The 85,587-nt window shown below is 49.4% G+C and carries 74 protein-coding genes and 1 tRNA gene; 34 read left to right on the top strand and 41 right to left on the bottom strand.

The window, feature by feature from the left end; genetic code table 11:
- Nucleotides 1–556 precede the first annotated feature (556 nt).
- The 8 genes from HMPREF2675_RS07840 to HMPREF2675_RS07875 all read right to left on the bottom strand — a co-directional run bounded on the left by HMPREF2675_RS07840 (nt 557) and on the right by HMPREF2675_RS07875 (nt 7,266).
- A tRNA-Ile gene (locus HMPREF2675_RS07840) sits at nt 557–632 on the bottom strand.
- 93 nt (nt 633–725) lie between these two features.
- Complete coding sequence (folP, locus tag HMPREF2675_RS07845) at nt 726–1,577, bottom strand: dihydropteroate synthase (RefSeq protein WP_070814645.1); 852 nt, start codon at nt 1,575–1,577, stop codon at nt 726–728.
- Between the two features lie 83 nt (nt 1,578–1,660).
- A complete protein-coding gene (locus HMPREF2675_RS07850) occupies nt 1,661–3,322 on the bottom strand; it encodes an electron transfer flavoprotein-ubiquinone oxidoreductase (RefSeq protein ID WP_070645844.1) in 1,662 nt (553 codons plus the stop codon).
- Nucleotides 3,323–3,454: 132 nt separating this feature from the next.
- On the bottom strand, nt 3,455–3,892 hold the full coding sequence (locus HMPREF2675_RS07855) for an ExbD/TolR family protein (RefSeq protein ID WP_003748410.1): 438 nt from the start codon (nt 3,890–3,892) through the stop codon (nt 3,455–3,457).
- A 3-nt stretch (nt 3,893–3,895) separates the two neighbouring features.
- Nucleotides 3,896–4,555: a MotA/TolQ/ExbB proton channel family protein gene (locus HMPREF2675_RS07860; protein ID WP_070645846.1), complete on the bottom strand. Its 660-nt coding sequence runs from the start codon at nt 4,553–4,555 to the stop codon at nt 3,896–3,898.
- 102 nt (nt 4,556–4,657) lie between these two features.
- Nucleotides 4,658–5,587, bottom strand: coding sequence for an energy transducer TonB (locus HMPREF2675_RS07865; RefSeq protein ID WP_070645848.1), 930 nt, complete (start codon nt 5,585–5,587; stop codon nt 4,658–4,660).
- Nucleotides 5,588–5,939: 352 nt separating this feature from the next.
- Entirely contained in the window at nt 5,940–6,836 is an 897-nt protein-coding gene (locus tag HMPREF2675_RS07870) for a tyrosine recombinase XerC (protein WP_070814646.1), read from the bottom strand.
- A gap of 1 nt (nt 6,837) precedes the next feature.
- On the bottom strand, nt 6,838–7,266 hold the full coding sequence (locus HMPREF2675_RS07875) for an acyl-CoA thioesterase (RefSeq protein WP_070814647.1): 429 nt from the start codon (nt 7,264–7,266) through the stop codon (nt 6,838–6,840).
- A gap of 150 nt (nt 7,267–7,416) precedes the next feature.
- Here HMPREF2675_RS07875 and fba point away from each other — a divergent pair, with 150 nt between their 5' ends.
- Nucleotides 7,417–8,481: a class II fructose-bisphosphate aldolase gene (gene fba / locus HMPREF2675_RS07880; RefSeq protein ID WP_003686828.1), complete on the top strand. Its 1,065-nt coding sequence runs from the start codon at nt 7,417–7,419 to the stop codon at nt 8,479–8,481.
- A gap of 128 nt (nt 8,482–8,609) precedes the next feature.
- Nucleotides 8,610–9,539: a glycosyltransferase family 2 protein gene (locus tag HMPREF2675_RS07885; protein ID WP_070814648.1), complete on the top strand. Its 930-nt coding sequence runs from the start codon at nt 8,610–8,612 to the stop codon at nt 9,537–9,539.
- A gap of 65 nt (nt 9,540–9,604) precedes the next feature.
- On the opposite strand, the gene HMPREF2675_RS07890 is transcribed toward HMPREF2675_RS07885, so the two are convergent.
- Nucleotides 9,605–11,281 carry a formate--tetrahydrofolate ligase gene (locus HMPREF2675_RS07890; protein ID WP_070814649.1) on the bottom strand — a complete coding sequence of 559 codons (1,677 nt, stop codon included), beginning with the start codon at nt 11,279–11,281 and terminating at the stop codon, nt 9,605–9,607.
- Between the two features lie 179 nt (nt 11,282–11,460).
- Here HMPREF2675_RS07890 and HMPREF2675_RS07895 point away from each other — a divergent pair, with 179 nt between their 5' ends.
- The gene (locus tag HMPREF2675_RS07895) at nt 11,461–11,892 is read left to right on the top strand and encodes an EamA family transporter (RefSeq protein WP_003680126.1); all 432 of its coding nucleotides are present in this window, start codon (nt 11,461–11,463) and stop codon (nt 11,890–11,892) included.
- Nucleotides 11,893–11,966: 74 nt separating this feature from the next.
- Here HMPREF2675_RS07895 and HMPREF2675_RS07900 read toward each other — a convergent pair whose 3' ends face one another.
- Nucleotides 11,967–13,109 (bottom strand): extracellular solute-binding protein, encoded by a 1,143-nt coding sequence (locus tag HMPREF2675_RS07900; protein WP_070814650.1) that lies wholly within the window; start codon nt 13,107–13,109, stop codon nt 11,967–11,969.
- A gap of 308 nt (nt 13,110–13,417) precedes the next feature.
- On the opposite strand from HMPREF2675_RS07900, the gene rpsT reads away from it, so the two are divergent.
- The 6 genes from rpsT to lpxH all read left to right on the top strand — a co-directional run bounded on the left by rpsT (nt 13,418) and on the right by lpxH (nt 20,202).
- Nucleotides 13,418–13,681, top strand: coding sequence for a 30S ribosomal protein S20 (gene rpsT / locus HMPREF2675_RS07905; RefSeq protein ID WP_002212556.1), 264 nt, complete (start codon nt 13,418–13,420; stop codon nt 13,679–13,681).
- Nucleotides 13,682–13,849: 168 nt separating this feature from the next.
- Nucleotides 13,850–14,989 carry a phospholipase A gene (locus HMPREF2675_RS07910; RefSeq protein WP_070814651.1) on the top strand — a complete coding sequence of 380 codons (1,140 nt, stop codon included), beginning with the start codon at nt 13,850–13,852 and terminating at the stop codon, nt 14,987–14,989.
- 151 nt (nt 14,990–15,140) lie between these two features.
- A complete protein-coding gene (locus HMPREF2675_RS07915; RefSeq protein WP_070814680.1) occupies nt 15,141–15,842 on the top strand; it encodes a DUF502 domain-containing protein in 702 nt (233 codons plus the stop codon).
- Nucleotides 15,843–15,905: 63 nt separating this feature from the next.
- Nucleotides 15,906–17,714: an aspartate--tRNA ligase gene (aspS, locus tag HMPREF2675_RS07920; protein ID WP_070589353.1), complete on the top strand. Its 1,809-nt coding sequence runs from the start codon at nt 15,906–15,908 to the stop codon at nt 17,712–17,714.
- A gap of 239 nt (nt 17,715–17,953) precedes the next feature.
- Entirely contained in the window at nt 17,954–19,339 is a 1,386-nt protein-coding gene (locus HMPREF2675_RS07925; RefSeq protein WP_070814652.1) for a PIG-L deacetylase family protein, read from the top strand.
- Between the two features lie 155 nt (nt 19,340–19,494).
- Nucleotides 19,495–20,202: a UDP-2,3-diacylglucosamine diphosphatase gene (gene lpxH, locus HMPREF2675_RS07930; protein ID WP_070814653.1), complete on the top strand. Its 708-nt coding sequence runs from the start codon at nt 19,495–19,497 to the stop codon at nt 20,200–20,202.
- A gap of 71 nt (nt 20,203–20,273) precedes the next feature.
- Here the strand turns inward: lpxH and serB are convergent, their stop codons facing one another.
- Nucleotides 20,274–21,104: a phosphoserine phosphatase SerB gene (gene serB / locus HMPREF2675_RS07935; RefSeq protein WP_070814654.1), complete on the bottom strand. Its 831-nt coding sequence runs from the start codon at nt 21,102–21,104 to the stop codon at nt 20,274–20,276.
- A gap of 1,183 nt (nt 21,105–22,287) precedes the next feature.
- On the opposite strand from serB, the gene argC reads away from it, so the two are divergent.
- Nucleotides 22,288–23,334, top strand: coding sequence for an N-acetyl-gamma-glutamyl-phosphate reductase (gene argC, locus HMPREF2675_RS07940; RefSeq protein ID WP_070814655.1), 1,047 nt, complete (start codon nt 22,288–22,290; stop codon nt 23,332–23,334).
- A gap of 76 nt (nt 23,335–23,410) precedes the next feature.
- On the opposite strand, the gene HMPREF2675_RS07945 is transcribed toward argC, so the two are convergent.
- Complete coding sequence (locus HMPREF2675_RS07945) at nt 23,411–23,686, bottom strand: hypothetical protein (protein ID WP_003748371.1); 276 nt, start codon at nt 23,684–23,686, stop codon at nt 23,411–23,413.
- A gap of 261 nt (nt 23,687–23,947) precedes the next feature.
- On the opposite strand from HMPREF2675_RS07945, the gene HMPREF2675_RS07950 reads away from it, so the two are divergent.
- The 3 genes from HMPREF2675_RS07950 to HMPREF2675_RS07960 all read left to right on the top strand — a co-directional run bounded on the left by HMPREF2675_RS07950 (nt 23,948) and on the right by HMPREF2675_RS07960 (nt 26,116).
- Nucleotides 23,948–24,634: a S24 family peptidase gene (locus tag HMPREF2675_RS07950; RefSeq protein WP_003680158.1), complete on the top strand. Its 687-nt coding sequence runs from the start codon at nt 23,948–23,950 to the stop codon at nt 24,632–24,634.
- 132 nt (nt 24,635–24,766) lie between these two features.
- Nucleotides 24,767–25,105, top strand: coding sequence for an iron-sulfur cluster insertion protein ErpA (erpA, locus tag HMPREF2675_RS07955; protein WP_003680162.1), 339 nt, complete (start codon nt 24,767–24,769; stop codon nt 25,103–25,105).
- A gap of 336 nt (nt 25,106–25,441) precedes the next feature.
- On the top strand, nt 25,442–26,116 hold the full coding sequence (locus HMPREF2675_RS07960) for a hypothetical protein (protein WP_070814656.1): 675 nt from the start codon (nt 25,442–25,444) through the stop codon (nt 26,114–26,116).
- Between the two features lie 80 nt (nt 26,117–26,196).
- On the opposite strand, the gene HMPREF2675_RS07965 is transcribed toward HMPREF2675_RS07960, so the two are convergent.
- Entirely contained in the window at nt 26,197–28,386 is a 2,190-nt protein-coding gene (locus HMPREF2675_RS07965) for a primosomal protein N' (protein WP_070814657.1), read from the bottom strand.
- Between the two features lie 135 nt (nt 28,387–28,521).
- Between HMPREF2675_RS07965 and HMPREF2675_RS07970 the strand changes: the two genes are divergently transcribed.
- A complete protein-coding gene (locus tag HMPREF2675_RS07970; RefSeq protein WP_004518838.1) occupies nt 28,522–29,313 on the top strand; it encodes a DsbC family protein in 792 nt (263 codons plus the stop codon).
- 134 nt (nt 29,314–29,447) lie between these two features.
- Here HMPREF2675_RS07970 and HMPREF2675_RS07975 read toward each other — a convergent pair whose 3' ends face one another.
- The 7 genes from HMPREF2675_RS07975 to HMPREF2675_RS08005 form a co-directional block, all read right to left on the bottom strand.
- Nucleotides 29,448–30,131: a 2,3-diphosphoglycerate-dependent phosphoglycerate mutase gene (locus tag HMPREF2675_RS07975; RefSeq protein ID WP_003679823.1), complete on the bottom strand. Its 684-nt coding sequence runs from the start codon at nt 30,129–30,131 to the stop codon at nt 29,448–29,450.
- A 102-nt stretch (nt 30,132–30,233) separates the two neighbouring features.
- Nucleotides 30,234–30,986: a class I SAM-dependent methyltransferase gene (locus HMPREF2675_RS07980; RefSeq protein ID WP_070814658.1), complete on the bottom strand. Its 753-nt coding sequence runs from the start codon at nt 30,984–30,986 to the stop codon at nt 30,234–30,236.
- A gap of 48 nt (nt 30,987–31,034) precedes the next feature.
- Entirely contained in the window at nt 31,035–32,660 is a 1,626-nt protein-coding gene (locus HMPREF2675_RS07985) for a sigma-54-dependent transcriptional regulator (RefSeq protein ID WP_070814659.1), read from the bottom strand.
- Complete coding sequence (locus tag HMPREF2675_RS07990) at nt 32,653–34,239, bottom strand: two-component system sensor histidine kinase NtrB (RefSeq protein ID WP_070712140.1); 1,587 nt, start codon at nt 34,237–34,239, stop codon at nt 32,653–32,655. The genes HMPREF2675_RS07985 and HMPREF2675_RS07990 overlap by 8 nt, the downstream gene beginning before the upstream one ends.
- A gap of 70 nt (nt 34,240–34,309) precedes the next feature.
- On the bottom strand, nt 34,310–36,613 hold the full coding sequence (gene parC, locus HMPREF2675_RS07995) for a DNA topoisomerase IV subunit A (protein WP_070814660.1): 2,304 nt from the start codon (nt 36,611–36,613) through the stop codon (nt 34,310–34,312).
- Nucleotides 36,614–36,821: 208 nt separating this feature from the next.
- The gene (locus HMPREF2675_RS08000; protein WP_070814661.1) at nt 36,822–38,144 is read right to left on the bottom strand and encodes an MFS transporter; all 1,323 of its coding nucleotides are present in this window, start codon (nt 38,142–38,144) and stop codon (nt 36,822–36,824) included.
- Between the two features lie 197 nt (nt 38,145–38,341).
- Entirely contained in the window at nt 38,342–39,385 is a 1,044-nt protein-coding gene (locus HMPREF2675_RS08005; RefSeq protein WP_070814662.1) for a LacI family DNA-binding transcriptional regulator, read from the bottom strand.
- Nucleotides 39,386–39,635: 250 nt separating this feature from the next.
- Here HMPREF2675_RS08005 and pgi point away from each other — a divergent pair, with 250 nt between their 5' ends.
- Nucleotides 39,636–41,276: a glucose-6-phosphate isomerase gene (pgi, locus tag HMPREF2675_RS08010; RefSeq protein WP_070814663.1), complete on the top strand. Its 1,641-nt coding sequence runs from the start codon at nt 39,636–39,638 to the stop codon at nt 41,274–41,276.
- Nucleotides 41,277–41,447: 171 nt separating this feature from the next.
- On the opposite strand, the gene ftnA (HMPREF2675_RS08015) is transcribed toward pgi, so the two are convergent.
- Both ftnA (HMPREF2675_RS08015) and ftnA (HMPREF2675_RS08020) read right to left on the bottom strand, forming a co-directional pair.
- Nucleotides 41,448–41,945 (bottom strand): non-heme ferritin, encoded by a 498-nt coding sequence (ftnA, locus tag HMPREF2675_RS08015; RefSeq protein WP_003686798.1) that lies wholly within the window; start codon nt 41,943–41,945, stop codon nt 41,448–41,450.
- 16 nt (nt 41,946–41,961) lie between these two features.
- Entirely contained in the window at nt 41,962–42,447 is a 486-nt protein-coding gene (gene ftnA, locus HMPREF2675_RS08020) for a non-heme ferritin (protein ID WP_003686837.1), read from the bottom strand.
- 911 nt (nt 42,448–43,358) lie between these two features.
- Between ftnA (HMPREF2675_RS08020) and HMPREF2675_RS11615 the strand changes: the two genes are divergently transcribed.
- The gene (locus HMPREF2675_RS11615; RefSeq protein WP_283120588.1) at nt 43,359–43,532 is read left to right on the top strand and encodes a hypothetical protein; all 174 of its coding nucleotides are present in this window, start codon (nt 43,359–43,361) and stop codon (nt 43,530–43,532) included.
- Nucleotides 43,533–43,792: 260 nt separating this feature from the next.
- Complete coding sequence (locus HMPREF2675_RS08035) at nt 43,793–45,070, top strand: AmpG family muropeptide MFS transporter (protein WP_283120589.1); 1,278 nt, start codon at nt 43,793–43,795, stop codon at nt 45,068–45,070.
- 73 nt (nt 45,071–45,143) lie between these two features.
- Here the strand turns inward: HMPREF2675_RS08035 and raiA are convergent, their stop codons facing one another.
- The 7 genes from raiA to HMPREF2675_RS08070 all read right to left on the bottom strand — a co-directional run bounded on the left by raiA (nt 45,144) and on the right by HMPREF2675_RS08070 (nt 50,518).
- Nucleotides 45,144–45,458: a ribosome hibernation-promoting factor, HPF/YfiA family gene (gene raiA / locus HMPREF2675_RS08040; RefSeq protein ID WP_070585129.1), complete on the bottom strand. Its 315-nt coding sequence runs from the start codon at nt 45,456–45,458 to the stop codon at nt 45,144–45,146.
- Nucleotides 45,459–45,507: 49 nt separating this feature from the next.
- Nucleotides 45,508–46,863, bottom strand: a complete 1,356-nt coding sequence (gene rpoN, locus HMPREF2675_RS08045; RefSeq protein ID WP_070585131.1) for an RNA polymerase factor sigma-54 — start codon at nt 46,861–46,863, stop codon at nt 45,508–45,510.
- A gap of 183 nt (nt 46,864–47,046) precedes the next feature.
- Nucleotides 47,047–47,781 carry an LPS export ABC transporter ATP-binding protein gene (gene lptB / locus HMPREF2675_RS08050; RefSeq protein WP_063069323.1) on the bottom strand — a complete coding sequence of 245 codons (735 nt, stop codon included), beginning with the start codon at nt 47,779–47,781 and terminating at the stop codon, nt 47,047–47,049.
- 70 nt (nt 47,782–47,851) lie between these two features.
- On the bottom strand, nt 47,852–48,382 hold the full coding sequence (gene lptA / locus HMPREF2675_RS08055) for a lipopolysaccharide transport periplasmic protein LptA (protein ID WP_049328829.1): 531 nt from the start codon (nt 48,380–48,382) through the stop codon (nt 47,852–47,854).
- Nucleotides 48,363–48,944 (bottom strand): LPS export ABC transporter periplasmic protein LptC, encoded by a 582-nt coding sequence (lptC, locus tag HMPREF2675_RS08060; RefSeq protein ID WP_003748335.1) that lies wholly within the window; start codon nt 48,942–48,944, stop codon nt 48,363–48,365. Before lptC ends, lptA begins: the two co-directional genes overlap by 20 nt.
- Nucleotides 48,941–49,477 carry a KdsC family phosphatase gene (locus tag HMPREF2675_RS08065; RefSeq protein ID WP_070814664.1) on the bottom strand — a complete coding sequence of 179 codons (537 nt, stop codon included), beginning with the start codon at nt 49,475–49,477 and terminating at the stop codon, nt 48,941–48,943. Before HMPREF2675_RS08065 ends, lptC begins: the two co-directional genes overlap by 4 nt.
- Before the next feature lie 66 nt (nt 49,478–49,543).
- Nucleotides 49,544–50,518, bottom strand: coding sequence for a KpsF/GutQ family sugar-phosphate isomerase (locus HMPREF2675_RS08070; protein ID WP_070814665.1), 975 nt, complete (start codon nt 50,516–50,518; stop codon nt 49,544–49,546).
- A 134-nt stretch (nt 50,519–50,652) separates the two neighbouring features.
- Between HMPREF2675_RS08070 and tal the strand changes: the two genes are divergently transcribed.
- The 3 genes from tal (at nt 50,653) to HMPREF2675_RS08085 (ending at nt 53,724) form a co-directional block, all read left to right on the top strand.
- Nucleotides 50,653–51,708, top strand: coding sequence for a transaldolase (tal, locus tag HMPREF2675_RS08075; protein WP_070814666.1), 1,056 nt, complete (start codon nt 50,653–50,655; stop codon nt 51,706–51,708).
- A gap of 154 nt (nt 51,709–51,862) precedes the next feature.
- Nucleotides 51,863–52,750 carry a tRNA glutamyl-Q(34) synthetase GluQRS gene (gluQRS, locus tag HMPREF2675_RS08080; protein WP_070814667.1) on the top strand — a complete coding sequence of 296 codons (888 nt, stop codon included), beginning with the start codon at nt 51,863–51,865 and terminating at the stop codon, nt 52,748–52,750.
- A 239-nt stretch (nt 52,751–52,989) separates the two neighbouring features.
- Nucleotides 52,990–53,724, top strand: a complete 735-nt coding sequence (locus HMPREF2675_RS08085) for a LytR/AlgR family response regulator transcription factor (RefSeq protein WP_049348785.1) — start codon at nt 52,990–52,992, stop codon at nt 53,722–53,724.
- A 272-nt stretch (nt 53,725–53,996) separates the two neighbouring features.
- Here HMPREF2675_RS08085 and pilC read toward each other — a convergent pair whose 3' ends face one another.
- Nucleotides 53,997–57,539, bottom strand: coding sequence for a PilC family type IV pilus tip adhesin (pilC, locus tag HMPREF2675_RS08090; RefSeq protein WP_070814668.1), 3,543 nt, complete (start codon nt 57,537–57,539; stop codon nt 53,997–53,999).
- A gap of 483 nt (nt 57,540–58,022) precedes the next feature.
- Between pilC and carA the strand changes: the two genes are divergently transcribed.
- Nucleotides 58,023–59,153 carry a glutamine-hydrolyzing carbamoyl-phosphate synthase small subunit gene (carA, locus tag HMPREF2675_RS08095; RefSeq protein WP_003748325.1) on the top strand — a complete coding sequence of 377 codons (1,131 nt, stop codon included), beginning with the start codon at nt 58,023–58,025 and terminating at the stop codon, nt 59,151–59,153.
- Nucleotides 59,154–59,245: 92 nt separating this feature from the next.
- Nucleotides 59,246–59,503, top strand: a complete 258-nt coding sequence (locus HMPREF2675_RS08100; RefSeq protein ID WP_003748323.1) for a SemiSWEET family transporter — start codon at nt 59,246–59,248, stop codon at nt 59,501–59,503.
- Between the two features lie 68 nt (nt 59,504–59,571).
- Here HMPREF2675_RS08100 and HMPREF2675_RS11415 read toward each other — a convergent pair whose 3' ends face one another.
- The gene (locus HMPREF2675_RS11415; RefSeq protein WP_161800351.1) at nt 59,572–59,742 is read right to left on the bottom strand and encodes a hypothetical protein; all 171 of its coding nucleotides are present in this window, start codon (nt 59,740–59,742) and stop codon (nt 59,572–59,574) included.
- 121 nt (nt 59,743–59,863) lie between these two features.
- Here HMPREF2675_RS11415 and HMPREF2675_RS08105 point away from each other — a divergent pair, with 121 nt between their 5' ends.
- From HMPREF2675_RS08105 to ispH, 12 genes are all read left to right on the top strand, one after another.
- Nucleotides 59,864–60,769 carry a hypothetical protein gene (locus HMPREF2675_RS08105; RefSeq protein ID WP_003748321.1) on the top strand — a complete coding sequence of 302 codons (906 nt, stop codon included), beginning with the start codon at nt 59,864–59,866 and terminating at the stop codon, nt 60,767–60,769.
- A 28-nt stretch (nt 60,770–60,797) separates the two neighbouring features.
- Entirely contained in the window at nt 60,798–64,013 is a 3,216-nt protein-coding gene (gene carB / locus HMPREF2675_RS08110; RefSeq protein WP_070814669.1) for a carbamoyl-phosphate synthase large subunit, read from the top strand.
- A gap of 91 nt (nt 64,014–64,104) precedes the next feature.
- Nucleotides 64,105–64,872, top strand: coding sequence for a nucleotidyltransferase domain-containing protein (locus HMPREF2675_RS08115; protein ID WP_070814670.1), 768 nt, complete (start codon nt 64,105–64,107; stop codon nt 64,870–64,872).
- A gap of 14 nt (nt 64,873–64,886) precedes the next feature.
- The gene (locus HMPREF2675_RS08120; protein WP_070814671.1) at nt 64,887–65,948 is read left to right on the top strand and encodes a DNA polymerase beta superfamily protein; all 1,062 of its coding nucleotides are present in this window, start codon (nt 64,887–64,889) and stop codon (nt 65,946–65,948) included.
- Nucleotides 65,949–66,340: 392 nt separating this feature from the next.
- Nucleotides 66,341–68,020, top strand: coding sequence for a type IV-A pilus assembly ATPase PilB (pilB, locus tag HMPREF2675_RS08125; RefSeq protein WP_070814672.1), 1,680 nt, complete (start codon nt 66,341–66,343; stop codon nt 68,018–68,020).
- Between the two features lie 78 nt (nt 68,021–68,098).
- Nucleotides 68,099–69,340 carry a type II secretion system F family protein gene (locus HMPREF2675_RS08130; protein ID WP_070814673.1) on the top strand — a complete coding sequence of 414 codons (1,242 nt, stop codon included), beginning with the start codon at nt 68,099–68,101 and terminating at the stop codon, nt 69,338–69,340.
- A 1-nt stretch (nt 69,341) separates the two neighbouring features.
- The gene (locus HMPREF2675_RS08135; RefSeq protein ID WP_070814674.1) at nt 69,342–70,229 is read left to right on the top strand and encodes a prepilin peptidase; all 888 of its coding nucleotides are present in this window, start codon (nt 69,342–69,344) and stop codon (nt 70,227–70,229) included.
- Nucleotides 70,229–70,849, top strand: a complete 621-nt coding sequence (gene coaE, locus HMPREF2675_RS08140) for a dephospho-CoA kinase (protein WP_070814675.1) — start codon at nt 70,229–70,231, stop codon at nt 70,847–70,849. The genes HMPREF2675_RS08135 and coaE overlap by 1 nt, the downstream gene beginning before the upstream one ends.
- A complete protein-coding gene (yacG, locus tag HMPREF2675_RS08145) occupies nt 70,846–71,028 on the top strand; it encodes a DNA gyrase inhibitor YacG (protein WP_070459526.1) in 183 nt (60 codons plus the stop codon). The genes coaE and yacG overlap by 4 nt, the downstream gene beginning before the upstream one ends.
- Before the next feature lie 81 nt (nt 71,029–71,109).
- The gene (gene glyQ, locus HMPREF2675_RS08150) at nt 71,110–72,009 is read left to right on the top strand and encodes a glycine--tRNA ligase subunit alpha (RefSeq protein WP_003685919.1); all 900 of its coding nucleotides are present in this window, start codon (nt 71,110–71,112) and stop codon (nt 72,007–72,009) included.
- A gap of 148 nt (nt 72,010–72,157) precedes the next feature.
- A complete protein-coding gene (gene lspA / locus HMPREF2675_RS08155; protein ID WP_070814676.1) occupies nt 72,158–72,664 on the top strand; it encodes a signal peptidase II in 507 nt (168 codons plus the stop codon).
- A gap of 13 nt (nt 72,665–72,677) precedes the next feature.
- Nucleotides 72,678–73,646, top strand: a complete 969-nt coding sequence (ispH, locus tag HMPREF2675_RS08160; protein WP_003748306.1) for a 4-hydroxy-3-methylbut-2-enyl diphosphate reductase — start codon at nt 72,678–72,680, stop codon at nt 73,644–73,646.
- 121 nt (nt 73,647–73,767) lie between these two features.
- On the opposite strand, the gene ftsZ is transcribed toward ispH, so the two are convergent.
- From ftsZ to HMPREF2675_RS08210, 10 genes are all read right to left on the bottom strand, one after another.
- Nucleotides 73,768–74,967 carry a cell division protein FtsZ gene (gene ftsZ / locus HMPREF2675_RS08165; RefSeq protein WP_003748303.1) on the bottom strand — a complete coding sequence of 400 codons (1,200 nt, stop codon included), beginning with the start codon at nt 74,965–74,967 and terminating at the stop codon, nt 73,768–73,770.
- Nucleotides 74,968–75,219: 252 nt separating this feature from the next.
- Nucleotides 75,220–76,473, bottom strand: coding sequence for a cell division protein FtsA (ftsA, locus tag HMPREF2675_RS08170; RefSeq protein ID WP_003682483.1), 1,254 nt, complete (start codon nt 76,471–76,473; stop codon nt 75,220–75,222).
- A gap of 74 nt (nt 76,474–76,547) precedes the next feature.
- Entirely contained in the window at nt 76,548–77,267 is a 720-nt protein-coding gene (locus tag HMPREF2675_RS08175; RefSeq protein ID WP_070814677.1) for a cell division protein FtsQ/DivIB, read from the bottom strand.
- Nucleotides 77,257–78,171 carry a D-alanine--D-alanine ligase gene (locus tag HMPREF2675_RS08180; protein WP_003748301.1) on the bottom strand — a complete coding sequence of 305 codons (915 nt, stop codon included), beginning with the start codon at nt 78,169–78,171 and terminating at the stop codon, nt 77,257–77,259. Before HMPREF2675_RS08180 ends, HMPREF2675_RS08175 begins: the two co-directional genes overlap by 11 nt.
- Before the next feature lie 88 nt (nt 78,172–78,259).
- The gene (gene murC / locus HMPREF2675_RS08185; protein WP_036493406.1) at nt 78,260–79,669 is read right to left on the bottom strand and encodes a UDP-N-acetylmuramate--L-alanine ligase; all 1,410 of its coding nucleotides are present in this window, start codon (nt 79,667–79,669) and stop codon (nt 78,260–78,262) included.
- A gap of 165 nt (nt 79,670–79,834) precedes the next feature.
- Nucleotides 79,835–80,902: an undecaprenyldiphospho-muramoylpentapeptide beta-N-acetylglucosaminyltransferase gene (murG, locus tag HMPREF2675_RS08190; protein WP_070765628.1), complete on the bottom strand. Its 1,068-nt coding sequence runs from the start codon at nt 80,900–80,902 to the stop codon at nt 79,835–79,837.
- Between the two features lie 4 nt (nt 80,903–80,906).
- A complete protein-coding gene (locus HMPREF2675_RS08195) occupies nt 80,907–82,169 on the bottom strand; it encodes an FtsW/RodA/SpoVE family cell cycle protein (RefSeq protein WP_036493408.1) in 1,263 nt (420 codons plus the stop codon).
- Between the two features lie 289 nt (nt 82,170–82,458).
- Nucleotides 82,459–83,019, bottom strand: a complete 561-nt coding sequence (locus HMPREF2675_RS08200; protein ID WP_070814678.1) for a L,D-transpeptidase family protein — start codon at nt 83,017–83,019, stop codon at nt 82,459–82,461.
- Nucleotides 83,020–83,032: 13 nt separating this feature from the next.
- Nucleotides 83,033–84,370 (bottom strand): UDP-N-acetylmuramoyl-L-alanine--D-glutamate ligase, encoded by a 1,338-nt coding sequence (murD, locus tag HMPREF2675_RS08205; RefSeq protein ID WP_070814679.1) that lies wholly within the window; start codon nt 84,368–84,370, stop codon nt 83,033–83,035.
- Between the two features lie 84 nt (nt 84,371–84,454).
- The gene (locus HMPREF2675_RS08210; RefSeq protein ID WP_083323904.1) at nt 84,455–85,552 is read right to left on the bottom strand and encodes an SEL1-like repeat protein; all 1,098 of its coding nucleotides are present in this window, start codon (nt 85,550–85,552) and stop codon (nt 84,455–84,457) included.
- Nucleotides 85,553–85,587: the final 35 nt, after the last annotated feature.

The following is an 85,587-nucleotide window of genomic DNA, read 5'->3' on the forward strand; positions in this document are numbered from 1 at the left end:
GAAGGTGCTCATGAGAAATCCCCTAAATGTCTGGGTGAGAATTTAGGGGATTTTGAGGAATTTTGCAAAGGTCTCAGTTTAAATAAATGACTTTCATTTGATAGGTTAATTTTTATACTGAATACATCAAATATGAGACAACAGAAAAAACATAAAATAAGAATAATTATAGCAACCGTAAAATTTATTCTTAATATTTTCAGATAAAATTTATTGGATATTTTTTGTATTCCAAACAGCACCCTGAAAGATTTGAATTGCATACTTCCAATAAATAGATATTCCAAAAACCCTATATCCATCCCTTCTGATTTTAATATTTTATATACCATTACTGAATTAATTATAATTGCAATAAAATACAAAAATACTAAACAAAACAGAAAATAAGGCAATAACTCCACCAAACTACTCCTTCTTTTTTAAAAAGAATTTTCCCTAAAAATATATTGGACGACATAACCGAATTGCTATACTCGACATTATATTCCAACCCTTCACAAACCAATAAATACAAAAATGCCCGAAGCCAAAAGCCTCGGGCATTTTTAATATTTGGTGGGTCCGGTGGGTTTCGAACCCACGACCAAGGGATTATGAGTCCCCTGCTCTAACCCCTGAGCTACAGACCCGTCAAGAGTAGAAGCGGATTATAGCATAACTTGTTGCTTGTTCAAGATGCCGGGCAAATGTTTCAGACGGCCAGTTGGTTTTCTATTCGGGCATTATGCCGATACACCCAATGCTTCCCAAACTTTCAAAGCATCTGCCGTTGCTTTAACATCGTGAACACGGATGATTTGCGCGCCTCGGGCGACTGTGGCCAAAGCGGCTGCCACGCTGCCGTGTACGCGTTTGGCGGCATCTTGTTCGCCTGTCAGCTCGCCAATCATGCTTTTGCGCGATATGCCGATCAGAAGGGGGAATCCGGTTGCTTCCATCAACTCAGGCAAATGTTGTATCAGGGTAATGTTGTGTTGCAGGTTTTTGCCGAAACCGAAGCCGGGGTCGAGCGTGATGCGTTCGGGGGCAATGCCTGCTTGAACGCATTCTGCCGCGCGTGCTTTTAAATAACGCGCGATTTCTTCGACGACATCTTGATATTGCGGATTAAGCTGCATGGTTTTGGGCAAACCCTGCATGTGCATGAGACACACGCCTGTCGTCGGCTGTTGAGCCAATAATGCGACTGCGCCTTCATCACTCAATGCGGCAACATCGTTGATAATATCGACGCCGCCTTGCGCCAAGGCTTTTTCCATGATTGCCGTGTGGCGCGTGTCCAAGCTGACGGGAACATTCCACTTGGCCACTTCCGCCAAAACCGGCTGCACTCTGGCCCATTCTTCTTCGAGAGAAACATCATCCGCACCCGGGCGGGTAGATTCGCCGCCGATATCAAGAATATCCGCGCCGTCTTTCAGCAGCTGCTCGGCATGTGCCAATGCTGTTGAGACATTTTGCGAATAGGTGCCGCCATCGGATAATGAATCGGGGGTCAGATTGACGATGCCCATGATTTTCGGTTTGTCCAAGGCGATTTCAAATCGGCCTGCCTGCCAAATGCGTGTGTTCATAATGCGTCCATTGATGAAATAATAGGATAGAGGCCGTCTGAAATTTTTCAGACGGTCTTTAGGTTTTGACTTCAAACAGTCAATTACATTCCGCCGTAATTCGGCCCGCTTGCGCCTTCGGGACAAATCCAAGTGATGTTTTGCGTCGGGTCTTTGATGTCGCACGTTTTGCAGTGAACACAGTTGGCGGCGTTGATTTGCAGGCGCGGATTACCGTTTTCTTCGACGATTTCATATACGCCGGCCGGACAATAGCGGGTTTCGGGCGAGGCGTATTCTTTGTAGTTTACATCTATCATGACCTGCGGATTTTTCAGCACCAAATGGTCAGGCTGGTTTTCTTCGTGTGCAAGGTTGGCAAGGAAAACGCTGCTCAAACGGTCGAAGGTCAAAACGCCGTCAGGCTTCGGATAATCAATCGGCTTGCATTCGGCGGCTTTTTTGAGCTGCTCGTTGTCTTTGCCGTGATGTTTCAAGGTCCACGGGGCTTTGCCTCTAAAAATCATTTGGTCGATGCCGGTATAGATTGAGCCGAGGTAAACGCCCCATTTGAATGACGGACGGACATTGCGCGCGGCGTAAAGCTCTTGATACAGCCAGCTTTGTTCAAAGCGTTGCTGATAATCGGTGGCTTCTTTGCCACTGTCGAAGCTTTCCACTTCTTCGAGGTTTTCTAACAAAGGAAATACGGCTTCTGCGGCAAGCATGGCGGATTTCATGGCCGTATGGATGCCTTTGATGCGCGGCATATTCAGGAAACCTGCGGCATCGCCGACCAAAACGCCGCCTTTGAACGAGAGTTTCGGCAGGCTTTGCAAACCGCCTTCAATCAACGAACGCGCGCCATAAGCGATACGGCGGCCGCCTTCAAAGGTTTTGCGGATTTCAGGATGGGTTTTGAAACGTTGGAACTCTTCAAACGGCGACAGATAAGGGTTTTGATAATCTAAGCCTACCACAAAGCCGACAGCAACTTTGTTTTCGTCAAAGTGATAAATAAACGATCCGCCATAGGTTTTGCTGTCCAACGGCCAGCCTGCGCTGTGCATAACCAAACCGGGCTGATGTTTTTCAGACGGCACTTCCCAAATTTCTTTAATGCCCAAGCCGTAAGTTTGCGGTTCGCTGTTTTGGTCGAGCTTAAATTGTTCAATGACTTGCTTGGAAAGCGAGCCGCGACAGCCTTCGGCAAATATGGTTTGCTGCGCCCAAAGCTCCATGCCGGGCTGGAATGAATCGGTCGGTTCGCCGTCTTTGCCCACACCCATATTACCGGTCGCAATGCCTTTGACCGAACCGTCTTCGTGATAAAGGACTTCGGCAGCGGCAAAACCCGGATAAATTTCCACGCCTAAATTTTCCGCCTGCTCTGCCAACCAGCGGACAACTTCGCCCAAGCTGGCAATGTAATTCGCATGGTTGTCGAAATTCGGGGTAATCGGCAGGTTGAACGCTTTTTTCTCGGTCAGGAACAAAACCCTGTCCTTCGTCACTGTACGCGTCAGCGGCGCGCCTTTTTCTTTCCAATCAGGAATCAGCTCATTCAAAGAAATCGGATCGATGATGGCGCCTGCAAGCGAGTGCGCACCGGCCTCCGAACCCTTCTCCACCACGCAAACGCTGATTTCGCGTCCATTCTTTTCGGCAAGCTGCTTGAGTTTGATGGCGGCAGACAAACCCGACGGGCCTGCGCCGACAATCACGACATCGTATTGCATACTGTCGCGTTCGATGGTTTCTGTCATAGTGGTTCCTGTATTGTCATTATTCAATTTAATCCGCTAATTATACAGCCTGGACATATAGTTACCAAATACAACAAAAGGCCGTCTGAAACTTTACTCAAATTTCAGACGGCCTTGACTGTATTCAAAAGATTACTGCGCTTTGGTTTCCGTTACAAAACCGATTTTGCTGATACCGGCTTCGCGCGCCGCTTGCAGGGCTTGGTTGACATAATCGTATTCAACCGCTTTATCCGCCGCAATCGCCACAATCACATCTTCGTTTTTCGCTTTGGCTTCTTTCAGCTTGGCAGTTACCGTTGCCAAATCCACTTTGGCATCAGAATCGCCGCCAACAACATAAGCACCACTGGCATCAATGCTCAAACGCAAAGGATCTTTAGGCTGCTGCTTATCCTCTTTTGCCGCTTTTTCCGAAGCAGTCGGCAACTCCAAAGGAATCGAGTGGGTCAGCACCGGCATGGTAATCATAAATACAATCAGCAACACCAGCATCACGTCCACCAAAGGCGTAACGTTGATATCCGACATCGGCGCATCATCGCCGGAATTCATTGATCCGAAAGCCATGGTTTAATCCTTTTGGTTCAGAAGGCGGACATGCAGGTCATGTGCAAATGCGTCCATATCTTGCGCGATGGTTTTCGTACCGCGATTGAGGAAGTTGTACGCCAATACGGCCGGAATCGCCACAAACAGGCCGACAGCAGTCGATACCAAAGCCTCGCCAATCGGACCGGCTACCGCAGCAATGCTCATTTGACCGCTTTCGCTGATGCCGATCAGGGCATGGTAAATACCCCAAACAGTACCCAACAGACCGATAAACGGAGCGGTTGCACCGATAGAGGCCAAAGCGGTCATACCGTAGTCAAACTGGCGCATGGTTTGGGCCAAACTGTTACGGATATGAACGACCAAATATTCGTTCAAAGGCAATTCGTCAATCAGCGATTTGCTTGTCGTTTGACGGTAGTTTTGGTATGCGCGCAGAGACTCATCGGCAACACTGCTCATCGGTGCTTCTACCGCTTTGGCTTTTTGTACGGCATCAGCCAGCGTAAACGCATTCAGCATCAACTCTTTTACCTGAGCATTGCCTTTTTTCGCTTTGCGGTATTTGATGCAGCGGATCACAATAACGCTCCAAGTCACCACACTCATCAACAACATCAGGACAAATACACCAATCAGTACCACATCACCTGATTTGAAAACTAAACTTAAATCCATAATTTTTCCAAGTTAAAAATAAAATTAAAATTTCTATCGGGTCATTTAAAATCATTTCCCAACAGCATATATTTTCTAATCAATCAGCTTAGGCCTAGATACTTATTCGAGCGTGAATTTGACAGGTACTTTAAATTCAGTCCAAACGCTTGCATGACAGCTACCATCTTTAACGGCTTTACGCGCTGCATTATCCAGACGACTATAACCACTTGATTTATTCACACTAATTGAATCCACTTTACCGCCGGGACCAACCAAGACTTTCAAAACAACCAAGCCCTCTTCACCATTTTCAGTGGACAGTGAAGGATACGGAGGTCTTGGAATATGGCAGGTTCCTTTTGCAGGATTGCCTTTACTGCTGCCGGCACCTGTACCGCTGCCACCTCCGCCACCGCCGGTGCCGGAACCATGTTCACCTTTCGCACCGCCGCTGCCAGATCCGCTGCCTTCGCCACGGCCGCTGCCTGTACCTTTCGTACCGCCGCCGTTGCCTTTTCCTTCTCCGCCCAAGGCTTTGCCTTCGCCGTTGCCTTTACCGTTTTCAGCAGTATTCGGCCCGGTTTTGCTGCCTGAGTGTTCAGATGCTTTGGGAGATGGTTTAGGTTCTGCCTTCGGCTCTGGTTTTGGTTCAGGTTTTGGTTCGGGCTTCGGCTCAGGTTTGGGTTCCGGCTTAGGCTCGGGCTTAGGTTTCTCGATCGGTTTTGGTTTTTCCTTTTGCTGTACGATATCCGCTTTTTCTTTTTTCGTTACCACAGGTTTGATAACAGGTTTGGGCGGCTCGACAGGCTTAGGTTTGGGTTTCGGCTTGGGTTTCGGTTGTTCGGGGGTTGGCTCGGGGGCGGCAGGTGCGCCTTCGCCCTCAGGACTACCGTCGCCACCGCCGAAATCGCCTAAATCGACAAATTCAATATTCGCCATTTCGACAGGAGGCGGTTTGTGCGCGTGCCATAAAAGTGCAACCAAACCGACGTGAATCAACGCAACGGAAGTCACGACGGCTGGAGTTAAAATTCGTTTTTTATCCATAATTCCGTTATGTTAATAGCAACAATTCCCGTTTGCAAGTCGTTTTACAGTCAAAATAAGCATTAATGCTTATAGAGAAAGTTTATAGACCTGCTGTTTTAAAGGCTGTATATCATAATATGATATTAGCTCTCATTACTAATATTATCAAACAAGCGGCCATCTGAAAAGATAAACGGTATTAAAAAAGCCATCGACTCTTACAATCTTTATGCCATCCGCACATCAGGCCAATATTTAAACCTCATCAGACCGATAAAAATTCAAATGGTTTCAAACCATCTGTATTTTTTATCCATAAAACATCAGGCCGTCTGAAAACATTCTTTCAGACGGCCTAATTCAAACAAAATCATTTTTTCCGTTTCGCCCTTGGGTGCGCCTCATCATAAACGCGCGCCAAATGGTCAAAGTCCAGCTTTGTATAAACTTGCGTAGCGGAAAGGTTGCTGTGCCCCAACAATTCCTGTACGGCACGGATATCGCCCGATGCCTGCAAAAGATGGGTTGCATAGCTGTGGCGCATCATGTGCGGCGAGATATGGCTGGCACTGCCCACGCGCACTGCCCACGCCTGCAGGCGTTTTTGGATTTGACGCTGCCCCAGCCTGCCGCCGTTTTTATTGGTGAACAAGGCCTGCTCGCCCTCTTTGGCAATACGCACCGCCAGATAATCGCGTAATGCCGCAATGCTTTTGCCCACCAAAGGCACTTGCCGCTGCTTGCCACCTTTACCATTTACACTGACCCAGCCTTCATCCAAGACGATACTGTTCAGATTCAACCCTTGTATCTCGCTCAGGCGCAAACCGCTGCCATACATCAATTCAAACATGGCCTTATCGCGTACATCCAACTCGTCATCAACCGGCGCATGGTCAAGGATATGGTTTAAAGGTTCCTGCGGCAGCGCTTTGGGCAGGCGTTCGGGCAGGCGCGGCGCTTTCATATTAAACGTCGGGTCGCTTTCCATGACTTCTATCTGCACCAGCCAACTGCAATACTGCCGCCATGCCGACAATTTCCTCGCCAAGCTGCTTTCGCTTAAACCCTTTTGCGACAGCTTTTTCAATACCGCCACAAAATCACGGCGCGTCGGCAGGTCGTTTTTCAGATTATCGGGCAACAGGCGCATCAATTCACTCAAATCGCGCCGATAAGCGGAAACGGTATGCTGCGACTTACCTTGTTGCGACAAGGTTTTCAGATAGCGTTCAAGATGAAGCGCAAAATGATTTGATTCCGCCATTTCAGACGGCCTCCAATGCTGCTTTCAAGGCCGAAGGCAGACGGCAGACGCGTTGTTTGCCATAGTCGAAACACACCATGCCTGTCTGTACTTTCGCTAACACAAGGCCGTCTGAAATCCTGCGGATACGGTACAGCAAAGAAAAACCTACACCGGCCACGCCTGCCGCACCCATCTCCACCGATAGCTCATCGCCATGATGACCTTGTGCCAAATACTGCACCGCCGCATCCGCCATAATCAGGCCAACCCCGCCGGCATCCATTTCACTCCAACCCAGCGTCGCCAGCCAACGCATCCGCACTTCATGGCACAAACGCAACACTGCATCGTTCGCCAAATGGCCGCCATAGTTCACATCGCCCACCTGAACCGTCAAGGCCGTCTGAAACAAAGGCTTATCACATTCGGCCACCGAAATCCTATCCATTTTGCACACCCGTTTTCAATACTCTGCCATTATAAACCGAGACCCTGTTCGTTAATATATAAAAACAATGTAGCAGCTTGTAGTTTTTCATTTCAAAAAACATTATAATTTATCGGATAAATTTACCCTTCACTACTTCAGGAGCTTCTCATGGCACTCGTATCCATGCGCCAACTGTTGGACCATGCCGCCGAAAACAGCTACGGTCTGCCCGCATTCAACGTTAACAACCTCGAACAAATGCGCGCCATTATGGAGGCGGCCGACCAAGTCAACGCCCCCGTTATCGTTCAAGCATCCGCAGGCGCACGCAAATACGCAGGTGCCCCATTCCTACGCCATCTGATTTTGGCCGCAGTCGAAGAATTCCCGCACATCCCCGTCGTGATGCACCAAGACCACGGCGCATCTCCTGATGTGTGCCAACGCTCTATCCAACTGGGCTTCTCATCCGTGATGATGGACGGCTCGCTGATGGAAGACGGCAAAACCCCTTCTTCTTACGAATACAACGTCAACGCCACCCGTACCGTCGTTAACTTCTCCCACGCTTGCGGCGTGTCCGTTGAAGGCGAAATCGGCGTATTGGGCAACCTCGAAACCGGCGAAGCCGGCGAGGAAGACGGCGTCGGCGCAGTGGGCAAACTTTCCCACGACCAAATGCTGACCAGCGTTGAAGATGCCGTACGTTTCGTTAAAGATACCGGCGTTGACGCACTGGCGATTGCCGTCGGCACCAGCCACGGCGCATACAAATTTACCCGTCCGCCTACAGGCGATGTATTGCGTATCGACCGCATCAAAGAAATCCACCAAGCCCTGCCGAATACCCACATCGTGATGCACGGTTCCAGCTCCGTTCCGCAAGAATGGCTGAAAGTCATCAACGAACACGGCGGCAAAATCGGTGAAACCTACGGCGTACCGGTTGAAGAAATCGTCGAAGGCATCAAACACGGTGTCCGCAAAGTTAACATCGATACCGACTTGCGCCTCGCCTCTACTGGCGCCATCCGCCGCTTCATGGCAGAAAACCCATCCGAATTCGACCCGCGCAAATACTTGAGCAAAACCGTCGAAGCCATGAAACAAATCTGTCTTGACCGCTACCTCGCATTCGGTTGCGAAGGCCAAGCCGACAAAATCAAACCGATTTCTTTGGAAAAAATGGCAACCAAATACGCCAAAGGCGAATTGAACCAAATCGTTAAATAATCCGTAGATCGGATTCACACTAAGGCCGTCTGAAAACTTGGCAATAAGGTTTCAGACGGCCTTAGCTTTTGGGAAATTTATAGTAAAATCTTCCACCGACTACACATCAAAATACATCGAAAGCAAACATGAAACTCGCCGTTATTTTGCCGGCCTATTGCGCCGAAGCTTATTTGCCCGAATGCTTGGATTCGGTATTGAATCAAACACTCCGCGACTTTTTCGTTATCGCCGTCAACGATGCTTCAACAGATAAAACCGGCGAAATCCTCGAAGCTTACGCAACCGAAGACTCACGTTTGCAGGTTTTCCACCTTCCGGAAAACAGGGGCGAGCCGTTTGCCTGCCAATTTGCCATGAATATGCTCAAAGACGTAGAGGTCGAATATGTGGCACGAATGGACGCGGACGATATTTGCGCCTTGGATCGTTTTGAAAAACAGATTCAGTTTTTAGACAGCCATCCCGAAATCGATATTGTCGGCAGCCAAGCCACCATCTTTTTCGACGACCAATCCGGAAGAGAACCCGTTTTAAGCGACCTCCCCCTGCTCGACAAAGACATTAAAGCCTTTCTCTCCTTTGCCGCCCAAAACATGTTCAACCCCACCACCATGTGGCGGCACGACAGCATTAAAAACCTTGAGATAAACTACACCGCGACAGAAACCGCTCCCGATTTCCATATGTGGGTGCAATGCGCCCTACATGGCAAAACCTTTGCCAACCTGCCCGAGCCTTTGTTGTCATACAGGATACACACAACTCAAGAAAGCAAAAAAAGAGACAAAATCAACAGATCCGTCCAATACACCATGGAGTTGTGGATCAGTCATCTCTTCCCTGATTTGAACGCGACGGAAGTAACGCTCTTAAGCCGCATCTTGTACGAAAAGCAACTGCGCTTGACCACTGAAGAGCTGAAAACCATTTTTGCCGCCTATGACAGAATCAGCAAAGACCGCAGCATTTCATTGTTTGGCGAAGACCGCAATACCATGTTCGACATGATAGACAATTTCTTCAATTTCTTAAAAAGCCGGTTGAAATTCACTTAAATCATAAAAGGCCGTCTGAAACCTCGGTTTCAGACGGCCTTTATCTATTTCAAAATCAATCTAAATCAGAACAAGCCGTGAATCACGCCTTCTGCGTCCACATCAATTTTCTCGGCAGCCGGAACTTTCGGCAGACCCGGCATCTTCATCATATTGCCGCACAACGCAACGATGAAACCTGCGCCTGCGGAAACAGTGATACCGCGCACGGTAATGCGGAAGCCTTCGGGGCAGCCCAACAGTTTGGCGTTGTCGCTCAAAGAGTATTGGGTTTTCGCCATGCAGATCGGCATTTTGTCCAAGCCCAGTTTTTCCAGTGAAGCAATTTCGGCAGACGCTTCCGCGCTGAAATCAACATCTTCCGCGCCGTACACTTTTTGGGCAATCGCACGGATTTTGTCTTTAATGCTCAACTCAACATCGTAGGCAAAATTGAAGTTGTTCGGTTGATTTTCGATGGCGTTAACGACTTTATGCGCCAAGTCTGCGCCGCCCGCGCCGCCTTTGCCCCATACTTCGGTCAGGGAAACTTCAACGCCGTGTTCGGCGCAGGCTTTTTCAATCATTGCCAACTCGGCATCGGAGTCGGACACGAAGCGGTTGATGGCGACGACGACGGGCAGGCCGAATACGTTTTTCAGGTTGGAAATGTGTTTCAGCAGATTAGGCAGACCTTTTGCCAAGGCTTCGAGGTTTTCTTCGCCGAGATTGGCACGCTCCACGCCGCCGTTGTATTTCAAAGCGCGGACAGTGGCCACGACAACAGCCGCATCAGGTTTCAAATCCGCCAGACGGCATTTGATGTCGCAGAATTTTTCCGCACCCAAATCCGCGCCGAAGCCTGCTTCGGTTACGGCATAATCGGCAAGGTGTTTCGCCAAACGGGTAGCCGTTACAGAGTTACAGCCGTGGGCGATGTTGGCGAACGGGCCACCGTGTACGAAGGCGGGCGTGCCTTCGATGGTTTGCACCAAGTTAGGCTTAATCGCATCTTTGAGCAATGCCGCCATCGCGCCATTCGCTTTCAAATCTTTGGCATAAACAGGACTGCCGTCTTTGGCATAGGCGACAAGGATGTTGCCCAAACGCTCTTTCAAATCGCTGATGTCTTTGGCAAGGCAGAATACCGCCATCACTTCGGAAGCAACGGTAATGTCAAAACCGTCAGGACGCATCACGCCGTCAACAGGTTTGCCCATACCGTCGATGATGTTGCGCAACTGGCGGTCGTTCATATCGACCACGCGACGCCACAGGACGCGTTTTGGATCGATGTTCAACTCGTTGCCTTGGTAGATATGGTTGTCGAGCATGGCAGCGAGCAAGTTATTCGCCGCGCCGATGGCATGGAAGTCGCCGGTAAAGTGCAGGTTGATGTCTTCCATTGGCAAAACTTGGGCATAGCCGCCGCCTGCCGCGCCGCCTTTAACACCAAACACCGGACCCAAAGAAGGCTCGCGCAGGGCGATAACGGAATCTTTACCGATATGGCGCAATGCGTCCGCCAAACCGATGGTTACAGTGGTTTTACCCTCACCCGCAGGAGTCGGATTAATGGCGGTCACCAAAATCAGACGGCCTTGTTTTTGCGGCAACTTGAATGCCTCGGCAGGATTGATTTTGGCTTTGTAATGACCATAGGGCTCGATGTTGTCAACGTTCAAACCCAGCTTGGCGGCAATTTCACCAATCGGGCGCATGGTGGAAGACTGGGCAATTTCAGCATCGGTTTTGAAGCTCATGATTTTCCTTTATTGAGAGAGGGAAAGGCCGTCTGAAACAATATAATTAAAGACGGCTGGAAGAAAAAGAATATTAGTTCTATTATAGCGTTTTCCAAAGACAAACCGCAGTGAAAATTTCGATATTTCATCAACAAGCGGATTCATATTGTCAACAATTTGAAACAAAGGAATAAAACATGAGCAGCAACGCATGGCTGTTTTGGGCATTAGCATCGGCAGGCTTCGCCTCATTGACCGCCATTTTCGCCAAAATGGGTTTACAGGGTATAGATTCAGATTTCGCTACCTTTATCCGCACCTTGGTCATCCTCGCCGCTTTGGTATTGTTTTTAACCTACACCGGCAAATGGCAGGGCGTGAACGGCTTTACCGGCCGCAACTGGACATTCCTCATCCTATCCGGCCTCGCTACCGGCGCATCTTGGCTTGCCTACTTCAAAGCCCTGCAACTGGGCAACGCCTCACAAGTCGCGCCCGTCGACAAATTCAGCCTGGTCTTGGTCGCCCTGATGGCCGTCGTTTTCTTAGACGAACGCCCAAGCACGCAGGAGTGGATAGGCTTAGGCTTGGTAACCGCAGGCGTATTGACTTTGGCTTTGAAACGATAAAGATTGGGACATCAAAAAGGCCGTCTGAAAAATTTCAGACGGCCTTTGCTTTACTTCAAACAATCAGCTCAATATTAATTTGAACCGACTTTGATTTTTTGCCACAAGTTGACAGACAGTTTTTTCGCATCTGCGCTCATTTGAGGCATGACGAAACCGTCTTTCATGTCTTGCTCGTTCGGGAAAATAGAACGTGTGTTCACCAGCTCGGCAGGCATTTTTTCGCGTGCAGGTTTGCTGGCTGGGGCGAAGGTTACGGCGATACCATTTTTCGCAGCCACTTCTGGATCAAGCGTGTAGTTGATGTATTTGTGGGCATTGGCGATGTTTTTCGCATCGGCCGGAATCAGCCAAGATTCAATCCAGAAGCCCATGCCTTTCGGCGTCAAGACTTCAATACCGACATTGTTTTTCACTTCTTCAGAACGGGCTTTCGCCAAGTTCAAGTCGCCGCCGTTACCCGCTGCGAGACAGATGTCGCCGCGCGCCAACTCGTCAATGATGGAAGGGCTGAAACGTTTTACATCAGGACGGATAGACTTCAACACTTCCGCCGCCGCTTTCAAATCTTCAGGATTCGAGCCTTTAGGATCTTTACCCAAGTAATTCAACAAAATTGGGAACATTTCGCTCGGCGTATCCCACAAGGCGATGCCGCATGATTTCAGCTTGTTGGTGTATTCAGGTTTGAACAGCAAGTCCCAGCCGTTTTCAGGCAGCTTGCCGCCCAAAAGCTCTTTACCCTTCGCCGTAATCGCCAAAGTGTTCACACCGGAGAAATAAGGAACGGCATATTGATTGCCCGGATCGGCAGTTTCCAACATCTTCAGCAATTCAGGGTCGATGTTTTTGTAGTTCGGAATCAGATCCTTATTGATTTTTTGGTATGCACCTGCCTCAATTTGGCGCGGCAGGAAGGCAATACCGGGTACAACCAAGTCATAGCCGGATTTGCCGGTCAGCATTTTGGCTTCCAGTGTTTCGTTGTTTTCATACAAATCGTAAGTCAGCTTCAAATTGTTGGCTTTTTTGAAGTCTTCGACTGTACTTTCGTCAACGTAGTTTGACCAGTTGTAGATATTCAAAGTATCGGTAGCGGCTGCCTCGGCATTGGCAGCAGGCGCGCTGCCCGCTTGAGGTTGCTCGGCTTTTTTCTCGCCACCGCCGCACGCGGCCAAAGACAATGCGGCCAATACGGCTAATACAGATTTTTTCATACGGGCAGATTCCTGATGAAAGAGTGGTTAATGTCAATAAATAAGAAACCCTGCACCCCATAAACACCCCGGCGCAGAGTTAGGCTATTGTAATGGAAACGTAAGCAAACGAAAAGCAATATCCATCTGATTTTTATTGAAATAAGGCAGAGCAACATCATCTTTTTCCCAAAAGCGTTGCACCGGCTGTCGTTTTTGGGCAAAATACGGCTGATTTGCGCGCGTTTATAGAGAAAAAGCTTGCATACAAGGAAATCTGTCTTTAAAATTGCGCGTTTACAGAATTTATTTTTCAGGAGATATTCAATATGGCAAACAGCGCACAAGCCCGCAAACGTGCCCGCCAGTCGGTTAAACAACGCGCCCACAACGCCAGCCTGCGTACTGCATTCCGTACCGCTGTGAAAAAAGTGTTGAAAGCAGTTGAAGCCGGCGACAAAGCTGCTGCTCAAGCAGTTTACCAAGAATCCGTTAAAGTCATCGACCGCATCGCTGACAAAGGCGTATTCCACAAAAACAAAGCAGCCCGTCACAAAAGCCGTCTGTCTGCTAAAGTAAAAGCTTTGGCTTAATACTGACGCAGATGCCGGAAATCCTGACAACCAAAGCAGGATAATCGAGCTGATACGATGCCCCTGAGGCCTTGCCTTTCAGGGGCATTGCCGTATTCTATAGCCCAAACCGACTGAATAAAACCATTTCCCCTTTCATCAGGCCGTCTGCAAACAACGGAAACTTTCATGAACAAGATGTTGAAACACTCTCTAAGTATCGGATTCATTGCCGCCGCCCCGCTGGCTGCCGCCGATTCCGCCCTACACTGCACCACCATTCAAGACAACGCCACCCGTTTGGCGTGTTACGACAACATCTACTCGGCGCAACTTCCCCCTCAATCCCCACTGCCACAAGCGCAAACCGAAACCGCCAAAACACCGGTTGACCTCGAACAAAGCGTCCGCAAGAGCATTGAGAAAAAAGAAGCGGCCATCGTATTCGACAACCCTACCCATCCGAATATTTCAGACGACGTATTAAGCGAAACTGCCGACAGCTACACGCCTTTAAGCCTGATGTACGATTTGGATAAAAACGACACACGCGGCCTGTTGAGCGTACGCGAGCACAACCCTATGTACCTCATGCCCGTTTGGTACAACAGCAGCCCCAACTACCACCCAGAATCCCCCAGTCGCGGCGTAACCACGCAGGAAAAATTCAGCGAACAGAAACGTCTCGAAACCAAAATGCAGGTTTCCTTCAAAAGCAAGATTGCCGAAGATTTATTCAAAACCCGTGCCGACGTATGGTTTGGCTATACCCAAAAATCCGACTGGCAAATCTTCAACCAAGGCCGCAAATCCGCACCGTTCCGCAACACCGACTACGAGCCTGAAATCTTCATTACCCAACCCGTTAAAGCAGACCTGCCTTTCGGCGGCAAACTGCGTATGGTTGGCGCAGGTTTTGTTCACCAGTCCAACGGTCAAAGCCGCCCGGAATCGCGATCATGGAACCGGGTTTACGCTATGGCCGGCATGGAATGGGGCAAGCTGACCGTCATTCCTAGAGTTTGGATGCGCGCCTTCGATCAAAAAGGAGATGACGACGACAATCCGGACATCAACAAATACATGGGCTACGGCGACTTGAAAGTCCAATACCGCTTCAATGACAAACAAAATGTTTATTCCGTCCTGCGTTACAACCCCAAAAGCGGACGCGGTGCCGTTGAAGCTGCTTATACCTTCCCAATTAAAGGCAAACTCAAAGGCGTTGTCCGCGGTTTCCACGGCTACGGCGAAAGCCTGATTGATTACAACCACAAACAAAACGGCATCGGCTTCGGCCTGATGTTCAACGACTGGGACGGAATCTAATTCCCCCCATATTGTTCAGACGGCCTGTGCAATCAAGGTGGCCGTCTGAAACAATAAAACAAAACAAGCCATTCGTTTAAAATACTCGTTTCCTAGCGCCCAAACGCGTATAATGCAAAGTTTGGGCAAAACTTGCCGGAATGAAACAAAGATGACAGAAGCAGCAGCCGAAAGCGGAAAAATCGCCAAGGCTTTAAAGAAATACCTGATTACAGGCGTACTGGTTTGGTTGCCGATTGCCGTAACCATCTGGGCGATGACCTACATCATATCCGCCGCCGACAGACTGATCAGCCTATTGCCGGAAAGCTGGCAGCCCCAGCATTTCTGGGGATTCAACATACCCGGTTTGGGCATTGTTGCCGCCACCATCGTCTTGTTCGTTACTGGCGTATTTGCCGCCAACGTTTTAGGCAGACGGATTCTCGGCGCATGGGACAGCCTTTTGGGTCGGATTCCCGTCGTCAAATCCATCTACTCCAGCGTTAAAAAAGTTTCCGAATCCCTGCTCTCCGACAGCAGCCGCTCGTTCAAAACCCCCGTACTGGTTCCCTTTCCACAACCGGGCATTTGGACGATAGCCTTTGTTTCCGGTCATATCCCCGACAAATTCAAAGGCAGCCTGCCGCAAGATGAGGACTATATTTCCGTTTACGTCCCAACCACACCCAACCCGACCGGCGGCTATTACATCATGGTTAAAAAAAGCGACGTTCGCGAGCTGGACATGAGTGTGGATCAGGCATTGAAATATGTAATTTCGCTGGGCATGGTGATGCCGGACGACTTACCGGTTAAAGCCCTACCCGCCCAAAAGCCGTCTAAAAACGGTGATACCGAACACAACAATTAAGGTCTTCTTTTTTCAGACGGCCTTTCCTTCTTTTCAAATTGAACAATATAAAAAGGTGATTTTATGCGTACCAACTATTGCGGCCTTATCAGCGAGCAATACTTAGACCAAACCGTTACCGTCAAAGGCTGGGTACACCGCCGACGCGACCACGGCGGTGTGATTTTTATCGACCTGCGCGACCGCGAAGGCATCGTTCAAGTCGTGATTGACCCTGACACTCCGGAAGCATTTGCCGCTGCCGACTCTTCACGCAACGAATACGTCTTGAGCATTACCGGCCGCGTACGCAACCGTCCTGAAGGTACAACCAACGACAAAATGATTTCCGGCAAAATCGAAATCCTTGCCAAAGAAATCGAAGTCTTGAACGCTGCCGCTACGCCTCCGTTCCAAATCGACGATGAAAACATCAGCGAAAACGTTCGCCTGACCAACCGCGTTATCGACTTGCGCCGTCCTGCCATGCAACGCAACCTGCGCCTGCGTTACCAAGTCGCTATGGGCGTTCGCCGCTACTTGGACGCACAAGGCTTCATCGACATCGAAACACCGATGCTGACCCGCTCCACTCCGGAAGGCGCGCGCGACTACCTCGTGCCGAGCCGCGTTCATCCGGGCGAGTTTTTCGCGCTGCCTCAATCGCCGCAATTATTCAAACAACTGTTGATGGTGGCGGGTTTCGACCGTTACTACCAAATCACCAAATGTTTCCGTGACGAAGACTTGCGTGCCGACCGCCAACCTGAATTCACTCAAATCGATTTGGAAACCTCGTTCCTGAACGAGGATGAAATCATGGACATCACCGAAGGCATGGCCAAACAAGTCTTCAAAGATGCTTTGAATGTAGATTTGGGCGACTTCCCACGTATGCCTTACTCTGAAGCCATGTTCTACTACGGCTCCGACAAACCGGATATGCGTATCAACCTGAAATTCACCGAATTGACCGACCTGATGAAAACGGAAGAATTCAAAGTCTTCCGTGGTGCAGCCGACATGAAAGGCGGTCGCGTGGTCGCTCTGCGTGTACCGAATGGCGCAAAATTCAGCCGCAAAGAAATCGACGAATACACTAAATTTGTCGGCATCTACGGCGCGAAAGGTCTGGCATACATCAAAGTAAACGATGTGAGCAACCTCTCCAACGGCGAAGACAGCGGCCTGCAATCTCCAATCGTGAAATTCCTGTCCGAAAATGCCCTGAAAGAAATCATCGAGCGCACCGGTGCGCAAAACGGCGACATCATCTTCTTCGGCGCAGACAAAACCAAAGTTGTGAACGAAGCCATCGGCGCATTGCGTATCAAAGTCGGCTTGGAACACGGCAAAGACAACGGCTACTTCGTAGACGAATGGAAACCTTTGTGGGTTGTCGATTTCCCAATGTTTGAATACGACGAAGAAGCCGACCGCTACGTTGCCGTACACCATCCGTTCACCGCGCCTAAAGAAGGTCATGAAGACCTGATGGTTTCCGATCCTGCAAACTGCCTGGCCCGTGCCTACGACATGGTATTGAACGGCTGGGAAATCGGCGGCGGCTCTATCCGTATCCACCGCGCAGACGTACAAGAGAAAGTGTTTGCCGCGCTGAAAATCAGCCCTGAAGAGCAACAAGAGAAATTCGGCTTCCTCTTGGACAACCTGAAATTCGGTGCACCTCCTCACGGTGGCCTTGCATTCGGCCTCGACCGTCTGGTTACCCTGATGACCGGTGCAGAATCTATCCGCGACGTGATTGCCTTCCCGAAAACACAACGTGCACAATGTCTGCTGACCAATGCACCTAATGTGGTCGACGACAAACAACTTCGCGAGTTGAGCCTGCGTCTGCGTCAGAAAGCAGTTGAAACAAAAGAAGCATAATTTATCGGTTTAACCTTTAAAATATCAAGGCCGTCTGAAATTTTTGAAATTTCTTTCAAATCTTTCAGACGGCCTTTCTACATTTTGGTCGTTTATATATAATCAACCCGCAAACTGTTTTATTTTAAACGTTTTCTTTAATGACGTCAGAGTACAAAAAACAACCGTTTGTAAGAAAAACAAACAAATAGACTTCGCAAGCAATATCATAGCTGTTATAACAATAAAGGAACCTGACAATGTTTCTGATACTAATTGGGCTGATACTGATTTTTTTTGTTACTTTGTTTATTATTACTTCTATTATTCATAAAAAACAGTTCGCCTACGACACACACCAAGATTATAACTATCCCTCCCTTCCCTCTACCGCGCATGCCACCCTCAAGGGTGGCAGCCTGACTTTGCCTGCTACTATCAGCGGACAAGATACCGTTATTGCCAAAATCCGTATCAAATCCACTTGGGCAGGATTACTGATATTGCCTTTTGTTGAAACCATTTCATCTAAAGGCAAATGGAAGCAATATTTCGAATACGGCGCAAAAGGCGTGCGCTATATCAATCTGAGCGACACCTTTTCCGACAACGACAAAACCATCCGCTTGGAAGGCAAATACCTGTCCTTGCCAGATCAAGAAATCGAACTCTCTGTTTATCCGCGTGAGAACCTCGACGGCAAAAAAATCCTTGTCCTCGCGCCTCATGCTGACGATGCTGAACTCAGCGCATACGGCTTGTACGAAAAACACGCCGCCAATTCAATGATCTGCACTTTAACCGCCAGCGAAGGCGGCAGCTTCCACTATGGCAACCTTTACAGCACATGCGACTTCGACACCCAGGCACAATATCTACAAAAAGGCCGGATGCGCGTTTGGAACAGCCTAGCCGTTCCCCTTTTGGCCGGCGTGCCGTCTGAAAACATCCTGCAGCTGGGCTACTTCGACAGCACATTGACCGCCATGCGCCAAAATCCGGAAAAAGAGATTAAATCGACCAAAATCGATACGACCGATGTCGATATTTTCCGCAGTGCCAATACCTCCCCATTGGCGAAACATCTCAAACCCGGCTCGACTTGGAACAGCTTGGTAGCCAACCTTGGCTATCTGATAGAAACGTTCCAGCCGGATATTATCGTGACGCCGTCCCCCAATATTGACACGCATCCCGACCACCAACATACTGCGCTGGCCGCCATCGAAGCCCTGCGTAAAATCGATTACCGCCGCGGTAATCTGTTTTTGCACACCATACATTATCTGAGCGACGACTTCCCTATCGGCAAAGTAGGGTCTTCCCTCAGCCTGCCGCCGCCCTCCGAGCAACCGTTTTACTTCCAAAGCATTTATTCCCATCCTTTGGATAAAGAAGAGCAAAACCGCAAACTCCTCGCCCTTGACGCCATGAACGACATCCGTCCCAATTCAGACGGCTATATGCGTTGGAGTACCATGATATTCAAAGGCCTAAACAAACTGCGGCACCACGTTCTTCATCTCGACAAAGACTTGGTCAACCGCTTTGTCCGCAGCAACGAATTCTTCTATACCGTCCCCATTACCGACCTGTACCAAGAAGAGACGCTGAAAAAAATTACCTATCAGGGCAAAGCCCAATAAACCCAAAGGCCGTCTGAAAAGATGTTTCAGACGGCCTTTATCACACCAAATCAAAACAATAAAATCACCGCATTACAAACGAAAAATACCAAGCCCAAATCCAAACGCGGCAACCCAAGTTATAATAAAACCCTTCCCACACGTCCCACATCATCATGCCGATTTACTTCATCGCCGATTTACACCTGAGCGAATCCCATCCTCAACTGACCGCACTCTTCCAAAAATTTATCCAAGAAAAAGCCGTTCACGCCCAAACCGTATACATTCTTGGCGACCTTTTCGATTTTTGGATCGGCGATGACGAAAACAGCCCTTTGGTTCAAACCATCAAACAAACCATCCGCAGCCTGACCGAGCGCGGCATTGCCTGCTATTTTATCCATGGCAACCGCGACTTCCTCATCGGCAAAACCTTCGCCCGCGATACCGGCATGATCTTACTGCCCGAGTACACCGTTATCGACCTGTTCGGCACACCCACCCTGCTCTGTCACGGCGACACCCTCTGCACCGACGACCATTCTTATCAAAAATTCCGCCGTACCGTCCATCAAAAATGGCTGCAACGCCTGTTCCTACTCCTTCCGCTCACACTCCGACTGAACATCGCCACCAAAATCCGCAAGCAGAGCAAACAGGACAAACAATACAAAACCGCCGACATTATGGACGTCAATCCAACCTTTACCCACGAAACCGTCCAACGCTTCCACACGCCCCTGCTCATCCACGGCCATACCCACCGCGAAAACATCCATCGCAACGCCGATTACACCCGCATCGTACTCGGCGACTGGCGCGACAATTACGCCTCCATTCTCGAAGTCGATGCCGAAGGCTACCGTTTTATTGCCTTATAAAACATCAGGCCGTCTGAAAACCGGTTTCCCGATTGTTCAGACGGCCTGACTGACAAACATCCTCAAACGGTTTACGCAAACCAACCGCGTATCCGTTCCAAACCACCAAAGCGCACACACGCATCCGCATTCGCTTCGGTTTTCGGTTTCGCCCAATAAGCAATGCCGAATCCTGCCTCCCGTATCATCGGAATATCATTCGCACCATCGCCCATCGCCACCACCTGCCACGGAGCCAAACCCAGACGCTCACGGTATTCGCGCAACAAATCCGCCTTAGCCTGCGCATCGATAATCCGCCCTTTCAGACGGCCTGTCAGCTTGCCGTTTTCCACTTCCAACACATTCGCAAAATGGAAATCCAAGTCCAAACGCTGTTGCAGACGTTCCGTAAAGAACGTAAACCCGCCCGACACCAGCATAAACTTCACAGCATTCCGTTTGCACTCTTCCAGCAAAAATTCCGCGCCCGGCGACAGCTGCAACACATTCTCGTACACCTCTTCCAACACACGCTCATCCAAACCGGCCAGCAAGGCCACACGCTTGCGCAAAGACTGCTCAAAGTCCAGCTCGCCGCGCATCGACAGCTCCGTAATCTTGGCCACCTCATCCTTCAGCCCGACACCGGCCGCAATCTCATCCACACACTCAATCGTAATCAGCGTCGAATCCATATCGCTGACAATCAGTCCCAAATCAGCAAAAGCCACATCCGGCAACACCGCACCATCTATCTGCTGCGCAATCAACGCCTCACGCATCTCGTCCGTCAATTCAAAATCATCATCAACCGGCACGCGCAACACCGACTTCCCTGATGGCGCAGACACCAAACCGCCAAATGCCGACCAGTCGCAAGCGCCCAAATCCCCATGTTGCAACACCAAAACTTTCTTCATCTCATTCTCCTCATACCCCAAAACCTTTACAAACATATCGGGTACACATTCAGCTTAAAACAACGAAACCGTATTTTTGCAAAGGCCTTAAAAAACCAAAACAGCATTATAGCCGAACAACTCCGGCAATTCTCAGACGGCCTGTAAACAATTCAGCAGAGCTACCAATCCCTGCATCAACTAACCAAGCAATTACTCAAAAATTTGATTTTAGGCAAGCCGACTAAAAATTTTTGCCAGTAACAGGCAACTTCTGTTGATTTTTCTTACAGTTCCGATATAGTTACTTATAGCTAGTTTGGTACTACTCCTTATATCTAGCTTTCATTGCATTACCACCTCCATTCGTTGCCAACGGCTCCCCTTCCGATGGCAACCTTTTTTTTGGCCCGATGGTTTAATAATATCAAAATTGAATGAAATAAATGATTTGTAAATTTATATTTAAAAACAAATCCTTCCTCATCTGCGCACGCATTTCATGCCTTTCAGCTATTTTATCAATCAGTTTGAAGAAGGCCTCACTTTAGCTCAACTCGGTTAGTCAGAAGGTTTCAGCCCCCCCGACCGACTCAATCAATATGGCCATGTACACACACATCAGAGTAATGCTCAGAGTATGGCTGCTCCCAATCACTGATACCTGCCGTTTTAATTGTTCTTAACCTATCCTCTATTACCATCATCTCAAGATTCAATCCCTGTCTGATAGCTCACTGAATTTGAATGAAAAAATTATTTAAATGTTAAAATGTGCAAAGCACTTGCTTTCAATTCTAACAAGGGATATAGTACCAAGTAACTAGTTCTTATTGATGAGAGCTACTCCTTGGATACTTGCCTCCGGTCCTCCAACCCGGGGGCATTTTTTTACATTTTTATTTTGTGTTCGTATGGATAGGATAAAGATAAAAGGTTTTCAAAACATGAGGTCTATAATCTTTGTAAGATATTGGCTATAAATAAAAAACACTAATCTCAAAGCCATAGTCAAATAAAACTGCAAACCACGTTTTCCCAAACTTTCAGGCCGTCTGAAATCCTCTCTCCAATATCGTTAATCCCATATTTCAGATGGCCTGTTTAACCCTCTATTGCAAAGCTTGGCACAAGCACCGCTGACCGACGGCAATCAATTACTATATAATCAAACGCATCGTTATCCCTACAAAGGAGCCACACCATGACCACAAAAATTAAAATTGGTATCGTCGGTGCAACCGGTTACACAGGCGTTGAATTGTTGCGTCTGCTCAGCAGCCACCCCAACGCAGAGGTTACTGCCGTCACCAGCCGAAGCGAAGCCGGTATTGCAGTAGCGGACTACTTCTCCAGCCTTCGCGGCATTTACGACATTGCATTCCAAACGCCTGAAGATGCCGGGCTTAACCGTTGCGACCTCGTGTTCTTTGCCACGCCCAACGGCGTAGCCATGAAAGAAGCACCGTCCCTTGTCGAAAAAGGCGTACGCGTGATTGACCTGTCTGCCGACTTCCGCATCCGCGACATCCCCACATGGGAAAAATGGTACAAAATGACCCATACCGCGCCGCAACTTGTTTCCCAAGCGGTGTACGGCTTGTGCGAACTTTACAAAGACGACATCGCCAAAGCCATGTTGGTGGCCAATCCGGGCTGCTACCCTACCTGCGTTTCCCTGCCCTTATTGCCACTGCTTCAGGCTGGCCGTCTGAAAGCCAACGCGCCTCTGATTGCCGACTGTAAATCCGGTGTTTCCGGTGCAGGCCGCAAAGCCAGCACCCACGCCCTGTTGTGCGAAGCTGGCGATAACTTCAAAGCCTACGGCGTCGGCGGCCACCGCCATCTGCCTGAAATCCGACAAACCCTGTCCGGACTGCAAGACCATGTTTCAGACGGCCTGATTTTCGTACCACACCTTGTTCCGATGATACGCGGTATGCACGCTACCCTGTATCTGCACCTGCAAGAACACACTGATCCTGAAGCCTTGCTGCGCGAATACTACCGCGACAGTCCTTTTGTCGATATTTTGCCTTCAGGTTCGACACCTGAAACCCGCAGCGTGCGCAGTGCCAACCTTTGCCGTATCAGCGTTCAAAAAGCGCCCGATCAAGACGATGTGTGGATTGTTCTTTCCGTCATCGACAACTTGGTTAAAGGCGCAGCCGGTCAAGCCGTACAGAATATGAACATCATGTTCGGCCTACCCGAAATCACCGGCCTGACTAATGCACCATTGATGCCTTAAGCCATCCTTATTAAAAACACAAGGCCGTCTGAAACTTTGATCGTTCAGACGGCCTTTATCGATTCATTCACAAACATCACTCATACACCACGCCGGCAAGCATTTCTTCTTCATTCAAGTTGCCGTACTGTTGCTCCCAATCGTGGGTAGCCTCCACCATATCGCATTCTTTCGCAAAAGCCAGCAGCCTGCCGTCCATCTGATCCAAACTCAAGCTGCCCAAGCGTTCGCATTCCGAAGCCGTCAAATTACCGTCCGCTTCATGCGCTTCCGAAGATCCGAAAGGCAGGGCAAAAAAACCCAGCACCAACGCCAGCAGCACCCAAAAAATATTTTTACGCGAACGAGTCATTTCACACCTCTCATCATAATCATATAGCAGGTTTAAATCAGAAAAACTAAACCAAATAAAACTAAACTAAGAAAAATCAAATATAAAACTAGAAATATCGATTTATCTAAGACAAAACGAATAATACTAAGAAAAAATAAAATATGCAATACTTTTTCTTAGATTGAGTAATTTTTTTCTTACAATTTTATAAAAACTAAGGTAAAATACACTCAAATCGTCCAAACCATATAAAAAACATACCTCCATAAAGGCATAAACATGGATACCTTTAAAGACCGCCTGGCTTTCTTATGGAAAGATGAAGCCCGCCAAGCCAAAATTGCCGCCGACATCGATATGACCATCGCCGGATTCAGCCGTATCTGGAACGAAGGCGGCCTGCCGAAATCGGAAACGCTAAAAAAAATCAAACAACTTAAAGGCTGTAGCATAGACTGGCTTTTGACAGGCGAAGGTTCTCCCTTCCCCGATTCCGAAGCCCCAAAAGCCACGGCAACCGACACACTGGGCAACCCTGTCGATATAGACGAATTTGTCTTCGTACCGCGTTACGACATCCAAGCAGCGGCCGGACACGGCCAGCTCGTCGGCGATGAACAGCCCATGTTCGCCATGGCGTTCCGACGCTATTGGATAGAAAATTATGTGACGCGCGACATCAAAAACCTTTCCGTTATCTCAGTCAAAGGCGACTCGATGGAAGGCGTGCTTAATGATGGCGACACCATCCTCATCAACCACGGCCAAACCACGCCGCGCGACGGCCTCTATGTTTTGCGCCTCAACGAAAACCTTTTAGTCAAACGCCTGCAACTGATACCCGGCGGCATCGTCAACGTCATTTCCGCCAACGAAGCCTACCCTACTTTTGAAATCGACTTGAAAAACCCGACCGACGACGTTGCCATCATCGGCCGTGTAGAATGGTTTGGCAGAAGCATCTAAATCTGACATACTGGTGCTTGAAATTTCTGCCATGCCCTCCATGTAAGCTGGCAGACCCTGTCTGCACAAACTTGCCTTGACTAACGGTTTGCGCGACAATAGTAAAAATATTCATATAAAAGGAATCACATCATGTCAGACGAAAGCCCTATTATCTTTACTGACAGCTGCTGCACCAAAGTTGCCGACCTGATTGCCGAAGAGAACAATCCCGATTTGAAATTGCGCGTATTCGTCAACGGCGGCGGTTGCTCCGGCTTCCAATATGGTTTTACCTTTGATGAAATCAAAAACGACGACGATTTTGAAATCCAGAAAAACGGCCTGACGTTCTTGGTTGACCCGATGAGCTACCAATATCTGGTTGGTGCAGAAATCGACTACACCGAAAGCCTGCAAGGTTCTCAATTCGTCATCCGCAATCCGAATGCAGAGACAACTTGCGGTTGCGGCTCATCCTTCTCCGTATAAACAATCCGTTTTTGCCACAAAAAACAGGCCGTCTGTATCTTCAGACGGCCTTTTGTGTGAATTTATTTTAAACAATTTTAGATTTACTTTATAATAATAATATCGGGCGTGAATATTTACTCTACAATAGACATAACATTGGACATGCATGTTTCCATATAAATAAAAAATTATTGTCCAGCCGATTAACGACACAAAGGCAAACCGTACTTGGTCTGCCTGAGACTGCAGCCTCTGTTCTGGCTCGTATCATAAGCCAAGACAGCTCAAACACAAGAACAAAACATTAGGCTAGACCCATTTGGTTGACGCAGTCGAAATACTCATGGGATATCAATGAGCAAACAAGAAAAATTTTTCGACGTATACGTTTCCTATCCGCCGAACACAGATAGGGAGCTCATCCACGCCTGCCTGTATGAGAACCTGCCCGAAAACGAAGTCGAGAGCCTGATTCAAGCCTTGGCCGAGCGTCCGCAAGCCATTGTGGCCGAAAAATGTACCCAAGACGAGCGCGAAAATGCGCAGCATTACTTCAGCTATTTGGGTTTGGACGTGATCGTCCGTCAGTCTATGGAGTTGGAAGCGGTCGAAGAAGAACCCGTGTTGGCAGTCAACACGCCCGACTCTATCCAATGCCCAGTCTGCATGACGATAATTGACGAATTAGATGCACAGGAATGCAAAACCTGCCACTTTGATTTGACAGAGAAAAATGAGCTGGCTATCCAGCGCAAGCGCATTGAATGGCAGGAAAAAATCTCTTTCGAGCATAAAAAACAAACCGAAATTGCCCACAAGCTCAAATATGAGCGCGAACAGGAAGAGAAAAAACTGCGTAAGAAAATCCGCGCTGAGTTGGAATCCCAATTACGCGAAGAGTTAGGCCAAAATCCAGAGCTGGCCGCACTTGCAGCAAGGAAGAAAACACAGTTTCTGCTTACAATGGCCATCGTATTCGCCGTTTTGAGCCTGCTTGCTCTCGGCTATATCGCTGCAAAATTCTTCTAAACTGATTTCAAAACTTAAGGCCGTCTGAAAAACAGATTTTCAGACGGCCTTTTATATTTATATTGATTGCATCATTCCAATCAAGCCTCTTGCACATCCACATCCACCGACCATCTGATTTTGCCGTCGCGGTTCTGCTGCAACACCTGCACCCACAAACTCACGGCGCGGTGCAAATCCTGTCGGGATGTCGATTCGAGGAAGATTTGCGCGCGTTCGCGTTCGGCGAGGCGCATCATCAGCATGGGGGCGGCGCCGAACTGGGAGACGCTTTCGGGCAAAAGCGGGGCGAGGGTTTCTTTGGCGGCGTTGAGAAATTCCATCGCATCGGCAACACGCGGCGCATCGGCACGGACGGCGGTCTGAAAACCGAAGGGCGGCATGGCGAACATTTGCCGTTCGTTCAATTCGTTTTCGGCAAACACGGCGTAATCCTGCGCTTTGACGGCGGCAAAGACGAGATGTTCGGGCAGTTGGGTCTGTATCAATACCTTGCCGGGTTTGTCGGCGCGCCCCGCCCTGCCGGACACTTGCATCAGCTCGGCGAACAGCCTTTCCGGCGCGCGAAAGTCCGCGCTGTACAGGCTGCCGTCGGCGTTCAACACGATAACGAGGTTGAGCCGAGCGAAATCATGGCCTTTGGCGAGCATCTGCGTGCCAACCAGAATGTCGATTTCGTTGTCGGCGATGCGGCGGTACAAATCCGCCCAGTCGTTTTTGTGCGCCGTGCTGTCCCTGTCGACGCGGACAATGGCGGCCTTGGGCAGGAAGGCGCGCAGGGTTTCTTCGATGCGCTGCGTGCCGTGGCCGACGGCGGTCAGGTCTTGGTTGCCGCAGTCAGGGCATTTGAACGGGATGGGTTCGCGGTGGTCGCAATGGTGGCAGCGCAGTTGGCGGGCGCGTTGGTGCAGCACCATTTTGGCAGAGCAGTTCGGACAGCCGAAGGTATGGCCGCAGTCGCCGCAAAACAGTGCGGGCGCGAAGCCGCGACGGTTGAGGTACACCAGCGACATACCGCCCGCTTCGAAGTTCTGTTTCAAAAGCTGCAAGGCTTGCGGCGAGAAGCCGTTGTCGAGTTTCAGACGGCCTACATTAAGTATTTCTACTTGCGGCAGTTGCGCGGCGGTATGGGCGCGCTCAGTCAGTTGCAGCAGGCGGTACGCGCCGCTTTGTGCCTTGTGCCAGCTCTCCAAGCTGGGCGTAGCACTGCCCAACACGACGGGGCAGCCGCTCTGCTTCGCCCGCCACACCGCCAAATCGCGGGCATGGTAGCGCAATTCGTTGTCCTGTTTGAACGAGCTGTCGTGTTCCTCATCGACCACAATCAGCCCGACATCATCCATCGGCGTGAACACCGCCAGCCGCGTGCCGATGACCAATTTCGCCTGCCCCAACATCGCGCGCAGATAATCCTGCGTGCGCTTGCCTGCCGCCATCTGGCTGTGCAACACAGCAGTCGGCACGTTGGCAAAACGGTTTTCCACCCGTTTCAAAAGCTGCGGCGTGAGGTTGATTTCGGGCAACAAAAACAACACCTGCCGCCCCTGCGCCAACACTTTCGCCATCGCATCGAAATACACTTCGGTCTTGCCGCTGCCGGTAATGCCGTACAGCAAAAACGGCTGGAATTTGCCAAAGGCCGTCTGAATTTCATCGGAAGCCTTCTGCTGGTCGGCGTTTAATACAAATTCAGAGTGCGAAGCCTGCCCGTGGTACGGCCTTAAAGCAGACTGCGCCGCTTTCGTCGTTTCAATCCAACCCTGTTCTGCCCAATCTTCGATTAATTTCGCCGCCTGCGCGTTCACCTGCTTCAACGCCGCCATCGTCATCCCGCCCGACAGCAGCGCGCCCCACAAAGCCGCTTTTTTGTTGAACCGCGCCGGCGGCGGCGTTTGCGCCCTGCCTGCTTCGTTTAAAGCATAAAACAACGGCGGCTGCGGCATTTCTACCGCGCGCGTTTCCTTCAAACCTTGCGGCAATGCGGCAAATACCGCCTGCCCCGTCGGATAGTGGTAATAACGCGACGTAAACGCCAACAAATCACGCCAGCTTTGAGGCAACGGCTTTTCTTCTACAAAGGCCGTCTGAACACTCAAAATCCGCGCCGTATCCATATCGGGCGCAATATCCGTTTCCCACACCATCCCGACAACGGTTTTATTGCGGAAAGGCACAAGCACCCGCGTTCCCGGAGGAAGCGGCTCGGAATGGGAATAAGTCAAAAGGCCGTCTGAAAGCGGCACGTTTACGGCAATACGGTGGTAGAACATACAAACAATCAAATTATTTTTTCGTATTTTAACAGCCGAAAGCTATTTTCAGACGATAATTTGAGCCTGAGTACAATGCAGACATGACGGAGGTTTGATACAATGCATTACTTTCAACACACGCAAGTCTCTCGCATGAAAACCAAGTTAATCAAAATCTTAACGCCGTTTGCCGTCCTTCCTTTGTTGGCATGCGGTCAACCTGCCGTATCCAACGCCAACGCAGCGCCTGCACCGGCTGCCAAAGCGGAAGCGCCTGCCGACAAATCCGTTGCCGCTTCTTTGAAAGCGCGTCTGGAAAAAGTCTATGCCGCCCAAGATTTGAAAGTTTTGAGCGTCAGTGAAACACCGATTAAAGGCATTTATGAAGTTGTCGTTAGCGGCAAACAAATCATCTATACCGATGCCAAAGGCGACTATATGCTTGTTGGCGACCTCATCAACGTCAACACGCGCCAAAGCATGACTGAAGAACGCGCCGCCGATTTGAACAAAATCGACTTCGCTTCCCTGCCTTTGGACAAAGCCATCAAAGAAGTACGCGGCAACGGCAAACTGAAAGTCGCTGTTTTCTCCGATCCGGACTGCCCGTACTGCAAACGCTTGGAGCATGAGTTTGAAAAAATGACCGACATCACGATTTATACCTTCATGATGCCGATTCCAAGCCTGCACCCTGATGCCGCGCGCAAAGCCGAGCTGTTGTGGTGTCAGCCTAATCCGACCCAGGCATGGATCGACTGGATGCGTAAAGGCAAACTCCCAAGCGGCAAAGCAAACTGCGAAAACCCTGTTGCAGAAACCACTTCATTGGGCGAACAATTCGGTTTCAACGGCACGCCGACCGTAGTCTTCCCTAACGGCCGCAGCCAAAGCGGTTACAGCCCTATGCCTCACCTCAAAGAAATCATCGAGAAAAACCAGTAATACAAGGTTTAATCTCCATAAAGGACGCTTTACGCGTCCTTTTTTCATACCGACCGCCATCAATTGCTTTCAGACGGCCTCAAACAGACAAATATAAAAAAGGACGTGTCCAACACGTCCTTTTTCCCTTTACCTTACAGGTAGAATTTTTCAATTACTTTTAGGTTTTCATCCAATTTGTACACCAGCGGCTGACCGGTTGGGATTTCCAAGCCCATGATGTCTTCGTCGGAAATGCCTTCGATGTGTTTGGCCAAAGCGCGCAGGGAGTTGCCGTGTGCCGCAACCAATACACGTTTGCCGCTCAAGATGGCCGGAGCGATTTGGTCTTCCCAGAAAGGCAGGACGCGCTCGAGGGTAACTTTGAGGTTTTCACCATCAGGTACAACATCGCTAGGCAGGTTGGCATAGCGGCGGTCGTTGTGGGCGGAATGCGGGTCTTTAGGATCCAGCAGCGGAGGCAGGGTGTCGTAGCTGCGGCGCCAGATGTGGACTTGCTCGTCGCCGTATTTTTCTGCGGTTTGTTTTTTATCCATACCTTGCAGCTGGCCGTAGTGGCGCTCGTTCAAACGCCATGATTTGATTTGTGGAACAAACAGTTGGTCGGATTCTTCCAAAACGATGTTACAGGTTTTGATGGCACGGGTCAGAACGGAGGTAAAGGCGATGTCGAACTCGTAGCCCTTCTCTTTCAGCTTTTTACCTGCTGCTGCGGCTTCTGCCAAACCTTGCTCACTCAGCTTGACGTCGCGCCAGCCGGTGAAAAGGTTTTTCGCGTTCCATTCGCTTTGTCCGTGACGGATGAATACTAATTCCATGATTGTTTGCTCCAATGAAGTTTGGGAAAAGGTATTTATAGCACACTTTGCCGCCGCGCTGATAACGTCGGCGGTTTCTTTTGATATGTTGCAAGTTTGCTTCTAGTCTTCAGACGGCCTTGTCGGAAGGTAAACGTCAAAACGCGTGCTTTTGCCGGTGTATTGATAAGCAGGTTTGCGCCCGTCGAGAAATTCGCCCAAGCGCGGGCGTTTGACGACAATGCGCTTTTTGGCGGTATCTAATGCCGCAGCCAACAACTCGGCTTCGTCTTGTGCCGCACCGACCAAGTCGTGGAAATAGGCCATTTCTTTTTTCACGGCGGCGGTTTTGCGGCGTTCCGGGTACATCGGGTCGAGGTACACCACATCGGGCCTGCCGTTTTTCGCGGCCAATTCCTGCATCAAATCAACGGCATTGCCAAAGTGCAAAGTAATTCGCCGGGCAATCTCCCGTGTTTCTTCACTTTGCCCCGCCCTGTTGAGGCCGTCTGAAAGTAGACAGGCAACAGCAGGATTTTGTTCAAAAGTTTGTACCTTCAAACCCAACGAGGCAAGCACAAAACTGTCGCGCCCCAGTCCGCCGGTAGCGTCCCAGACAGTCGGTTGTACAGTATGGTTGACGGCTTTGGCAATCAACTCGCCTCCGCCTTTAGTGCGCCGATAATGGGCAGCACCGCCATCAAAATCAACGCGAACACGGCCTTTTTCACCGGCGCGGCACAAACTGATGCCGCTTTCGTCAGCAATAAGGAAACTGCCTTCTTCAGGCTTCCGGTCGATAACGATCAGCCCGAAAGGCGCGGCAAGGCTGCGAAGTTCGGCAGATGCGGTTTCGTCAAAATAAATCTTGTACATAAGGCTTATGTTTCAGACGGCCTTGAAAACTCAGGCCGTCTGAACGTTTTAATTGATGTCCAAGCGTTCCATGCGGTAGCGCATAGAGCGGAAGCTGATGCCCAAAAGCTTGGCGGCTTGGGTACGGTTGTAACGGGTTTGCTGCAAGGCCTGCTCGATGATGCTGCGTTCCACTTGGTCGAGGTAATCCTGTATCTGCATGGTACGCGGATCAAACGGCGGAATGGGGCTGTGATTGAGCGTAGTTTCGCGCGCGTCAGGTTCGGCAATATCGTCAAAGGAGAAGCCGCTGCGTTCAGCCTTAACCTGCGGGGCGTTTTGAATCTGCAAGTCGTCCACTTGTATCACTTGGCCGACCGTCAGTGCAACGGCGCGTTCGAGGATATTCTCTAGCTCGCGGAAGTTGCCGGGATAGCTGTAATGCAGCAGGGCTTCTTGGGCTTTCGGGCTGAGTTTGTAGGTTTGATTGCCGTGGCGGTGTTTGTACAGCAAATACAGAATCAGCGCGCCCAAGTCTTCGCGCATTTCGCGTAAAGGCGGCATGTGCAGGGAGACAACGTTGAGGCGGTAATACAAGTCCTGGCGGAATGCGCCGCTTTCAACCAAGACTTCGAGGTTTTTATGGGTTGCACAAATAATGCGTACGTCCACAAAGGTTTCCCGCGCATCGCCGATACGGCGCACGGCTTTTTCTTGGATGGCGCGCAGGAGTTTGACCTGCATGGCAAGCGGTAAATCGGCAACTTCGTCGAGAAACAAAGTACCGCCGTCGGCGTGTTGGAAAAAGCCGAGACGGTCTTGGTCTGCGCCGGTAAAGCTGCCTTTTTTGTAGCCGAAAAATTCGCTTTCCATCAGGTTTTCAGGAATGGCACCGCAGTTGACGGCAATAAACGGTTTGTCGGCACGGTCGGACAGTTCGTGAATCGTGCGCGCCGCCTGCTCTTTACCCGTACCGGATTCGCCGGAAATATAAACGGGAACCAGGCTGCGTGCCAATCTGCGAATCAGGTGGCGTACTTCGACCATTTGCGGCGAAGTACCCAACAGGCGCGGCATATCGTCGTCGCCTTTCAGGATAGGCTCTTCTTGCAAAGCAGGATTGATGTTGCCGGTTGAAAACCGCTCTTTTAAGGAATTGAGCCCTTCCGGAACAGTCAAAGGCCGGTTAAATTCGCTCTGTACGCTCTTAGGAGGCGTAACGACAGGCTTGACCGGCTGAGGTTCGGGTTTATACAGGGCGGCAGAAACAGGCGCAGGCTGCGATTTGACTTTTTCAGACGGCGTAGGTTCGGCAGTATTATCGGAAACCGATACGGCCGATTTAACCAATGAACGCAACTGCGACAGCGTAATCGGTTTTTGCAGATAGTCAAACGCCCCTGCTTTCAAGGCTTCAACGGCTTGGTCGGCATTGCCGAAAGCCGTAATCACGGCGACGGGCGTGTCGAGCATCAACTCGTCGATGTATTGGACCACCTCGAGGCCGGAACCGTCGGGCATACGCATATCGGTCAACACCAGCGAATAATCGTTGTTGTCCAGCCTGTCTTTGGCTTCTTCAACACCTGCCGCAGTATCGACGCGCAGACCCATTTTCATCAGGGTCATTTCCATCAGGTCGCGGATGTCTGCCTCGTCATCGACAACCAAAACCGGCTCTTGCAATTTATTCATCCTGCGCTTGCTCCTTCGGTAAAATCAGTTCAAACCCGTTCATTTCAGGGTGATAATGCAGCTGCCCCATATTGGCGTGTGCCAACTCGCGTGCGACGTAAAGCCCCAAACCGGTGCCTTGTTTTTCGGTGGTGTAAAACGGCTCGAACAAATGATTTCGTACATCGGGCGGCACGCCTTTGCCGTTGTCCGCTACTACGATGGAAATATGCATCCTGCCGCTTGAACGGATCAGGACGGTAATGGCGTTTTCGTCCTGACGGCTGTGTCGCCACGCATTGTTGCACAAGTTCCACATCACTTGCTGCAAATGCATGGAGTCAACCAATACGGTCAGGTTGTTGCCGTCCATATTCATGCGCAGACAGCCGATGGCATCGGGATTGTTCAAGGTAAATTCCTGCTTGAACTCCAACCAGAATTTCATCAGATTAATCGGCTGGCGGCTGATGTTGTCTCGTTTGTTAAGCAGGGATACATCTTCCAACATCTTGTCGATGCGTTGGATATTGCTGTCGATGATGTTGTAGAGCTTGGCCTTGAGCGGATCTGCCTCATCACCCTCTTGCAACAAATCGCTGGCATGACGGATGGCGGACATCGGGTTGCGGATTTCGTGGGCAAGGTTGGCAGTCAACTGTCCAAGCGAAGTCAGCTTGGTGGACATGGCCTCCGCAGCCACTTCACGCAATGAGCGGACGTACAGCATCAGCAGCTCGGTCTGCTCCTGAATCAGCGGAACGGCACGGACGTGCATGGCGTGTTGGAAAATATGGATATCGGTTTCAAAAGGTTTGTCGGGTTGGCGCTGCCAGCGTGCCACCAGCTCGCCAAACACGATTTCCTGCTGATCGATAATCAGGCTAGGGAAATAAATTTTTGCCTGCTTGTTAAACAGCCACACGCGTTGGGTCGCATCAATCACCACAACCGCTTCCTGTACGCGGTTCAAAACCAAATGATTCAAGCCGCTGATCCGGCGGTATGCCAGTTGATGGCGGCTGGCGGACTCTGTAGCCTGCTCCAGATAACGGGCGGCAAACGATGTCAGCATCGCCACCAGATAGCCTGCGCCGATCAGCATCGAAGAATTCACCATTGATTTCGCGTCCCAATTAAACGAATCGAAACGCATGCTGCCGTCTAAAAACAGGTTCAAAATAAACAACATTGCCGTATAGCCTGCATACAGCATAGGATAGTGGCCATAACTGAGCAGACACGACGTGGCGACAAACGGCAAAACCAAAATCCCGAAACCAGAAGCCGTACCGCCGGAGATATACACCAAAACCATCATCATGGTGATGTCGACCACGGCACTGGCATTGGGCAAATCCAAAGACTGCCACTGCCAGCCCGGGCGGAACACGGAGAGCATAATCAGGAGGAAATACAGCGTTACCCAGATATAAAACTCAACGTCTGGCAACGAAATGCCAATCAGGTTGCCGCCTGTGTAGCTGCCGAAAGCGTGCAAAACCAAAAGCGGTAAGACGATGGCTATTCGGGCAATGTTGATTACACCGGGAATCCGCTCCCTCAGATTACCCAGTTCTTGAAGATTGGCTCTGTTCATAAATGAACCTTTTTTTATTATCATGCAATGTCGTATAAATTTAATTTATTTAGATATATTTGTTCTTGTTTCAGGACAAACTTTTCAGACGGCCTGATATTTCCAATACCTTGCCTTTTTTACCGCGTTTGCCGTCAATATCGGCAATACGCAGTTTTTCCTGATGTTCTGCACCGCGTCGGCCGACCGATACAACGGTAAACTCAGGAGAGGTCGTCACCATAATGTGTTCCAAAGATGCACCCTCAGCCAACGACATCAGCTGCAAACCGCGGCCTTTGGGCATGACTTTGAGCTCGCCGATGGAAAACGCCAAGAGACGGTGGTCGCTACTGGCCAGTACGACTTTGCAGTCAGGATTAATCAGAGAAGAAGCATAGACGGCAACCGGCGGCAGGACGGTTTCGCCGCTATCCACAGTCATGACCACTTTGCCCGCTTTCACGCGTCCAACCATATCGGCCAACTTGGTGATGAAGCCGTAGCCGCCGCTACCCGAGAGCAAGTAGTGCTGTTCGGGCTGGCCGGTGAGCATGGCGACGGGTTTCGCGCCGTTTTGCAGCTCGATTAAGGATGAAACCGGCACGCCGTCGCCGCGTCCGCCGGGGATTTCGGCGGCATCAAGCGTATAGGTTCTGCCCAATGAATCCAGGATGACGACGGGTAGAACAGTGCGGCCTTCGAGGGTTTGCTTGAGGCGGTCGCCTTCTTTAAACGCGGTTTGGCTCAAATCAAGGTTGTGTCCGGCACGGCTGCGTATCCAGCCTTTTTCCGACAGAATCAGCGTGATCGGCTCATCGGCGGTGGTTTGCGTCAGCACGGCGCGTCCGGCTTCTTCCACCAGCGTGCGGCGCGCGTCGCCAAACTGCTTCATGTCCGCCTGCATCTCTTTGATAATCAACTTGCGTTTTTCGTTTTCGTCGCCCAAAAGGATATTCAGACGGCCTTGTTCCTCGCGCAATTCGTTCAATTCTTTTTCGAGTTTGAAACCTTCCAAACGCGCCAACTGGCGCAGGCGGATTTCCAAAATGTCTTCGGCTTGGATTTCGGTCAACCCGAACGCCGCCATCAAATCGGCTTTCGGGTCGTCTGATTCGCGGATGACTTTAATCACTTCGTCAATGTGCAGAAAGACTTTCAGACGGCCTTCAAGGATGTGCAGCCGTTTTTCCACTTGGTTCAAACGGAATTTCAGACGGCGTGTTACGGTCACGACGCGGAAATCCAGCCATTCCTGCAAAATCGTTTTCAGATTTTTCTGCGCGGGGCGGTTGTCCAGCCCCATCATCACCAAGTTCATGGACACATTGCCTTCCAGCGAAGTTTGCGCCATCAGCGTGTTGATGAAGGTATCCGTATCGATGCGGCTGGATTTCGGTTCAAACACAAGGCGCACGGGATGCTCGCCGTCAGACTCGTCACGCACGCGGTCGATTAAATCGAGCATCAGCTTTTTGGTATTGAGTTGGTCTTGGTTGAGCTGCTTTTTGCCCGCTTTCGGTTTCGGGTTGGTCTGTTCTTCGATTTCGGCAAGGATTTTGGCGGAATTGGCGTTCGGCGGCAGCTCGGTCACAATCACGCGCCATTGTCCGCGCGCCAGCTTCTCGATTTCGTAACGAGCACGCACGCGCACGCTGCCTTTGCCGGTTTCGTAAATCCGGCGCAATTCGTCCGCCGGCGTGATGATTTGACCGCCGCCGGCAAAATCGGGAGCAGGAATATATTGCATCAGGTCGGCGGTTTCCAGCGTCGGCTTTTTCAACAACGCAATCGCCGCCTGTGTCACTTCGTTTAAATTGTGTGACGGAATTTCGGTCGCCATGCCTACCGCGATGCCTGACGCGCCATTGAGTAAGACCATAGGCAGACGGGCTGGCAGGTGTACAGGTTCGTCAAACGCGCCGTCGTAGTTCGGCACAAAATCCACCGTCCCCTGATTAATTTCGGACAACAGCAATTCCGCAATAGGCGTCAGCCGCGCTTCGGTGTAACGCATCGCCGCCGCTCCGTCGCCGTCGCGCGAACCGAAGTTGCCGATGCCGTCGATTAAGGGATAGCGCAAGGTAAAATCCTGCGCCATGCGAACCATCGCCTCATAGGCAGAACTGTCGCCGTGCGGGTGGTATTTACCCAAAATCTCACCAACCACGCGCGCCGATTTCACCGGCTTCGCGCCCGCCGTCAAACCCATATCGCGCATGGCAAACAAAATACGTCGTTGTACAGGCTTCTGGCCGTCTGAAACTTCAGGCAGCGCGCGACCTTTGACCACGCTCATGGCGTATTCGAGATAGGCGCGTTCGGCGTATTGACCTAACAGCAGGTAGTCTTCGCCGATAGGAGATGGACTTGAAGCGGAAATGTGTTCTGTCATCAGGATGGTAAAACGAAATAAATTAAAGAAGGATATTGTAAAGCAAAATCGGTAGTCATAGCCAATTTGAGTGATGAACGGTAGCGCAGCGACAATAAGGCTTATCGAATCAGATCAGCAAATGGAATCCATTTCGACAAAAAAGGCCGTCTGAAACCATTTCATGTTTCAGACGGCCTTTTCATTTTGGTTTTAAATCAAAACTTCATTATTCTGCAGTAGCCGGTTTGGCCGTAGTTTTAATGGTTAAGGTCAACGCGGCGGCGATGGCCAGGGAAACACCGGCAAAAGTCATCGCGTTGGCAGGGTTTGAACCCAAGAAAGTTCTGTACACCCAGCCGAAAGACACGGTTTCAATCAGCATTGGAATCACAATCATCATGTTCACAATACCCATGTACACGCCGTAACGTTCTTTCGGAATAGAACCGACCACAATCATAAACGGCACGCCCATCATACTTGCCCAGCCGACACCGAAACCAATCATCGGCGCAAACATCAGGTATTTGTTGCCGATGTGCGGAATGGTAAGCAAAGCCAGCGCGGCAAGGGTTACGGCAAAGGCGTGAACATATTTGGCGGCGTATTTGCGTGCCATCCACATCAGGCCGAAGGCGGAGATAAAGGTTACAACGTTGTAGAAACCGTTTACCAAACCGGTCCATGCAACCGCTTGACTATACGCTTCGGTATTTTCAACAGTCGAATCCCAAACGGATTGAACGATACTGTGGGAAATATATTGCCAGTAGATAAAGAGCGCGTACCATTGGAAGAGATACACCAAAGCCAGTTGCCACAGGGCAGTCGGCATTTCGCGTACAGCAACGATAATATCTTTAACAGCATGAGCAGGACCGCTTGGTTGCGCTTTAATGGCCGCCATTTCCTCAGGACTAGGCTCATGTTCAGGTGTCGATAACACAGTAACCAAGACCGAACCGATAGAGCAAACTGCACCAATATAGAAGGAACCAAATACCCAATACGGAATACCCGCTTCAGAAGTCTGTTGCAACCAGCCGATTTGCTGGAAGATGTAGAGGGAAACGTTGGCCAGTGTAATACCCAAACCGGTAAACACAGACTGCATCAAGAAACCGGTAGACTGTTGATGTTCAGGAACGGTATCAGCAATAAAGGCACGGAAAGGTTCCATCGCGGTATTGTTACTGACATCCAAGAGCCACAGCAACAATACGGCCACCCACAAGGCGGTAACGTGCGGATAGATAAAGAGGCAGAGGCTGCAACCGATGGCGCCAATCAAGAAATACGGGCGGCGGCGGCCTAATCCCGGTACCCAAGTGCGGTCACTCATCGCACCAATCATCGGCTGCACCAACAAACCGGTAATCGGGCCTGCCATATTCAAAATCGGCAACTGGCTCGGGTCAGCATGAAGGAAGCTGAAAATCGGATTAATCGCAGTTTGCTGCAACCCGAAGCTATATTGAATACCGAAGAAACCGAAGTTCATCAGCATAATCTGGCGAAGTGTCATCGCCACTTGTGGGGAGATTTTCATAGGAAGGCTACTCCTGGGTAATAAACTATGGAAACAACAAACTCCAATTTCAGCGGTATGACGCTTTTATTGTATTTGGGCTGCCCTTTTGACTGAGGCAACTCCGTTTTCAGACGGCCTTTATTTTGACCGTTTGCATGATTCTTATTTTGATGTGTGTTTGTGTTGTTTAAAGCTTATTTTCAGGCCGTCTGAAACTATTTATTAATCACAGACTGACGCCAGATGGTTTCCCCAACGACCTTGATAGGCTGAACCGCACCGGTCGGGTGTTCAATGTGTTGAAACAGCAAATCAGCCGCCATCGCGCCCATGCGCAAATAGGGCAACTCAGTACTGGTCAACGGCGGAAACAGCGTTTCCGCAATCGCGCTGTGGTTATCATAGCCGGCAACCGAAACTTGCTCGGGAACCCGCACGCCGCGCGTCCTCAAAATCCCGTACACGCGCACTGCCATTTCATCGTTACCGCAGCAAATGACCGTCGGTGGAAGTGGCAAAGACAGCAGCTTCAAAATAGCCGAAATCAAAGACCCGCTGTCGTTACTGAAGTCAGGGTAACCAGTTTGTACCAAATCAGGATCGAAAACAATATCCGCATCAGCCAAAGCACGGCGGTATCCGGCCAATCTCAATCTCGTCGCTTCCACGCCCGGTTGCAAAGTCACATAAGCAATCCGTTTGTGTCCGCTTTGGCTAATCCGGCGCACCAAGCCATACTGCCCTGCTTCATCGTCCGGCAAAACTGCAGGCGTACCCACCGAATCAAAGCAGTTGACCAACACCATCGGGCAACGGTTGGGTACTTCCGGCAGCAATACTTCCTGATGGAAACCTGCCACATATAAAATCCCCTCGGCACGATGCTCCATAAAGGTACGGATCAGTGGTTCCATCTGACCGGGCTGACCCGGCTTATTGTCGATGTCGGCAATCATCAAAATCTTGCCTTGTGCGCGAATCTGCTGCTGAATGCCCTTAATCAAGAACATATCCGGTATACCGTGTCCGCCCGTATTTTCACCTGTCCGCGAAATGGCGCCAGTAATCAGACCGACCAATCCGGAACGGTGTGACCGCATAATCCGCGCTGCAGAAGACGGGATATAGCCCAAAGCAGCAATCGCTGTTTCTACTTTGGAACGGGTTTTATCACTGACCGGCGCATCGCCGTTAATCACCCGGCTGACCGTCTTTGGAGATACCCCGGCATAAGCAGCGACATCATAAATTGTAGCCATCTTACGGACCCGCCCGACAAGATTTCAATAATGTTACATAGGATAGCACAGCAGACATCGGTGTCATACCCCCTTTTTTACAGAAACTTGATGATAATCAACCGTTTCTTTTGCATTTTGCATACCTTTCTTAAACAAGACCGCCCCTACCACCTCCCAAAAATTGTCCAAATTTGTTAAACTACAAACAACTATAAAAAGCAGAAAATAGATACCCTGCTTGTTTACCGTTACATACTAAGGAAACGAGATGACCGCATACTCAGACGCATGGCAAGCCTTGGAAGCCCATCATGCCGATACGCAACACGTTACCCTGCGCGAACGTTTCGCTGCAGATGCCGAACGTTTCAACAATATGCACGAAATTCTGTACGGTTTGTTATTTGATTACAGCAAAAACCGCCTAGATGAAAACACCCTTGATTTATTGTGCCAACTGGCCGAAGCGGCCGATTTGCCACAATATATGCAGGCCATGAGCAGCGGTGAAAAAATCAACACCAGCGAACACCGCGCTGTCCTCCACACCGCCCTGCGCCTGCCTGCCAATGCCAAACCTGTTTACGTCGACGGCGAAAACATCGTATCCAAAGTTCATCACGAACTCAACCGCACCCTCGAGTTCGCACGCCAACTTTTGGACGGCACCCACGCAGGCATTACCGGCAAACCCATTACCGACTTGGTTCACATCGGCATCGGCGGCTCCGATTTAGGCCCGCGCATGGCCACACAGGCGCTGCAACCCTATTGGCAAAACATCCGCGTCCACTTTGTCAGCAACTCCGATGATGCCGACCTGACCCAAACCCTTCTCGGCCTCAATCCCGAGACCACCGTATTCAGCATTGCCAGCAAATCGTTCCGCACACCGGAGACCCTGCTCAATGCCTACGCCGCGCGTACTTGGTACCGCGATGCAGGGTTGCCCGATTCCGGCATCTACCGCCACTTCTGCGCCATTTCCGCCGATGTGGCCGCCGCCCAAAACTTCGGTATCTCCCCCGACAAAGTCTTCGCCATGTCCGACTGGGTCGGCGGCCGCTATTCCGTCTGGTCGCCCATCGGCCTGCCTCTGATGGTTGCCGTCGGCGAAAAAGCATTCCGCAAAATGCTGGCCGGCGCACACGCTATGGACACCCATTTCTTCGAGACACCATTCCGCCGCAACATTCCCGTCCTGATGGCGCTCATCAACGTTTGGTACAACAACTTCCAACATTCAGACGGCCAAACCGTTGTCCCATACAGCCACAACATGCGCCTCTTCACCCCGTGGCTCAACCAGCTCGATATGGAAAGCCTCGGCAAACAGCGTACTTCAGACGGCCAACCCGTTTCCTGCACCACCGGCGGCATTGTCTTCGGCGACGAAGGCGTCAACTGCCAACACGCCTACTTCCAGCTTCTGCACCAAGGCACGCGTCTGATTCCCGTCGATTTCATCGTCCCCATGACCACAATCTACGGCAACCACCGCCAACACCGCTTTACCGTTGCCAATGCCTTCGCCCAAGCCGAAGCGCTGATGAAAGGCAAAACCTTAGACGAAGTGCAAATCGAATTGACCATCCTACCCCAAGACGAACGCGACCGCCTTGCACCGCAAAAAGAATTCCCCGGCAACCGTCCGAGCAACAGCCTGCTCATCGACAGCCTGACACCGTTCAACCTCGGCATGCTGATGGCTGCTTACGAACATCGTACTTTCGTTCAAGGCGTGATTTGGCGTATCAACCCCTTCGACCAATGGGGCGTGGAATACGGTAAAGAGCTGGCCAAAACCATCGAACCCGAACTCGAACGCGGCACGCCTGCACACGACAGCTCCACCAACGGTCTGATCGCCTTCTACCGCAACTGCAACGCAGCATCGAAGGCCATCTGAAAATAAAATATCCGTAAAACAAACATATCTGCCTGTCTTACGGGCATTTCAAAACCTAATCGGCGGTAAGAATGAACCGTTAAAGCACCGCACTTTTAGACAAAAGTAGCTAGATTTTGATATAAAAAAAGGCTAAATCGATAATGACTTAGCCTTTTTCATCAGACTTGATTAGTTGTTTGTTGTTAATGCGCCTAAATCTTTATCAACTAAGAACAAACCTTTACCATCTTCACCAAGAAGATTTAATTTATCCAAAATTCCACTGAATAATTTTTCTTCTTCATGTTGTTCAGCCACATACCATTGTAAGAAGTTAAAGGCAGAGTAGTCTTTCTCTTCAAAAGTTCTACCAACTAATTCATTGATTTTAGAGGTAATTAACTTTTCATGTTCATAAGTTAATTCAAGTACTTGCTTCAATGATGAAAATTGATGAGGTGGTTCATCAATTTGTGTGATGATAGCCAATGCGCCGGTCTCATTTAAATAAGTGAAGAGTTTACGCATATGCTGCATTTCCTCAGCCGCATGCTCTGATAAAAATTTTGCAGCTCCTTCGAAACCTTGTTGTTCGCACCAGGCGCTCATTTGTAAATATAAGTTAGAAGAATAAAACTCTAAATTCATTTGATCATTTAATAGTTTAATCACGCTATTTGATAACATTTTATTTCTCCTATTCTTATAAAGTTTTTAATTCACGATCAATGTAGTAGAGCGCTGTACCACTTTCACCAAGAAGTTTGAATTTATCAACAATACTGTTAAATAATTTTTCTTCTTCATGCTGTTCAGCTACATACCATTGTAAGAAGTTAAAAGTAGAGTAATCCTTTTCTGCAAAAGTACTCTCAACTAACTCATTAATTTTAGATGTCACTAGTTTTTCGTGTTCAAGTGTTGTTTCAAAAACTTCTTTTAATGAAGCGTAATCGTGTTTAGGGGCGTCAATTTTACCTAACAAAGGCATTCCACTGGTTTCGCTCACATAAGTAAACAACTTTTGCATATGTTCCAATTCTTCATCGGCATGACGAAGTAAAAATGCTGCAGCGCCTTCATAACCATGTTTATGGCACCATGCACTCATTTGCAAATAGACATTTGATGAATACAACTCGAGATTAATTTGTTCGTTTAATTTTGCTGTAATTGACTTACTTAGCATAACTAACTCCTTTTCTTAATGCGATTAATAGATGTATCACAATACAAAATTTGTATTTGCGGATGAATTTTACTCATTTTATTGAGAATAGTCAATTTTATTTTATCATTTTTTATTGTAACCCATTAATTTAAAAGGATTTTATAAATAAATCATTCTCATTTGGTTCCATTTAATGAAATGAGTTATCAATATCGCCTTTGCCTAAATTCTCTAGAGAAATGATGAGGTGTTGGAAGGAGAATCGTAGATTTCCAAAGTTTTTTGCTCTCACTTATCAACTCCAAAATACTGGATAAATAGAAAACATGAAAATTCAATGTTTTTTATAGAATTACGCATCAAAGCGATATAGTTTCAAAGTAGGTTATCCTTAATATTTGAATGTGACAATTACCATTTATTATTTAACATAATATACATATTGTTGAAAAATCTACTGGTTAACTTCAATCAGGGAAAGCATGAAGAAGTTAGGAAGTTGGTTGGAAAGTTGATTAGGGTAGATTTTATTCAAATGAAAGACTAGGCTATGAAATCAAAATTTGTGTATAAGTTACTGGTAATTTCAAAGTACCTGTACATTTTAATTTGTATATCAATACCAATCGTTTTTATTTATGAAAGCTACCAAGGAGATAATGTTGATTTTATGATTTATATTCATGCTTTTATTATTTTTTCCATATTGGGTGTATTGACTCAATATTCTACATCTAATTTTTTTGAAAAGGAAAAATAACATGATTGAACTATCCATTGAGGATCTGGAACTAATTTATGGAGGAGGCTTAGGAGAGAGAATCCTTCAAGGAGGAGCAAATGGTGCATAAATAGGAGGATCAATTGGTGCAGGTATTGGTCTGGGTGTCGGTATAGCTTTTGGCAGTATTCCTGCCGGACCAGCTATTATGGTCGGTGGCACAATTGGTGCTGCTATTGGTGCTGCAACTGGTATGGGTGTTGCAGCATATGAGTATTACCAAGAAACTCAGCCTAAAGGGACAGTAACGGTCGGTCCGATTTCTGCTTTTGCTGTGGACAAATCAGGAAACGGCTACACTGACGGCACAAATTACCACTGATATTTCTCATCGTTCAAACGATCTCTAGGGGTCGTCTGAAACTTTCTTAACTTCAATTTTATGAATACACCCAAGCAACCCTTCTTCCGTCCTGAAGTCTCCGTTGCCCGCCAAACCAGTTGTTCCAACAAAAGGCCGTCTGAAACTTTATCCATTCAGTTTCAGACGGCCTTTTGTTATTCTATAAAAATAACAGAAGTTCATTCGCCATATCACTCATCTTTGCTACAATATCCCTTTTATTTTTTATTGATTCCAATATGACAACCGCACCCCAACCCAGCACTTGGCGCAAGATTTTTTCGCGCAAAATGCTGATCTGCATTTTCACAGGCTTCACTTCGGGGTTGCCGCTTTATTTTCTGATCAACCTGATTCCAGCATGGTTGCGCAGCGAACATGTTGATTTGAAAACCATCGGCCTGATGGCACTTATCGGGCTGCCTTTCACTTGGAAATTTATCTGGTCTCCCGTCATTGATTTGGTCAGATTACCTTTTTTAGGACGGCGACGCGGTTGGATGCTGGTTACGCAAATTGGTTTGCTGCTGACCTTGCTCATTTACGCCTTCCTAAATCCTGCTCAGCATTTATATGTAATTATGGGCTTATCGTTGGTGGTCGCCTTTTTCTCTGCCAGCCAAGATATTGTATTGGATGCATTTCGACGCGAAATTTTGTCAGATGAAGAATTAGGCTTGGGCAACTCCATCCACGTCAATGCCTACCGTATCGCTGCTTTGGTACCCGGTTCGCTCAGCTTGATCTTGGCCGACTTGATGCCTTGGCACAACGTATTCATCATTACTGCACTATTTATGCTGCCCGGTCTGCTGATGACCCTGTTTTTAGCTAAAGAGCCTGACATTCCACCATCTGTGTCGCGTACATTTGCCCAAACAGTCTCTGACCCTTTCAGTGAGTTCTTCTCCCGCAAAGGAATCAAACAAGCCATCTTGGTATTGCTGTTTATCTTTCTCTACAAACTGGGCGACAGCATGGCCACTTCTTTGGCTACACCGTTTTATCTGGACATGGGCTTCAGCAAAACCGATATCGGCCTGATTGCCAAAAATGCCGGTTTATGGCCTGCTGTCATTGCCGGTATTGTAGGCGGTATTTGGATGATAAAGCTCGGCATCAATAGAGCTTTGTGGATTTTCGGCGTGGCGCAATGGGTTACTATTCTAGGCTTTGCTTGGTTGGCAAATTTTGGCAAATTCGAAGCCATCACCCTGACGGAACAAATGATGCTTGCGGCCGTGATTGGTGCAGAAGCAGCGGGCGTAGGTCTGGGTACAGCAGCATTTGTTGCCTATATGGCTCGTGAAACCAATCCTGCATTTACAGCCACACAATTAGCCCTCTTTACCAGCCTTTCCGCTGTACCACGTACATTTATCAACGCCTCTGCAGGTTATCTGATTGAAGCGATGGGTTACTTCAATTTCTACTGGCTATGTTTCGCTTTGGGCATACCCGGTATGTTATTGCTGTTTAAAGTGGCACCGTGGAATGGCGAAAAAGTGAGTAACTAGATTGCCAGTCTAAAACTTCTAGTAAAACAAAAGGCCGTCTGAATATTCAGACGGCCTTTATCATACAAAAACTTTATTCTGCTTCAGGTTTGACAGTGCTGCGGACATCGCCGCTTTTTTCTTTATGTTTCAAAACAGCGCGGTCGAGTTTGTCCATCAAAACATCAATCGCGGCGTACATATCCTGTTCAATCGCTTCAACGTGCAAATCTTTGCCTGCCAGATGCGCATCGGCTTCGGCTTTCTGGCTGACTTTTTCCACCGAGAGCGTGATGGTCACGGAGATGATGTTGTCGGCGTGGCGATTGATTCGTGCCAACTTGTCAGAAACATAGTTTTTGATGGCTTCGGTAACATCAAAATTCAGACCGGTGATTTTCAGATTCATGATACAGCTCCTTCGGTTGATTAGTCCGTCAAAACGGATCGGAATATATCTACTCGGTAAATTTTCGCTTGTGTGCCGGTGGTATGTCTAATGATTCTCTATATTTTGCAACTGTACGTCTGGCGATTTCAATGCCGCGTTGTTTTAATAATTTGACGAGGGTCTCGTCCGAATAAGGTTTGCTGCTGTCTTCACTTTCAATCAACTGGCTTAATACGGCTTTGATTGCGCCTTGGCTGAACCCTTCGCCGTCATCGTCGGCATTGACTGCCTGTGTGAAGAAATAGCGTAACGCAAACAGGCCGCGTGGGCAAGACAAATATTTCTGATTGGCGGCGCGCGAGATGGTACTTTCCGCCAAACCCAATTCGGCGGCGGCATCCTTCATCAGCATGGGCGACAGGCCGATTTCGCCGAAGATGAAAAAATCTTCCTGATTTTTGACGATATACTCGGCAAGGCGGAGGACCGTGCTTTTACGCAGCTCCAAAGAATCAATGCGCTGCTTGGCTTCGCTGATTTTTTCCTTCCACTCCGGTGCGCCCTCTTCCGCTGATTTCATCAGGTCGCAATATTCCTGATTGAGCTGCAGCTTCGGCCAAGCCGCCTCGTTGCTGATGACTTCCCAGCCGTCCTTGCCCTCTTTGACCCAAACGTCAGGCTGAATATAAGGTGTAGGCGTGGCAGAGGCGAAACCGTAGGCCGGATAGGGATTGAGCTCGGCAATCATATCGAGCGCGGCTTCTATGGTTTCGCTGTCGGTATCGGGATAGAGTTTGCGGAAACGCAGAACGTTTTGTTTGCGGTTTTTGCCTAACTCTTGAAGCGAACTTTGCACCAAATGCGCGGCCATTTGTCGGGCAGGAGAAGCCGGCAAACGCATTAACTGCAACATGAGCGACTCGGTCAAATCGGCAGCCGCCACGCCTGGCGGATCAAAGGTTTGCAATACATCCAGCGCATTTTGTAGGGCTTCTTCGTCTAGCATCCAATCCAACGGCGTGTGGTCGATGATTTCTTCGAGGCTGTCGGTGAGGTAGCCTTGTTCATCCAAAAAATCAATCAAAACGTGAACATAGGCCGCTTCCACTTGCGAGAGCGGATGCTCGCACACTTGGGCATGCAAATAGTGTTTGAGATCCTCTTCTTCGGCGATGTTGCTCCAAATATCTTCGGCATCGTCACCACTCAACTGCTGACCTGCGCGCGGCATGGTGACGGCACGGTTGAGCCCGCTATCGGCAAACTCATCGCTTTCCGGACGCTCAAGCAGAGGATTGTCCGACAACCAGTCTTCCACTTCGCGCTCAAGCTCAAGACCCGACATCTGCAAGATGCGCAGAGACTGTTGCAGCCGCTGGTTGAGCTGCTGGGTCTGTTTGAGTTTAAGGACGAGTGAAGACATAGTGTTTGATTCGAAGTGTATGGATAGTTTTTCAGACGGCCTTTGTACGGAGGGCCGTCTGAAAAACTAGGTTATAGGTATTATATTTGTATTCTTAGTAATTATTTCAATATTTACAGATACCCTCAATTGAAATGAGAGCCTCGTGTGAAACCGGTTTTACGATTACCGTCAAATATGCATTCAATATTTGAAATTTTCACCCAAGTAAACCGAACGGACCTGTTCATTGTTGACCAAGTCGTCCGGCTTACCTGAAGCCAATACGGTACCGTCGCTGATGATGTAGGCACGGTCGCAGATGCTGAGGGTTTCGCGCACGTTGTGGTCGGTAATCAATACGCCAATACCGCGTGATTTGAGGAACTCGATGATTTTCTGAATATCGATGACGGCAATCGGGTCAACGCCGGCAAAAGGTTCGTCCAACAAAATGAAACGCGGCTGCATGGCCAGCACGCGTGCGATTTCGACACGGCGGCGTTCGCCACCGGACAAAGATGGCGCAGGGTTGTTGCGCAGGCGCTCGATATTCAAATCTGCCAACAGTTTTTCCAGTTCGGCATCGATGCGGCTTTTGTCCTTTATGCTGATTTCCAAAATGGCGCGGATATTTTGTTCCACGGTCATTTTGCGGAAAATCGAGGCTTCCTGCGGCAGATAGCCGACGCCGAGGCGGGCGCGCTCGTGAATGGGCAGGTGGCGCAACTCTTGTCCGTCCAGCATCACGCTGCCTGCATCGGCGGCAATCAGGCCGACAATCATGTAAAAGCTGGTGGTCTTACCCGCGCCGTTGGGACCGAGCAGGCCGATGACTTCGCCGCTTTCGATTTCAAGGGAGAAGCTTTTGACGACTTGGCGTTTTTTGAAACTTTTTTGCAGGTTTTGAACCACAAGACGGCTGTTGTTTGCGCTCATATTCTGTTGACTTTCGATATTGACCTCAGGCCGTCTGAACCTTTTTCAGACGGCCTTTTTGTGTGTTTTCTTATTTGTTTTTCTGCGTGCTGGACGGCTGGATGACAACGCTGACGCGGCCGGATTTGGCGGCGGATTTCACACCGGATTTGGCGCTGCCGTTGATGGTGTAAACCTCGGTTTTGGTGTTGTAGGTAATGACCGCACCTTCGGCCACATCGCCGCCGCGCTGTACTTTGGCATTACCGGTCAGGGTAACCAGACTGGCTGCGGAAGAATACGTGACGGTATTGGCTTGGCCGTTGACCACGCCTTTGCCGCCGTCCAACTCTTGGCTGAATTTGACGGGCGAGCCGGTGGCTTTCATCAACTGCTCGCTTTTGTCGTTGCGCGAAACGGTCACGCTGCCGGCACGGATATTGAGCGTGCCTTGTTTGATGATGACGTTGCCGGAAAAAGTGGTGCTTTGGTTGTTTTGGTCAAGCGAGCCTTGGTCGGCTTCGATTTGAATCGGCTGCTTGCTGTCGCTTTGCAGGGCAAAGGCCGGGCTGGCGGCAAAAACGGCAACAAGGGCTAAGGTTTTACAAATTTTTTGTATCATAAATTGTGGCTTTCACTTTGGAAGGGAAATTCAGCAAACCGGTTTTGTGGTCATAAGTCATGCCGTTTGCCTGACCGCCGGACTGTCCGTATTGGAAAGTAACGGGGCTGTCGGTATGGGCGTATTGCGCTTCGGTATCGACATTCAAACGTTCGGTTTTGACGATGCCGGCCAAACGCTTGGCATCTGCCGCTTTGTTTAAGACAACATTTTGTTCAAAAACGACTTTTTTGTTTTGAATATTGTACACAGCCTTGTCGCTGCCGACTTCGTACAACAGGCTGCCATCGCGGTAAAACGAAAGATGCGGTTTGTCCAAATGCACGTCCGCGCTATTGGGATATTGAACGGCATCGGCCGCGCTCAGGTTTTCTTTCAGACGGCCTTCTTGGTCAAAACGTTTGCCGTTGATGCCTTTCATCGAATATTGCGGCTCATTCGGATTGAGGACGACTTCTTCGACCTGCACTTCGCTGATGCGACCGAGCCACGCCGCCAGTGCGCCGAGTGAAACGGCCAACACCAGCGGAAAGGCGATTCCGTAACGCCATCTGATTTTCATCGTACATACTCTTTCAAAGCAGGTTCAAGCGTACCTTGCGCCTGCATAATCAAATCGCACACTTCACGCACCGCGCCTGCGCCGCCGGAACGTCGGGTTACATAATGGGCGTATTGCAAAGTAAACCAATGCGCCTCGGGGACGGCAACCGCCAATCCGCAACGCACCATCACGGGCAAATCGACAACATCGTCGCCGACAAAGGCGCACTCATGCTCCTCCACGCCGGCCTGTTCGCGCAATTGGGCGTAGACGGCACGTTTGTCGTGAATACCTTTGAAGTAATAGTTGATACCGAGCTGCTTCACGCGGATACCGACGGAAGGCGCATCGCGGCCGGTAATAATCGCCGTTTGCACGCCGTTGTTCTGAAGCATTTTCAAACCGTGTCCGTCCAAAGTGTGGAACGATTTGATTTCTTCGCCGTTGTCGCGAATAAAAATGCGGCCGTCGGTCAAAACGCCGTCCACATCCAGTATCAGCAGTTTGATACCTAAAGCGCGTTGTTGCAGGTCGGAAGAGAGGTTTTGCATAAGGTTTCCTTATTTCAGACGGCCTATTCTAGCATAAGGCCGTCTGAAAACGTTTTTGCCGTCGTTTCAGACAATTCGTGCCATCAATAAATCATGCATGTTCAAAGCACCAATCAGCACGCCGTTTTCTTCGACCACCAACAAACCGTTCACATGGCTGCTTTGCATGGCTTTCAAAGCTTCAGTGGCGAGGCGGTCGGCGGAGATGGTTTTCGGCGAAGCGTGCATGATGTCGTCCACTTTCAAACCGGCAAAGCTGTCGCGTTCTTGAAACAGACGGCGCAAGTCGCCATCGGTAAATACGCCTTTCAGACGGCCTTCGGCATCGGTTACTGCCAACATGCCCAAGCCTTTTTCACTCATGCGGACAATGGCCTCTTTCAACGGCGTGCCCAACAAAACGGCAGGCAGGGCTTCGTCTTTGTGCATAATATCCGCCACACGCAGCAGCAGGCGTTTGCCCAAGCTGCCGGCCGGATGGCTTAAAGCAAAATCGTCGGGCGTGAACGCGCGTGCACGCAGCAATACCACTGCCAGCGCATCGCCCAATGCCATCACGGCGGTCGTACTGGAAGTCGGCGCAAGGCCGAGCGGGCAGGCTTCTTTGGAAACCGCCGCGGTAATATGGATATCGGCATGACGCGCCATGGTCGAAGTCGGATGGGCAGTGATGCAGATAAGCGTGATGTTTTTGCGTTTCAACGCCGGAATAATCGCCGCAATTTCATCGCTTTCACCGGAATTAGAAATGGCAACCACGACATCGTGGTCCACAATCATGCCCAAATCGCCGTGCGCTGCTTCGGCAGGATGGACGAAAAACGCAGGCGTGCCTGTCGAAGCCATGGTCGCCGCCATTTTGCGGCCGATGTGTCCAGACTTGCCCATGCCGGTAATGACCACCCTGCCCTTGCAATGCAACAACGCTTCCGCCGCACGGACAAAATCATGGTTCAAAGCCGCCGCAATTTCACGCAAACCTTCGGCTTCCGTATCCAATACATCGCGCGCCCAGTCGAGATAAAGTGTGTTTTCCGCCATCAAAGCCACCTTTCGTGCTTGAATTTAGGTTTGTTTTGCCCAAATTAATCGGCTGTAAACTGTTCAAATTCATCGAATCGGCGTAGCATTACCGCCACTTCACAAACAAACCTATTATGTAAAAGGAATCAGAGATGACTATTTTATCGGACGTTAAAGCATTAGGACAACAAATCTGGTTGGACAATCTCTCCCGTTCGCTGGTACAAAGCGGCGAATTGGCCGAAATGCTGAAACAAGGTGTATGTGGCGTAACTTCCAATCCCGCCATTTTCCAAAAAGCCTTTGCCGGAGACGCCCTGTACGCCGACGAAGTAGCCGCGCTCAAACAACAAGACCTGACCCCGAAACAACGCTACGAAACTATGGCGGTTGCCGACGTACAAGCCGCCTGCGACGTGTGCCTTGCCGAACATGAATCCACCGGCGGCAAAACCGGCTTCGTCAGCCTCGAAGTTTCGCCCGAATTATCCAAAGACGCGCAAGGTACGGTTGAAGAAGCGCGCCGCCTCCACGCCGCCATCGGCCGTAAAAATGCCATGATTAAAGTACCGGCAACCGACGAAGGCATCGAAGCGCTTGAAACCCTCGTTTCAGACGGCATCAGCGTCAACCTGACCCTGCTCTTCTCCCGTGCCCAAACCCTCAAAGCCTATGCGGCCTACGCGCGCGGCATTGCCAAACGTTTGGAAGCGGGACACGACGTTTCCCATATCCAAGTTGTCGCCAGCTTCTTTATTTCCCGTGTCGATGCCGCATTGGACGCTACCCTGCCCGACCACCTCAAAGGCAAAGTCGCCATTGCGCTGGCCAAAGCCGCCTATCAAGATTGGGCGCAATACTTCGGCAGCAGCGAATTTGCCGCACTTGCCGAAAAAGGTGCCAACCGCGTACAACTTTTGTGGGCATCCACCGGCGTGAAAAACCCTGCCTATCCTGACACTTTGTACGTTGACAGCCTGATTGGCGCCCATACCGTCAACACCGTTCCCGATGCGACACTCAAAGCCTTTATCGACCACGGCACCGCCCAAGCCACATTGACCGAAGGTACGGACGAAGCCCAAGCGCAGCTTGCCGAAACCGCCAAGCTCGGCATTGATGTCGAAACCTTGGCAACGCGTTTGCAGGAAGACGGTTTGAAACAATTTGAAGACGCTTTCGCCAAACTGCTGGCTCCCTTGGCTTAAGCAGATTAAACAGACGGCCGATTGAAACTTAAATCATTTTGAAAAGTCTCAGGCCGTCTGAAACCCAAATTCGGGCGTGTACGGCACGCCCTTTTCTATCACGATTTAAATACCGTGCAGGCATACCGCCCCTGCCCTACACAAACACCCTGCCATGTATATAGGACGTTTCGCCCCCAGCCCTACCGGCCTGCTTCATATCGGCTCCCTGCTGACCGCCGTCGCCTCCTATGCCGACGCGCGCGTTCATCAGGGCAAATGGCTGGTCCGCATTGAAGACCTTGACCCCCCACGCGAAATGCCCGGCGCCGCTGCCGACATTTTGCGCACGCTTGAAGCTTTCGGCTTTGAGTGGGACGGTGAAGTCGCCTATCAAAGCCGCCGTTACGGCCTGTATCAAGACACCCTTGACCTCCTCAAAGCAGCCGGGCTGGTGTATCCCTGCTATTGCAGCCGCAAAGACTGGCAGGCGGCGGCAACACATGGCGCAGACGGATTTGTGTATAACGGCCGTTGCCGCAATCCACAGCAAAGACCCGACACGCAAAACAAAACGCCGGCATGGCGCATTCAAGTTCCCGATCGCGTGATCGGTTTTTCAGACGGCATTGTCGGACATTACGCACAAAATCTGGCACACGATATCGGCGATTTTGTCCTGCTTCGCGCCGACGGCTATTGGGCCTATCAGCTTGCCGTGGTTACCGACGATGCCGATCAAGGCATAACGCATATTGTCCGCGGTCAGGACTTGCTCGTTTCCACGCCGCGCCAAATCTATCTGCAACAATGCCTCGGCGTTCCCACGCCGTCCTACGCCCACCTGCCGCTATTGACCAACAGCCAAGGGCAAAAATGGTCGAAACAAACCCTTGCCCCGGCTTTAGATTTGAATCAAAAAGAACAACTCCTCCGCCAAGTCCTAACCTACCTCAACCTACCCAATGCACCCGCCGTAAACCGTCCGCAAGAATTACTCGATTGGGTGGTAGCGCACTGGCAAATGGACAAAATCCCAAAATCGTCCATTATCACGGACTGAATTAGCGCAATTACAACAAAATTACTCTAGGTATTACAATATTTCATAAAATTATGTAAGTAATCTTCCGATTCATCCCAAACCATGCCCAAGAAGCGAAAAATCATGTATATTTCAAAAATTTCCTAAAATTGTCACAAACTGATAATTTCAAGGTTGCAACAACATACGGCTGGCGCGTTATTGAGGATGACAAAGCGCGGCAGATCTCCCACGATACAACAAAAAGAAATACCGCTATGCCAAGTGCCATTATTGTAGAAGACGAAGTATTAGCAGCAGAACGCTTGCGTGTATTATTGGAAGAATGCAATGTCGTACTGCTTAACGTCTTTCACCATGCCATGCCAGCATTGGAATGGCTGAGCGTCCACGAAGTCGACATTGTCTTTGCCGACATCGGCATGCCGGAAATCGACGGTCTCGAGTTTGTCGAACGCATTAAGCGTACCGCCAAACGCCAGCCGGAAATTGTATTTACCACAGCCTACGAAGAACACGCCCTGCGCGCGTTTGAGCTGGCTGCCGCAGACTATCTGCTCAAACCAATCAAAATGACCCGCCTGCAAACCGCGCTTGACCGCATCATCGAGAAAAACCGCGAAAAAGCAGACAGTTTCACCCATTTCAAAGTGTACAACCGCGAGCGCATGGTCGAAATCCCCTGGCAACAGGCGCGTTACCTGATGGCGGAACACAAAACCGTCTATCTGTTTACCGGCGACGGTCAAAGCTTCGAATTACCGAAAACATTGGTTTACTGGGAAGAATTGCTGGGCGACAAAGTCATCCGCATCCACCGCAACGCCCTCGTCTTCCGCCACACCCTCGACAGCCTGATTCGATTGGACGATGACGAAAACGACGAATACGCATCCACATGGGGCGCAAAAATTCTCGATATTCCGACCCCGTTGCCCGTCAGCCGCCGACAACTGTCCACCCTGCGGAAAATCATTAAAAACAGTATCTAAATGTTCTCTTTGACTCACTCTTTTTAAATCAAAGGCCGTCTGAAAATATCTTTTCAGACGGCCTTTTAACTTCTCATTTCAATAACAGAAAGCAGAAAAAAGAAACGACTAAAACCTACCGTTTGGACTTATCCAGGCTTTTAATTTAATCAAACCGTTTTACCCACAAACAAGGTTTTCTATCCACCAATCCAACATCTCTCAATTACCACCACTCAACAGAAAAGGCCGTCTGAACAATTCAGACGGCCTCGATACTCAAGCCTTACCGATTAAAAGAACAATTCACGCCAGCTGATGCGTTTAAGTCCGCATTTCCGGCCTTCTACTTTCAGGCTGTGCATCTTATCAGAGTTGGTCAACAGACTGCGCTCGGCTTGGGTTGCAAAACATTTATTGTTTGGCACACTCGGCGTAGCGTTCAACTCTTTATCCGTACCCGTGCCGCCGCTATCGCCATCGGCGGTTACCGGAGAATCATCGGCCTTAGAGCCGTTCAGATAAGTAAAGTTGACCACGCCGTCAAACACCATACCGCTGGCGTAATAAACTTGACCGTTGTTTTCACGTTTGATGAATTGGCGATTTTTATCGGAAATACGCGCATCACGCAAACCCAAACGGCCGCCATTTTCAGCATTGACGCCCAGAATAATCGTTTTCGCAGTCGTTTGTGTGGACGTACTGTCCGGCAAACAAACATCGGTACTGGAAGAGTCAGTATGAATTGTTTTGGTTTCATACTTGCGGATGGTCACGACGGCTGTACGCAAAATCATCGTCGGTTTGACAGTCACACGTTCATTCGGATCTAAAGTCAGACTCCAGCCTTTTTTACCTTCACCAACCTTATTGTCGCTGACGTAAACGTGTTCACCGTCACTTTCTCTGGTTTGCTGTTCCAACTCACTGCTGTTTGCCAAAACTGCTTTATCAGATACATCATCGTAAATACCGTAAACGGCATTGATTTGACCGTTGGTATTATTCAATTCATTCTGATAAATCTCGCTACCCGTACCAAAAATAACAACATACTTATCTTTGCTGCGGCGTGATACCGCAGGCGCAGAAGTAATCGGTTGATTACCCGATCCTTGGAAAATCATTTGCGCAGACCATTCAGACGGCGTTTTAGCGCTCAAGTCAAAGCGGAACATATTGCCGTAACGGTCGCCGGCATAGGCAATATCGACAATACCATCAAAATCGGTATCTACCAAAGTAGGGGTAGAGAGGCCGCCTTTGCCATCCGGTGCAAGAATTTTAGCCAAGAGTTCACCGGCTTTAGAAGAAACATTAGTGCCAGTATTTTTCGTCCCTGCCTCTTTGCCTGTCATATCATAGACATATAAAGCCGTTTCATTATCGGCACTGTTCACATCTTCAGTACGATAGCCGCTGGCCAAGAAGCCTGCATAACGCACGTCAGATTCCAGATTAACCGGAGTAGTATCACGCTTGATGGAAACACGGCCGATTTGTGTCGAACCAATGGTATAACCCAGCTTATTACCAGAGCCTTTTTCTGTTTCAAACAAAGGTACAGTCTTATTCCAACCACTACGATCACTGTTCGCCACTGCACCAATATTCAACGCATACGCACCGCGTCCACCCTGACCCATCGCACCAAACATAAAGGTTTGCTTATCAGGCGTTTGGCGGAGAACAAAGCCACCATTAACCATATAGCGGTGCGGCGTGCTGGAGCCGTAACCATCGCGAGCGACATCTTTCAGAACCTTGCCCAAAGTTGTCGCTTGACCTTGATCGTCCTCACGCTCCATGCCTGCCGGAATATAGCTGAGTTTCAAGTCATAAGGATTGCTAGGCGTACCATTACGAAAAATATGTACCATGCCGTCATTGGCAGCAGCGACCAAAAACTCTTGACGGTTGTCGCGCTTATCGCCAATAGCTGCAACCGAACCATCTAAAATATCGCCTAAATTACGTTCATCTTTACTTGAATCAGCAGAATCTGTCGGACGAATTCGATAAGACTGACTATAACCTTTTGTCTCCGCATCCGCTTTGATGGTTTCATCATTACCTGCTCGGCCAGTCCATTTCAGCAATGCATTTTTCCATTCCAACTTATCTTTTGCACTGCCGTCTGAAATGCCAAAATCGGCATTTTTAGCCTCATTATCTGCAACTCTATCGATGAAATAGGTCTTTCTGCCATCATTAACCAAAGTCAGACGGCCTGCAAATGATGGCTGCGAAAATTCAGAAGAGCTAGCTACCGTCCCGTCTCGATTTAATTTATAGAAACGTAGCTGACTGCTCCAAGAGCCGGTATTCAAATGAACCGTTGCCGCCATATCGGGAATACCTGTACTGGTCGTCACCGGCGCAGTTGAAGCTGCCCCTTCAAATTTCATTATTTTGCTGTCAGTTTCAATATTGTCGATAATGGTTTTAAAGTGCTCAAGCAACTTTTCAGGTTTTGAGGCATTGAAATACCATTCCGGGCGACTGGCACCCTTTTCCAGATACTTCTTCCCGACTGGAGAGATTCCCTCACCAAAGCCCACGGTAAAAGTCTGAACCAATTGCTTGCTATAATCTACGCCTTTAGGATCGCTTGGATCACCATCCCAGCTCTTGCCCGCAGCATCTCGACGATCTTCTGGCTTAATCGCAGCATCTAGACGATTTTCTGACTTAATCGCAGGTTTAATATCTTTTTCTGCCAAAGTCTGGCTGAAGAAACGCATACCGCGTTTTTCATCCTCATAGTTCCTATCCCAATAAGGAACAATAATTTCGCCAATGCCTTTGACTTCTCGTTTACCATCCTTTTCACCTAAAAGCACCCAATTCCCTGAATCATCTTTTGCATAATCAGTATATTGGCATTGAAATTTTTTCTTCCCTTCAGGAGTATTCAATCTCGGATCATAATTTGGCAGATCAAAATGTCCTTCAAGACCGTTTCCTGAAAAATATTTGCCTTGCCCATATTTATCTTCATAAGCTTTTACTTCAGACGGCCCGAAATATTTATAGACCTCATCCGAGCTACGATCAATAGCACGGTAATAGTTTGAATAATAATATTTTCGGTCATAATTGAAGTTAGTATTGTCAGAATTACTTGGATTTTCTCCAGAGGCCTGATTGCTACAACTCATATTGGCATCGCCATCAGAAACCACGACAACATAAGATTTCTGACAGCGGTATTTGATATTCGGTATAACAAAATTTTTGACGACTTCATAATAACGGCGCGTTGTCGGCGTAGCTTGGTAAGCCAACATCTCATCTACCTTCTTACTGACATATTCCCAGTTCCGATCGGCAGAACCATCCGTAAAGCCTTCAGTATCCTTCATATCGCCTTTGGTATCGTCGGGTTTAGACAGTTTTACATATGCGTAAAGAGCATTATCCTTTTTCCTTTTTTCCTCATCCCATTTCCAATACCGAGGATTATTATGTAAAGTCTGCAAGCCCCAGTTAAACTGATCTTTATACCGCTCCAAAATCTTCTTTAATGCCGATTTTGCAATATTGATTTTTCTATTCTTATCATCTACATGATATTCACCCTTAGCATCAGCCAACATACTGCCCGAGTCATCAATCAAAAACATAATATTGTGTTTGACTCTGGGCTGGCCAATAGGCTCGTTTACGTTTTTCAGGTAAAACGGAATTTCGGCAAAACCATTCTTTTCTTTAGATTGCTGGGGATTTGCCTGAACGGAAAAGCTAATGAGGGCTAAAGCGGAAGCGATGCTTGCATGAATGAGGCGATGGCGGCCTGATGGAGCGTTTTGCATAATGTGTTCTTTTTTCATCGGATAATCTCAGTTAAAAATGACGTTGTTTTTATTTTTTATGGGGCTACGATTTTAGCATAAACAGCCTGTTTCATGTTTGATTCGGCTGAATTTCCCTAAGCGCGCATTTCAAGCACAACAAAAATGAAACAATCTGCCTGCTCAGTTTTCAGACGGCCTGACTGAATATTTAGTTCAACCTTATTCATCAGGCATTCCAAAAGCAAGGGACTGTACCGTAAAGATAAAACGTTTTTAAATTATCGATTATTGGCTCTACGCTTGAAATTCCTATTACTTTGACTTAAAATACACTGCTTCTACGGCATAGACCGCTATGTCTGAAAAAGCACGTTACACAGCAAAATCAAAGCTGCGGAGCGTGTTTTTTTTTAGCCGAGATTTCCGAAGGCTGTCTTTTTTGTAAACAATTTTTATTTTTCAGACGGCCTGACCCATTTTTTTTCGAACCGACCATCATCAGGCAAACAGGATTCCATCATGACCACTCCGGCTCTTCTCGTTCTCGCTGACGGCAGCGTATTTCACGGCACATCAATCGGTTACGAAGGTTCGACTTCCGGCGAAGTCGTGTTCAACACTTCCATGACCGGCTATCAAGAAATCCTGACCGACCCTTCCTACTGCAAACAAATCGTTACCCTCACCTACCCCCACATCGGCAATACCGGCACCAACGCCGAAGACGAAGAAAGCCGCAGCGTTTATGCCGCAGGCTTGATTATCCGCGACCTACCGCTCTTGCACAGCAACTTCCGCGCCTCCGAAAGCCTGCACGACTATTTGGTACGCAACAAAACCGTCGCCATCGCCGACATCGACACCCGCCGCCTGACCACCCTGTTGCGCGAAAAAGGCTCGCAAGGCGGTGCAATCTTGACCGGTGCAGATGCCACCGTTGAAAAAGCACAAGAACTGATTGCCGCATTCGGCAGCATGGTCGGCAAAGACTTGGCCAAAGAAGTTTCCTGCACAGAAACTTACGAATGGACCGAAGGCGAATGGGAATTGGGCAAAGGTTTCGTTACCCCTGCCGAACAGCCTTACCACGTCGTCGCCTACGATTTCGGCGTCAAAACCAACATCCTGCGCATGCTTGCCTCACGCGGCTGCCGCCTGACCGTCGTTCCGGCTCAAACCAGCGCGGAAGATGTCTTGGCACTCAATCCTGACGGCGTATTCCTGTCCAACGGCCCCGGCGACCCCGAGCCTTGCGACTACGCCATCAAAGCCGTACAAAAACTGATGGAAAGCGGCAAACCGATTTTCGGCATTTGCTTGGGACACCAGCTGATCAGCCTCGCCATTGGCGCGAAAACCCTGAAAATGCGCTTCAGCCACCACGGCGCCAACCACCCGGTACAAGATTTGGACAGCGGCAAAGTCGTCATTACCAGCCAAAACCACGGCTTCGCCGTCGATGCAGACACCCTGCCCGCCAACGCACGCATTACCCACAAATCCTTGTTTGACAACACCTTGCAAGGCATCGAACTGACCGACAAACCCGTGTTCTGCTTCCAAGGCCACCCGGAAGCCAGCCCCGGCCCGCAGGATGTCGGCTATCTGTTCGACAAATTCATTGACAATATGAAAGCGGCGAAGCAATAAAGCGAATTTTTCAGACGGCCGTCAAATCCGGCAGGCCGTCTGAAAATCAAGCAGTTCAAAACCCTGTAACTCAAGTCAGAAAGGAAACTCCCATGACTGAAAAACAAATGCGCATCCTCTCCGTAGTCGCCACCCTGGCCGCCGTCGGTATGTACGTTTCTTATATCCCGCAAATCCAAAACAACCTTGCCGGCAACCCCGGCTCGCCGTTGCAACCCCTCGTCGCCGCCATCAACTGCACATTATGGTTTGCCTACGGCTTTTTGAAAGAAAAACGCGACTACCCCATCATACTGGCAAACGCCCCCGGTATCATTTTGGGTTTGATTACGTTTGTCACTAGTTTTTAAGGAAGTTTTCAGACGGCCTGTGCAACATAAAAACGCAAAAGGTCGTCTGAAAAAGAATGCCCGAAATATCAACAGCAGGAATTTTTCAGGCGGCCTTTATCGCAAGGCATATGGAACAAACGCCGCGAGCGTTTTTTCAGACGACCTTTGAACCCGTCGATAGGGTGTGTGCCGCAAGGTACGCACGCGGTGGGTTGAGGTTGCAGGGAAAATGGAGAACGCGTGCGTGCGTACCGCACACACCCTACATGCGGGCTATGGCTTACTCTCAAGAAGAGTCAACTAATTTTCAGATAACTTTTAAAGCAATAAAAGATCATTCAACTCTATATATACATTACTGCATCTTAAAGACTTATCATGATTACTTTAAAAAAAGATAGAAACTTAGTTTACATAAAAAACTGGTCTGACTTAGAAGAAATGGCTGGTTTTAGAAGAGAGATAAATCCAGAAGAAACCAAATTAAAAGAAATTATAGGTCAGTATAGTGGAGAACATGGAAAAGTTATATGTGGATTGAAAAATTGCCACACCCAACATCAAAATGGTTACATTGTAGTATCTACTGATGGACATATTACAAATATTGGAAAAGATTGTGGTGAAAAATATTTTGGGGTTGATTTTAAAACTATGTCATCGAAATTAACTCAAGATATCAAAGACTACACTAATCGAGAAGAATTACATACCTTCAATTTAAACAACTTAAATGAATGGTGTGAGACACGACTTAAAATTGCAAAAAATATTAATCGATATATTAGTCAATTAAGAGATGGCAAAGAAATTCCGGAAACTGTTCGAAAAAAAATTTCAAAAATGTCTAGAGATAGGACTTATCAAATAACAATTGAAAGAGAACTGACAGAAAAAGAAAAAGCTATCTACGAAAATATAGGTAGGACCGGAATTAAATATATCGAAGAAAATATAGCTACAGTTTCTGGTATAGAAGCAATGTATGATCAGAATAATTTAAAACTTCTAATTACTGATACACTAAAAAAATTTATAGAAAATTTCCCAATAGATAAAATTGATTTATTATCATCCAAAGACTTAGCATATTGGGCAAAGGAAGTAAAAGAAATTCCAAATTTAAAAAATAAAATAGATACCGCCATTAAATTTTGCGTTAATTTCCTAACCTTTGAGAATTTATTGCCATTTGAAAAAATTATTGAGAAACAGGAGGAAGTTGCAGAATGGCATAACTTTCTCAATTCATTGAAAACATTACCTTCAGTTAAAATAGATTAACTTTAGACTTAATCCAACAGGAAACATCATGCCTAAACGTACCGACCTAAAATCCATCCTTATCATCGGCGCCGGCCCTATCGTTATCGGTCAGGCCTGCGAATTTGACTATTCGGGCGCACAGGCCTGCAAAGCCTTGCGTGAAGAAGGCTATAAAGTCATTCTGGTGAATTCCAACCCCGCCACCATCATGACCGACCCTGAAATGGCGGATGTTACCTACATCGAGCCGATTATGTGGCAGACGGTGGAGAAGATTATCGCCAAAGAGCGTCCTGATGCGATTCTGCCCACGATGGGCGGTCAGACTGCGCTGAACTGTGCGCTGGATTTGGCGCGCAACGGCGTGTTGGCGAAATACAATGTTGAATTAATCGGTGCAACCGAAGACGCGATTGACAAGGCGGAAGACCGCGGCCGCTTTAAAGAAGCGATGGAAAAAATCGGTTTGTCTTGCCCGAAATCTTTTGTCTGCCACACCATGAACGAGGCTTTGGCAGCGCAAGAACAGGTCGGCTTCCCTACTCTGATTCGCCCTTCTTTCACCATGGGCGGTTCGGGCGGCGGCATTGCCTACAACAAAGACGAGTTTTTGGCGATTTGCGAACGCGGTTTTGATGCGTCGCCTACTCATGAGTTGCTGATTGAGCAATCCGTTCTCGGCTGGAAAGAGTACGAGATGGAAGTTGTGCGCGATAAAAACGACAACTGTATCATTATCTGCTCGATTGAAAACTTCGACCCGATGGGCGTGCATACCGGCGACTCGATTACGGTTGCCCCGGCGCAAACGCTCACGGACAAAGAATACCAAATCATGCGTAATGCTTCGTTGGCGGTATTGCGCGAAATCGGTGTGGATACCGGCGGCTCAAACGTTCAGTTTGCGGTGAACCCTGAAAACGGCGAGATGATTGTGATTGAGATGAACCCGCGCGTGAGCCGTTCGTCCGCGCTGGCTTCCAAAGCAACGGGCTTCCCGATTGCCAAAGTAGCGGCCAAACTGGCGGTCGGCTTTACGCTGGACGAGTTGCGCAACGATATTACAGGCGGCCGTACGCCCGCGTCGTTCGAGCCTTCCATCGACTATGTCGTAACCAAAATCCCACGTTTCGCGTTTGAAAAATTCCCTGCCGCAGACGACCGCCTGACCACGCAGATGAAATCTGTGGGCGAAGTAATGGCAATGGGCCGCACCATTCAAGAAAGCTTCCAAAAAGCCTTGCGTGGCTTGGAAACCGGCTTGTGCGGTTTCAACCCACGCAGCGAAGACAAAGCGGAAATCCGCCGCGAACTGGCCAACCCTGGCCCTGAGCGTATGCTGTTTGTAGCCGATGCGTTCCGCGCAGGATTCACGCTGGAAGAAATCCACGAAATCTGCGCCATCGACCCTTGGTTCTTGGCGCAAATTGAAGACTTGGTGAAAGAAGAAAAATCGGTTTCAGACGGCCAGTTGCAAGATTTGGATTACGCCGCTTTACGCCGTCTGAAACGCAAAGGCTTCTCTGACAAACGTTTGGCACAATTGTTGAACGTAAGTGAAAAAGAAGTCCGCGAACACCGCTACGCGCTGAACCTGCATCCGGTTTACAAACGCGTCGACACCTGTGCCGCCGAGTTTGCTACCGAAACCGCCTACCTCTACTCCACTTACGAAGAAGAATGCGAATCCCATCCTTCCGACCGTAAAAAAGTGATGATTCTCGGCGGCGGCCCAAACCGTATCGGCCAAGGTATTGAATTTGACTACTGCTGCGTTCATGCCGCACTCGCCCTGCGCGAATCCGGTTTTGAAACCATCATGGTCAACTGCAACCCCGAAACCGTGTCCACCGACTTCGACACCAGCGACCGCCTCTATTTCGAGCCGCTGACGCTGGAAGACGTGTTGGAAATCGTCCGCACCGAAAACCCATGGGGCGTGATTGTTCATTACGGCGGCCAAACCCCGCTCAAGCTGGCCAATGCCTTGGTGGCAAACGGCGTGAACATCATCGGCACATCTGCCGACAGCATCGACGCCGCCGAAGACCGCGAACGCTTCCAGAAAGTGTTGAACGACTTAGGCCTGCGTCAACCGCCTAACCGCATCGCCCACAACGAAGAAGAAGCCCTCGTTAAAGCCGAAGAAATCGGTTATCCGCTGGTCGTTCGCCCGTCTTACGTCCTCGGCGGCCGCGCCATGCAGATTGTTCACTCTGCCGAAGAGTTGCAAAAATACATGCGCGAAGCCGTACAAGTTTCCGAAGACAGCCCCGTATTGCTCGACTTCTTCTTGAACAACGCCATCGAAGTGGACGTAGACTGCGTTTCAGACGGCCAAGACGTCGTGATCGGCGGCATCATGCAACACGTCGAACAAGCAGGTATCCACTCCGGCGACTCCGGCTGTTCATTGCCTCCATACTCTTTGAACGAAGAGATTCAAGACGAAATCCGCCGTCAAACCAAAGCCATGGCATACGCACTGGGCGTGGTCGGCTTGATGAATGTACAGTTTGCCGTACAAGACGGCGTGGTCTTCGTACTGGAAGTGAACCCACGCGCCAGCCGTACCGTACCGTTCGTATCCAAAGCCACCGGCGTACCGCTCGCCAAAGTCGGCGCACGCGTGATGGCAGGCATTTCGCTGAAAGAGCAAGGCGTAGAAAAAGAAGTCATCCCGGACTTCTACGCCGTTAAAGAAGCCGTGTTCCCATTCATCAAATTCCCGGGGGTGGACACCATTCTCGGCCCTGAAATGCGCTCTACCGGCGAAGTGATGGGCGTAGGCGCAAGCTTCGGCGAAGCCTACTTCAAAGCCCAACTCGGCGCAGGCGAACGCTTGAGCACAACAGGCAAAGTGTTCCTCGCCGTACGCGATGAAGACAAACCGTTCATCGTAAAAACCGCACAAAACTTCCAAGCACTCGGCTACGGTGTCTGCGCCACACGCGGTACCGCCGAATACTTGAAAGAACACGGCATCATCGTGCAAGCGGTCAACAAAGTGCAGGAAGGCCGCCCACACATCGTGGATGCCATTAAAAACGGCGAAATCGCACTGGTGGTCAACACCGTCGGCAGCACAGTGCAATCTGTTACCGACAGCCACAGCATCCGCCGCACCTCCCTCACCCAACGCGTACCGCAATACACCACCATCGCAGGCGGCGAAGCCATGAGCGAAGGCGCAAAAAGCCGCGAACACTTGGGCGTATACAGCGTACAGGAATTGCATGGCCGCCTGAAAAACAAAGCCTAATCAATCCTATCGGATTTAAATAGCTAAAAGGCCGTCTGAAACCTGATTGCTCAGTTTCAGACGGCCTTTCTGCAAAAATAAGGAAAACGTAATGAAACAAACTATTCAAGAAAAACTGACTCAAATTTCACTTGCCGAACCACTGCATTTTCTGCTGGCGGCGGAGAGCGGAAGCCGCGCATGGGGCTTTGCTTCGCCCGACAGCGATTATGATGTTCGCGCCATTTATATCCGTCCGCAGGAACATTATCTGCAAATTGATGAAACAAAAGATACGTTTGAATTTATTGAAAACCAATGGTTTGACGTAGGCGGCTGGGACATCCGCAAGGCTTTGCGCCTATTGAGAAAAAGCAATGCCGTATTGCTGGAGTGGCTGCGTTCGCCGATTGTTTATACACAAGATGAGGCATTCATAGGCCGTCTGAACGAACTTGCGCCCCAATACGTCCAAGCCGCCGCGTTGTTGCACCATTATCGCGGTATCGCCGGCAATGCTTTGAAAGCCATGGATTTAGGGCAGCCGATTAAATTGAAGAAATGGTTTTACGTCTTGCGCCCTTTATTGGCGGCACGCTGGGCAGTGAAACAAGGCGGTATTCCGCCAATGACTTTGGTTGAGTTGATGAATGAGTGGCAGACAGATTGTTCTACCCAAATTACTGATCTGGTTGCATTAAAAGCGGAGCAGAACGAAAGTTATCTGCACACATTATCGCCAGAGCTGCAAAAGCTGACTATTGATCTATATAACGAAGTTTCTGCCTTGTCTGCCTCTACTGCCGAACCTGCCGAACCTGCCTATAGTGGGCCTTTGAACGAATTATTCCGTTCCACCTTGGCAACCATTTATCCGTAAAAGGCCGTCTGAATATGCTGACCCTCGAAGACTTGCACACGCAAAACCTGATTCTGCTTGAAGCCGTGTCCGGCAGCCGTGCCTACGGTTTGGCAACGCCCGAGTCCGATACCGACATCAAAGGCGTGTTTTACCTGCCCAAATCCATGTTTTACGGTATGGAATACATCCCGCAAATCAGCAATGAAACCAACGATATTGTGTATTACGAACTGGGACGGTTTATCGAATTGCTGCTGCAAAGCAATCCGAACACGCTGGAGCTGCTGGCTTCCCCTTCCGACTGTGTGCGATACCGTTCGCCATTGATGGATGCGTTCAAAACCGAATGGTTTATCTCTAAAACCTGCCAGCAAAGTTTTGCAGGCTATGCCTACGGACAAATCAAAAAAGCACGGGGATTGAATAAAAAAATCAGCAATCCGATGCCGTCTGAAAAGAAAAGCATCCTTGATTTCTGCCACATCGTAGAAGGCGCGCAAACTGTACCGCTGCAACACTGGCTTTCGCAACGCGGAATGGAGCAGCGGCGCATCGGCTTGGTCAAAATCGCCCATGCCCGAGAACTTTATGCGCTGTTTTACGATGCCGACGGCACGCTTGGCTACCACGGCATTGCACCCAAACCCGAAGCCACAACACTTTCACTCAGCCCCATTCCAGAAGGAGAAACACCGCTTGCCCATCTATCCTTCAACCAAGACGGATACAGCAGCTACTGCCGCGAATATGCCTCTTATCAACAATGGCTGGCAGAACGCAACGAAACACGCTATCAAGGCACGCAGGCGCACGGCCAAGGTTACGATGCAAAAAATATGATGCACACCTTCCGCCTGCTTGAAACTGCGCGCGATATTGCCCTTCATGGCGAAATCCGGCCACGCCGTCCCAATCGTGACGAATTGCTGGCCATCAAGCGCGGTTCTTTTCCTTACGATGAACTGTTGGTGCGTGCAGAAACATTGATTAACGAAGTAGAAAATTTGTTCGCCCAGTCTGATCTGCCGGAAGCTGTAAACAGCACTTTGGCAATCAATGCCCTTGTCGAAATCCGAACCAAGATTTACGGATAAGAGAATCAAAAACAGAGGCCGTCTGAAATTATGTGTTTCCGCTTTTCAGACGGCCTTTTCATATTTCAAATTCTAACCGTCTGTCCATCAAAACAACCTTTTCTGCCATCTCCAAACAAGCAATAACAACATGAAATATAATTTCGTTATTGATCGGATTCATACGACAAAATTGTTGTTTTTTCATCATAATCCAAAAATATCGAGTTTAACGCCTATTCTCCTTGCTTTATAATGGCCGTCTGAAATAAAAATACAATTAAAGCAGAAGCATGTCTTTGCAACTTAAGCAGATTTGCATAATTAAACATATGCTTTAATCATAACAATGATAAAATAATACGGCTTTCCTCTAAATTAAAGGGAAAACTGCACAAGAAACGGAAAATAAAATGAGTGTCGGATTATTGCGTGTTTTGGTTCAAAGCCAGACCATCTCAAATCAACAAGCGGAACATTACAACAGCCTTTTACAATCGGGCAAAGAAATCCTGCCCAAATTGTTTTCAGACGGCATCATCTCCCCTAAAGCTCTGGGAGAGTTAGTCGCGCGCGTATTCAGTTATCCCCTTTTGGATTTGCGCTACTACCCGCGCAATAATGTAGTCAGCGACATTCTGACGGAAGAGCAAATGGTGCAAAACCGTTGCATTCCGATTTTCAAACGCGGACGCAAGGTTTATTTCGCCGTATCCGATCCGACCCAAATCCAAAACTTCCAAAAAATCGCTTTTGCTTCAGGTTTAAGTGTCGACTTGGTAGTGGTTCCCGACGACCAGCTCAGCTCATTGCTGGAATGGCTGGGTCAACGTTCGACCACCATTCTGAAAGAAATCAACGACGAACATGAAGCAACCCAGCAATCGCAATCGCTTTATATCGACAATGAAGAAGCTGAAGACGGCCCTATCCCCCGTTTCATCCACAAAACTTTATCCGATGCCCTGAACGCGGGCGCATCGGACATCCACTTTGAATTCTACGAGCAAATGGCGCGCGTTCGTTTCCGTGTAGACGGGCAATTGCGTGAAGTCGTACAGCCTCCTGTCGCCGTGCGCGGCCAGTTAGCATCGCGTATCAAAGTGATGGCGCGTTTGGATATTTCAGAAAAACGTATTCCGCAAGACGGCAGAATTCAAATTGCCTTCCATAAACACGGCCGTCCGATTGACTTCCGTGTCAGCACTTTGCCGACATTGTTTGGCGAAAAAGTGGTGATGCGTATCCTAAATTCCGATGGTACATCGCTCAATATCGACCAGCTCGGTTTAGAGCCTTTCCAAAAAGAAATGCTGTTGGAAGCCATCAACCGCCCTTACGGCATGGTATTGGTTACCGGTCCGACAGGTTCGGGAAAAACCGTTTCGCTCTATACCTGCCTGAGTATTTTGAACACGGAAGATGTGAATATTTCAACGGCAGAGGACCCGGCTGAGATTAACTTGCCGGGCGTCAACCAAGTCAACGTCAATGAAAAACAAGGCCTGACGTTTGCTGCCGCACTCCGATCCTTCTTACGTCAAGATCCTGATATTATTATGGTCGGTGAGATTCGAGACTTGGAAACCGCCGACATCGCCATTAAAGCCGCCCAAACCGGTCACATGGTTTTCTCGACCCTGCATACCAATAATGCACCGGCCACGCTGTCCCGCCTTTTGAACATGGGCGTAGCGCCTTTCAATATCGCCAGCTCGGTCAGCCTGATTATGGCGCAAAGGCTGTTGCGCAGACTGTGCCCGAACTGCAAACGCGAAGTTGAACGCCCGCCGGTTCCAGCATTGAAAAAAGCCGGCTTTACCGATGCGGACTTGGCTCAAGATTGGAAGCTCTACCGCCCGGTTGGCTGCGACAACTGCCGCGGCAAAGGCTTTAAAGGACGCGTCGGTATTTATGAAGTCATGCCGGTCAGCGATGAAATGCAAAAAGTCATTATGAACAACGGTACAGATGTTGATATCATGAATATGGCCTATCAGGAAGGCATGGTAGACTTGCGTCGCGCCGGCCTCATGAAAGTCATGCAAGGCCTGACCTCGTTGGAAGAAGTGACTGCTCATACCAATGACTAAACTGCCATATTTTCAAAATTAAAATAAAGCGGCACGGGGAAACAGTCCGCTTTATTTCTTACTAACAAGGGATAACTCATGGCTCAAGCAGAGCAAAAAAGAAGTCTGTTCGGCTCCAGAAGCAAAGGCAAGCGTTTTACATTTGAAGGAAAAAATACCGAGACCGAACGTCTTGTTCGTGGTGAAGTAGTTGCCAAAGACGAAGAAGAAGCACGCAAAAAACTCCAACGCAGAGGCATTCGCCCTTTGCGTATCAGCAAAGTTAAAACCGCACGCAAACGCCGTATTACCCAAGAAGACATTACAGTGTTCACCCGCCAACTGGCAACGATGATGAAGGCAGGCTTACCGCTGATGCAGGCTTTTGAAATCGTTGCGCGCGGCCACTCCAATCCGAGCATGACCGAAATGCTGATGCAGATTCGCTCCGATGTCGAACAAGGTAGCGCATTGGGTAAATCGTTCTCCAAATATCCAAAATATTTCGACCGCTTTTATTGCAATCTGGTCAGCGCAGGCGAATCCGGCGGCGTACTGGAAAGCCTATTGGACAAACTGGCTGTCTATAAAGAAAAAACCCAAGCCATTAAGAAAAAAGTCAAAACCGCACTGACCTACCCGATTGCCATTATCGTGGTGGCGATTGCGCTTATCTTCATCATGATGATGTTTGTACTGCCTGCCTTTAAAGAAGTTTATGCCAATATGGGTGCAGAGCTGCCAAGCCTTACCCAACTTGTCATGAGCTTGTCCGATTTATTCGTCGACTACGGCTGGATTATGATCATCCTATTGATTGTTTCCGCCTTCGGCCTGTACAAACTCCATGAAAAATCGCCTACCTTCCAAAAACGAATCGATGCTTTGATTTTGAGACTGCCTGTTTTTGGCGCCATCGTCCGAAAAGCGACCATTGCCCGTTGGGCGCGTACGACTTCTACCCTCTTCGCAGCCGGCGTTCCTTTGGTGGAAGTATTAGATTCAGTTGCAGGTGCATCCGGCAATATTCTCTATGAAGAAGCCACTCAAGACATCCGCGCCAAGGTAACCCAAGGTCTGTCGCTGACATCCAGTATGCAAAGTACAGATATGTTCCCCAATATGGTGATCCAAATGGCGGCCATCGGCGAAGAATCAGGTTCTTTGGACGATATGCTGAACAAAGCCGCCGAATTCTACGAAGATGAAGTAGACAACTCCGTCTCCCGATTGTCTCACTTGATGGAGCCTATCATCATGGTGGTATTGGGTTCACTCATCGGTATCTTGCTGATTGCCATGTATCTGCCGTTGTTTAACTTGGGTAATGTCGTAGGTTGATATGCTTGATAGTATTTACTCTGCCATAGACGCCCTCTCCGTTCTTGCACCATTCGCCATTCCTTTAGCCGTTATTTTGGGATTGCTGATTGGCAGCTTTCTAAACGTTGTCATTTATCGCACGCCGATAATGATGGAACGCGAATGGACACAATTTTCTAAAGAGCATTTGGGCATCGAGCTGACAGACGAAGAAAAACAGCCATTTAATCTGCGCAAACCGGATTCACGCTGCCCAAAATGTAAAAGCCCAGTCAAACCTTGGCAAAACATCCCCATCCTCAGCTATGTTTTACTGGGTGGGAAATGCCACTCCTGCAAAACCGCGATCGGCATACGCTATCCGCTGATTGAGCTGCTGACAGGCGTCTTATTCGGTGTTGTCACGTGGCAATACGGCTGGTCATGGGCGACTATTGGCGGATTAATTCTGACTGCCATATTGATTGCGCTGACCTTTATCGATGCCGATACACAATATTTGCCCGACAGCCTGACTCAGCCCTTAATCTGGATCGGCCTGCTGTTTAATCTGAATGATACATTCGTGTCCCTGCATTCAGCCGTTTGGGGCGCAATCGCAGGCTATATGAGCCTTTATACTTTATGCGCCGTCTATAAATTTCTGACCGGTAAAATCGGCATGGGCAATGGCGACTTCAAACTTTTGGCCGCGCTTGGGGCATGGCTGGGCGTAGGAATTTTGCCTGTTCTGATCTTCATGGCTGCCTTAGTCGGACTGGTGGGCGCACTCATTGCCCGCGTCGGTAAAGGTCAATATTTTGCTTTTGGTCCCAGCCTTGCTGTGGCAGGATGGATTATTTTGGTTGCCAATGCACCTATCACCCAACTGGTACAATGGTGGCTCGTACAATCAGGATTCCGATAATGACATTATGGATAGGTTTGACCGGCGGCATCGGTAGCGGCAAATCATCTATTGCCCAAATGTTTGCCGAACTTGGCGTACCCATTATCGATGCCGATGCCATCAGCCGCTCACTGACCGCTGAAAACGGCGAAGCGCTTCCAGCCATCCGTCAGCTTTTTGGTGATGAGGTTTTTGACAACGAAGGCCGTCTGAATCGTACGGCTTTACGGGAAGAAGTTTTCAGACGGCCTCAATCCAAAAAACAACTGGAAAACCTGCTTCTGCCATTAATCTTAAACAAAATCCAACAGCAGAAACAAAAACTTGCTTCCTCTGCCTACGGCATTGTCGATGTACCGCTTTTGATTGAGAATCCGGCATTTAAAGCGGAGACCGACCGCATTTTAGTTGTAGATGTTCCAGAATCCGTCCAAATCGAACGCGTATATCAACGCAATGGTTTTTCAGAAGAACAAACGCGTCAAATCATGGCCACTCAAGCTTCTCGATCTGACAGACTGCTTCATGCCAACGATGTATTGGACAATGCGTATAGCATGGAAGAAGCAAAAATCAAGGTTGCCCGCTTGCATCAATACTATCAATCCATTGCACAAACTCTGAAAGAAACTGCATGACTGCTCCTGTTGTAAAATGTCCGACCTGCCACAAAGAAGTCGTTTGGAACACCGACAGCCCCTACCGCCCTTTCTGCAGCAAACGGTGTAAACTCATTGATTTAGGCGAATGGGCACAAGAAAAATACACTGTTTCTTCAGAAGACGACCCTTTTTCAGACCTATTGAACGGTAAATAACCTACGCCGCTTCCTTCAGCCTATCCAAAACAAGCTCAAAACAGTAAAATACCCTCTTTATTCCAACCTATTCCATCCACCATGCTCACCTTCCAACAAATTATTTTCAAATTACAAAACTACTGGGCAGACAAAGGCTGCACCGTTATCCAACCTTTCGATATGGAAGTCGGTGCCGGTACTTCCCATCCTGCCACTTGTCTGCGCGCGTTAGGCCCAGAGCCTTGGTTTGCCGCTTACGTTCAACCCAGCCGCCGCCCCAAAGACGGCCGCTACGGCGACAACCCCAACCGCTTGCAACACTACTATCAATTCCAAGTTGCGCTCAAACCAGCTCCCGCCAATATTCAAGACCTCTACCTCGACTCACTGCGCGAATTGGGTATCGACCCTAAAGTACACGACATCCGTTTTGTCGAAGACGACTGGGAAAACCCTACTCTCGGCGCTTGGGGTTTGGGTTGGGAAGTTTGGCTCAACGGCATGGAAGTAACCCAATTCACCTACTTCCAACAAGTCGGCGGTATCGACTGCTCCCCTGTACTTGGTGAAATCACCTACGGTATCGAGCGTCTCGCCATGTATCTGCAAGGCGTGGAAAACGTGTACGACCTTGTTTGGGCAAAAACCCTTGATGGCAACATCGTCACTTACGGCGACGTTTATCATCAAAACGAAGTCGAACAATCCACCTACAACTTCGAATACAGCGATGCCGATTGGCTCTTGCGCCAATTCAACGACTATGAAGAACAAGCCAAACGCCTACTTGCAGTTGAGGACACCAGTCTTGCCCTGCCTGCTTACGAGCTTGTACTCAAAGCCGGCCATACGTTCAACCTCTTGGATGCACGCGGCGCCATTTCCGTTACCGAACGCGCAACCTACATCGGCCGTATTCGTGCGCTGAGCCGTATCGTTGCTCAAAAATTCGTTGAAAGCCGCGAGAAACTGGGCTTCCCATTGCTTAAAAACCAATAAGTCCGCACATACTTACCACGCCGCCCTTTGATGCATTCAAGTGGCGGCGTTTCTATTTTCAGACGACCTTAACGTCGATGCCATCGCAAACACTTCCTGCCTGCTTTCAGGTAAAATAAGCCCTTTATTACATAAACCGTCTGAAAACATGAGTTCATCCTCTTCTGCAAAAACGCCCTTTTTCTTACTTTCCCTCGTTGCCATCATTCTTGACCAACTGAGCAAATGGGAAATCTTGAAACACTTTACCGAAGGCGAACGCCTCAATATCATTCCAGACTTTTTTGACCTGACGCTTGCCTATAATCCAGGCGCGGCATTCAGCTTTTTGGCCGACCAAGGCGGCTGGCAAAAATTCTTCTTTTTAGGTCTGGCCGTCGTCATCAGCCTGTATTTGGCCCGTGCCATCTGGCGCGATGAGTTTGGACGCTGGGGCAAACTGGGGGCAGCCATGATTATCGGCGGCGCAATTGGTAATGTGGTTGACCGTCTGATTCACGGCCACGTTGTCGATTTTCTGCTTTTCTATTGGCAAAACTGGTTCTATCCCGCATTTAACATTGCCGACAGCTTTATCTGCGTTGGCGCAGTTTGCTTGGTAATAGACGGTTTGCTGCACAAAAAAACACCTTCAAACGACACAAGGGCCGTCTGAAAACGGAACACACATGACTCAAAAAACCATTATCCTTGCCAATCCACGCGGCTTCTGTGCCGGTGTTGACCGTGCCATCAGCATTGTTGAACGTGCACTCGAAGAGTTCGGCGCGCCCATTTACGTCCGCCATGAAGTCGTTCACAACAAATTCGTCGTGGATAATCTTCGGGCAAAAGGTGCCGTATTTGTCGATGACTTGGCGGATGTCCCAAGGGGTGCCACGCTGATTTACTCGGCTCACGGCGTATCCAAAGCCGTACAGGAAGAAGCGGCACAACGCGGTTTCCGCGTTTTTGATGCCACTTGCCCTTTGGTAACCAAAGTCCACAAAGAAGTAGCCCGCCTCGATGCCCAAGATTACGAAATCATCATGATTGGCCACAAAGGCCACGTCGAAGTAGAAGGCACGATGGGACAGCTGCCCCCGGGTAAAATGTTTTTGGTTGAGACAGTGGAAGATGTGGCCGGGCTGAACGTCAAAAACCCTGACAAGCTAGCCTACGTGAGCCAAACCACTTTATCGGTGGACGAAACCAAAGACATCATTGCAGCTTTGAATCAACGCTTCCCCAATATCCGCAATCCGCACAAAGAAGACATCTGCTACGCCACAACCAACCGCCAAACTGCCGTTAAAGAATTGGCGGAAGAATGCGACCTCGTGATTGTTGTCGGCTCGCCCAACTCTTCCAACAGCAACCGCTTGCGTGAAGTAGCCGCATTGCGCGGAGTCGATGCCTATATGGTCGATAATGCTTCCTATCTGAAAAAAGAATGGTTTGAAAACAAAACCAAGGTCGGTGTTACTGCCGGCGCATCCGCTCCCGAAGTCTTGGTTCGAGAAGTCTTACAAACCATTCAAGATTGGGGACATGAGACCATACGTGAAGGAGAAGGCGCAGAAGAAAGCATTGTATTTGTCTTACCTAAAGAATTACGTCGCGAGGGTGAAAACAAACAAATTCTCAATAAAGGGTAGGCTTGTTATTTGCTTTATTTGAAAACTTAAGGCCGTCTGAAAATTTTCAGACGGCCTTAAGTTTATTTTACTAATAAAAAAGACCTGCCTTAAAGGCAGGTCTTTTCATACATTATCCTGATTATTTCTCAGGAGTGTGTTGCTGACGACGCAAGATTGCCGGAATTTCAAAGTCATCCAGTACAGACTGGTTGCTGAAATCAGCCGCAGTCAGATTCATAGAACGGATATTGCGGTTGGTACGAACCAGGCTTTCAGCGCTGCTTTGGCTTTGAGCTTGAGGTGCTTCTTCCGCACCGCGTACCAATTGTTGGGTACGGGCAGCAGCACGCAGTTGGTTGTCAGTACCGTTTTCTTTCAAGCCGGTAGCAATAATGGTAATACGGATAGCGTCTTCGCTCATGCTCTCGTCTTCGGCAGCACCAAATTTGCATTCCACTTCAGGGTGTGCATTTTGGTTGACGATGCGCATAATCTCGTTGAACTCAGACATTTTCAGGCAACCAGGAGCAGTGGTAATGTTTACCAATACACCGCGTGCACCATCCAAAGTAACATTATCCAAGAGCGGGCTGGAGATAGCTTGATCAGTAGCCAAACGTGCACGGTCGATACCTTGCGCAAAACCTGAACCCATCATGGCGATACCTCGATTGCTCATCACGGTTTTCACGTCGGCGAAGTCCAAGTTGATCATGTCGCTCGGGCAAGTCACCACTTCGGAAATACCGGCAACCGCATCACGCAATACATTGTCGGCCGCACGGAAAGCTTCGCGCATGGTCACGTCTTCGCCCAAGGCAGTCATCAATTTGTCGTTCGGGATAATAATCAGGGAGTCAACGCGCTCTTTGAGCTGATCCAAACCTGCTTGAGCGATATGTACGCGTTTGCCTTCGTAAGCAAACGGACGGGTTACAACCGCAACGGTCAGAATACCCATTTCTTTAGCGATTTCAGCCACAACAGGAGCAGAGCCGGTACCTGTACCGCCACCCATACCGGTAGTGATGAACAACATGTTTGCACCGCGGATGGCATCTTCGATGGCTTCGCGATCTTCTTGAGCTGCGGCGCGGCCGATTTCAGGATTTGCACCAGCGCCCAAACCGCGAGTCAGGTTTGTACCCAATTGAATGCGTTTAGCCGCATTGTTTTTAGCCAATGATTGCGCATCGGTATTGGCACTGATGAACTCAACACCATGAATAGTGTTGGCAACCATGTTGTTGATGGCATTACAGCCGCCGCCACCCAAACCGATAACTTTAATAACAGCAGGGCTTGTTGCTGATTCTGCTACGTCGTAAACAAATTCCATTCAATAATCCTCCGCGCCCCGCTTTATAAGGACGGTTCAAAAATAACTTATTATCCGTATTATATAAGAAGTATCCTGATACTGGCAAAAATCTTCTTATCATCCGACTGTCGGCGTTATATTTTTACTACAATTTTTAACAGAAAATATACAAGTTTTAAATTATTCACTTAGCAATTATTTAAAACCGTTTAATTCTACTTAAATATTCAGGACAAACGGATTTTACACCGCCTGCCCTGAACGCTTTTATCAGAAATTGTCTCTGAAGAATCTTTGGATTTTTTCCCACAGACCCATTTTTTTGCCTGAATCATTCAGGGCAATCGCACCGGTTCGGCTGGTTTGCTCACCCTCTTCGGCAGCATAGGCCGTCTGAAGTAGGCCGATTGCTGTTGAATAGCGTGGATTGCGGATACGCTCGGATACGCCGCCCATTTCTTGTGGAACACCAATACGCGCCGGCAGGTTGAAGACTTCTTCCGCCAACTCAACAATGCCGGTCAACATAGAGGCACCACCGGTCAAAACGATACCGGAAGTCAACACTTCTTCTGGGAAGCCGGAACGGCGCAATTCGTTCAGCGTCAATTCCAAAATCTCTTCTACGCGCGGACCGATGATTTCAGCCAATACGCGGCGTGAAATTTGACGTGATTGACGGTCGCCAACGCTAGGAACTTCAATCATTTCATCCAAGCCGTCCATAGTCGGAATGGCGGCACCGTAATGGATTTTGATGTACTCGGCGGCACTGTGCGGCGTACGCAGGGCTTGCGCCAAGTCTTTGGTAATCAAATCGCCGGCAACGGGAATAACCGCGGTATGGCGGATTGCGCCATTGGTATAAACCGCGATGTCGGTCGTACCGCCGCCGATATCGATGACGCACACGCCCAAATCTTTTTCGTCTTCAGTCAAAACGGCGTGACCGCTTGCCAAAGGCTGAAGCATGATTTGATCCATTTGCAGGCCGCAGCGTTGGATACATTTTTGGATATTTTGCAACGCAGTGTTCGCACCGGTAATGATGTGTACACGGGTATCCAAACGCACGCCACTCATGCCGATAGGCTCTTTCACACCAGGTTGGTTGTCGATGATATACTCTTGAACCACGGTATGCAAAATGTTGTGATCAGGCGGAATATTGATGGCTTTGGCCGTTTCGATGGCACGATCAATGTCGGCTTGCGATACTTCGCCATCTTTAATTTTGACCACGCCTTGTGAGTTCAGGCTGCGGATATGGTTACCGGCAATACCGGTAACAACGTGGGAAATTTTGGTATCTGCCATCAACTCGGCATCTTCTACCGCCTGACGAATGGCTTGCGCGGTAGCGTCGATATTGGTCACCATACCTGCACGCAGGCCGCGTGAAGGACTTTGGCCCAAGCCGACAATGTGGATTTCATTATCTTCCCGAATCTCGCCGATTAAGGCGATGACCTTGGACGTACCAATGTCTAAGGCACTGATATATTTATTTTGTTGTTGTTCCATAATTGCTCGTTCGCTATGTTGTCTGACTGACGGTTTGATTATTTTTGAAACAAGATTGCTTCACGTCTAATCGGCTATTCACTGTCGGAAGGGTTTTCAGACGGCCTGTAACGGACTGAAAAACCATCCTTATAACGCATATCGACATACTCGATACGACTTTGTTTTTTACGCAGCAGCGACGGCCAAATCTGGGCAAACTGCTGCAAACGTTTGATTTCGTTTTCACGCCCCAAGCGCACGGTAATGCCGTTGTTCAATACAAGCAGCCATGCCGAACGCGGCGTGTAGATCAATTCTTTGATGGTCAGTTTCAACGGACTCAAAATACCGGAAAAGTCCGCATAATGTTTGACCATGTCTTTGCCTGTCCCCTGCTGCCCTTCAAATATAGGCAGGTCCTGTTTCAGGCTTGCGGCAAACACATTACCCTTACTGTCCACCAAGCCGCCAGCGCGCCAGTATGCAACCGGCACACGCTCGGTCAGGATAATTTCCACGGTTTCCGGAAAACGGCGGCGCACCATTGCCGAGTCAATCCAAGGCAACTCCTGAAAAGCGGCCTGCGCCGAATCAATATCGGCGCGGAACATATTGCCCCTGATATGCTCTCGTGCAACAGTTTGCAATTCTTTGCCGGAAGCATATTTCAGCTTGCCCTGAATGGCAATCTGTTTCACAGGGAAATATTTGGAATTGTAAAGCCAAGCTATGCCCGAACCTATCAGCAGAAAGGCCATCAGCAACAATAGCCGGCGGGTCAGCCGACCCAGTGCGCCTGCATCATCCCACATGAGCGGTCTTCAAAATCTCAATACATAAATCAGCAAAATCTACGCCGGTATGGGCTGCAGATTTTGGCACCAAACTATGACTGGTCATACCGGGCAAGGTATTGATCTCCAAAAGATACAGCTTACCGTCCGTATCTTTCAGGAAGTCCACGCGCGAACAGCCGTCCGCACCAATCGCCTGCGCGCCACGCACGGCCAGTTCGCGCATCAGGTTTTCCTCCGCCTCGCTCAAATCTTCCGACGGGCATTGATAAACCGTATCGTCGCGGTTGTATTTGGCTTCGTAATCGTAAAACTCGGTAGCCGGAATAATATGAATGCTCGGCAGTCCTTTGCCATTCAATACTGGGCAAGAATACTCGCCGCCGCCGATAAAGCGTTCGGCAATAATTTCGCCCTGCAAATGTTTCAATTCTTCGTAAACGCTTTTCAGACGGCCTTTTTCTTTAACTTTTACCACACCGACGCTGCTGCCTTCCGCGGCGGGTTTCACAAACATCGGCAGGCCCAATTTTTCTTCAACGGCATCAAAGTCGCTGTCGTCATGCAATACAGCAAACTCAGGAACAGGCAAACCCACGGCCTGCCAAATCAGTTTGCAGCGGTATTTGTCCATACCCAGCGCGGAAGCGGCCACACCGCTGCCGGTATAAGGAATACCCATCAGTTCCAATGCGCCCTGAATCGCGCCATCCTCACCGAAAGTGCCGTGCAAAATATTGAAGGCCGTCTGGAACCCTTGGGTTTTCAATTCAGACAACGGGGTTTCTTTGGGGTCGAACGCATGGGCATCGACGCCTTTGCTTTTCAAGGCAGCCAAAATAGCGGCGCCGCTGTCCAGAGAAACTTCGCGCTCGCTGGAGAAGCCACCCATCAACACGGCCACTTTGCCAAAATTCTGCATAATTTCTACTTTCTTAAATACTGATACAGGCCGTCTGAAATATTGTTCAGACGACCTATGTGTCCTCAAAGGCAAATATGCCTGTTTATTATGATTGTTTCGACAATTCCACCAATGCAGACGGAACGCGGTTGATGCTGCCGGCACCCATATTCAACACGACATCGCCGTCTTGCAAAACATTCAGCAGCATTTGCGGCAGGTCGGCAACGTTTTCGCAGTAAATCGGCTCAAGTTTGCCCAATACGCGGATGGCGCGTGCCAAGGCGCGGGAATCGGCTGCGGCAATCGGCTCTTCGCCTGCGGCATAAACTTCGGTCAACACCAGCGCATCAACGGTATTGAGGACTTTGGTAAAGTCTTCAAATAAATCGCGCGTGCGGGTATAGCGGTGCGGTTGGAAAGCCAAGACCAAGCGTTTTTCAGGGTATGCGCCGCGTGCGGCGGCCAGAGTTGCCGCCATTTCGACAGGATGGTGCCCATAATCGTCCACCAGCAGCGCGGTTCCGCCGTTTGGCAATTTGATGTCGCCATATTTTTGGAAACGGCGGCCAACGCCTTCAAAGCCGAGCAAGCCTTTTTGAATGGCTTCAACCGATGCGCCAACTTCCAGCGCAACGCCGATAGCCGCCAACGCATTGAGGACGTTGTGGCGGCCGGGCATATTCAAAACAACCTCAAACGGCTCTTGCTCATGTCCTTTCATTTGAACATGAACGGTAAATTTCATTTGTGCGCCGACGTTTTCAATATCGGTCGCGTAGATATCGGCAGTATCGTCCAAGCCGTAAGTGGCGTAAGGTTTGCTGATTTTCGGCAAAATCGCGCGGACGTGTTCGCTGTCGATACACAAAAAGGCTTTGCCGTAGAACGGCATACGGTGGATAAAATCGACAAACGCCTGATGCAGTTTCTCAACGCTGTGGCCGTAAGTGTCCATATGGTCTTCGTCGATATTGGTTACGACGGACATAATCGGCGTCAGATACAGAAAAGAAGCATCGGATTCGTCGGCTTCGGCAACAATGTATTCGCCTTTACCCAAACGGGCGTTGGTACCAGCGGCGTTGAGTTTGCCGCCGATAACAAAAGTCGGGTCGAGTCCTGCCGCGCCGAGAATAGAAGCAGTCAGGCTGGTGGTTGTAGTTTTACCGTGCGTACCGGCAATGGCGATGCCGTCGCGGAAGCGCATCAATTCTGCCAACATCAGCGCGCGCGGAATCACGGGAATCTGCTGCTCCAGCGCAGCGACGACTTCGGGATTGTCTTTTTTGACGGCGGTAGAAGTAACAACTACGTCGGCGCCATTGACGTGTTCGGCAGTATGGCCGGGATAAACTTGGATGCCGAGAGCGCTCAAATGCTCGGTAACGGCATTACGCGCCTGATCCGAACCGGAAACTTTAAAGCCCAAATTGTGTAAAACTTCGGCAATACCGCTCATGCCGACGCCGCCGATCCCGACAAAATGGATGTTGGTCACTCGATTTTTCATCATAATGTTGCGTTCCGGTTGGTTTTTAGTGCGTAAAGGCGTTATTTTAAAGGGCTATCCGCTTCTGCGCTATGCTTTTATTGTAAAGGAATTTTAACAAAAGCAATAAAGGCCGTCTGAAACGCCGTTAATCAACTTTTCAGACGGCCTTGAACAAAGTCTGCCTACTTATTCGGTACAGGATATGGCAATTTCCGCCACATCGTCCGCACTGTGCGGCAACGCCAAGGTACGGGCATTTTTCGCCCATTTCAGGCATTTTTCACGGTTTAATCCGCCGAGGATTTCGGCCAGTTTTTCTGCTGTCAGTTGAGTTTGCGGCAGCAGTAAACCAGCTTCGGCCTGCACCATAAAACGCGCATTGGCTGTTTGATGGTCGTCCACCGCGTGCGGATACGGCACCAGCAACGCACCCAAACCGGCAGCTGTCAGCTCGGCAATCGTCAGCGCGCCGGCACGGCAAATTACCAAATCGGCATCACGGTAGGCAGACACCATATCGGTAATAAATTCGACGCACTCGGCTTGCACACCCAACGCATCGTAATCCGCCTGCAGATTGCCCAATTTATTGCGGCCGGACTGATGATACATTTGCGGACGGGCCTCCTCAGGCAACAATGCCAAAGCTTGCGGAACAGTTTTATTCAACACATCCGCACCCAAACTGCCGCCCACCACCAAAACTTTCAGACGGCCTTGACGGTTTTCAAAGCGTTCTTCAGGAACAGGCAATGCTGCAATATCGGCACGGACAGGATTACCTACCAATCCGCCTTCATGTTGAAAGGCTTTGGGGAAAGCATACAGAACACGTTTTGCCCAGCGCGACAGTTGGCGGTTGGACAAACCGGCTACGGCGTTTTGCTCGTGAATCACAATCGGCACCCCGGAAATTTTTGCCGCCAAGCCGCCGGGGAAAGTCACGAAACCGCCAAAACCGATAACACACTCGACACGGTGTTTCTTAATAATCTGCTGCGCCGCGCGGACGGTTTTATACAGCGTAAACGGCAACATCAGCTTACGCTTGATGCCATTGCCGCGGATGCCTTTAATGGCCAGCGTTTCCAAGCGTATGCCGTATTGCGGCACGATGCGCTCTTCCATCGAATCCTGACTGCCCAGCCAAATCACATGATGGCCGCGCTTTTGCAGCGACTCGGCAACCGCCAATGCAGGGAAAATATGGCCGCCCGTACCGCCGGCCATCAGCATAAAAGTTTTACCGCTCATGGTTTTACTCCACCGAATAACCGCGCATTTTTTGGCGGTTTTCATAATCAATGCGCAATAACAAAGTAACGCACACCAGCATGATAAAGACAGCCGAACCGCCGTAAGACATAAACGGCAAAGTCAGGCCTTTAGTGGGCAGGATACCGATGTTTACACCGATATTGAAGAAACTTTGAATACCAATCCAAATACCGATGCCGTTGGCAATGTACGCGCTGAACATCAGGCCCGAATCACGCGCCTGTTTGCCGATGGAAAATGCGCGCCACACCAGCCAGCCGTAGCAGAACACCAAAACCAGCATCCCTAAAAAGCCGAATTCTTCGCCGATGACGGCAAAAATAAAGTCCGTGTGCGCTTCCGGCAGATAGAAACGTTTTTCCAAACTTGCGCCCAAGCCCTCGCCAAACCAGCCGCCGCGCGCAATCGCCATCAAAGAATGCGTCAGCTGATAGCCTTTACCCAAAGGATCGCTCCACGGATCCAAAAACGCCGCCACACGCGCCATGCGGTAAGGCGCGGCCAAAATCAGCAAACCCATACCGCTCACAACGGTCGCCACCAATACGGCAAAATACTTCCACGGGAAGCCTGCCAAAAACAGCATACCCATGGTAATCACGACAATCACGACAAACGAGCCGAAATCCGGCTGCCCCATAATCAAAACCAAACCGACCGCCACCGACATAATCGGCAGAATCAGGGTTTTAAACTTACGGAAGCGTTCCTTCACCCTTACCCAAGCTTCACTTTTAAAAGGGCTGCACACCAAATCGCCAATACCGGTAAACAAAGACGACCAACCCAAAGAATCCAAATCGCGCAACATTTCTTCACGGCGCGTAAACAGGCTGGACAAATACAAAACCGTTGCCAATTTGAAAAACTCGGTTGGCTGCAAGTTGAGCGGTCCGATATGAATCCAGCGCGTCGCGCCGTTAATCTCACGGCCGACAAACAAAACCAGCAACAACAGCAAACCGGAAATGACAAAATAAAACGGAATAATCCGCCGCCAAAAGCTCATCTTCAGCAAGAAAAGCGGCAAGCACATGGCCACCGTAAACAGGATAAACATTGCCTGCTTGGACACAAAAGAAAACTGGCTGCCCCCATCCGATGCCGCATATGCAATAGAGGCTGAATAAATCATTACCAAGCTGAAGGTCGTCATCAAAACGACCATCCACAAGAGAGAAACATCAAACTTCCGACCATCGCGCGCAATCGGCCGGTCAAGCATTTTGGAAAGACTAATCATGAAAACATCCGTAACGGCTTGAATAAAATATTCAGACGGCCTGCAAATGGGCAAGAGGCCGTCTGAAAAAATGAATTAACGTTATTTTAAAGGTTTATTTCCAAACCAACAATTCAGAATCTACGGTTAGAAAAGAGAAAACGTGTTGACCTATCTTGAGGGATGACGAGCGGTTTGTTTGAGATAAAACCCCGGCATCAAATCCCCTACCCTGCCGAGTTTTCAGACGGCCTGACAAACAATCGACTACCCGTTCCAACCTGCCCCATCACTTCAACAGGCACAAAACCTACGGCAGAATTTCAATTTCCGCATTGTGCTTTACGCTGCGGTAGAGTTCGTCGATTTCCTCGTCCGTTACCGCGATGCAGCCGTTGGTCCAGTCTTTTTGCAGGTGTTTTTTGCCGATAAAACCCCAGCCGTTTTTCATGCCGTGGATTTTAATCAGCCCGCCCGGGCTTTTGCCTTGTGCCGCAGCGTAGGCTTTGTCGGCTTCGTTGGGATAGGAAACGCCGAGGTTTTTATGGTAGCCGCTGTTGGGATTACGCTCATTGATGCGGTATTTCCCTTCGGGCGTTTTGTCGTCGCCTTCAAACTGCTTATGCCCGACCGGCTGCTTGCCCAACGAAATGGGATAGGTTTTCAGCAACCTGCCTTGCGAGTACGCCGACATGGTGCGCTTGCTTTTATGTACGACCAATCTGTCGATAACGGCATCTTCAGGCAACGGCGCTCCGCTTGGCTCGGCAACGGTTATCGTGGAACGAATCGGCGCGGCAAACCAAAATACTAAAGCGGCGACAGCCGAAAACACGACTGCTGCCAAGCCGATCTTCAAACCCACTTTCATCTTTCAGACGGCCTTACAAAGCTTTGAACGCCTCGATAAACACTTCCGAACGGTGCGCATAGCCTTTAAACATATCGAAGCTCGCACAAGCTGGGCTGAGCAACACGATATCGCCCGCTTCGGCTCGGGCATATGCCGTCTGAACCGCTTCTTCCAAAGTGGCGCAATCGGTCATATTCAGACCGCAGCCGTCCAAATCGCGGCGGATTTGCGGCGCATCGACACCAATCAGGAACACGCCTTTTGCCTTGCCGGCAAGCGCATCGCGCAATGGCGTGAAGTCCTGCCCTTTGCCCATGCCGCCCAAAATCACGAAGAGCGGATTTTGCAAACCGGCAATCGCGGCGGCGGTCGCGCCGACGTTTGTGCCTTTGCTGTCGTCGATGAATACCACGCCGTTTTTCTCGCCGATTTTTTCCACGCGGTGCGGCAAGCCTTGGAAGGTTTTAACGTGTTCGAGCAATGCTTCTCGCGGCAAACCGATAGCCTCGCACAAAGCCACGGCAGCCATAACGTTGGCGGCGTTGTGCAAGCCTTGCAGCGGGATGTCTTGCGTGGCAATCAAATCTTCATCGCCTTGTTTCAGACGGCCTGTCTCGCGTTCCAACCAAAAATCGGCTTCGTGTTCCAACGAAAACCATTTCACCTCGCGCCCGGCACGTTTCATCGCACGGCAGAACGCATCGTCCGCATTCAAAACCTGCACGCCATCGCCACGGAAAATCTTGTCCTTGGTATGCGCATAGTCGAGCAAGTCGTCGTAGCGGTCGAGATGGTCTTCGGAGATGTTCAGCACCGTCGCCGCAGTCGGGCGCAGGCTTTCAGTGTTTTCCAGTTGGAAGCTGGAAAGCTCCAACACCCACACATCAGCCTTCTTGCCTTCGCGCTGCAATTCCGCCTCCAAAACCGGCGTACCGATATTGCCCGCGATAACGGTATCTAGCCCGCACTTGATGCAGAGATAGCCGACCAGGCTCGTTACCGTGGTTTTGCCGTTGCTGCCGGTAATCGCAATCACCTTGTCGCCGCGGCGGTTCACAATGTCCGCCAGCAATTCGATGTCGCCCAACACGCGCCCGCCGTTTTGCTTGAACGCCTCGATATCCGGCTGCCGCTCGCTGATGCCGGGACTGAGCGCCAGAATATCGAAACCGTTGTCCAGCGCATCTTTCAGACGACCCGTGTAAAACACCAACCCGTCAAACATCTTGCCGATTTGCGACACGCGCTCCGGTTTTAACTCCGCATCATAAGCAGCAACCTCCGCGCCGTTTTTGCGCAGGTAGGCAATCATGGAAATACCCGTGCCGCCGAGTCCGGCGACGAGGATTTTTTTGTTTTGGAAAGTCATTTTGGTTTTGTCCTAAAACAAATCATATTGGGCAGGAAGAGTCTGCTCCTGCTCAAGCCGCTTTCAGACGGCATCACGAGCTGTTCAATAACCCAGCTTCAAACGGCGGTAATTGTCGCAGCCTTTTGGGTATCCGTTTTGACACGCCTTGCCAAACAATTCTTGGGCAAGGGCAAGGTCTTGGCGCACGCCGCGTCCTTCGGCATACATCCCACCCAAATTATTTTGGGCTTCTGCAACCCCTTGTTCCGCTGCTTTGCGATACCACTGCACTGCCTGTGCATAGTCTTGACGGACTCCTTGCCCATTGGCATACATCACACCCAAATTATTTTGGGCTTCTGCATGCCCTTGTTCTGCCGCATTGCGATACCACTGCACTGCCTGTGCATCGTCTTGACGGACTCCTTGCCCGTTGGCATACATCCCACCCAAATTAACTTGGGCTTCAGCATGCCCTTGTTCTGCCGCATTGCGATACCACTGCACTGCCTGTGCATAGTCTTGACGGACTCCTTGTCCATTTTCATACATCACGCCCAAACTATATTGGGCTTGGGCAAGCCCTTGTTCTGCCGCATTGCGATACCACTGCACTGCCTGTGTATAGTCTTGACGGACTCCTAGCCCATCGACATACATCACGCCCAAACTATATTGGGCTTGGGCAAGCCCTTGTTCTGCTGCATTGCGATACCACTGCACTGCCTGTGTATAGTCTTGACGGACTCCTAGCCCATCGACATACATCACGCCCAAACTATATTGGGCTTGGGCAAGCCCTTGTTCTGCCGCATTGCGATACCACTGCACTGCCTGTGCATAGTCTTGACGGACTCCTCGCCCATCGGCATACGCCAAACCCAAATTATATTGAGCATTGACAAATCCTTGTTCTGCCGCATTGCGATACCACTGCACTGCCTGTGTATAGTCTTGACGGACTCCTCGCCCGTTGACATACATACAACCCAAATTATATTGAGCATTGACAAATCCTTGTTCTGCAGCCTTGAGAAACCACTGCACCGCCTCTGCATAGTCTTGACAGACGCCTTGCCCACTGCCATACATCACGCCCAAATTATATTGGGCTTTGGCATGCCCTTGTTCTGCAGCCTTGAGAAACCACTGCACCGCCTCTGCATAGTCTTGACGGACGCCTTGCCCACTGCCATACATAAGGCCCAAATTATTTTGGGCTTGGGCATTCCCTT

Source organism: Neisseria sp. HMSC061H08 (assembly GCF_001836795.1).
Lineage (GTDB): Bacteria > Pseudomonadota > Gammaproteobacteria > Burkholderiales > Neisseriaceae > Neisseria > Neisseria subflava_A.

What these genes read in the sequence shown, in the direction of transcription:
- folP (WP_070814645.1), bottom strand. Translation starts at nt 1,577, where the DNA reads ATGAACACACGCATTTGGCAGGCAGGCCGATTTGAAATCGCCTTGGAC.
- HMPREF2675_RS07850 (WP_070645844.1), bottom strand. Translation starts at nt 3,322, where the DNA reads ATGACAGAAACCATCGAACGCGACAGTATGCAATACGATGTCGTGATT.
- HMPREF2675_RS07855 (WP_003748410.1), bottom strand. Translation starts at nt 3,892, where the DNA reads ATGGCTTTCGGATCAATGAATTCCGGCGATGATGCGCCGATGTCGGAT.
- HMPREF2675_RS07860 (WP_070645846.1), bottom strand. Translation starts at nt 4,555, where the DNA reads ATGGATTTAAGTTTAGTTTTCAAATCAGGTGATGTGGTACTGATTGGT.
- HMPREF2675_RS07865 (WP_070645848.1), bottom strand. Translation starts at nt 5,587, where the DNA reads ATGGATAAAAAACGAATTTTAACTCCAGCCGTCGTGACTTCCGTTGCG.
- HMPREF2675_RS07870 (WP_070814646.1), bottom strand. Translation starts at nt 6,836, where the DNA reads ATGGCGGAATCAAATCATTTTGCGCTTCATCTTGAACGCTATCTGAAA.
- HMPREF2675_RS07875 (WP_070814647.1), bottom strand. Translation starts at nt 7,266, where the DNA reads ATGGATAGGATTTCGGTGGCCGAATGTGATAAGCCTTTGTTTCAGACG.
- fba (WP_003686828.1), top strand. Translation starts at nt 7,417, where the DNA reads ATGGCACTCGTATCCATGCGCCAACTGTTGGACCATGCCGCCGAAAAC.
- HMPREF2675_RS07885 (WP_070814648.1), top strand. Translation starts at nt 8,610, where the DNA reads ATGAAACTCGCCGTTATTTTGCCGGCCTATTGCGCCGAAGCTTATTTG.
- HMPREF2675_RS07890 (WP_070814649.1), bottom strand. Translation starts at nt 11,281, where the DNA reads ATGAGCTTCAAAACCGATGCTGAAATTGCCCAGTCTTCCACCATGCGC.
- HMPREF2675_RS07895 (WP_003680126.1), top strand. Translation starts at nt 11,461, where the DNA reads ATGAGCAGCAACGCATGGCTGTTTTGGGCATTAGCATCGGCAGGCTTC.
- HMPREF2675_RS07900 (WP_070814650.1), bottom strand. Translation starts at nt 13,109, where the DNA reads ATGAAAAAATCTGTATTAGCCGTATTGGCCGCATTGTCTTTGGCCGCG.
- rpsT (WP_002212556.1), top strand. Translation starts at nt 13,418, where the DNA reads ATGGCAAACAGCGCACAAGCCCGCAAACGTGCCCGCCAGTCGGTTAAA.
- HMPREF2675_RS07910 (WP_070814651.1), top strand. Translation starts at nt 13,850, where the DNA reads ATGAACAAGATGTTGAAACACTCTCTAAGTATCGGATTCATTGCCGCC.
- HMPREF2675_RS07915 (WP_070814680.1), top strand. Translation starts at nt 15,141, where the DNA reads ATGACAGAAGCAGCAGCCGAAAGCGGAAAAATCGCCAAGGCTTTAAAG.
- aspS (WP_070589353.1), top strand. Translation starts at nt 15,906, where the DNA reads ATGCGTACCAACTATTGCGGCCTTATCAGCGAGCAATACTTAGACCAA.
- HMPREF2675_RS07925 (WP_070814652.1), top strand. Translation starts at nt 17,954, where the DNA reads ATGTTTCTGATACTAATTGGGCTGATACTGATTTTTTTTGTTACTTTG.
- lpxH (WP_070814653.1), top strand. Translation starts at nt 19,495, where the DNA reads ATGCCGATTTACTTCATCGCCGATTTACACCTGAGCGAATCCCATCCT.
- serB (WP_070814654.1), bottom strand. Translation starts at nt 21,104, where the DNA reads ATGAAGAAAGTTTTGGTGTTGCAACATGGGGATTTGGGCGCTTGCGAC.
- argC (WP_070814655.1), top strand. Translation starts at nt 22,288, where the DNA reads ATGACCACAAAAATTAAAATTGGTATCGTCGGTGCAACCGGTTACACA.
- HMPREF2675_RS07945 (WP_003748371.1), bottom strand. Translation starts at nt 23,686, where the DNA reads ATGACTCGTTCGCGTAAAAATATTTTTTGGGTGCTGCTGGCGTTGGTG.
- HMPREF2675_RS07950 (WP_003680158.1), top strand. Translation starts at nt 23,948, where the DNA reads ATGGATACCTTTAAAGACCGCCTGGCTTTCTTATGGAAAGATGAAGCC.
- erpA (WP_003680162.1), top strand. Translation starts at nt 24,767, where the DNA reads ATGTCAGACGAAAGCCCTATTATCTTTACTGACAGCTGCTGCACCAAA.
- HMPREF2675_RS07960 (WP_070814656.1), top strand. Translation starts at nt 25,442, where the DNA reads ATGAGCAAACAAGAAAAATTTTTCGACGTATACGTTTCCTATCCGCCG.
- HMPREF2675_RS07965 (WP_070814657.1), bottom strand. Translation starts at nt 28,386, where the DNA reads ATGTTCTACCACCGTATTGCCGTAAACGTGCCGCTTTCAGACGGCCTT.
- HMPREF2675_RS07970 (WP_004518838.1), top strand. Translation starts at nt 28,522, where the DNA reads ATGAAAACCAAGTTAATCAAAATCTTAACGCCGTTTGCCGTCCTTCCT.
- HMPREF2675_RS07975 (WP_003679823.1), bottom strand. Translation starts at nt 30,131, where the DNA reads ATGGAATTAGTATTCATCCGTCACGGACAAAGCGAATGGAACGCGAAA.
- HMPREF2675_RS07980 (WP_070814658.1), bottom strand. Translation starts at nt 30,986, where the DNA reads ATGTACAAGATTTATTTTGACGAAACCGCATCTGCCGAACTTCGCAGC.
- HMPREF2675_RS07985 (WP_070814659.1), bottom strand. Translation starts at nt 32,660, where the DNA reads ATGAATAAATTGCAAGAGCCGGTTTTGGTTGTCGATGACGAGGCAGAC.
- HMPREF2675_RS07990 (WP_070712140.1), bottom strand. Translation starts at nt 34,239, where the DNA reads ATGAACAGAGCCAATCTTCAAGAACTGGGTAATCTGAGGGAGCGGATT.
- parC (WP_070814660.1), bottom strand. Translation starts at nt 36,613, where the DNA reads ATGACAGAACACATTTCCGCTTCAAGTCCATCTCCTATCGGCGAAGAC.
- HMPREF2675_RS08000 (WP_070814661.1), bottom strand. Translation starts at nt 38,144, where the DNA reads ATGAAAATCTCCCCACAAGTGGCGATGACACTTCGCCAGATTATGCTG.
- HMPREF2675_RS08005 (WP_070814662.1), bottom strand. Translation starts at nt 39,385, where the DNA reads ATGGCTACAATTTATGATGTCGCTGCTTATGCCGGGGTATCTCCAAAG.
- pgi (WP_070814663.1), top strand. Translation starts at nt 39,636, where the DNA reads ATGACCGCATACTCAGACGCATGGCAAGCCTTGGAAGCCCATCATGCC.
- ftnA (WP_003686798.1), bottom strand. Translation starts at nt 41,945, where the DNA reads ATGTTATCAAATAGCGTGATTAAACTATTAAATGATCAAATGAATTTA.
- ftnA (WP_003686837.1), bottom strand. Translation starts at nt 42,447, where the DNA reads ATGCTAAGTAAGTCAATTACAGCAAAATTAAACGAACAAATTAATCTC.
- HMPREF2675_RS11615 (WP_283120588.1), top strand. Translation starts at nt 43,359, where the DNA reads ATGGTCGGTGGCACAATTGGTGCTGCTATTGGTGCTGCAACTGGTATG.
- HMPREF2675_RS08035 (WP_283120589.1), top strand. Translation starts at nt 43,793, where the DNA reads ATGACAACCGCACCCCAACCCAGCACTTGGCGCAAGATTTTTTCGCGC.
- raiA (WP_070585129.1), bottom strand. Translation starts at nt 45,458, where the DNA reads ATGAATCTGAAAATCACCGGTCTGAATTTTGATGTTACCGAAGCCATC.
- rpoN (WP_070585131.1), bottom strand. Translation starts at nt 46,863, where the DNA reads ATGTCTTCACTCGTCCTTAAACTCAAACAGACCCAGCAGCTCAACCAG.
- lptB (WP_063069323.1), bottom strand. Translation starts at nt 47,781, where the DNA reads ATGAGCGCAAACAACAGCCGTCTTGTGGTTCAAAACCTGCAAAAAAGT.
- lptA (WP_049328829.1), bottom strand. Translation starts at nt 48,382, where the DNA reads ATGATACAAAAAATTTGTAAAACCTTAGCCCTTGTTGCCGTTTTTGCC.
- lptC (WP_003748335.1), bottom strand. Translation starts at nt 48,944, where the DNA reads ATGAAAATCAGATGGCGTTACGGAATCGCCTTTCCGCTGGTGTTGGCC.
- HMPREF2675_RS08065 (WP_070814664.1), bottom strand. Translation starts at nt 49,477, where the DNA reads ATGCAAAACCTCTCTTCCGACCTGCAACAACGCGCTTTAGGTATCAAA.
- HMPREF2675_RS08070 (WP_070814665.1), bottom strand. Translation starts at nt 50,518, where the DNA reads ATGGCGGAAAACACACTTTATCTCGACTGGGCGCGCGATGTATTGGAT.
- tal (WP_070814666.1), top strand. Translation starts at nt 50,653, where the DNA reads ATGACTATTTTATCGGACGTTAAAGCATTAGGACAACAAATCTGGTTG.
- gluQRS (WP_070814667.1), top strand. Translation starts at nt 51,863, where the DNA reads ATGTATATAGGACGTTTCGCCCCCAGCCCTACCGGCCTGCTTCATATC.
- HMPREF2675_RS08085 (WP_049348785.1), top strand. Translation starts at nt 52,990, where the DNA reads ATGCCAAGTGCCATTATTGTAGAAGACGAAGTATTAGCAGCAGAACGC.
- pilC (WP_070814668.1), bottom strand. Translation starts at nt 57,539, where the DNA reads ATGAAAAAAGAACACATTATGCAAAACGCTCCATCAGGCCGCCATCGC.
- carA (WP_003748325.1), top strand. Translation starts at nt 58,023, where the DNA reads ATGACCACTCCGGCTCTTCTCGTTCTCGCTGACGGCAGCGTATTTCAC.
- HMPREF2675_RS08100 (WP_003748323.1), top strand. Translation starts at nt 59,246, where the DNA reads ATGACTGAAAAACAAATGCGCATCCTCTCCGTAGTCGCCACCCTGGCC.
- HMPREF2675_RS08105 (WP_003748321.1), top strand. Translation starts at nt 59,864, where the DNA reads ATGATTACTTTAAAAAAAGATAGAAACTTAGTTTACATAAAAAACTGG.
- carB (WP_070814669.1), top strand. Translation starts at nt 60,798, where the DNA reads ATGCCTAAACGTACCGACCTAAAATCCATCCTTATCATCGGCGCCGGC.
- HMPREF2675_RS08115 (WP_070814670.1), top strand. Translation starts at nt 64,105, where the DNA reads ATGAAACAAACTATTCAAGAAAAACTGACTCAAATTTCACTTGCCGAA.
- HMPREF2675_RS08120 (WP_070814671.1), top strand. Translation starts at nt 64,887, where the DNA reads ATGCTGACCCTCGAAGACTTGCACACGCAAAACCTGATTCTGCTTGAA.
- pilB (WP_070814672.1), top strand. Translation starts at nt 66,341, where the DNA reads ATGAGTGTCGGATTATTGCGTGTTTTGGTTCAAAGCCAGACCATCTCA.
- HMPREF2675_RS08130 (WP_070814673.1), top strand. Translation starts at nt 68,099, where the DNA reads ATGGCTCAAGCAGAGCAAAAAAGAAGTCTGTTCGGCTCCAGAAGCAAA.
- HMPREF2675_RS08135 (WP_070814674.1), top strand. Translation starts at nt 69,342, where the DNA reads ATGCTTGATAGTATTTACTCTGCCATAGACGCCCTCTCCGTTCTTGCA.
- coaE (WP_070814675.1), top strand. Translation starts at nt 70,229, where the DNA reads ATGACATTATGGATAGGTTTGACCGGCGGCATCGGTAGCGGCAAATCA.
- yacG (WP_070459526.1), top strand. Translation starts at nt 70,846, where the DNA reads ATGACTGCTCCTGTTGTAAAATGTCCGACCTGCCACAAAGAAGTCGTT.
- glyQ (WP_003685919.1), top strand. Translation starts at nt 71,110, where the DNA reads ATGCTCACCTTCCAACAAATTATTTTCAAATTACAAAACTACTGGGCA.
- lspA (WP_070814676.1), top strand. Translation starts at nt 72,158, where the DNA reads ATGAGTTCATCCTCTTCTGCAAAAACGCCCTTTTTCTTACTTTCCCTC.
- ispH (WP_003748306.1), top strand. Translation starts at nt 72,678, where the DNA reads ATGACTCAAAAAACCATTATCCTTGCCAATCCACGCGGCTTCTGTGCC.
- ftsZ (WP_003748303.1), bottom strand. Translation starts at nt 74,967, where the DNA reads ATGGAATTTGTTTACGACGTAGCAGAATCAGCAACAAGCCCTGCTGTT.
- ftsA (WP_003682483.1), bottom strand. Translation starts at nt 76,473, where the DNA reads ATGGAACAACAACAAAATAAATATATCAGTGCCTTAGACATTGGTACG.
- HMPREF2675_RS08175 (WP_070814677.1), bottom strand. Translation starts at nt 77,267, where the DNA reads ATGTGGGATGATGCAGGCGCACTGGGTCGGCTGACCCGCCGGCTATTG.
- HMPREF2675_RS08180 (WP_003748301.1), bottom strand. Translation starts at nt 78,171, where the DNA reads ATGCAGAATTTTGGCAAAGTGGCCGTGTTGATGGGTGGCTTCTCCAGC.
- murC (WP_036493406.1), bottom strand. Translation starts at nt 79,669, where the DNA reads ATGATGAAAAATCGAGTGACCAACATCCATTTTGTCGGGATCGGCGGC.
- murG (WP_070765628.1), bottom strand. Translation starts at nt 80,902, where the DNA reads ATGAGCGGTAAAACTTTTATGCTGATGGCCGGCGGTACGGGCGGCCAT.
- HMPREF2675_RS08195 (WP_036493408.1), bottom strand. Translation starts at nt 82,169, where the DNA reads ATGATTAGTCTTTCCAAAATGCTTGACCGGCCGATTGCGCGCGATGGT.
- HMPREF2675_RS08200 (WP_070814678.1), bottom strand. Translation starts at nt 83,019, where the DNA reads ATGAAAGTGGGTTTGAAGATCGGCTTGGCAGCAGTCGTGTTTTCGGCT.
- murD (WP_070814679.1), bottom strand. Translation starts at nt 84,370, where the DNA reads ATGACTTTCCAAAACAAAAAAATCCTCGTCGCCGGACTCGGCGGCACG.
- HMPREF2675_RS08210 (WP_083323904.1), bottom strand. Translation starts at nt 85,552, where the DNA reads ATGTATGGCAGTGGGCAAGGCGTCCGTCAAGACTATGCAGAGGCGGTG.